Origin of the sequence: Bacillus sp. F19, from assembly GCA_023823795.1 — a bacterium.
Classification (GTDB): Bacteria; Bacillota; Bacilli; order Bacillales; family Bacillaceae; genus Bacillus_P.
In genome coordinates, this window is sequence record CP085710.1 from 3,978,369 (window position 1) to 4,093,711 (window position 115,343).

115 protein-coding genes, 3 pseudogenes, 1 riboswitch and 2 other annotated features (2 of these 121 cut by a window edge) are annotated in these 115,343 nt (G+C 40.9%); of the genes and pseudogenes, 39 read left to right on the forward strand and 79 right to left on the reverse strand.

All coding sequences use genetic code 11. From position 1 onward, the window contains the following. The 7 genes from LIT25_20475 to tyrS all read right to left on the reverse strand — a co-directional run. Positions 1-1,050: the 5' portion of an aminotransferase class V-fold PLP-dependent enzyme gene (locus tag LIT25_20475; GenBank protein ID USK32933.1), read on the reverse strand. Its footprint begins 66 nt before the window's first position; only the first 1,050 of its 1,116 coding nucleotides appear in the window; the start codon lies at positions 1,048-1,050; its stop codon lies off the left edge, out of view. 15 nt (positions 1,051-1,065) lie between these two features. Beyond that, positions 1,066-1,977 carry a phosphotriesterase gene (locus tag LIT25_20480; GenBank protein USK32934.1) on the reverse strand — a complete coding sequence of 304 codons (912 nt, stop codon included), beginning with the start codon at positions 1,975-1,977 and terminating at the stop codon, positions 1,066-1,068. Positions 1,978-1,989: 12 nt separating this feature from the next. After that, positions 1,990-3,288, reverse strand: a complete 1,299-nt coding sequence (locus tag LIT25_20485) for a YhfT family protein (protein ID USK32935.1) — start codon at positions 3,286-3,288, stop codon at positions 1,990-1,992. A gap of 26 nt (positions 3,289-3,314) precedes the next feature. Beyond that, positions 3,315-3,677 (reverse strand): DUF2620 domain-containing protein, encoded by a 363-nt coding sequence (locus LIT25_20490; GenBank protein USK32936.1) that lies wholly within the window; start codon positions 3,675-3,677, stop codon positions 3,315-3,317. A gap of 15 nt (positions 3,678-3,692) precedes the next feature. Beyond that, on the reverse strand, positions 3,693-4,037 hold the full coding sequence (locus LIT25_20495) for a PRD domain-containing protein (GenBank protein USK32937.1): 345 nt from the start codon (positions 4,035-4,037) through the stop codon (positions 3,693-3,695). A 54-nt stretch (positions 4,038-4,091) separates the two neighbouring features. Further along, positions 4,092-4,976: a GntR family transcriptional regulator gene (locus LIT25_20500; GenBank protein USK32938.1), complete on the reverse strand. Its 885-nt coding sequence runs from the start codon at positions 4,974-4,976 to the stop codon at positions 4,092-4,094. A 360-nt stretch (positions 4,977-5,336) separates the two neighbouring features. Next, positions 5,337-6,605 (reverse strand): tyrosine--tRNA ligase, encoded by a 1,269-nt coding sequence (gene tyrS / locus LIT25_20505; protein USK32939.1) that lies wholly within the window; start codon positions 6,603-6,605, stop codon positions 5,337-5,339. 50 nt (positions 6,606-6,655) lie between these two features. Further along, positions 6,656-6,885, reverse strand: a binding site (T-box leader). A gap of 139 nt (positions 6,886-7,024) precedes the next feature. On the opposite strand from tyrS, the gene LIT25_20510 reads away from it, so the two are divergent. Then, complete coding sequence (locus LIT25_20510) at positions 7,025-9,901, forward strand: transglycosylase domain-containing protein (protein ID USK32940.1); 2,877 nt, start codon at positions 7,025-7,027, stop codon at positions 9,899-9,901. A 132-nt stretch (positions 9,902-10,033) separates the two neighbouring features. On the opposite strand, the gene acsA is transcribed toward LIT25_20510, so the two are convergent. Beyond that, complete coding sequence (acsA, locus tag LIT25_20515; GenBank protein ID USK32941.1) at positions 10,034-11,752, reverse strand: acetate--CoA ligase; 1,719 nt, start codon at positions 11,750-11,752, stop codon at positions 10,034-10,036. A 163-nt stretch (positions 11,753-11,915) separates the two neighbouring features. Between acsA and LIT25_20520 the strand changes: the two genes are divergently transcribed. The 3 genes from LIT25_20520 to LIT25_20530 are packed head-to-tail and all read left to right on the forward strand — an operon-like array spanning position 11,916 to position 14,405. Beyond that, the gene (locus LIT25_20520; GenBank protein USK32942.1) at positions 11,916-12,548 is read left to right on the forward strand and encodes a GNAT family N-acetyltransferase; all 633 of its coding nucleotides are present in this window, start codon (positions 11,916-11,918) and stop codon (positions 12,546-12,548) included. Positions 12,549-12,588: 40 nt separating this feature from the next. After that, positions 12,589-13,233, forward strand: coding sequence for an acetoin utilization AcuB family protein (locus tag LIT25_20525; protein ID USK32943.1), 645 nt, complete (start codon positions 12,589-12,591; stop codon positions 13,231-13,233). Next, positions 13,230-14,405, forward strand: a complete 1,176-nt coding sequence (locus LIT25_20530) for an acetoin utilization protein AcuC (GenBank protein USK32944.1) — start codon at positions 13,230-13,232, stop codon at positions 14,403-14,405. Before LIT25_20525 ends, LIT25_20530 begins: the two co-directional genes overlap by 4 nt. A gap of 192 nt (positions 14,406-14,597) precedes the next feature. Here the strand turns inward: LIT25_20530 and ccpA are convergent, their stop codons facing one another. Both ccpA and LIT25_20540 read right to left on the reverse strand, forming a co-directional pair. Further along, entirely contained in the window at positions 14,598-15,602 is a 1,005-nt protein-coding gene (ccpA, locus tag LIT25_20535; GenBank protein USK32945.1) for a catabolite control protein A, read from the reverse strand. Positions 15,603-15,908: 306 nt separating this feature from the next. Next, a complete protein-coding gene (locus tag LIT25_20540) occupies positions 15,909-16,985 on the reverse strand; it encodes a bifunctional 3-deoxy-7-phosphoheptulonate synthase/chorismate mutase (GenBank protein USK32946.1) in 1,077 nt (358 codons plus the stop codon). Positions 16,986-17,295: 310 nt separating this feature from the next. Here LIT25_20540 and LIT25_20545 point away from each other — a divergent pair, with 310 nt between their 5' ends. After that, positions 17,296-17,568 (forward strand): hypothetical protein, encoded by a 273-nt coding sequence (locus LIT25_20545; protein ID USK36421.1) that lies wholly within the window; start codon positions 17,296-17,298, stop codon positions 17,566-17,568. A 198-nt stretch (positions 17,569-17,766) separates the two neighbouring features. On the opposite strand, the gene LIT25_20550 is transcribed toward LIT25_20545, so the two are convergent. The 4 genes and pseudogenes from LIT25_20550 to LIT25_20565 all read right to left on the reverse strand — a co-directional run bounded on the left by LIT25_20550 (position 17,767) and on the right by LIT25_20565 (position 19,914). After that, positions 17,767-18,378, reverse strand: coding sequence for an SAM-dependent methyltransferase (locus LIT25_20550; protein ID USK32947.1), 612 nt, complete (start codon positions 18,376-18,378; stop codon positions 17,767-17,769). Between the two features lie 88 nt (positions 18,379-18,466). Next, complete coding sequence (ytxJ, locus tag LIT25_20555) at positions 18,467-18,793, reverse strand: bacillithiol system redox-active protein YtxJ (GenBank protein USK32948.1); 327 nt, start codon at positions 18,791-18,793, stop codon at positions 18,467-18,469. 336 nt (positions 18,794-19,129) lie between these two features. Beyond that, positions 19,130-19,417, reverse strand: a pseudogene (locus LIT25_20560) (YtxH domain-containing protein). Between the two features lie 50 nt (positions 19,418-19,467). Next, on the reverse strand, positions 19,468-19,914 hold the full coding sequence (locus LIT25_20565; protein ID USK32949.1) for a DUF948 domain-containing protein: 447 nt from the start codon (positions 19,912-19,914) through the stop codon (positions 19,468-19,470). A 214-nt stretch (positions 19,915-20,128) separates the two neighbouring features. On the opposite strand from LIT25_20565, the gene LIT25_20570 reads away from it, so the two are divergent. Both LIT25_20570 and LIT25_20575 read left to right on the forward strand, forming a co-directional pair. Further along, positions 20,129-21,244 (forward strand): aminopeptidase, encoded by a 1,116-nt coding sequence (locus LIT25_20570; GenBank protein USK32950.1) that lies wholly within the window; start codon positions 20,129-20,131, stop codon positions 21,242-21,244. Between the two features lie 125 nt (positions 21,245-21,369). Beyond that, complete coding sequence (locus tag LIT25_20575; protein ID USK32951.1) at positions 21,370-22,728, forward strand: IS1182 family transposase; 1,359 nt, start codon at positions 21,370-21,372, stop codon at positions 22,726-22,728. A gap of 124 nt (positions 22,729-22,852) precedes the next feature. Here the strand turns inward: LIT25_20575 and murC are convergent, their stop codons facing one another. The 6 genes from murC to LIT25_20605 all read right to left on the reverse strand — a co-directional run bounded on the left by murC (position 22,853) and on the right by LIT25_20605 (position 29,971). After that, on the reverse strand, positions 22,853-24,151 hold the full coding sequence (gene murC, locus LIT25_20580; protein ID USK32952.1) for a UDP-N-acetylmuramate--L-alanine ligase: 1,299 nt from the start codon (positions 24,149-24,151) through the stop codon (positions 22,853-22,855). A gap of 514 nt (positions 24,152-24,665) precedes the next feature. After that, positions 24,666-27,389 carry a DNA translocase FtsK gene (locus LIT25_20585; protein USK32953.1) on the reverse strand — a complete coding sequence of 908 codons (2,724 nt, stop codon included), beginning with the start codon at positions 27,387-27,389 and terminating at the stop codon, positions 24,666-24,668. 158 nt (positions 27,390-27,547) lie between these two features. Next, positions 27,548-28,159: a DUF4479 domain-containing protein gene (locus LIT25_20590; protein ID USK36354.1), complete on the reverse strand. Its 612-nt coding sequence runs from the start codon at positions 28,157-28,159 to the stop codon at positions 27,548-27,550. Further along, entirely contained in the window at positions 28,159-28,980 is an 822-nt protein-coding gene (locus LIT25_20595; protein USK32954.1) for a DUF1444 domain-containing protein, read from the reverse strand. The genes LIT25_20590 and LIT25_20595 overlap by 1 nt, the downstream gene beginning before the upstream one ends. A 34-nt stretch (positions 28,981-29,014) precedes the next feature. Further along, positions 29,015-29,332: a thioredoxin family protein gene (locus tag LIT25_20600; protein USK32955.1), complete on the reverse strand. Its 318-nt coding sequence runs from the start codon at positions 29,330-29,332 to the stop codon at positions 29,015-29,017. Positions 29,333-29,470: 138 nt separating this feature from the next. Beyond that, the gene (locus LIT25_20605) at positions 29,471-29,971 is read right to left on the reverse strand and encodes a hypothetical protein (GenBank protein ID USK32956.1); all 501 of its coding nucleotides are present in this window, start codon (positions 29,969-29,971) and stop codon (positions 29,471-29,473) included. Between the two features lie 137 nt (positions 29,972-30,108). On the opposite strand from LIT25_20605, the gene LIT25_20610 reads away from it, so the two are divergent. Continuing rightward, on the forward strand, positions 30,109-30,549 hold the full coding sequence (locus tag LIT25_20610; protein ID USK32957.1) for a YtoQ family protein: 441 nt from the start codon (positions 30,109-30,111) through the stop codon (positions 30,547-30,549). Positions 30,550-30,553: 4 nt separating this feature from the next. Here LIT25_20610 and LIT25_20615 read toward each other — a convergent pair whose 3' ends face one another. Next, complete coding sequence (locus tag LIT25_20615) at positions 30,554-31,081, reverse strand: DUF84 family protein (GenBank protein ID USK32958.1); 528 nt, start codon at positions 31,079-31,081, stop codon at positions 30,554-30,556. A 199-nt stretch (positions 31,082-31,280) separates the two neighbouring features. Next, positions 31,281-32,354, reverse strand: coding sequence for a M42 family metallopeptidase (locus LIT25_20620; protein ID USK32959.1), 1,074 nt, complete (start codon positions 32,352-32,354; stop codon positions 31,281-31,283). Positions 32,355-32,724: 370 nt separating this feature from the next. Here LIT25_20620 and LIT25_20625 point away from each other — a divergent pair, with 370 nt between their 5' ends. After that, positions 32,725-33,036, forward strand: a complete 312-nt coding sequence (locus tag LIT25_20625) for a PepSY domain-containing protein (GenBank protein USK32960.1) — start codon at positions 32,725-32,727, stop codon at positions 33,034-33,036. Between the two features lie 68 nt (positions 33,037-33,104). Here the strand turns inward: LIT25_20625 and LIT25_20630 are convergent, their stop codons facing one another. Both LIT25_20630 and trmB read right to left on the reverse strand, forming a co-directional pair. Then, entirely contained in the window at positions 33,105-33,953 is an 849-nt protein-coding gene (locus LIT25_20630) for an MBL fold metallo-hydrolase (protein USK32961.1), read from the reverse strand. A 53-nt stretch (positions 33,954-34,006) separates the two neighbouring features. Further along, complete coding sequence (trmB, locus tag LIT25_20635; protein ID USK32962.1) at positions 34,007-34,651, reverse strand: tRNA (guanosine(46)-N7)-methyltransferase TrmB; 645 nt, start codon at positions 34,649-34,651, stop codon at positions 34,007-34,009. A 320-nt stretch (positions 34,652-34,971) separates the two neighbouring features. Here trmB and LIT25_20640 point away from each other — a divergent pair, with 320 nt between their 5' ends. Beyond that, entirely contained in the window at positions 34,972-35,250 is a 279-nt protein-coding gene (locus LIT25_20640; protein USK32963.1) for a YtzH-like family protein, read from the forward strand. Here LIT25_20640 and LIT25_20645 read toward each other — a convergent pair. From LIT25_20645 to thpR, 7 genes and pseudogenes are all read right to left on the reverse strand, one after another. Next, positions 35,247-36,041 (reverse strand): phosphotransferase family protein, encoded by a 795-nt coding sequence (locus tag LIT25_20645; protein ID USK32964.1) that lies wholly within the window; start codon positions 36,039-36,041, stop codon positions 35,247-35,249. The genes LIT25_20640 and LIT25_20645 overlap by 4 nt on opposite strands. 227 nt (positions 36,042-36,268) lie before the next feature. Beyond that, entirely contained in the window at positions 36,269-38,407 is a 2,139-nt protein-coding gene (gene pulA / locus LIT25_20650; GenBank protein ID USK32965.1) for a type I pullulanase, read from the reverse strand. A 71-nt stretch (positions 38,408-38,478) separates the two neighbouring features. Next, a pseudogene (locus LIT25_20655) lies at positions 38,479-39,399 on the reverse strand (diacylglycerol kinase family lipid kinase). Positions 39,400-39,523: 124 nt separating this feature from the next. Beyond that, positions 39,524-40,462, reverse strand: coding sequence for an NERD domain-containing protein (locus LIT25_20660; protein ID USK32966.1), 939 nt, complete (start codon positions 40,460-40,462; stop codon positions 39,524-39,526). A 14-nt stretch (positions 40,463-40,476) separates the two neighbouring features. Beyond that, positions 40,477-41,166 (reverse strand): LrgB family protein, encoded by a 690-nt coding sequence (locus LIT25_20665; protein USK32967.1) that lies wholly within the window; start codon positions 41,164-41,166, stop codon positions 40,477-40,479. Beyond that, positions 41,166-41,546, reverse strand: coding sequence for a CidA/LrgA family holin-like protein (locus tag LIT25_20670; GenBank protein USK32968.1), 381 nt, complete (start codon positions 41,544-41,546; stop codon positions 41,166-41,168). The genes LIT25_20665 and LIT25_20670 overlap by 1 nt, the downstream gene beginning before the upstream one ends. A 52-nt stretch (positions 41,547-41,598) precedes the next feature. After that, positions 41,599-42,153, reverse strand: coding sequence for an RNA 2',3'-cyclic phosphodiesterase (gene thpR / locus LIT25_20675; GenBank protein ID USK32969.1), 555 nt, complete (start codon positions 42,151-42,153; stop codon positions 41,599-41,601). 243 nt (positions 42,154-42,396) lie between these two features. On the opposite strand from thpR, the gene cysK reads away from it, so the two are divergent. After that, the gene (cysK, locus tag LIT25_20680; GenBank protein ID USK32970.1) at positions 42,397-43,329 is read left to right on the forward strand and encodes a cysteine synthase A; all 933 of its coding nucleotides are present in this window, start codon (positions 42,397-42,399) and stop codon (positions 43,327-43,329) included. A 155-nt stretch (positions 43,330-43,484) separates the two neighbouring features. Here the strand turns inward: cysK and LIT25_20685 are convergent, their stop codons facing one another. Both LIT25_20685 and pepV read right to left on the reverse strand, forming a co-directional pair. Continuing rightward, the gene (locus LIT25_20685; GenBank protein ID USK32971.1) at positions 43,485-44,663 is read right to left on the reverse strand and encodes an MFS transporter; all 1,179 of its coding nucleotides are present in this window, start codon (positions 44,661-44,663) and stop codon (positions 43,485-43,487) included. Positions 44,664-44,870: 207 nt separating this feature from the next. After that, a complete protein-coding gene (gene pepV / locus LIT25_20690) occupies positions 44,871-46,265 on the reverse strand; it encodes a dipeptidase PepV (protein USK32972.1) in 1,395 nt (464 codons plus the stop codon). A gap of 187 nt (positions 46,266-46,452) precedes the next feature. Between pepV and LIT25_20695 the strand changes: the two genes are divergently transcribed. Together LIT25_20695 and LIT25_20700 are read left to right on the forward strand one after the other, a co-directional pair. After that, entirely contained in the window at positions 46,453-47,754 is a 1,302-nt protein-coding gene (locus tag LIT25_20695) for an NCS2 family permease (GenBank protein ID USK32973.1), read from the forward strand. Positions 47,755-48,272: 518 nt separating this feature from the next. Beyond that, the gene (locus LIT25_20700) at positions 48,273-48,497 is read left to right on the forward strand and encodes a DeoR family transcriptional regulator (protein USK36355.1); all 225 of its coding nucleotides are present in this window, start codon (positions 48,273-48,275) and stop codon (positions 48,495-48,497) included. A gap of 108 nt (positions 48,498-48,605) precedes the next feature. Here LIT25_20700 and LIT25_20705 read toward each other — a convergent pair whose 3' ends face one another. Continuing rightward, positions 48,606-49,331: an rRNA pseudouridine synthase gene (locus LIT25_20705; GenBank protein ID USK32974.1), complete on the reverse strand. Its 726-nt coding sequence runs from the start codon at positions 49,329-49,331 to the stop codon at positions 48,606-48,608. 37 nt (positions 49,332-49,368) lie between these two features. Continuing rightward, on the reverse strand, positions 49,369-50,991 hold the full coding sequence (locus tag LIT25_20710; GenBank protein USK32975.1) for a polysaccharide biosynthesis protein: 1,623 nt from the start codon (positions 50,989-50,991) through the stop codon (positions 49,369-49,371). A 182-nt stretch (positions 50,992-51,173) separates the two neighbouring features. Between LIT25_20710 and LIT25_20715 the strand changes: the two genes are divergently transcribed. After that, positions 51,174-52,451: an NAD(P)/FAD-dependent oxidoreductase gene (locus LIT25_20715; protein USK32976.1), complete on the forward strand. Its 1,278-nt coding sequence runs from the start codon at positions 51,174-51,176 to the stop codon at positions 52,449-52,451. A gap of 13 nt (positions 52,452-52,464) precedes the next feature. On the opposite strand, the gene LIT25_20720 is transcribed toward LIT25_20715, so the two are convergent. The 14 genes from LIT25_20720 to LIT25_20785 all read right to left on the reverse strand — a co-directional run bounded on the left by LIT25_20720 (position 52,465) and on the right by LIT25_20785 (position 64,586). Continuing rightward, positions 52,465-52,647 carry a sporulation protein Cse60 gene (locus LIT25_20720; GenBank protein ID USK32977.1) on the reverse strand — a complete coding sequence of 61 codons (183 nt, stop codon included), beginning with the start codon at positions 52,645-52,647 and terminating at the stop codon, positions 52,465-52,467. Beyond that, positions 52,648-52,887, reverse strand: coding sequence for a YusG family protein (locus LIT25_20725; protein USK32978.1), 240 nt, complete (start codon positions 52,885-52,887; stop codon positions 52,648-52,650). A gap of 166 nt (positions 52,888-53,053) precedes the next feature. Further along, on the reverse strand, positions 53,054-53,368 hold the full coding sequence (locus LIT25_20730; GenBank protein ID USK32979.1) for a rhodanese-like domain-containing protein: 315 nt from the start codon (positions 53,366-53,368) through the stop codon (positions 53,054-53,056). Positions 53,369-53,624: 256 nt separating this feature from the next. Then, a complete protein-coding gene (gene leuS, locus LIT25_20735; protein ID USK32980.1) occupies positions 53,625-56,039 on the reverse strand; it encodes a leucine--tRNA ligase in 2,415 nt (804 codons plus the stop codon). A gap of 103 nt (positions 56,040-56,142) precedes the next feature. Continuing rightward, positions 56,143-56,374, reverse strand: a binding site (T-box leader). 168 nt (positions 56,375-56,542) lie between these two features. Next, positions 56,543-56,866 (reverse strand): DUF4257 domain-containing protein, encoded by a 324-nt coding sequence (locus LIT25_20740; GenBank protein ID USK32981.1) that lies wholly within the window; start codon positions 56,864-56,866, stop codon positions 56,543-56,545. Positions 56,867-57,350: 484 nt separating this feature from the next. Continuing rightward, complete coding sequence (locus tag LIT25_20745) at positions 57,351-58,541, reverse strand: MFS transporter (protein USK32982.1); 1,191 nt, start codon at positions 58,539-58,541, stop codon at positions 57,351-57,353. Between the two features lie 720 nt (positions 58,542-59,261). Then, positions 59,262-59,666, reverse strand: a complete 405-nt coding sequence (locus LIT25_20750; GenBank protein ID USK32983.1) for a hypothetical protein — start codon at positions 59,664-59,666, stop codon at positions 59,262-59,264. A gap of 48 nt (positions 59,667-59,714) precedes the next feature. After that, positions 59,715-61,049, reverse strand: a complete 1,335-nt coding sequence (locus LIT25_20755; GenBank protein ID USK32984.1) for an ABC transporter permease — start codon at positions 61,047-61,049, stop codon at positions 59,715-59,717. Then, a complete protein-coding gene (locus tag LIT25_20760) occupies positions 61,039-61,737 on the reverse strand; it encodes an ABC transporter ATP-binding protein (GenBank protein USK32985.1) in 699 nt (232 codons plus the stop codon). The genes LIT25_20755 and LIT25_20760 overlap by 11 nt, the downstream gene beginning before the upstream one ends. Before the next feature lie 12 nt (positions 61,738-61,749). After that, on the reverse strand, positions 61,750-62,736 hold the full coding sequence (locus LIT25_20765; GenBank protein ID USK32986.1) for a hypothetical protein: 987 nt from the start codon (positions 62,734-62,736) through the stop codon (positions 61,750-61,752). Then, the gene (locus LIT25_20770) at positions 62,730-63,608 is read right to left on the reverse strand and encodes an ABC transporter ATP-binding protein (protein USK32987.1); all 879 of its coding nucleotides are present in this window, start codon (positions 63,606-63,608) and stop codon (positions 62,730-62,732) included. The genes LIT25_20765 and LIT25_20770 overlap by 7 nt, the downstream gene beginning before the upstream one ends. Then, entirely contained in the window at positions 63,601-63,990 is a 390-nt protein-coding gene (locus LIT25_20775) for a GntR family transcriptional regulator (protein USK32988.1), read from the reverse strand. The genes LIT25_20770 and LIT25_20775 overlap by 8 nt, the downstream gene beginning before the upstream one ends. 158 nt (positions 63,991-64,148) lie before the next feature. Then, positions 64,149-64,310 (reverse strand): glycogen biosynthesis protein GlgD, encoded by a 162-nt coding sequence (locus LIT25_20780; protein ID USK32989.1) that lies wholly within the window; start codon positions 64,308-64,310, stop codon positions 64,149-64,151. Between the two features lie 12 nt (positions 64,311-64,322). After that, positions 64,323-64,586, reverse strand: a complete 264-nt coding sequence (locus LIT25_20785) for a YtzC family protein (GenBank protein USK32990.1) — start codon at positions 64,584-64,586, stop codon at positions 64,323-64,325. A gap of 179 nt (positions 64,587-64,765) precedes the next feature. Between LIT25_20785 and LIT25_20790 the strand changes: the two genes are divergently transcribed. The 3 genes from LIT25_20790 (at position 64,766) to LIT25_20800 (ending at position 67,780) form a co-directional block, all read left to right on the forward strand. Further along, positions 64,766-65,731, forward strand: a complete 966-nt coding sequence (locus LIT25_20790) for a TIGR01212 family radical SAM protein (GenBank protein ID USK32991.1) — start codon at positions 64,766-64,768, stop codon at positions 65,729-65,731. Then, positions 65,728-66,306: a methyltransferase domain-containing protein gene (locus LIT25_20795; protein ID USK32992.1), complete on the forward strand. Its 579-nt coding sequence runs from the start codon at positions 65,728-65,730 to the stop codon at positions 66,304-66,306. The genes LIT25_20790 and LIT25_20795 overlap by 4 nt, the downstream gene beginning before the upstream one ends. 115 nt (positions 66,307-66,421) lie before the next feature. Continuing rightward, on the forward strand, positions 66,422-67,780 hold the full coding sequence (locus LIT25_20800; protein ID USK32993.1) for an IS1182 family transposase: 1,359 nt from the start codon (positions 66,422-66,424) through the stop codon (positions 67,778-67,780). Between the two features lie 125 nt (positions 67,781-67,905). Here the strand turns inward: LIT25_20800 and LIT25_20805 are convergent, their stop codons facing one another. Both LIT25_20805 and LIT25_20810 read right to left on the reverse strand, forming a co-directional pair. Next, positions 67,906-68,955 carry a tetraprenyl-beta-curcumene synthase family protein gene (locus tag LIT25_20805; GenBank protein USK36356.1) on the reverse strand — a complete coding sequence of 350 codons (1,050 nt, stop codon included), beginning with the start codon at positions 68,953-68,955 and terminating at the stop codon, positions 67,906-67,908. 52 nt (positions 68,956-69,007) lie between these two features. Beyond that, complete coding sequence (locus LIT25_20810) at positions 69,008-69,796, reverse strand: alpha/beta hydrolase (protein USK32994.1); 789 nt, start codon at positions 69,794-69,796, stop codon at positions 69,008-69,010. Between the two features lie 93 nt (positions 69,797-69,889). Between LIT25_20810 and LIT25_20815 the strand changes: the two genes are divergently transcribed. The 3 genes from LIT25_20815 to LIT25_20825 all read left to right on the forward strand — a co-directional run bounded on the left by LIT25_20815 (position 69,890) and on the right by LIT25_20825 (position 72,418). Next, complete coding sequence (locus LIT25_20815; GenBank protein ID USK32995.1) at positions 69,890-70,411, forward strand: gamma carbonic anhydrase family protein; 522 nt, start codon at positions 69,890-69,892, stop codon at positions 70,409-70,411. Positions 70,412-70,660: 249 nt separating this feature from the next. Continuing rightward, on the forward strand, positions 70,661-71,215 hold the full coding sequence (locus LIT25_20820; GenBank protein ID USK32996.1) for a phosphatase PAP2 family protein: 555 nt from the start codon (positions 70,661-70,663) through the stop codon (positions 71,213-71,215). Positions 71,216-71,275: 60 nt separating this feature from the next. Continuing rightward, a complete protein-coding gene (locus LIT25_20825) occupies positions 71,276-72,418 on the forward strand; it encodes a glycosyltransferase family 1 protein (GenBank protein USK32997.1) in 1,143 nt (380 codons plus the stop codon). Between the two features lie 109 nt (positions 72,419-72,527). Here LIT25_20825 and asnB read toward each other — a convergent pair whose 3' ends face one another. Then, positions 72,528-74,417 carry an asparagine synthase (glutamine-hydrolyzing) gene (gene asnB / locus LIT25_20830; protein USK32998.1) on the reverse strand — a complete coding sequence of 630 codons (1,890 nt, stop codon included), beginning with the start codon at positions 74,415-74,417 and terminating at the stop codon, positions 72,528-72,530. 154 nt (positions 74,418-74,571) lie between these two features. Beyond that, positions 74,572-75,774, reverse strand: coding sequence for a methionine adenosyltransferase (gene metK / locus LIT25_20835; protein USK32999.1), 1,203 nt, complete (start codon positions 75,772-75,774; stop codon positions 74,572-74,574). 186 nt (positions 75,775-75,960) lie between these two features. Next, a riboswitch (SAM riboswitch) is annotated at positions 75,961-76,094 on the reverse strand. A gap of 309 nt (positions 76,095-76,403) precedes the next feature. Here metK and pckA point away from each other — a divergent pair. The 3 genes and pseudogenes from pckA to LIT25_20850 all read left to right on the forward strand — a co-directional run bounded on the left by pckA (position 76,404) and on the right by LIT25_20850 (position 79,212). Continuing rightward, a complete protein-coding gene (pckA, locus tag LIT25_20840) occupies positions 76,404-77,993 on the forward strand; it encodes a phosphoenolpyruvate carboxykinase (ATP) (protein USK33000.1) in 1,590 nt (529 codons plus the stop codon). A 200-nt stretch (positions 77,994-78,193) separates the two neighbouring features. Then, positions 78,194-78,397: pseudogene (locus LIT25_20845) on the forward strand (elongation factor G-binding protein). A gap of 41 nt (positions 78,398-78,438) precedes the next feature. Beyond that, complete coding sequence (locus tag LIT25_20850; protein USK33001.1) at positions 78,439-79,212, forward strand: arylamine N-acetyltransferase; 774 nt, start codon at positions 78,439-78,441, stop codon at positions 79,210-79,212. A 43-nt stretch (positions 79,213-79,255) separates the two neighbouring features. On the opposite strand, the gene LIT25_20855 is transcribed toward LIT25_20850, so the two are convergent. Both LIT25_20855 and LIT25_20860 read right to left on the reverse strand, forming a co-directional pair. Then, on the reverse strand, positions 79,256-79,498 hold the full coding sequence (locus LIT25_20855; protein USK36357.1) for a DUF2584 domain-containing protein: 243 nt from the start codon (positions 79,496-79,498) through the stop codon (positions 79,256-79,258). 62 nt (positions 79,499-79,560) lie between these two features. Further along, positions 79,561-80,343 (reverse strand): prolyl oligopeptidase family serine peptidase, encoded by a 783-nt coding sequence (locus LIT25_20860; GenBank protein ID USK33002.1) that lies wholly within the window; start codon positions 80,341-80,343, stop codon positions 79,561-79,563. A gap of 134 nt (positions 80,344-80,477) precedes the next feature. On the opposite strand from LIT25_20860, the gene LIT25_20865 reads away from it, so the two are divergent. The 4 genes from LIT25_20865 (at position 80,478) to LIT25_20880 (ending at position 84,225) form a co-directional block, all read left to right on the forward strand. Then, a complete protein-coding gene (locus LIT25_20865; GenBank protein USK33003.1) occupies positions 80,478-81,464 on the forward strand; it encodes an ABC transporter substrate-binding protein in 987 nt (328 codons plus the stop codon). Positions 81,465-81,476: 12 nt separating this feature from the next. After that, on the forward strand, positions 81,477-82,250 hold the full coding sequence (locus tag LIT25_20870; protein ID USK33004.1) for an ABC transporter ATP-binding protein: 774 nt from the start codon (positions 81,477-81,479) through the stop codon (positions 82,248-82,250). After that, positions 82,237-83,043 carry an ABC transporter permease gene (locus LIT25_20875; protein USK36358.1) on the forward strand — a complete coding sequence of 269 codons (807 nt, stop codon included), beginning with the start codon at positions 82,237-82,239 and terminating at the stop codon, positions 83,041-83,043. The genes LIT25_20870 and LIT25_20875 overlap by 14 nt, the downstream gene beginning before the upstream one ends. Positions 83,044-83,256: 213 nt before the next feature. Continuing rightward, positions 83,257-84,225 (forward strand): S8 family peptidase, encoded by a 969-nt coding sequence (locus tag LIT25_20880; protein ID USK33005.1) that lies wholly within the window; start codon positions 83,257-83,259, stop codon positions 84,223-84,225. 38 nt (positions 84,226-84,263) lie between these two features. Here LIT25_20880 and LIT25_20885 read toward each other — a convergent pair whose 3' ends face one another. The 6 genes from LIT25_20885 to LIT25_20910 all read right to left on the reverse strand — a co-directional run bounded on the left by LIT25_20885 (position 84,264) and on the right by LIT25_20910 (position 87,726). Continuing rightward, positions 84,264-84,815, reverse strand: coding sequence for a hypothetical protein (locus LIT25_20885; protein USK33006.1), 552 nt, complete (start codon positions 84,813-84,815; stop codon positions 84,264-84,266). A 103-nt stretch (positions 84,816-84,918) separates the two neighbouring features. Next, positions 84,919-85,392, reverse strand: a complete 474-nt coding sequence (gene ytkD / locus LIT25_20890) for a nucleoside triphosphatase YtkD (protein USK33007.1) — start codon at positions 85,390-85,392, stop codon at positions 84,919-84,921. 64 nt (positions 85,393-85,456) lie between these two features. Next, the gene (locus tag LIT25_20895; GenBank protein ID USK33008.1) at positions 85,457-85,789 is read right to left on the reverse strand and encodes a hydrolase; all 333 of its coding nucleotides are present in this window, start codon (positions 85,787-85,789) and stop codon (positions 85,457-85,459) included. Positions 85,790-85,858: 69 nt separating this feature from the next. Further along, on the reverse strand, positions 85,859-86,263 hold the full coding sequence (locus LIT25_20900) for a phage holin family protein (protein USK33009.1): 405 nt from the start codon (positions 86,261-86,263) through the stop codon (positions 85,859-85,861). Positions 86,264-86,327: 64 nt separating this feature from the next. Then, positions 86,328-86,609 (reverse strand): hypothetical protein, encoded by a 282-nt coding sequence (locus LIT25_20905; GenBank protein USK33010.1) that lies wholly within the window; start codon positions 86,607-86,609, stop codon positions 86,328-86,330. Between the two features lie 676 nt (positions 86,610-87,285). Continuing rightward, entirely contained in the window at positions 87,286-87,726 is a 441-nt protein-coding gene (locus tag LIT25_20910; protein USK33011.1) for a DNA starvation/stationary phase protection protein, read from the reverse strand. Positions 87,727-87,834: 108 nt separating this feature from the next. Here LIT25_20910 and ytzI point away from each other — a divergent pair, with 108 nt between their 5' ends. Together ytzI and LIT25_20920 are read left to right on the forward strand one after the other, a co-directional pair. Beyond that, positions 87,835-88,002: a YtzI protein gene (gene ytzI / locus LIT25_20915; GenBank protein USK33012.1), complete on the forward strand. Its 168-nt coding sequence runs from the start codon at positions 87,835-87,837 to the stop codon at positions 88,000-88,002. Between the two features lie 276 nt (positions 88,003-88,278). Continuing rightward, a complete protein-coding gene (locus tag LIT25_20920) occupies positions 88,279-89,625 on the forward strand; it encodes a S8 family serine peptidase (protein ID USK33013.1) in 1,347 nt (448 codons plus the stop codon). Between the two features lie 44 nt (positions 89,626-89,669). On the opposite strand, the gene LIT25_20925 is transcribed toward LIT25_20920, so the two are convergent. Beyond that, positions 89,670-90,641 carry a TIGR03943 family protein gene (locus LIT25_20925; GenBank protein USK33014.1) on the reverse strand — a complete coding sequence of 324 codons (972 nt, stop codon included), beginning with the start codon at positions 90,639-90,641 and terminating at the stop codon, positions 89,670-89,672. A gap of 19 nt (positions 90,642-90,660) precedes the next feature. Then, complete coding sequence (locus LIT25_20930) at positions 90,661-91,668, reverse strand: permease (GenBank protein ID USK33015.1); 1,008 nt, start codon at positions 91,666-91,668, stop codon at positions 90,661-90,663. Between the two features lie 213 nt (positions 91,669-91,881). Between LIT25_20930 and folE2 the strand changes: the two genes are divergently transcribed. Beyond that, a complete protein-coding gene (gene folE2 / locus LIT25_20935) occupies positions 91,882-92,784 on the forward strand; it encodes a GTP cyclohydrolase FolE2 (protein ID USK33016.1) in 903 nt (300 codons plus the stop codon). Positions 92,785-92,817: 33 nt separating this feature from the next. On the opposite strand, the gene rpsN is transcribed toward folE2, so the two are convergent. Beyond that, complete coding sequence (gene rpsN / locus LIT25_20940) at positions 92,818-93,072, reverse strand: 30S ribosomal protein S14 (protein ID USK33017.1); 255 nt, start codon at positions 93,070-93,072, stop codon at positions 92,818-92,820. A gap of 270 nt (positions 93,073-93,342) precedes the next feature. Between rpsN and LIT25_20945 the strand changes: the two genes are divergently transcribed. Both LIT25_20945 and LIT25_20950 read left to right on the forward strand, forming a co-directional pair. Then, positions 93,343-93,513 carry a Fur-regulated basic protein FbpA gene (locus LIT25_20945; GenBank protein ID USK33018.1) on the forward strand — a complete coding sequence of 57 codons (171 nt, stop codon included), beginning with the start codon at positions 93,343-93,345 and terminating at the stop codon, positions 93,511-93,513. Beyond that, positions 93,510-93,635 (forward strand): FbpB family small basic protein, encoded by a 126-nt coding sequence (locus LIT25_20950; protein USK33019.1) that lies wholly within the window; start codon positions 93,510-93,512, stop codon positions 93,633-93,635. The genes LIT25_20945 and LIT25_20950 overlap by 4 nt, the downstream gene beginning before the upstream one ends. A 61-nt stretch (positions 93,636-93,696) precedes the next feature. Here the strand turns inward: LIT25_20950 and purU are convergent, their stop codons facing one another. After that, positions 93,697-94,548, reverse strand: coding sequence for a formyltetrahydrofolate deformylase (purU, locus tag LIT25_20955; protein USK33020.1), 852 nt, complete (start codon positions 94,546-94,548; stop codon positions 93,697-93,699). A gap of 168 nt (positions 94,549-94,716) precedes the next feature. Beyond that, a complete protein-coding gene (locus LIT25_20960) occupies positions 94,717-95,190 on the reverse strand; it encodes an S-ribosylhomocysteine lyase (protein ID USK33021.1) in 474 nt (157 codons plus the stop codon). A 143-nt stretch (positions 95,191-95,333) separates the two neighbouring features. Between LIT25_20960 and yidD the strand changes: the two genes are divergently transcribed. Then, a complete protein-coding gene (gene yidD / locus LIT25_20965) occupies positions 95,334-95,564 on the forward strand; it encodes a membrane protein insertion efficiency factor YidD (protein ID USK33022.1) in 231 nt (76 codons plus the stop codon). Here yidD and LIT25_20970 read toward each other — a convergent pair. Continuing rightward, complete coding sequence (locus LIT25_20970) at positions 95,552-96,115, reverse strand: carbonic anhydrase (GenBank protein ID USK33023.1); 564 nt, start codon at positions 96,113-96,115, stop codon at positions 95,552-95,554. The two genes, yidD and LIT25_20970, sit on opposite strands and share 13 nt — an antisense overlap. A 133-nt stretch (positions 96,116-96,248) precedes the next feature. Here LIT25_20970 and LIT25_20975 point away from each other — a divergent pair, with 133 nt between their 5' ends. Both LIT25_20975 and LIT25_20980 read left to right on the forward strand, forming a co-directional pair. Next, a complete protein-coding gene (locus LIT25_20975; protein ID USK36359.1) occupies positions 96,249-97,424 on the forward strand; it encodes a GTP-binding protein in 1,176 nt (391 codons plus the stop codon). Positions 97,425-97,546: 122 nt separating this feature from the next. Beyond that, positions 97,547-98,584, forward strand: coding sequence for a metal ABC transporter substrate-binding protein (locus LIT25_20980; protein USK33024.1), 1,038 nt, complete (start codon positions 97,547-97,549; stop codon positions 98,582-98,584). A 50-nt stretch (positions 98,585-98,634) separates the two neighbouring features. Here LIT25_20980 and LIT25_20985 read toward each other — a convergent pair whose 3' ends face one another. Beyond that, positions 98,635-99,567: a GTP-binding protein gene (locus tag LIT25_20985; protein USK33025.1), complete on the reverse strand. Its 933-nt coding sequence runs from the start codon at positions 99,565-99,567 to the stop codon at positions 98,635-98,637. 91 nt (positions 99,568-99,658) lie between these two features. Next, entirely contained in the window at positions 99,659-99,901 is a 243-nt protein-coding gene (locus LIT25_20990; GenBank protein USK33026.1) for a type B 50S ribosomal protein L31, read from the reverse strand. Between the two features lie 207 nt (positions 99,902-100,108). On the opposite strand from LIT25_20990, the gene LIT25_20995 reads away from it, so the two are divergent. The 3 genes from LIT25_20995 to LIT25_21005 all read left to right on the forward strand — a co-directional run bounded on the left by LIT25_20995 (position 100,109) and on the right by LIT25_21005 (position 102,802). Beyond that, on the forward strand, positions 100,109-101,464 hold the full coding sequence (locus LIT25_20995; GenBank protein ID USK33027.1) for a cytochrome ubiquinol oxidase subunit I: 1,356 nt from the start codon (positions 100,109-100,111) through the stop codon (positions 101,462-101,464). 33 nt (positions 101,465-101,497) lie between these two features. Further along, the gene (locus tag LIT25_21000; protein USK33028.1) at positions 101,498-102,541 is read left to right on the forward strand and encodes a cytochrome d ubiquinol oxidase subunit II; all 1,044 of its coding nucleotides are present in this window, start codon (positions 101,498-101,500) and stop codon (positions 102,539-102,541) included. Between the two features lie 102 nt (positions 102,542-102,643). Next, positions 102,644-102,802 (forward strand): DUF1540 domain-containing protein, encoded by a 159-nt coding sequence (locus LIT25_21005; protein USK33029.1) that lies wholly within the window; start codon positions 102,644-102,646, stop codon positions 102,800-102,802. An 84-nt stretch (positions 102,803-102,886) separates the two neighbouring features. On the opposite strand, the gene LIT25_21010 is transcribed toward LIT25_21005, so the two are convergent. The 10 genes from LIT25_21010 to LIT25_21055 form a co-directional block, all read right to left on the reverse strand. Continuing rightward, positions 102,887-103,774: a metal ABC transporter permease gene (locus LIT25_21010; protein ID USK33030.1), complete on the reverse strand. Its 888-nt coding sequence runs from the start codon at positions 103,772-103,774 to the stop codon at positions 102,887-102,889. Next, positions 103,771-105,096 (reverse strand): metal ABC transporter permease, encoded by a 1,326-nt coding sequence (locus tag LIT25_21015; GenBank protein USK33031.1) that lies wholly within the window; start codon positions 105,094-105,096, stop codon positions 103,771-103,773. The genes LIT25_21010 and LIT25_21015 overlap by 4 nt, the downstream gene beginning before the upstream one ends. A 15-nt stretch (positions 105,097-105,111) precedes the next feature. After that, complete coding sequence (locus tag LIT25_21020; protein USK33032.1) at positions 105,112-105,861, reverse strand: metal ABC transporter ATP-binding protein; 750 nt, start codon at positions 105,859-105,861, stop codon at positions 105,112-105,114. A gap of 18 nt (positions 105,862-105,879) precedes the next feature. Continuing rightward, positions 105,880-106,806: a zinc ABC transporter substrate-binding protein gene (locus LIT25_21025; GenBank protein ID USK33033.1), complete on the reverse strand. Its 927-nt coding sequence runs from the start codon at positions 106,804-106,806 to the stop codon at positions 105,880-105,882. 398 nt (positions 106,807-107,204) lie between these two features. After that, positions 107,205-108,314: an o-succinylbenzoate synthase gene (gene menC, locus LIT25_21030; GenBank protein ID USK33034.1), complete on the reverse strand. Its 1,110-nt coding sequence runs from the start codon at positions 108,312-108,314 to the stop codon at positions 107,205-107,207. After that, a complete protein-coding gene (locus LIT25_21035) occupies positions 108,307-109,755 on the reverse strand; it encodes an o-succinylbenzoate--CoA ligase (GenBank protein ID USK33035.1) in 1,449 nt (482 codons plus the stop codon). Before LIT25_21035 ends, menC begins: the two co-directional genes overlap by 8 nt. Positions 109,756-109,819: 64 nt before the next feature. After that, positions 109,820-110,638 (reverse strand): 1,4-dihydroxy-2-naphthoyl-CoA synthase, encoded by an 819-nt coding sequence (gene menB, locus LIT25_21040; GenBank protein USK33036.1) that lies wholly within the window; start codon positions 110,636-110,638, stop codon positions 109,820-109,822. Between the two features lie 28 nt (positions 110,639-110,666). Then, on the reverse strand, positions 110,667-111,482 hold the full coding sequence (gene menH / locus LIT25_21045; protein USK36360.1) for a 2-succinyl-6-hydroxy-2,4-cyclohexadiene-1-carboxylate synthase: 816 nt from the start codon (positions 111,480-111,482) through the stop codon (positions 110,667-110,669). 5 nt (positions 111,483-111,487) lie between these two features. Further along, positions 111,488-113,245: a 2-succinyl-5-enolpyruvyl-6-hydroxy-3-cyclohexene-1-carboxylic-acid synthase gene (gene menD / locus LIT25_21050; GenBank protein ID USK33037.1), complete on the reverse strand. Its 1,758-nt coding sequence runs from the start codon at positions 113,243-113,245 to the stop codon at positions 111,488-111,490. After that, a complete protein-coding gene (locus LIT25_21055) occupies positions 113,232-114,656 on the reverse strand; it encodes an isochorismate synthase (GenBank protein USK33038.1) in 1,425 nt (474 codons plus the stop codon). Before LIT25_21055 ends, menD begins: the two co-directional genes overlap by 14 nt. Positions 114,657-114,953: 297 nt before the next feature. Between LIT25_21055 and LIT25_21060 the strand changes: the two genes are divergently transcribed. Continuing rightward, a protein-coding gene (locus LIT25_21060; protein ID USK33039.1) for a 1,4-dihydroxy-2-naphthoate polyprenyltransferase crosses the window boundary here: on the forward strand, positions 114,954-115,343 show its 5' portion. It continues 546 nt past the right edge of the window; only the first 390 of its 936 coding nucleotides appear in the window; it begins with the start codon at positions 114,954-114,956; its stop codon lies off the right edge, out of view.

The window sequence follows — 115,343 nt, forward strand, 5'->3', positions numbered from 1 at the left end:
CATTGGATTGATTCTCAAACCGTATTCTCTTAAATGTGGCTGGCTTTCTAAAAAGCTCCCGGATACGCGATAAATCATTGGCAGGATATCGTACTTTGATTCTGCTCCGACTGGATAGGTTGCCGCTCCGAATGAAGAGGCTTTTTCAATCACTTTTGGTGCGATCGGTGCTGAAAGTTCAACAATTACATTCTTTGATTGAGAGTTTGTGATATACGCTTCTTTAACAAATGAAAAACCTCCATGATTAAGGTTTTCGCATAGCTGCTCCACCTGTTCATTCTGAATCGCCAGCATAACTGGAGCCACCGTCATGGCCCGCAGCAGTTCATGGGCTTCGTGCCCCTGGACCTGACCGCCTCCGGAATAATTGGTTTGATGTATTTTTTCAATGATTTCACTTGAACCGAGAATGAGGCCGATGCCTTCAGGGCCAAGCACTTTAAATCCCGAAAAAGTAGAAAGGTGCGCTCCATACTCAACTCCAATGCCCTTCATTTTCATTGCACAGTAGTTATCATCAACCAAAATGATGACATCCGGCCTTGACTTTTTAACAAGAACAATTATTTCTTCTAAATCATAAGTATCGGTCGGCTGCTGTCTTGCATGCTGAATGTAAAATACCTTTATATGCAGCTTTGTTTCTAATGCATTTTTCACATTGTTCATCTGATTGAAATTTACAGCCTCTTGCTTGAGTCCCATCATTCGAAACGTTTCTTTTGTGGTCATGTACATCGGTGCTTCATGGACAAAAATAGAATCTCCCGGTTCCGCTATCATACTAAGCGCAATCCTGATCGCACCGGAACCGCTTCCTCTCACAAGAGCGCAGTCCTCAGAATCAAACACGTTCGATAACACCTTCTCGGCAGCTGCTGTTGTTTTTGGGCGGTGATACTCCGGATGAAGCCCCACATCTCCTGTTTCAAAAAAGGCATTGTTTCGAAACACCTTCGTCATTTCATCAATCAGTTTGAATTGAAGTTCTTTTGCCTCTTCCATCGTCCGATTAATAAGTACGGAATTTGCATATTTTAACGCCATTTTCCATCATCCTTCCTAACCGATGCTGAATGCCTTTTGAGGATTGGTTACGAGCAGTTTATTTATAATAGAGCTGCTGACTCCATGGCTTATCAGTGCCGGTATAAACGATCGGAGAACAATATCATATCCCTGCCCTCCGTGTGACTTTAGATGAGATTTCCTTGTCAGGTCACTAGAGAGCAAGAGCTGATTTTCAAAACCTTTTTCAATAAATGTGAGCAAAGACCGGATTCGGTGTTCATCCGCCCGGTAATTTTCTTTGCCGATCGTATCCATCGCCGCAAATGCTCCGCTGTTCAATACTTCCAGTACAACTTCATCGTTCGTATTCAGATCCTGATGGCCGATGATCACCTTTTCAAGAAACAGACCTTCTTTTTGAAAAAGATCAATCTGCTCTAGGGCACAAGTGCCGAGCGTTGTATGGGTGGAGAGCGGAAGCTTTGTGGTTTTGGCCGCTTCGATGGCTCCATGGAAAAGCTCGGTTTCGATCGGTTTAAATTCATTCAGACTGCTTCCGATCTCACCGATTACCCCCGGTTTAATTCCCGTCTCTCCTATTCCCTCTTTGATTTCCGTGATCATCCACTCTGCAAATTGATCCCGATTCCATTCCTTTTTGTCATCCGGAATGAATGGATCCTTATAGCAGCCCGTACTCGCAATGATTTGCAGACCAGTTTTCCGGCTAATTTCCGCAAGCTGCTGAGCGTCTCTTCCCATCCCCTCATTTGTGACTTCTACAATCGCTTTGCCTCCAAGAGCGGCAAAACTTTCTAAGTCTTCCATGATGAGTTCAATATCCTGCAAGCAAGTATCTTCGTTCTTTTTCACTCTGCTTAAGTCCACATATAGATGTTCATGACAGGCACACACACCTAACTCCTGCGGCTCCAGTTTACCTAGAACGGTTTGAATATACATTGAAAAGCCTCCTTATCCTGCTTGCGGTATGTAGAGCCCAAGAAGTACCAGGATGTTTCCGATAATTCCTACTGCAATTGCTCCAACAGGCCCAACTGCCATACGGACGATTGGACGTCCAGCTGCTTCATTCAGTAAATAGATCCCGGCAATGGCGAAGAAGCCCAGACCTGGAACAATGGCATTCGCAGCATTTGCGCCTCCAATGAGAAGGGCCACTTCCAATACGCGCGTCATCGCTGTCCTGATGTTTTCACCAGATGCCCGAATACCGGGATAGCGGTCGAGAACTTTTGCTAATTGAGTCAAAATCATCACTTCCACGAAGATGATGACGGCTCCTAAAATAGCCGCGATGAATGGATTTGGGGAGAAAATTCCAGCCCCGAAAACGAAGGTAAACCCTACTGGACCATATACCCCTGTAGCAATCGCTGTACTTGCTATCAGCGGAACGAATCCGATAGCTTTTGCAAGAGAGGCAATACCGCCTTCGGCAATCTTCCCTTCCGATAGCAGGTTAAGAGAGATCGGGTCGCCGGCAATTAAAAGCTGGCTCGTAGCTGCGGCTACAAGTCCGCCGCTTATCATAAGCACCCATACATATTTTTTAATTTTCGAGACGCGTTCTGTGAACAATGCCGCTAAAGCGGACAGGCTCTTCTCATCCGACTTTTCCCGTACAGCAAATGCGATTAAGAAAATCATTCCGATGATAAGAGCAATCCCTTCCGGACTTAAAACAACTTGCGTCCCATTGATGCTGATCAGCTTTTCCGTGTTCGCAAAAACGATAAGCTGTCTTGCAATTGCCGCCACAATAAACGTCAGAATCCCTTTTTTAATTCCAAATTGAAGAGCAACAGCGATGGCTGGAAACACCATGAAGGAAACGACAACCGGTTCGCCGATTTTATTAAATCCTTCAGCGAAATTCAGCGGCAGCATCGCAAATGCATCGACGACAACCTGCAGACCATAGTAAATGCCAGCACCATATAAAGCTCCGGCAGCCCCTGCGAGCACGGAATTAATTTTTCCTCTGTTGAAAGCAAGACCAATGATGTCTGTACCAAGCAAAATACTATGAATAAGAATAATGCTTCCCGCAATTGAAATCGGAATCCCAAACCCAATGACAAGACCGAAACTCATGGCAAAGGCGGTTACCCCAAGCTCTTTTCGGCTCATCCGCCCTTCAAGATTTTCCGGAACAATCGGTCTGAGCCCATCGTTAAAGACCGCAATCCCCAGATTTGCCATGACGGCTGCTAGAGCCCCAATACAAGCCATTAAAATTACTTCTGCCATCTCTCTTCCCCCATCCCCATATCAATCTATTTGTTTTTTAATAAAGCCTCCATTAAATACTCAACAGCTTTCTCCTTGTGATCCCCAGTAAATCCAAAAGCTATTGCCCCCTGATCGACTGCTAACTGCACGTTTTCTTTTAGCGGCGTCTTGCCGGGCATAGAGATGGTTGCGCACTTTGGTTTTCCAAGCAGCGCTATTGCCATAGCCAAAGCTCCACCTCCTCCGGTATGGCAGGCGCCGACGTAATAATCCGCTCCCCCTGATTTCAGCAGCATCGCCGCTTCTAAATCAGCTTTCACGGTTACTTCTACCTGCTCTCCTCCGTATTTCTTAACTAAACTCTCAATCTCTTTTTTCTCTACCTGACCGCCTACTACAATTTTCATTCTTTATTCCTCCCTTTATGCTGTTAATGCTGTTACAAAGTGCATATATAGAAATTCTTTTTCTTCTTTTGGTATGGTGATGCTGCATTCAGTTTCAATCCATTTGACTCGTCTTTGCGCTTCTTCAAGATTTGGAGAATTATATATTTCCGCCATAATCGATGATGGCGGAGCATTCAGCGGTTCATTTCTCTCCACCCTTGTCACTGCCATGGCCAAATGAGTAATGAGCATTTGATAGTTAGCAGCTTCCGTTTGAGACAAATATGCATCAATCGTTTTATGGCAGATGATTTGAGCATTTTCTGTAATGGCATCCGTTGATTTTAGTATTTGGAGTCTTTCAAACAGTTCTTTCATGAGTGCGCTCCTCCCAATGTACAATAAATTGTATTTTGATTATAAAAGGGAATCTTAGTATTTCGGAATGTAATCCCCTTTTTCCACCAGTGTTTGTATTCTTTTAATCTCATGTAAATCCAAATGCTGCAGAATATACTCCGCCTTTTTGTTTTCTTTTCTAATGACGCAGACAGCTTCACCTATATTCAACTCTTCTTTTTTTGCTATTTCAGAGGAAAGCGGTATCGTATGGTATAACCCGCTGTCAATTTCATCAATGTTCCAAATGGTCGCATCAATCGTTTTCGCTCTTAAATGCTGTAGAAGATGCATGTAATTGAGCTCAACAAACTCTACCTGTTTTTCATTTGTTTCCGCTTTAACGAGAATTTTTTGATCGGTTGAATTATGGTCAATTCCTACCTTCATGCCATCTTTGATTTCAAGATTCCCCTTTTCGGAAAAGAATACCGCGTGCTTTGAAACATACGTATGGCTCCCGAAAGCGAGAGCGATAGAAAGATCCGGGTCCTGTTTCAATGCTTCTGCTGCTGAGAATTTGGAAACAAGGGCAAAGTCGTATCTCCCTTTGCTCACTTCATCAATTCTCAGTTTAGCCCCTCTCATGAAAGCAATGCTTAAATTCAATTGGTTTTCCTCAAATTGAGACGTAAGGCCGGATGCCAGCCCTTCATATTTTTTGGAATACGGCAAAGGCATCACTCCGGTCATTCTTTCAGCACCGCAATACTTGAACAAAGAGGGGATATTTTTCTTCCTTAAAAAGGTACCCATATGTCCTTTAGGTTCAAGACTAATGCTGCCGGTTTGCTCAAGATATTTCAGGGCTGTCTGTACTGTTCCCCTGCCAACATTAAACCTTTCTGAAAAATCTCCTACTTTTGGTATCCGCTCATTCAGTTCAATAAATAATAGATCCTCTGCTATCTTCTGCAAAATTAGCCCCTTTTTAGAAAGGAGCGACTCAAAAATCTCCATAGCACCACTCTTCGTACAATTATTTGTATATTCATTCATTGATGCAAATTTACCATATATTTAAGCTGTTTACAAGATTGATTTTTCTGAATACTTCGTGAAAAATGTATTGCCTGCTCCTTTCTATCTTTTTGTTAACGAAAATTAAACATAATGTGTAATGTATATCGTATAAATCAAGTTAATCTATAAAAAATCCTTTTAAAATAAAAAAATAGCACATCAATTAGACTGCTAATTGTTGTGCTATTCCTTAGGTTTATTGAAGTGTGGTTTGCACCTTTCAACCTAACCCGTTACAGCAAGCGAGGCTTTTCATCAGTTCTTGTATTGAATTAACGTGTACTTCTTCTTCCCTCTGCGGATAACAGTGAATTTTCCGTCAATGCGGTCGTCTGCTCCAAGGACTTTGTCCGTCTCCTGAATTCGCTCGCCATTGATGTATACCGCTCCATTTGAAACATCTTCTCGTGCCTGGCGTTTTGAGGGAGAGATTTTTGCATTGACAAGCAGGTCGATTAAGCCGATTTCTGCTTCTTCTGCTGTAAATGCAGGTACATCTTTAAAGCCCTGCTCAATCTCCTCCCCAGTCAGCTCTTTTATGTTTCCGCTGAAAAAAGCCTGAGAGATTTTGATTGCTTGCTCCAAAGATTCTTCTCCGTGTACTAACTTTGTCATATCCTCGGCAAGTGCTTTTTGTGCAGCGCGTTTTTCTGGTGCATTTGTCAGTTCCTGTTCAAGTGCCGTAATCTCTTCATGGGAAAGGAATGTAAAGAACTTGATGTATTTGATGACATCGCGGTCATCTGTATTGATCCAGAACTGGTAGAACTCATAAGGAGTCGTTTTTTCTTTATCGAGCCAGATAGCTCCGCCTTCTGTTTTACCGAATTTTGTACCGTCTGATTTTGTAACCAATGGAACTGTTAATCCAAATGCTTTTGAATTTCCCTCAGATTTTCGGATCAGCTCAAGTCCAGCCGTAATATTTCCCCACTGATCGCTTCCTCCAATTTGAAGCTTGCAGCCAGCTGATCTGTATAAATTTAAAAAGTCATATGACTGCAGAATCATGTAGCTGAACTCTGTGTAGGAAATTCCTGATTCAATTCTTGAAGACACCGTATCCTTTGCAAGCATGTAATTAATACCGAAATTTTTTCCTACATCCCTTAGGAATGTGATCAAATCCATAGATCCGATCCAGTCAAAGTTGTTGGCTAGAGTAGCAGGATTTTCACTTAAGGGATCAAAATCAAGGAAACGGGAAAGCTGATCTTTAATTTTGTTTGTCCACTCCTGCACAATATCAGAAGTATTAAGCGTCCTTTCTGCTTTCTTACCGCTTGGGTCGCCAATTAAGCCAGTTGCTCCGCCGACTAAGGCAATTGGGCGGTGTCCTGCCTGCTGAAAGCGGCGAAGAGTTAATATCGGAAGTAAATGCCCGATGTGCAGGCTGTCTGCCGTAGGATCGAAACCAGAATATAATTTTACTGATTCCTCTTCTAACAACTTTCTCAGACCTTCTTCGTCTGTCATTTGATTAATTAATCCTCTGAACTGCAAATCATTCAATAATTCACTCATTCTGATTAGCTCCTTTTTATCATAAAATACAAAAAACACCCCTTCAAAAATGAAGGGGCGTGATTACGCGGTACCACCCTACTTAGGAAAAAGATAAACTGATTCCTATCTCGGCATATATAACGGCATTCTAACCGTCTTTCGCTATTCGGCATTAGCTGCCTTTCACAAAAGAAGCTCCTGGAGGTAATTCATGATTCATCTGTGTACTGATTTTCATCGGCCATCAGCTTTCTAAAACAGGGAGATGTTCACTACTAATTCCATTCAAAGCATTTTCGAATTCTAATAAATCTTTTTTACCATATAGAATGTTCCTTGTCAAACGATTCATCAGCATCTGACAAGATCATACAAAAGTACTGTTTTTATATGATATAATTAAAGTGGGTGGATTGTATAGGGGGGATGATAAATATATGGATAAACTCAAAACTTGGTACAGCAAATTTATGCCTTACAAATATAAAACAGTAAAAGGGTTTAACATTACATACGGGGTCGTCTGGAACCTGATGCTGATCTTTCTTGTCATCGGTTTAATTGCCGCATCATTTGGCGGCGGACTCGGCGCAGGGTACTTTGCATCATTGGTTAAGGATGAACCTCTCCGCACTTATAGTTCCATGAAAAAAGATATTTATAATTACGAAGAAACCTCGCAGATTTATTTTTCTGATTCGGTGTATTTAGGAAAGCTCCGTGCAGATATTGAAAGACAGGAAGTAAAGATTGATGAAATTTCAAAGCATGTAAAGAATGCCGTAATTGCTACAGAGGATGAATTTTTTTATGAGCATGACGGGGTTGTTCCTAAAGCGATTATGCGCGCCCTTTTTCAGGAAGTGACAAATTCCTCTAATCGTTCTGGGGGAAGTACACTTACACAGCAGCTGATCAAAAATCAAATTCTAACAGATGAAGTTTCTTTTGACCGCAAAGCAAAAGAAATCCTGCTTGCTCTCCGCCTTGAGCGCTTCTTTGAAAAAGAGGAAATCCTGGAGGCTTATCTGAATGTAGCTGATCTGGGCAGAAATGCTTCCGGCCAAAATATAGCGGGAGTTCAGGCCGCTGCACAAGGTATTTTCGGTGTGGATGCGAAGAATTTAACTCTTCCTCAATCTGCTTTTATTGCAGGTCTGCCACAGAGTCCATTCGGCTATACCCCGTTTACAAACAGGGGAGAAATAAAGGAAAACCTAGATGCAGGAACGTCCAGGATGAAAACTGTTCTTAGACGCATGTATGCAAAAGGCTTCATCTCGCAAAAAGAATACGAAGAAGCAGTCAAATTTGATTTAAGGAAAAGTCTGGCCAAAGCCAAGCCTTCCTCCATAGAACAATATCCATGGCTCACTTACGAAATTGAAGAACGCGCCGTTGATATCATCTTAACGCAGCTGGCTGAAAAAGACGGCCACAAAATGGACGAACTGAAAAAAAATAAAGAATTGTACGCAGAATACAAAGCCCTTGCTGACCGGAACTTACGTCAAAACGGCTATAAAATTCATACAACCATTCAAAAAGATATTTATGACAAAATGAAAACCATTGCTGAATCGTATGAATACTACGGCAGCGATAAGACGGAAGTGAAGATAGACAAAGATACCGGGAAGAAAATACAGGTCCAGGAGCCCGTTGAGGTTGGAGCTGTTTTAATTGAGAATAAGACAGGGAAAATCATCAGCTTCGTCGGAGGAAGAAATCATAAAAGAGAACAAGTCAATCATGCGACAGATACTCCCCGATCAAACGGATCGACGATGAAGCCCCTGCTTGCTTATGCTCCTGCAATGGAAACCGGCGCCATCCAGCCAGGTTCGGTACTTGCAGATGTACCGCTGCAAATCGGCGAATGGAACCCTAAAAATTTCGATGGCCGCTTCCATGGATTTACAAGCGCCCGTTATGCACTTGAAAAGTCATATAATATACCTGCCATTAAGTCGTACTTAAAAGTGATGGATCAAAATCCTCTTAATTATTTAAAGAAAATGGGAGTCACAACTATCTCTAAAAATGATGGCGGTCCAGCTACTTCAATTGGAGGGCTTACTAATGGCATAACCGTAGAAGAAAACGTAAATGCCTATGCAACCTTTGCAAATGGCGGAAAGTTTATCGATGCTTATCTCATTGAAAAAATTGAAACAAAATCAGGCGAAGTCATTTATCAGCACAAATCAAAAGCAGTTGATGTATTTACACCTCAGACTTCCTACTTAACAATCGATATGATGCGCGATGTTATTAAACAAGGAACGGGTACAGCCGCTAAGAACTATCTCTCATTCAGTGCAGACTGGGCAGGAAAAACAGGAACAAGCCAGGAGTATAAAGATATATGGTTTGTCGGAACGAATCCAAATGTCTCGTTTGGAACGTGGATGGGATACGACACCCCTAAATCAGTTGAAAAAGATTATAAAGGCATGTCCTACAGCCGCAGAAACATTCTTTTATGGTCAAAGCTGATGAATGCAGCCCATGAAGTTAATCCGGGCCTTATTGCACCGAAAGAAACATTTAAAATGCCAGCCGGAATTGTTCAGAAATCATATTGCGCACTGTCCGGGGATCTGCCTTCTGCCATGTGCCAGCAGGCTGGACTTGTTGCTACAGACCTCTTTAATGCGAAGTTTGTTCCGACAAAAACAGATGACAGCTTAACATCAGGAAAGTATGTTTATGTAAAAGACAGAGCATACCAGGTACCCCCTTCTGCTCCTTCTGAATTTGTTCAGCAAGGTGTGATGTTAAAAAAAGAAATTCTGCAAAAGCATAATTTAAGCAGCTTCAGCGATTTAAAAGAACTGCTGCCAAACAAAACAAACTGGGGCAATATCGTTGTAACGGATGGAAATCAGATCCGAGACAACGGATCAGCTCCATCACAAGTATCCGGAGTAAGAATCAGCGGCGGTCGCCTGAGCTGGAACACGAACGGTGATTCAGATGTAATAGGATACCGCGTTTATGCTGCCGGTAACTTTTCTAAGAATTTCAGAAAAGTTGCAAGCATCCCAGCTTCGAAAAATCTGTCAGCTTCAATTGGAGGTTCACCTGCTGCCTACTATGTAGCAGCAGTTGACGTAGCAGGAAAAGAATCACCTGCTTCTGCAACCGTAACAAGCGGATCCTATCAAGCTCAGAAGCCGGCAACAAAGCCTGCTGATCCTAAGCCCAAAGATCCGAAACCAGCTGTACAAAAACCCGCGGATCCAATGCCTCCGGAAAAACCTGCAGATACCGGAGAGCAGACTCCTCCAGAAGAAAAACCGAATGGCTGACCTTATTCGCAGATTTCAGGATGGACGTTGCTGCCGCTGTACTGCGCAGAACACATTAAAATGCAAAAGTCATATTAATAGAATCCCAAAAAAAGCTTGCAGAATGTCTGCAAGCTTTTTTAATAGATGCTATTAATCTTCCATTGTCGACAAATCGCCAGTCGGCAAGTCGAGCTCCCACGCTTTTAAGACGCGGCGCATAATTTTTCCGCTTCGAGTTTTTGGCAGTTTATCGCGGAATTCAATTTCACGCGGAGCAGCGTGAGCAGCAAGTCCCTTTTTAACAAAGCTGCGAATTTCCTCTTTGAGATCATCTGTTGCTTCGTACCCATCCCGAAGCGCAACAAATGCTTTAATAATTTCCCCGCGGACTGGATCTGGTTTGCCGATTACACCAGCTTCGGCAATGGCAGGATGTTCAACAAGCTTGCTTTCGACCTCAAATGGTCCGACGCGCTCGCCTGATGTCATGATTACATCATCAATTCTTCCCTGGAACCAGAAGTAGCCGTCTTCATCCTTGTACGCTGAGTCACCCGAAACATACCAGTCCCCAGGCATAAAATAAGACTCGTACTTTTCTTTGTTGTTCCAGATTGTATGCATCATGGAAGGCCAGCCTTTTTTAATGGCCAGATTCCCCATGCGGTATGGCGGAACTTCATTGCCCTGGTCATCAACAATCGCAGCCTGAACGCCTGGAATTGGTTTCCCCATAGAACCCGGCTTGATTTCCATAGATGGATAGTTGCAGATTACCTGTGCACCCGTTTCTGTCATCCACCATGTATCATGAATACGATTGGCAAAGACTTTCATCCCCCATCTGACAACTTCAGGATTTAATGGTTCACCAACGCTCAAGATGTGTCTCAATGAACTAAGGTCAAACTGTTTCACCAGCTCATCCCCCGCACCCATAAGCATGCGGAATGCCGTTGGTGCACTGTACCATACCGTTACTCCGTAATTCTGGATCGTTTCATACCATTGTTCAGGCTTAAATCTGCCCCCTACGATGACGTTCGATGCTCCGTGCAGCCAAGGTCCAAAGATGCCGTAAACGGTCCCTGTGACCCAGCCTGGATCAGCTGTACACCAATAAACATCATCTTCTTTTAAATCAAGAACCCAGCTGCCGGTCTGATAATGCTGGATCATTGCCTGATGAACATGCAGAACACCTTTCGGCTTGCCTGTGGAACCGGATGTATAATGCAGCAGCAGGCCATCTGTTTTTTCTACCCATTCTATTTCAAGCTTTTTGCTTGCTGTCTTCATTCTTGTTAAGAAATCTATGTATGGACCATCTTCATGAACATTGTCCCCTACGAGAACAACATGCTTTAGAGCAGGCAGATCATTAAATGGAACTCTTTCCAGAAGCTCTGGAGTTGTGACAATGACTTTCGCCTCGCTGTCCTTCAGGCGGTCGCTCACTGCTCCCTCCATAAACGCCTCAAATAAAGGACCGACAATGGCACCCAGCTTAATTGCTCCAAGCACCGTAAAATACAATTCCGGAGTTCTTGGCATAAAGACGAATACACGGTCGCCTTTTTCTACGTCTGCACATTGACGAAGAATGTTTCCTGCTTTATTTGAGTGATCTTTCATCTCTTTAAACGTATACTTTTCTTCTCTTTCAGGGTCACGGTAATATAAGGCAACCTTGTTCTTCCGGAATGATTCTGCATGTTTGTCAATTGCTTCGTATGCAGCATTAATTCTTCCTGTTTCAGACCACGATAAATGCTTTTCTGCTTCTGCCCAATCAAAATTTTCGTAGGCTTTAGCATAGTCTTCTAGATTGTGGTTCCCCTTTGCTGCTGGCAGCGCTTCCAACTTCATCCTTAACTCCCCCTTATTCAGTATATACATTCTCTATTATAGAACAGATTCTATCTTTTCTCAATTTTTAAAAAAATCACAGTTTTTAAATGTAAACGCTTCATTTATTGTATTTTCTAGTATAATAGATTTATGTCCAGCATCAATAGAAGGCGGTGAATGAATGGAACATCCTAAAACTTATAACGCAAAAGAGATTAAAACTCCTTATGGGCCGCTTATTATAGAAGGTCCCATAAAAGCCGAGAAACTGGCAGGTCTTGAATTTCATCATGAGCTGGTAGCTTTCAGACAGCCTGAGCAGCAGCACAAAGCTTTAATTGAGATAGCTGCTCTGCCAGAAGGACGAATTATTATAGCCAGAAATCGCCATACCATCGTCGGGTATGTTACATATTTATATCCAGATCCACTGGAAAGATGGTCAGAAGGCAAGATGAAAAACCTGATTGAACTTGGCGCAATCGAGGTGATTCCTGAATACCGGGGCTATTCTGCCGGAAAAAATCTCCTGATGGTTTCCATGATGGATGATGCAATGGAAGATTATATTACCATTACAACAGAGTACTATTGGCACTGGGATTTAAAAGGTACAGGCCTTAATGTGTGGGAATACCGGAAAGTGATGGAGAAAATGATGAATGCCGGCGGCTTGGAGTGGTATGCAACAGATGAGCCCGAAATCAGCTCCCACCCAGCAAATTGCCTGATGGCTAAAATCGGAAAAAGAGTGGATCAGGATTCAATTCAGCAGTTCGATCAGCTCAGATTTAAAAACCGGTTTATGTACTGATCTTCTTTCGTTCACGCTTTAAAACAAAGGGGTTATAAGTATGATAGTTGAACAAATCATGAAGAAAGATATTGTGACACTCACACCTGATGCAACAATTGCAGAAGCAATTAAAAAAATGGCTGAACACAGGATTCGCCATATCCCGATTGTAGCTGAAAATGACCTCCTTGCCGGGATTGTCTCGGACCGGGACATTAAAGATGCAAGTCCTTCCATCTTTCAGCTGAGTGAAAATAAAGAAGCCTTGAATATACCTTTAAAATCAATCATGAAAACAGATGTCATTACAGGTCATCCTCTTGATTTTGTCGAGGAGATTTCCTCTATTTTTTATGAGCACAAAATTGGATGCCTGCCTATTATTAAGCATGGAAAATTAGTAGGGATTATAACAGAAACTGATTTGCTGCATACCTTTGTTCAGCTGACAGGGGCCAATCAGCCCGGCTCCCAAATCGAGGTAAAGGTTCCAAACGTGGCGGGCATGCTTTCTGAGGTGTCTGATGTTTTCAGAAAAAGCAAAGTAAACATTTCCAGTGTTCTTGTTTATCCTGACAAAGACGAACGGTTCAAAGTTCTTGTATTCAGAGTGCAGACCATGAATCCCATGGCATTGATTGAGGAGCTTGATAAAGAAGGATATACCGTATTATGGCCTAACATCCCGGGGATTTCATCATGAAAGAAAATATTTTCATCTATTCTCCTCTTTTTCAGCAATATAAGTTCAGCCAGGATCACCCGTTCAATCAGCTGCGGGTGGAATTAACATATGACCTTCTGAAAAAGATGAATGCATTGACAGATGATGAACTGGCAGCACCAAGAATAGCGACGGATGAAGAACTTGCTCTTGTTCACGATCAAAAGTACATTTATGCTGTCAAAAAAGCAGGTTCGGGAGAATTAGATCCAAAAGAAGCGCTTAATTATGGAATCGGGACTGAGGATACACCTATTTTCAAGAACATGCACGAAGCAAGCGCCCTGCTCGTTGGAGGTACTTTGACCGCAGTTGAACACGTAATGGAAGGCAAAGCTAAACGGGCTCTGAATCTCGGAGGCGGCCTTCATCACGGCTTCCGCGGAAAAGCTTCAGGCTTCTGCATTTACAATGACAGTTCCGTCGCGATCAAATATATACAGGAAAAATATCACGCAAAAGTGTTATACATTGATACAGATGCTCATCATGGCGATGGGGTCCAATGGACATTTTATGATGATCCAAGTGTCTGCACATTATCCATTCATGAAACGGGCCGCTATTTATTTCCTGGGACAGGCAATGTTACCGAACGGGGTACAGGACAGGGCTATGGCTACTCTTTTAACATTCCGCTTGATGCATTTACAGAAGATGAATCATGGATTGATGCCTACAGACAATCTATAAGAGAAATTGCCGCTTTCTTCAAGCCTGATGTCATTCTTACACAGAATGGAGCAGATGCGCATTTCTACGATCCTTTAACCCATTTTGCAACAACAACTGCCATTTTTAAGGAAATACCAAAAATAGCTCAGGAAATTGCGGATCAATATTGCGGCGGGAAATGGATTGCGGTTGGAGGCGGAGGCTATGATATTTGGAGAGTCGTCCCCCGGGCTTGGGCTATGATCTGGCTGCAGATGAAACAGCAGACTGTAAACGGACCTCTTCCTGAGGAATGGATCAAACGCTGGCAGCCAGAAGCACCTGTTACCCTTCCCTCTATATGGGAAGACAGCAAAGATCAATATAAAGCCATTCCAAGAAAGCTTGAAATAGAAGAAAAAAACGCACAAACTGTGGAGAAAGCTCTATTTCCACTCCGTCAAAATCAAGGAAAAGACAGAAAGACACTTTCATGAACAAAGGGGCAATATATTTATTTAACAATCCGCAGCCTATTAATTTTTATCATTTCCAAAAACATAAGTAAAAGCATGGACCAAACAATCCATGCTTTTACTTTTTGGTAAGGCTAACATCTGATTTCATCTTTTTTCATTATTAAAGAAAACAAAAAGAGCATCAGCTAAAACAGCCAATGCTCTTCAATATTAAGCTTTAGTGGATTGTCTGATTTCAATTCGATGCGGAAGCTCAACAATATGATTTTCAACTTCTTCTTTGTTCATCAGTTTAGTCAGAAGGCGCATCGCTACAGCACCGATATCATATGTCGGCTGGACAACTGTTGTTAATTGAGGACGAACCATAGTTGCTAATTTCGTATTATCAAACCCGATGATTTCAATATCGTTCGGAATAACATAGCCATTATCCTGCGCTGCATGAACGACTCCTAATGCCATTTCATCCGTGCCTGCAAAAATAGCTGTAGGCTTATCCGATAATTCGTTAATTTTTTCGAAGGCTTCTAGACCTGAATCATAGGTGTAGTCACCTTCCGTAATTAAGTCTTCATCAACGGTAATTCCTGCTTCAGTCAGCGCACGGCGGTATCCGTTCATTTTCATCTCTTTATTGATTGGTTCTTCCATTGGACCAGTCACATAGCCAATGCGTTTATGCCCTTTTTCAATCAGCATGGAAACAGCATCAAATGTTGCCTGTTCATAATTAATGTTAACTGATGGTGTTACCTCATTCACATCAATTGAAGCAGCAAGCACAATCGGTACAGGAGAGCGTTTAAATTCTTCTACATGCTCATCCGTAATATTCCCGCCCATGAAAACAATGCCATCTACTTGTTTGCCAAGCATTGTATTAAGCAAGTGTAATTCTTTATCACGGTTTTGATCTGAGTTGCTCAAAATAATGTTGTACTTGTACATTGTCGCAATATCTTCAATACCGCGTGCAAGCTCAGCATAGAATGTGCTTGAAATATCAGGAATAATAACGCCTACTGTTGTCGTCTTTTTGCTTGCAAGTCCACGTGCAACAGCATTCGGGCGATAGCCTAGACGATCAATTGCTTCTGATACTTTCTTGCGTGTTGTTGGTTTTACATTCGGATTGCCGTTTACAACCCGGGAAACAGTAGCCATTGAAACATTTGCTTCGCGGGCTACATCGTAAATTGTAATATTATTCATTTTCTTACACTCCTTCTGGTTCCTTATCTATGTATAGTTAGCATTTACAATTATTAAAGTAAAATGTCACCATAATGACGATTTATGTACATAATGATACGATACTATGAAAACGTAAGCAAACTATTTACAGTGTTTTTATCTAAGAAGATCTATTTTGTTCAAGATTGAGCAAACTCAATGATGAATTTCACTGTTTTTAATCTTAAAGAAAATACAGGAAAAGTGCAAGTCAATATCAAAAAGGGTGACTCGGGAGATAGAATGTTTACACATTCTACTCTGAGTCACCTGATTTTTGTTTTGTTATGCTTTTACTTTTGTTAATGGTCTAATTTCATTCATGAACTCTGCGAACTGATCGAAATCCATTTGCTGAGCTGAATCAGACAGCGCGACTGCAGGGTCCGGATGGACCTCAGCCATTACCCCGTCTGCACCAATCGCAAGCGCTGCTTTAGCACAAGGAATAAGCAAGTCGCGGCGGCCAGTTGAATGCGTAACATCAACCATTACCGGCAAATGTGTTTCTTGTTTTAGAATCGGCACAGCTGAAATATCAAGTGTATTTCGAGTGGCTGTTTCGTATGTGCGTATACCGCGTTCGCAAAGAATGATTTGATCGTTTCCTTGTGAAATAATGTACTCAGCTGCATTTACAAACTCATCAAGTGTAGCAGCAAGACCGCGTTTTAATAAAACAGGCTTTTTAACCGCACCGGCAGCTTTCAATAATTCGAAGTTTTGCATGTTGCGCGCTCCGATTTGGATAACATCAATGTATTGAATAGCCGTTTCGATGTCCGCAGGATTGACAATTTCGCTGATAACAGCCATATCATATTCATCTGCAACACGTTTTAAGATTTTTAAGCCTTCAAGACCAAGACCCTGGAAATCATAAGGGCTTGTGCGTGGCTTGAATGCTCCGCCGCGCAATAAGCGGATTCCCTGTTTTTTAGCCTCTTCTGCAACAGCAGCTACCTGCTCGTAGCTTTCAACTGCACAAGGCCCAACAATCAATACTTGGCTGCCGTCGCCGATTTTGACGCCTTTAACATCAACAATTGTATCTTCAGGCTTCTTTTTGCGTGATACAAGAAGCGCTTTGCGGTGATCGTCTTCCTGAAGCTCTAAGCTAGCTTTAAAGATTTCTTTAAAAATATGCTGCAATGTGGAGTCTTCGAAAGGTCCATCATTGTTCTCTTTAATTTTATTAAGCATTCTTCGCTCACGGACGGGATCATATCGATTAACGCCCTGCGCTTCCTTGGCTTTACCTATATCCTGTACTAACTTTCCTCGCTCATTAATCAGCTGTAAAATCTGCAGATTAATCTCTTCTGCTCTCACTCGCAATGCTTCTAACTCGGCGTTACTCATCTCTCTCATCCTTTCGCGTTTTTTAAAATTGAAGAAAATCTTATGAAAAGCCGAAATCCGGCTTGTACATGCATCCCTTCAAAACTAGTGGTTTAGCGTGATGCAAAGCTGCACCATCTTTCTTAAAAAAAGAAAATATGATACATTTTCTTTAGTAATTAGTGATAATTATATACAAATTCCTTCGTGTTGTCACGCATTTTTCTTTAACATTTAAACGCTTTTAAGTGATAAAGTGTTTTTGAGTGATCACAATACTGATTTATCTTGTTTTCCCGAGTTTTATAGTTTAATAAAAGAGGTGCTCATTTTGAGAAAAGATACTTATACATTTGCATCGGATATTGGCACCCGATCAGTAGTTGGTTTATTATTATCCGAAAAAGGCGGCGCCTTTGAAGTCATTGACACTGTTATTCAGGAACATGGAGAGCGCTCGATGCTTGATGGACAGATTCATGATGTCGATGTGACTATTCCATCAGAGGGAAGCAATGAATTCCTCCTGTTAAAAAATGAAAAAGAAACAGCATTTCATGAAGAATTGCTGCCTGGCGATCGGCTAAGTATTAAATGGTTCTGAGAAAAACGGAACCGACTGCTCAGGCAGATATGGATCCGCCAGAAAAGCCTTTACCGGCGGATCTTTCTGACCGAGGAGTTAGTAGGTGGACACCAAGAAAAAGAGGAGACGGCTGTCCGCCCTGACAGGCAGATCGTTCTGATCAAAATCTAAAAAGCCTGCTGCAAATTTGGCGGGCTTTTGTATTTGTATTACCTTTTATTTATAATCCAGCCGATAAATCAAAAATCGTTCAGATGGATTCCGGTCATTAAACCCAGGCAGAACGACTTCTTTTTTTAATTCAAAAGCTGTCTGGTTCTCTAAAAAAAAGAGATACTCATCTGAGCAATAGTACAGGATCAGCTCGATCTCCCGCCTTGCGTTTTCAACCGACTGCAGGATATTATTTATGACATTCATAAAAATTTCTTTAGAAAAGGGGTTAAAGAAATAAAATCGATTATCTGACGGATCGATTTTATACTCTTCCGCCAAGCAGCAATAAAACTGGATTTGCCCTTTCCTGCTCCTTGCTTTCTTCCAATAACGATCACGATTTTTAATCGCTTCCTGATAGAAAGCCTTGTCCATTTCGACCCCTTTGACAGTAGCATTGCTTAAATAATGTATATAGAAGTTGGATCTGCCTTTTCCGCATCCAAAATCAACAACATGATCACTGCTTTTCAGCTCATATTCACGAAATAACCACTCCAGTGCCGCATATGGTGTCGGTTCATAGCGGTGATAATGAAGTGACTTGCCGAACCCTTTCTGGCTGCCTTCCGTCTTAATATTTAATAATTGATCAAAAGCACGTTCATTCATTTACTTTCTCCTATTCATGTCCTGAACTCACATTAAAAATAACATAAAAATGGAACAGAGCAGTAAAGTCTCTGTCCCATCCTCCGCTTTATAATACGTTTTTAGTTAACGTTTCCTTTGTAATTTTCCAATGTGACTCGTTCCATGTGACCTGTTTGTCTTTGAAAAAAAGAGCCTGTGGTGATTCGTGCTTCACACTGTAAGTTTCTGCTATATAATTTGAAAGCGGTCTTGCTTCCTGGACATTCAGGTAATAGGCATTAACCGAGTCATGATCTTTCGCAAAAGCTTCGAATTGCTCGTAGGCTGTCTGTGCGATCGGACATGTTAAGCTATTTTTGAAAAATAAAAAGGATTCTCCGCTATCAGCGATTTGCTGAAATTCTTCCACTGTATCAATCTTAGTTTTCGGCATCTTGTTTCATTCACTCCTAAATTCAGGTTGGTCTGTTTATTGTACATGATTTCATTTGAAAATAAAAACAATCGGCAAAGCGATTAACTTTGCCGATTCATTGTACTATTTTTTTTCTGATAAAGCTTCTTTTGCATCTTCAATTTCTTTGTTTACTTGCTTTTTTAATTCTTCAGCATGCTGTGTAGAACCAGAAGATGGCTGAATCGTTTCATTAACAGGGCTTTGAACTGAAGAGTTAAGCTCTGGATCATCACTTGTTGCTTCAGGCGCCAAGTTTAGCTTTACGTCTTCAGGATTGTTTTCAGATTGCTCTTGATTTTGATCTTTAGAGCTTTTCAAATCACGGACTTTGTTCATGATTTGAGAAGACTGATCTGAAACAACCTGCGTCAGATTAGCTGACTTTTCTTTTGCAAGTGCCGCAAATTCATTGCTTTTCTCTAAAGCATCATTTGTGATTTTTCCTGTTCTTTCTTTAACAATCACTGCCTGCTCACCAATATTATCACGAAGTTCTTTACCTGATTTAGGTGCAAGGAATAGTGCAGTAGTTGCCCCTACTATTCCACCAACTAGTGTTCCGATAAGAAAATCTTTACTGTTGATTCCATCTTTACTCATGATAAATTCCTCCCTATTGCGATTCTTATTTTATATTTTTTAAAACGAATTCATAAACTTGGCTGTTTCTGCTGACGCTCATCTTTCTGCTTTTTCAGCTTCCATTTTCCCCAAACGTCCATTGCAACATTGCTCCATTGAACAACCTGGTTGATTTTATCCTGGTTTTTCTCAAGATTTGTACTAACTGATGCTGATACTTTCTGAACAGAATCATTGAAATTCTGAAGAGATGAACCAACACCCTGAACCGCGTAGACAACAGTGTTCAGCTTTTCTGATTTTTCCTGAATGTCCTCTGCCAAAGCATTTGTCTTATGTAGCAGCTGAGTCGTTTCAAGCGTTATTCCCTGGATTTGATTCTCAAGCCCTGCCAGTGTTCCGGCTACATTGTTTAGGGTAGAGGATAGGGATTTTAACGTTTTAGACAGGTAAACGACCAGTACTGTGAATGCAACTGCAATTAGTGCAACAGCTAAGTATAAAATAATTTCCAACTTCAGCACCTCCAATAAGCGATATTAACTGTTTCCCGCAAGTATTTAATTATAAACATAAAGATTTTTCATAAAGCTAGTATTCTACAAAAAAATTTGGATTCCTTTCCTATTATGGCCGTGTTTTTAAATTTTCAATAAATATTTTAAATTTTTTTCTGACATCGGTTACAATAGACATGTATTACTTATTCGTATACCGGGAGGAAAAAAAGTGAAAGACCCACGAATTCAAAAGCTCGCAAAGAACCTGATAAATTATTCAGTCAAGCTCCAAAAAGGAGAAAAAGTACTGATTGAAAACTTTGGCCTGCAAAGAGAATTAGTTACAGCGCTCGTCAATGAAGCATATGCTGCAGGCGGGTATCCATTTGTCTCTCTTAAAGATCAGCAGGTTGACCGCGCTCTCCTGCTCGGAGGACAGGAGGAACAGTATGGCATGATGGCCGAGTTTGAAGCAAACGTCATGAGCAAAATGGATGCCTATATCGGCCTTCGTTCAGGAGACAATATAAATGAGCATGCTGATGTGCCTGACGTGCAAATGAAGCTGCACGGCAGAACAATTGGCCAAAAGGTGCATCGTGATATTCGCGTCCCTAAAACAAGATGGGTTGTTTTGCGTTATCCTAATTCTTCAATGGCTCAGCTTGCTAAGATGAGCACAGAAGCATTTGAAGATTTTTATTTCGATGTGTGCAATCTTGATTATGGAAAAATGGATAAAGCTATGGACGCACTTGCTGAATTAATGAACAAAACGGATGAAGTAAGAATTACAGGTCCAGGAACGGATTTGGTTTTCTCGATCAAAGACATTCCTGCTGTTAAATGTGCTGGGGAAATGAATATTCCAGACGGTGAGGTTTATACAGCTCCAGTTCGTGATTCTGTCAATGGAACAATTACATACAATACTCCGTCCCCATATAACGGCTTTACCTTTGAAAACGTGAAGCTTACGTTTAAAGATGGAAAAATTATTGAGGCTTCTGCAAATGATACAGAACGCATCAACAGCATTTTCGATACCGATGAAGGAGCAAGATATATTGGCGAATTTGCAATTGGCGTGAATCCTTACATTCAGCATCCAATGCAGGATATTCTTTTTGATGAAAAAATCGACGGCAGTTTCCATTTCACTCCTGGACAATGCTATGACGATGCATTTAATGATAACCATTCTAACATTCATTGGGATATGGTAAACATTCAGCGCCCTGAATATGGAGGCGGAGAAATGTATTTTGACGGCGTCCTAGTCCGTAAAGACGGCCGTTTTGTAATTGAGGAATTAGAAGGATTAAATCCTGAAAACCTGAAATAAGCATATAAACAAAAAAACATGGGCTTTAGCCCATGTTTCAGACTGTCGACAAATCCCCCCTTTTTGGGGGATTTGTCGGCAGTTTTTTTATATAATGAAAATAGAACAATACAGAGGTGATTTGGATGTTGTCTAAAAATAATCAAATGAATCGCGATCAACTAGAAATGATTACACTTGAACAGTTGGTGCCGGAAGATCACTTAGTCCGTAAAATTGAACAAGCTCTCGATTTTTCTTTCATCTATCCATTAGTAGAGAAAGTCTATTCCGCAGATCGAGGTCGTCCAAGTATTGATCCGGTCATATTGATTAAAATGACCTTCATCCAATACCTTTTCGGTATTCGATCCATGAGAAGAACCATTGAAGAGATTGAAACCAACTTAGCCTACCGTTGGTTTTTGGGTTTTGGTTTTCATGACAAGGTGCCCCACTTCTCAACATTCGGTAAAAACTATGAACGGCGCTTTAAGGATACAGATCTGTTTGAGCAGATATTTTACCGCATCTTAAAAGAGGCGATTGATAAGAAACTGGTCAATGGAGAACAGGTATTTATTGATTCAACTCACGTAAAGGCTAGTGCTAATAAACGAAAGTATCAGAAAAAAATCGTACGAAAAGAAACGAAATCATATGAGGAAAGGCTCCAAAACGAACTCAATCTAGACCGCGAAGAAAACGGAAAAAAGCCTTTTCCCCCAGATAAATTTGAACCGGAAGAGAAAGAGATTAAAGAAAGTACGACGGATCCGGAAAGTGGCTATTACGTAAAAGATGAAAGAACAAAACAGTTCGCTTACTCATTTCACGCAGCCTCTGACGAAAAAGGATTTGTTCTGGGGACAATCGTTACGCCTGGTAACGTGCACGACAGTGCAATATTCGAGCCTCTACTTGATCAAGTAACTGAGCTTCACAAGAAACCTGCTGCTGTTGCTGCCGATGCTGCTTACAAGAACCCTGCTCTTGCTCACTATTTGAACGAAAAAGAAATTCGTCCGGTTTTTCCTTATACACGGCCAAAAACAAAAGATGGATTTTTCAAGAAAAGTGATTATGTGTATGACGAACATTTTGATTGTTACATATGCCCGCACGATCAAGTGCTTCCTTACAGAACTACTACGAAAAAAGGATACAGACAATACTCTTCCGATCCGAAGGTTTGTGAAAATTGCCCATTCCTAAGCCAATGTACGGAGAGCCAAAATCATCAGAAATTGATTGAAAGGCATCTCTGGCAAGAATACTTAGATGAAGCTGAACACCTTCGTCATACAGAAGAGAACAAAACAATTTATGCAAAACGCAAAGAAACGATAGAGCGTGTCTTTGCAGATGCAAAAGAAAAGCATGGTATGCGTTGGACAACGTTGAGAGGACTCAAAAAATTGTCCATGCAGGCGATGCTTACTTTTGCTGCCATGAACTTGAAAAAGTTGGCATCCTGGACATGGAAGCCAGCGAAAGCGGTATAAAAATAGTCAACGAATAGGCCTACAAACATCAAATTAGCCCCAGAAATGACAAAAAGCATTCGGATAGAGCTCATCCGAATGCCTTTTGTCTACAAACTGAAATATGGGCTTTAGCCCATGTTTTTTATGCAAGAGCCTTTTCGTAGGCCTGCTGGTATTTTTGAATGTCTCCTGCTCCCATGAAAACGAGAACGCCATTTTCATGCTGCTTTAAGACGGCTGTTTCTTCTTCATCAATTAATGATGCACGGTCGATTTTATTTTGAAGATCTTGAATGGACAGTTTTCCAATGTTTTCGCGGGCAGAGCCAAATATGTCGCAAAGATAGACAGTATCTGCTTTCTGCAGGCTGTCCGCAAATTCCTCTAAAAACGATTGTGTGCGTGTAAAGGTATGCGGCTGGAAGACCGCAACGATTTCACGGTCCGGATATTTCTGTCTTGCTGCGTCAATTGTTGCTGTGATTTCAGTAGGATGATGCGCATAGTCATCGATCAGAACTTGATTGCCGATTTTCTTCTCGTTAAAACGGCGCTTTACGCCTTCGAACGTTTGAAGCTGAGCCTGAATCACTTCTGCATCAATCTCTTCATAATGGCAAAGCGCAATAACAGAAAGTGCGTTCAGTACACTGTGATCGCCAAAAGTCGGAATTTTAAAAGATGCATAAAAAGTGTTTCTGACAAACACATCAAAACTTGTTCCATCAGTCGCTTTTACAACATTGCGGGCCTGGAAATCATTTTCTTCACTGAAGCCGTAATAAACGACAGGCACATTTGCCTGAATATGCTGAAGATACTCATCGTCACCGCAGGCAATAATGCCTTTTTTGACTTGCATAGCCATCTCTTGAAATGCTTTGAACACATCATCGATGCTGCTGAAGTAATCCGGATGATCGAAATCGATATTCGTCATGATCGCATAATCCGGATAATAAGACAAGAAATGTCTGCGATATTCACAAGCTTCAAAAACAAAGTATTCGCTTTGTTCCATGCCTCTTCCAGTTCCATCTCCAATTAAAAATGAAGTTGGCTTTGCTCCCTGAATGACGTGGGCAAGCAATCCTGTAGTCGAGGTTTTGCCGTGGGCACCTGTAATGCCGACACTTGTAAACTTCTCCATAAACTCGCCTAAGAACTTATGATAGCGAATCACCTTAAGCCCGAGGCTGTGTGCTTCCTCAATTTCAGGATGCGAGTCAGGAAACGCATTTCCCGCTATAATAGTTAATCCTTGTTTGATATTGTCTTTTGAAAATGGAAAAAGCGGAATACCGCGCTGTTCTAAAGCTATTTGAGTGAAAATAGTTTTTTCAATATCAGATCCCTGAACCTCATAGTTCATATCATGCAGAATCTGTGCAAGGGCGCTCATTCCAGTCCCTTTTATTCCAACGAAATGGTAAACAGTCATAAATAGAACCTCCAACAAACGTCTATCTGTTTGACATTATATGATTCTTATCTCAATTTGCAACTCCAAGTTTAATTAGAATGCATAAGATAGCGGATATGTAGTATAGCTTACGATTTAACATTATAGCAGAATGCAATATAGATAACTATAAGAAAAGCGGCTGCTCATGAATGACACATAAATCAGACATGTTAGGTTTTTTAAATAAATACATGGCGGGTCAATTTATCCTGCCCAATGCATATTATACGATATCTATGAACTTGGCAAGTGCGGAATATAATGTAAATGTTTTCCTGATCCTCTAAACATTACGGGCAGTTGCTTCTGAGTATGTCTTAAATCGAGAAGAAAAATTGGGGAAACTGCTTTAAAAGCAGTTTTCCCAATTCCTGAAGATAATACCTTCTTCAGACAAATATTTTTGTTTCGAAGAATATTTCCCCTAAACTGTGAGTTCTTCTGTTTATATGATGCTTGGATATCATCAGCTCTCCAGACCCAGTCTCCATTACATTCCGCTTTCCTGAATGGTTTCAAGGTCCTGCTCAGAAATTAGGACTTCACGGGGTTTACTTCCTCTTGCTTCTGAAATAATTCCCTGCTTTTCCATCATATCCATAAGTCTTGCTGCACGGTTATAGCCGATTCTGAATCTTCTTTGCAGACTTGATGCAGATGCCCCTCCCTGATCAACCACATATTCACACGCTTCAAGCAGCAGTTCATCTTCCTCGCTTTCTATACTGGACTTTTTCATCAATTCTTCCTGCTCAAATAAAAAGACCGGCTTCATATGTTTTTTGGCATGGTTAACGACCCGTTCAATTTCTTCATCTGATACAAAATTCCCCTGAATACGGACAGCTTTAGATGTGCCATTTTCTAAAAAGAGCATATCCCCTTTACCGAGCAATTTTTCTGCTCCGGCTGAGTCAATAATTGTCCGTGAATCAACCTGAGATGATACAGAAAAAGCAATTCTGGTCGGGATATTTGACTTAATTAATCCAGTTATGACATCAACTGAAGGCCTTTGTGTAGCAACTATTAGATGAATTCCGCACGCTCTTGCTTTTTGAGCAATGCGGCAGATCGCTTCTTCTACGTCAGCAGGAGCTGCCATCATTAAATCAGCAAGCTCATCAATGACAATGACCAAGTATGGCATATGCTCACCGCTATTATGTTTTGCCGCAAGTTCATTATAGCGGGAAATGTCCCTTGCTCCCGCATGAGCAAATAGCTCATATCTTCTTTCCATTTCTTCTACAGCCCATTTCAATGCTCCAGTAGCAGCTTTTACATCCGTAATAACCGGACTTACTAGATGAGGAACATTGTGATACGGGGCTAGCTCGACCATTTTTGGGTCAATCAGAAGCAGCTTCACTTCATGAGGGGAAGCTTTGTACAGAAGGCTCACCAGGATTGTATTAATACACACGCTTTTACCGGAACCAGTCGCTCCAGCAATTAGTCCATGCGGCATTTTTTTAAGATCTGTCACAACAGCCTGACCAGAAATATCAAGGCCCAGGGCAGCCGTCAGCGGAGATGGATTATTTCTGAACTCCGCACTTCTTAAGATTTCTCGCAAATAGACCATTTTGCTGTGTCTGTTCGGAACTTCAATGCCGATTCTGTTCTTGCCGGGTATAGGCGCTTCTATGCGGATATCTTTAGCTGATAAGCTCAGTTTGATATCATCTGTTAAATTTGTAATCTTATTTACTTTCACTCCAGGTTCAGGCTGGACTTCAAGACGTGTCACAGCAGGCCCCTGTGTAACATGAACAACTCTTGCTTTTACATTGAAGTTTTCAAGCGTCACATTCAGCAATTCTGTTTGTTCTCTAAGCCAATCCACATCATCTACATATTCCTTAGGCGGAATGTTCAAAAGCTGCAATGACGGGAAAAGATAGGATGATCCAGAATTCGAAGAGCCTTCTGACTTTTGGATTTTTTGTTTATCTCTTCCAAACATCATGACATTAAACGGAACGGTTGATCTTGTTGATCGATTTTCTATCACTTTTTCTGCAGGATTTTCATTCGATCTTTCAGTTCTGTTAATGGCTGGTTCATCTGTTACACGATTTTCCTCTTCCTTTTCATAATGATGCTTATCAGCAGTGGCCGTATGCAGCTTTAGCTCATCGTCGCTTGCAGTCAGAACGTCTGGCTCTGGAACTTCTGCATGCTCCTCGTTTGGCGTCCATTCAGTGAGCGTTTGTTTCTCTTCGTTTTCATCAATAAGGCTGAAGTCTTCTTCTGACTTTACTATAGGCGGATGTGCATATTCAGCCATAACGATTTCTGTTTCCTCAGCCGTTACCGCTACCTCTTTATTTTCATATGGCAGCGTGAGTGTATCTTCTGTTATTACATTTACATGTTCAACAGTATCACTGTTGATTTCTTCATGATCTTCATCAGATGCAAAGGAAAGAAATGGGGTTTCCTTTTCTTTATCCAGACTTTTATCTGGAATAATTGATTTTTGCAAGCTGTTTTCTGGAATGATTTCAGATACAGAATCCGCGGCTTCCGTTTTTAAAATGGCTGGATCATCTTTTTCCAGCTTTTCATGCAGGGCTGCTGCCGGAATTCTCACGTCTTGGATTTCCCTCATTCTCGCAGCTTCTCTTTTCAGGAGCTCAGCACGTTTATGTTCATTTAACTTTGACAGAACGGATTCAGTAGATTGAGCGGCTTGCTGAAAGCTTTTAAATAAACTTGAACCCGGCTCGCTGCCAGTTTGATTTGCTTCATCTCTTGGACTAATTCGATACTCTAATGGTTCTTGATTGTCTCTAGGCCTGAAGCCGTAAATAGGCGAAGGAATCTCTGTTGGATGAAAAGGCCTCTTTGAATCTGTATTTGTCTTTATTCTGGCTGCTTTTCCCGGCATATGCCCTGTGCTGCTAAGTTTTTGAGGTTTCGTTCTTTCGATCTTTGCACTTGCTGAACTTTTCCTTCTAGGTTCTGAACGAGTTTTTTGATTATCAGGAATCATCGGAAATTTGAAGTTTCCTTTAGGATATTGATAGGCTACTTTTGTTTCTACATTTTTCACATTCGAAGTTTGAGTTTTGGGCGGTACTGGTGCTCTATGTACAGGTTGCTGCTGTTCTGGAATTTGCCTTTTTTCAGCTGCTGCTTGTTCTAATTGCTTATCTGTCTCTGTTTCACCGGCGAAATAATTGATCATTTTTGAAAACCAACTCATAAAAACCACTCTTTCAAAGGTTTCTTCTTAATTACTATTCTATTGTAACAGTTAATCCTATCTTTTAAAGATGAAAAAAGCCACTAGAAAATTTCCTAGTGGCTTTTTTCATCTTTAAATAGATTGTTCGATTTAGACAATAGGTTTATGGGAGTCCATTATTTTTTAAAAAAATCTGTGCCGATTTCATAATGATCATCTAAAACTAAAATTCCTTTTTCCTGAGGAGCATCGGGAAGATTTAATTCCTTCGCAGAGCAGATCATGCCGCTTGATGCAACACCTCTGAGCTCAGCATCTTTTATCACAAGGCCGCTTGGCATAACTGCTCCGGCTTTAGCAACAACAACCTTTTGTCCGCTGTCTACATTAGGTGCACCGCACACGATTTGAAGTTTTTCACTGCCTGTATTAACTTGACATACGCTTAATTTATCGGCATTTGGATGTTTTTCTTTTGTTTCTACGAACCCAACTACAAATTTGGGTGATAGATCAGCTTGCAGCTGTTCCTCAAATCCATTTTGATTAAGGCATTCATTCAATTTGCTGAGCAGATTCTCAGTCAATTCAATAACCCCGGCGCTGCTCTCAATTTCAAGATAAGAAGATGCGTTAAAAAGATTGAATCCGGCCGTTTCGCCTGAGGCACTGCTGTAAATTCGCACTGCATCTCCCTTTTTTACAAACGCTCTGTCTTCTGGCGGCAATTCAGCCGCTGAAATCATCAGTGTATCGCCTACACCTTCTTTGTTATAAAATACGCGCATCATTGTTTACCTTCCTCTTCCTTTTTTGCCCGATTCTTTGCAAGAATAAATATAGGTTCCAGCTCATTGTTTTCATACAGAAAAGATAGAGCTGTAATTGGGACCCTGCCGCTTGCAAAAAAGCTCATGGCCATCTGGCCTAAAATATCGTAACCTGTATCATTTCGGATGTCTGCGATAATCAGAACATCCTGATGCGGTACTGCAATGGCCATCGCACCCTGCATTTTTTCATGGAAAGAATCAAGGATGGTGTCATTAAGCAGACGGCTTGCATCATAGCCATCATTGGCATTTAAAAAGTAAAAAACATTTCCTGCAGCATGATCTTCTTTTACACTTGTTTGCAGGGACCTGAGATTGAACCTTGCCATTTCTTTAATTTTGCTGAACGTCCAGTTCTCTCTTTCCATCATTTTCATATCGATCAAACGATAGGAATTCCCAAGATCAAGCGCATAATAGATTCTCGTTTCAGCTGTATGTTTTTCGTGTATCAGCAAAACGCCATCAGAGGATTCGACTGGAAAAGATGTTGATCTGATAACCGGGAAAATCCCTTTTTCTTTGCCTGTCAGTTCCTGTTCCTCATTCATAACTGTCAAAGCTTCCTCGATGTAATAAACCAATTCATCAACAGCCGCATCTTTTTTCTCTTCCCATTTTGCAATAATGCCAGGCAGAGATATCGTGATGCCTTTTTTAGTAGCATCATCTTCAACACGCAATTGATCCTTTTCTCTATCAAAATGGCTCGTCCAGTCTTTATGTTTTAAGCGCTCCTTGATTGTCTCCGCCATTTTCCTTGAAGTCATTTTCATGAATCATTCCGCTCCCTACCGGTTAGTAACTGTTTTATGATGATAATCCGTCTATAAATTCCTGAATCTGCTCTTTCGTTTTACGGTCTTTGTTCACATAACGGCCACTTTCCTGTCCGTTGTGGAATCCGACAAAACTAGGAATTCCGAATACATTTAATTCAGCACATAGATCGATAAATTCGTCCCTGTCTACATAATAAAATGTGAATTTGTTATTTTCAGCCTGCAGTTCCGGCAGAAACGGGTCAATAAAACGGCAATCAGGACACCAGTCAGCTGAAAACATAAGAATCACGTTTTCTTTTTGAATTACCTCGTTATAATGAGCCATTGATTGTAATTTTTCCATTGTTAAAACCTCCAATAATATCATTTCCAATTTGTGCATTCATCATATCGCATCATACCAAAAGTATCCTTGAGTTACCAATAGTTTAGCCTTCAGTAAAAAAAATCCCCTTTGCAGAGCAAAGGGGGATTTCTATTATTAATAGTTGACAGAAGACACAATTTCCATCATTTGTTCGGCTGTATCTGCAACACTGCGGCCGTCTGTTTGCGTTGTCATTTTAACTCCGCCGATTCCCGCCGAAACCTCATACTCATCCTCTTCAAGTTTATCCACAAGTACGTATCCGAATCGATCTTTATCCTTAAAGGTTTCTTCTACTATTGGATCATTATATTGCTCAAGCAGCGAATCATAAAAAACGGTACTGTCCTCTTTTTCTTTATCATTTACAAATAGTATAAATTGCTCATCCTCCCGTTTGAAAATCAAGTTATTATTTTTTGCAGATGCGACTTTATAGCCTTCCGGCAAATGATATTTAAAAGACCCGCTCTCTTCATTGGCAGCAGCCGGCTTGCTTGTAAAAGTCTTTTTTGTCTGATCTATCGTTGCAGTTTGCATTTCTTCTTCATTTATTGAACAGGCTAATAAGGAAAAAAGAAAAGCAAAGATCATGACTGCTAGAATTTTCTTCAAGAAAAACCCTCCTTATTCAATAGGAAAATAAGACCCTTTTCTATAATAACTCTTTCATTTTAGACTTGACAAGAGAGCTTTGTTTTATGAAAAGAAAAACAGGGTAATGAATTTTTAAAAAAGAGGTGAACTTTTAAGTGAATATAAATGTTTACTTGGCAGGAGAAATACATAGTAATTGGAGAAACGAAGTAAAAAAGAAGGCCCAAAATCTCCCGGTAACTTTTACAGGACCAATGGAAAACCATGATCGGTCTGATTTTATTGGAGAAGAAATATTAGGTTCACAGCCAAATGCTATTTTAAAAGACGAAGCTGCATCCAGAATTAATAATTTCAGAACAAAAGTTTTGATGGATAAAGCGGATATTGTAATGGCTTTATTTGGAGAAAAATATAAACAGTGGAATACTGCAATGGATGCAACAAGTGCATTATCCAGCAAAAAACCGTTAATTATCATAAGACCGGTGAACCTGCATCACCCGCTTAAAGAACTTTCTTCCAAAGCTGATGTAACGGTAGAAACAATTGATCAGGCCATTGCAGTGTTATCCTATCTTTTTGAACAAGAGTAGCGGCCTATCTGCCGCTGCTCTTTTTATGCATGTAAAAATATTGGCCAAATAACAGCTTAGAAATGTGAGTAAACATTTCTTTCCGATTCACCATGCCATTTGTAAATATCCCGATTGCCCCTTCATTATGACTGACATTATATTGATTCGCATATTGATCCATGACGATTCCAAGCTCAACGCCCGACTTCACCTTCTTACCAACCTCATCAGGCAGAAGGATTCTGGCGCCGCCTGCAATAATTGGTCTGATATCGCCTCCTGCAACGGCTCCCCAATTGCATAAATAAAAACCTTGATTTGTCTCAATGATACCTCCTTCAAGACCTATGCCAAGATCAGCCTGCTCCATTTCCCTGGCATTTTCTGCACGGTTAATGGCGCCTTGTATGGTTTCCTCATCTGAAAACGGCTGGTCAGATACTCCAGATGGAACTTTGACACTTTTGAATGTAAATTGCTCAAAATCAGATAGAGATGCCTTTACCGCATTAACTTTGGCCGGATTTAAGGTTCCAATAGCTATTTTCATCTATTTCTTTCTCCTTTATATAAAGAAAAGCGCAAGCGCACGTTTAGCTCGGGCATGACAGATAAGAAACCGGCTGACTTTTTTGTGAGATTTTGTTCTGGCCGGGGAGGGCGATTCCGCTTGTCATCATTGCGCAAAATTTTATACTTTCTTATCTCTTAAAAAAGGAAACCACCTCAGTGATTTCCGCTTCTTAACTTTATGAATTCTGCTTTATTGTATCCAATGTCGTTTGATCACAAGCTTTTACAAGCGAGACAATTAATTCTTTTGCAGCAGCATAGTCGTCAATATGGACAATAGAAGCTGCTGTATGAATATAACGCGAGCAGATGCCAATAACTGCAGAAGGAACACCATCATTTGAAGTATGAACACGACCTGCATCTGTTCCGCCTTGTGACACGAAATACTGATAAGGAATATTGTTTGATTCTGCCGTGTCTAAAACAAATTCCCTCATTCCTCTATGTGTCACCATTGTACGGTCTAAAATACGGAGCAGGGCGCCTTTGCCCAGCTGGCCGAATTCATGCTTCGCTCCGCTCATATCATTGGCAGGACTCGCATCAAGAGCAAAGAACAAATCAGGCTGAATCATATTGGCAGCGGTTTGTGCTCCTCTAAGCCCTACCTCTTCCTGTACGGTTGCACCAGAATAAAGAGTACTTGGAAGTGTTTCGTTTTTCAGCTCTTTTAACAATTCAATCGACAATCCGCATCCATAACGGTTATCCCATGCCTTAGCCATAATCTTTTTAGGATTGGCCATTGGAGTAAATGGACAAACAGGAAGAATTTGCTGTCCTGGCTTAATGCCCAGTTCTGCTGCATCTTCATCTGAATCCGCTCCAATATCAACAAGCATATTTTTAATCTGCATCGGTTTGTTCCGCTGATCTTCACTTAATAAATGAGGTGGAATCGATCCGATTACTCCGGGAATCGCCCCTTGATCTGTTATGATCTCAACGCGCTGTGCAAGAAGCACCTGGCTCCACCAGCCTCCAAGCGTCTGGAACCTTATCATTCCGTTTTTCGTTACACCCGTTACCATGAACCCTACTTCATCCATGTGCCCTGCAACCATAATCTTGGGACCTTCTGATTGACCGTGCATCACCCCAAAAATACTGCCTAACCGATCTTGAACAATCTCATCTGAGTACTTGCTGAGCTCTGAACGCATGAATTTACGCACGGCATGCTCGTTACCCGGTGCACCCGGAAGCTCCGTCAATGTCTTAAAAAGCTCTAACGTCTCTTGGTTCATCCATCATATCCCCTTTACGTATGTATTCTTTTATTTTACAGAAAGTTATCCTTTCGTGCTACTAAATAAAAGCAAACCGGCTGTTCAGACCCGACAGGCAGATTAGGACATATCAACCAACTTTCAGGATTTATCAGCCAAAATCAGAAATAAAACTACCTGCATTGGAATTTTATCAGCGTGTATTTTATCCACCTGTTTTTCATTTTATTAACCAAACCATTCTGATAGCCCTGCCAAGAAAAGTTCCGGTAAAGATAGCAGGCTTTCCAAACAAATTCTGCTTCTTAAAAAGACATAACCACACTTAACAAGAAAAGGAATCTTCTGTATACTTAAATCAATGTGTTAAGGATGGAGGAGATCGTTTATGAATTGCAGAAAAGCATTCATTGGTATTGGAATTGGCCTGGCTGCTGCATACATATTTAAGGATCAATTAAAGCCGGCATATATTACTTCTGAAAAAGCTCTAACTGTTGTGAAAAATGCATTTAAGGAAAAAGGTCCAATCAATGGATCATGGATTTATACAATCCGCGAGTCCTATACCGATTCTGGAGAGACATACAGTATTTACAAAGCGGGAATTACCAGAACGGCTGACTCTGAGCTCGAACAATATGAAGCTTTTGTAGATGCAAAAAGCGGGAATATCCTTCACGTAGAACAAATTGCATAAGCCATAACATAAAAAACCAGACTGAACATGCATAATGGCATGGAGACACTGTTCTCCATGCCATTTTTTTATTCTGGTCGATTTCTTTTCACATTATCGATGATTTCTTTTTTTTCATTGAATTTGATTGCCCGGTAAAAAGAATCATGATAAAAAGACAGCCAAGTCTGTTTTTCATTGGCAAACCCGAGCCATTTTTGCTTCTGCTGTATTGAATTCATTGGATAATCATCGTATGCAAGCACCCATAAAGGATTGCTGTGGGCATGCGTCGGCATGAGGTCTGCCATATGAAGAATCATTTCTCCATTATCTTCTATTTTAACAATGCTGTGACCGTCACTATGGCCGCCAGTGTGAATCATTTCAATGCCTGGCACTGGTTCTGTTTTTCCTTCAAAAGGAACGACTTGTTTTTCGATTGCCAGCCAATTATCTTTCCAGTATGTATTGGCTGAACGAATATTAGGTTCTCTCATTTCATTCCATTCAATAGATGAAGTAATGATTTTTGCATGTGGAAATACAGACACAAGTTCATCATTTTCAAGCTTTGTCAGACCGGAAACATGATCGAAATGCAAATGCGTCATCAGGACATAATCAATATCTTCAGCTTTCAGACCCAATTCATTTAATGAAGCGATTACATTTGATTCGGCTGTCACACCAAAATTCCGCTTTTGCTTATCGGTAAGTCTTCCTGAGCCAATGCCGCTGTCAATCAGCAAATGGATGCCCTCTTTTTGAACAAGGATTGGATCTGTGCGAAGCTCAATCTGATTGAGCTCATTAACAGGATATTTTTTTGACCAGAGCGGTTTTGGAACGACCCCAAACATTGCGCCTCCATCAAGATAAGTTACCCCGCCGTCAAGCCATGTTAACGTTGTTTGACCTATTTTTAAAGTTTCCATATTATCCCCTCCGTTTCCATCATAACAAAAAAACCCGCGTCCGTGGACATGGGTTACTTTTTTATATATTTCACTTCAGAGCGATAAATTCTTTGCCCTTTTTGTGAAAATTTTTCTTCATATTCCGTCATGATGTTGCCTTCATACTCACTATTGTGCAAATCTAAGCTTACATATGTTAAGAGCAGTCCATAGGCTGAGAAGCTTTGAAGTGAATACTCGAACAATCCCTGATTATCTGTTTTAAAATGAATTTCACCTTCATCAACCAAGATATCTTCATATCTCTTAAGAAATGCCTTAAAGGTTAATCTCCGTTTTTCGTGTCTCGTCTTCGGCCATGGATCAGAGAAATTCAAATAAACTCTCTCAATTTCGCCCTTGGCAAAAATGTCAGTCAGATCCTCTGCATTCTCATTGAGGAGCAGAATGTTTGTTCGTTCTGCCTGGGCTGCTCTTTGAAGAGCACCAACAATGACACTTTCAGACAATTCAATCCCAATATAATTAATGTTTGGGTTAGCGCTAGACATTCCAACAACAAATTGCCCTTTTCCTGTCCCTACCTCAATATGGATCGGGTTATCATTCCCAAAAAGTTCATTCCATTTTCCTTTATACTCTTTAGGATTCTGAATCACAATATTTGAATGCCCGGCAATGAAATCATTGGCCCACGGCTTATTCCGCAATCGCATGATGCACACCTCTATCGATTTAATGTCGCCATAAAAGATATCATGAAATGGGTGGGTGCGCAAGAGAAATTCCATGTTAAAATCTGTATTTTATAATAGGTTTTATCAGCGCAAACCTGAGTTCTATCAGCATAAATCTAAGGTTTATCCGTGTAAATCAAGGTTTTATAAGCGTAGGCAAAATCAAAAGCAAATAGCTGAGCGGATTTAACTGCAACAAAAAATGACCAGGCCCTGCTTGGATCTGGTCATTTTTATTCAGAATGAAATGGCTTCTTCCTGCACAAGTTAAGACAAGAATCTGTAAAGGAGTGCTTGCCATGCCGCTGGAATATCAGCATCAAGTTGAATTATTAAAGGATATATTGACAGAACATCAAAGTGACTGCTGCGGAACAGTTGCAGAATGTGAACAACTGGAGCGTGTCATCAAATCACTGATGGTGAATACAAACATTCATCAGGATTTAAAAAACGTACTGCAAAATATTTATTCTTACAGTCAGGATGGAAAAAATTCTTCAGAACTGAATTCATATATAACATCTCAGCAAAATGTTCTTACACAATGGATTGATGATATTGATTCATTTTCTTAATTTAACTTAGAAATCATTTGACGCAGGTAGTTATGCCATTCATTTGTTTCCTTTTCATTGTGTTTTGCGCGATACCAAAGGGTATAAGTAATCGTTTGCGCAAGCACATACCAGAACATTCTCCCAAGAAGCTGATCGGTCAAGTTCAGGCCATATGTAGAAAGCCAGCTTTCCCAGTCTTTTTCGTCGATATACCAGTATAAAAGCATGCCGATATCAATTGCTGGATCTGCAATTAAGGCCCCGTCCCAGTCAATCAGATATAGCTGTTCATCATTGGATAACAGCCAATTATTATGATTCACATCACAATGACAGACAACTTTATCATCACAATCCACATATGGAAGATTGGATTCAAGATAATGAATAGCCTGCATGACTTCTGGGAGATAAAAGTTTTCGAACTCAACCGTTTGCTTTAAATCCTCTAAAATAATTGAAGGAGTAAGCGGTTGTTTTCCCAGACGTTTCAGCATATCCAGCAGTTCCTTGGAATGATGGATTTTATGCAGCAGTTCCGCTACATTTTCACCTTTCATATCACTTGGCTTCAGTTCACGTCCGCTTAGCCAGTGCTGTGCTGTAATAACATCGCCATTTTCCAGCCTTTTTGTCCATACCAGCTTAGGAACAATTCCTTCAGCAGACAGAACGGCCAAGAATGGAGAACTATTTCGTTTTAAGAACAATTTTTGCCCTTCTCGCTGTGCAAAATATGCATCGCCTGTTGCTCCGCCAGCAGGAGATAGCTCCCACTCGCTTCCTAGTAGTTGTTCCAACCAGTTCACCTTCAATTTCAACCCAACATTTCATTTATAAGTTTGGAATAGGGAAAGCATCAGGGCACACGCGAACATGATCGAATAAAGTGTACAGCCTGTTTCCTTCACCTTATATATTTTTCATTAAGTCAATTAAAAAAGACAGCTATTCTAAGATGAAAAATCTGTTACAGATAGCTATCCTTTTAAATTTTATCGTTTCCAAGCAATTTTAGTCAAGAAAAACCGAAAACCTACTTTTGGAATAAGACAAAAGTCCCTATTTCTTTCACCTCAAATGATTCGCTTACATGCTTGGCTGAGTTTACTTCTCTCTGAAAAATGAATGGACTTGAGGCAAGTTCCCATTCACCTTTCCAGGGCAGAGGTATAACCTTGCCATTTCGATGACTGCAATGAATAACCGCAATCTTTCTCCATGGCCCATACGCACCTACATCGTTTAAGCAGTACGCGAAAATGCCATCCCCATTCATAAATATCTGATAATGTCTGCTTATTTCTTGTGAGGACCTTAGCCTGAATGCTCCATGAGACTTCCTCAGAGAAATAAGATGCTGAATATATCTGACATCATTTGCATATTGCTCTCTTTCATTCCAGTTTAGCTGATTGATCTCATCAGGTGAGTTATAGCTGTTCTCCACGCCTTGTTTTGTTCGGTAAAACTCCTGCCCGCTATGCAGAAATGGAATTCCCTGTGCAAGAATGACCATACCCGCAGCAAGCTTCTGCCTAAACCGTTTATATTCAACTGGCTCATTTGGAAGACACAAATTCATCTTATCCCATAGCGTATGATTATCATGCGATTCTACATAATTGATGGATTGTGCAGGACTTGTGAAATGTGCAATAGAACCGCTCATGATTTTTGCAAGCATTTCCGGATTTCCAGAGTTGCCAAGAATAAATCCTTTGTCCAACACTTCAAACGTGCTTCCTTTAATATTGTCTCTGAACTGATCGTTGAAAAATGCGATGCCAGGCATTTTACCCGCATTTGCAATGATGGCTTTTTCTTCATATGGAAGCGGGGTAAGCAAATCCCAGCCTTCTCCTAAAATAAGAATATCAGGTTTTAACCGCTTACAAATATCGTTCACCTTATTCATTGTGTGAATATCCAATATCCCCATTAAATCAAAGCGAAAACCGTCAACATCATATTCCTTCAGCCAAAAAGTGATTGAATCTACAATAAACTTGCTGGCCATTTTCATTTCTGAAGCAAAATCATTGCCTACTCCAGTACCATTTGAAGGAAGCCCATTCTGGTCATGACGAAAGAAATATCCCGGAACAATTTTTTCAAAAGAGGAATTTTCTCTGATGTAAACATGATTGTAAACCACATCCATAATGACTCTTATGCCGTTTGCATGAATAGCCTTGATGGCTGTTTTTAATTCCTTTATTCTTGTATATGGATTTTCCGGGTCAGATGAGTAGCTGCCTTCTGGAGCATTAAAATGAAGCGGGTTGTATCCCCAATTGTAATGCTCCAGAACATTCTGCTCATTGACTCCTTCAAAATCGTTGAAAGGGAGCAATTCCAAATGGGTAATGCCAAGTTCTTTCAGATAGGATATGCCTGATGTCATTCCCATCCCTGTTTTTGTGTCAGTTTCTGTGAATGCTGCATATTTGCCTTTTTGGTTAATACCGCTGTTTGGATGGATGGTAAAATCACGTATATGCGCTTCATAGATAATGGCATCCGTTAATTGAGCAAGAGGAGCTGGTTTTCGTTTCTCTACCACTGTTTGACCAAAATCTGCGATGACTCCATAAACGCCATTCATGGATACGGCTTTTGCATATGGATCAACCGCTTCATTCCAAATTAAATTAACACACACGAGATAAGTGTAGAAAACGCTGTCAAAATTACCCTTCAGTTCGATTGCCCAAATTCCGCTGTCATCTCGCTTTAGTGGAAGAGTTTCCTCCCGATGATCGCTTGGAAACAGTAATTTCACCCGTACACCTGTCGCAGTCGGAGCCCATAACTTCATTGTTACAGAGTCTTTGCTGAAACGGACCCCAAGGTCATCCCCTTCATAATAAAAGTGGTCATCAAATTCATCCGTCCGAATAACTGCACCGATTTGCAGATCTGTTTTATTATCTAGTTCATCACATATTTCACACAATTTTCCAAATGGTTTTATGGATGAATCCAGTCTGCATTGATATTTAACTCTGTTTTCAATATCCTGCTGACGCTCACATTGCAGCTTCAGCCGGGTTTCGCCATCCAAAAGAAAAAATGTTTTATTGTCAGAGGACTGCATGTCTTTTGGGATAAGGATTGTAATTAAGTCCATTTCATCAAGGTATGCATGATATGCACGTTGTACCGATAACATTTTAGTCACCTGCCTGCAAAAGTTGTTTCATCACATCAGTATACCCATTGAGAAACAACTTGATATTAGATTCACGTATAATACTTTATGCTTTTAGGTCTCAATGTGACTGTGACCGGTGTTTCCCCTATGTATTCTCCATCCGCATGAAGCATGAGCGGAGCAGCTGCAGCAATTTTTATTTCCTTTCCCGTGAACGTATGAACTTCTTTCAGCCGTGTATGCTTCCCAGCAAAAACCAGTCCAAAGAGCAGAAGCAGCTTTAATCTTCATAAATCATGCACAACGATGAGGTCAAGTACACCATCATCCGGTTTTGCAGCTGGAGAAATTCTCATGCCTCCCCCATAAAATGGGTGGTTGCATACTGCCGCAAGCCAGACATTTTCAAACACGTGATCCGTTTCATCAACAGTCAATGTGACGGTACTTGGCTGATAATTCATAAGCCCTTTCAGCAGGGCCGCTATATAAATTAAAGAACCTGCCCGTAATTTATTCATTAGTTTCTTCACTTCCATTTCGTTTGAAAGCTTCGCAACATATGCATCAAACCCTGCACCAATACTGTTTACAAAGAAACGGTTCACTTGGCCTGTATGATATTGACCTAGGTCAAATGTTTTTACTTGCCTTTTTAACCCGCGGAAAATTGATGAAGCTTCTTTAGAAGAATGGCCATACCCTCTCTTAAAGTCATTACCGGATCCAGCTGGAATAAACCCTATCTGCACATGATTAAATTCACTCATCCCATTTACGATTTCATGAATCGTGCCGTCTCCGCCGATTCCAATAACCGTCTTCAAGTGATAATCCTGAATCGTCGCTATTTGCCTGGCCAGAATTTCTGCATGACCTGAATAGTCAGTTAAAAAAGAACGATAGTCTATAGATTTAAGCTCGAGTTCAGCTTTTACCTTTTTCCAAACACGTAATGATCTGCCATTCCCGGCAAGGGGGTTAATGATAAAGTATATGCTGTTCTTCATCCTAATCTCCATTATCTTCAGCGATTTCATGAATATCTGTAGATATTCCCAGTCTAGTAAAATTATAGCTTTTTTTAGTGAAACTGTATGTACGAATCTATAAAAAAATACGCCTGCCGGCGCATTAATCGTTTCTGCAAAAAGAGTCAATCAAGCATTGGGACAAAAGTATCTCAGCAGCCTTCAGCTGTTCATGCTTAATTGGCGTTGTGGAATTTCTGTAAAATTGGAACCATCCGCTGAAATTCCTTTTATCTACAAGTGTTAAATCATATGGTGCCTGGGGAAACTCGATGAATCCGCTTTTGTACAGCAGTACCTTTTTCACTTCCAGATCGATCTTGCTTTCTCTTAGTAATTGCTTAACAATTGTTCCTGTTCGATTCAAACTGATTAAAGGAGAAAGCTGTTTTTTTTCATGATCTCCCGGATTCACTGTCCAGAAGCGTTCACTTGTGCCTTCAATAACGTCGTGCTGTCCCCCTTCGAGATAATGGATACATACGATTTCTCCAGGACTGATTAATATCGGATCAAGCCCAATGGACGTATTTTTTATTTTGAAAACAGGATTATACATAATGAGATGCTGATCAGGCAATTTTTGAAGAAGTTCAAGCAATCTCTCATTTTCATAAAAAGAAGCATCTGCATATGATTTTTCACGAATGGTAGACGTGGCCCATTTCATTTGGAACTGAAAGATGTGATTCATAAATTTCGCTTTTAATTCATCCAATGATTGCGGAACGGAGTGAAAGATGAATTCCATTGTGTCTGCTTGTTTCTCAGCAGCTGGAATGTTCAAATCGCATGAAACAATTTCTTCTTTTTTCCTTAATATATTACGGACCTTTCTGAGAAATTTTTTTTCCTCTTTCCCCTCTTCCCCATCCATTGTCTCTGTATGAGGTCTTACAAATTGCTGAAACTCATTATTTTCATAAGCAAGCTTGATCATTTGCCATTGCTGTTTCTTTAAACGCAGAAATTGGCTTTGGTAGCGGTATAAATCCATCTCGTACCTTGAAATGCAAGAATGGATCTTGATTAGTTGAGCCAATTTTTTTCAACTCCTTATAGGATGCTTAAAATAAATGGTGCGAGCAGCGGACAAATTATCGCTGTAAAGATGGCGCATAAAGTCATCGAAATCGAACTGATGGCTCCTTCAAGCTCACCCAGCTCCAGTGCTCTTGCCGTACCTGTGCCATGCGATGCTGCACCAAGTCCAATCCCTTTTGCTACTGAATGATGAATGCCCAAAAGCTGCAGCAAAGACGGTCCAAACATTGCGCCTGAAACACCTGCAATGACGACATAGATTGCAGCAAGCGCCGGTATACCGCCCATCATGTCTGCGATATCCATTGCAATTGGATTTGTCACTGATTTAGGGGCAAGAGACAAAATCAGCTCCTCATCCACATGAAAAAGCCCTGCAAGAAGTGTTCCGCTGCCTATGCCAATGATGCTTCCTGCAAAAACACTTGCTAGAATAGTAAAGGCATATTTTTTCAGAATACGGCGGCTTTCATATAAAGGATAGGCCAAAGCCACAACCGCAGGTCCAAGCAGCCGATCAATCCAGATTCCGCCTTTCAAGTATTCTGAATAAGTCGTTCCAGTGCTCAATAAAAGAAGAATGATTAAAAAAGTGCATGTCGCTATAGGCACAAGAATAGGCAGGGGATATTTTTTATAGAGCTGCCTCATGGCAGCATATATGACAATCGTTAACACTATGTAAAGGACAGCTGAAAACATTAAACTTCTCCGCTTTTTTCGGAAGCTTCCGTTCTCATGGTGAGCCGCTGACCTATTGCAGCGGACGAAATCATAACCACGGCCGTGCTGAAAAGAGCGACAAGCGCACTTACGATTCCTTTACCGCTGAACAGATCAAAATGATCGATTAAACCGACTGTGGCCGGTATAAAAAGCAGTGATAAATGACTTAACAGCATAGAACTTCCTTCTTTTAACATCGGGAGCCTGATCATTTTTAAAGAAAGGCAGAAAAACAGCAGAAACATTCCGATAATGCTTCCGGGCATAGATAGCTGCAAATGCCGCTGTATAAAAACTCCGGCCAGGTAAAAAAGATATAAACAAGCAATTTGAATTAATATTTTCATCCATTTCATAGTTATCCCTGCTTTGCATTTGTTGTTACACAGGATGACAGGCAAATCTTTTTCAGCGCAGCATCACGTTGTGTATGGAATGGTATTTAGGATTTTTATCAAGCTTTGTCTCAAAGAGATCCACACTAGTCACGGTAAAACTCATTTGTTCAGGTGAAGCTATCCGCTGATTTAAGAAATTTTCTTCTGAGATCCAATTCTTTGCGACGGTAACATGCGGAGTAAACGGGCGCGCATCCAGTTTGAAATCAGCATGTTTGCAAATCTGATAAACCTGGCTCCTGAGCTCTGCAAGCTTTTTTGAATCCTCTGTTCCCAGCCAGAAAATCCTTGGTGACTGCGGTCTCCCGAACGTCTGGAATGTGGTTGTCTGCAATTGGAAGGCATGATTATTTACAAGGGTCTTCTCAAGATCATGTTTCACCTGCTCTAATTGATTTTCTGATTGTGGATGTCCTAAAAATGCCAGAGTAAGATGATAATCAAGCGGATGCACCCAAGTTTTAAAATGTTTTTCTTCCCTTAAAGAAGACGCTTGATTATAAATGGATTTTGCCAATTCTTCAGGAAGTGATATACCTATAAAAAAGTGTTTCAAAGCTGTCATGTCAGTCTCCTTATTCACATTGAAGGCTGTTTATGCTATTGATCATAATGCCCTGCAGCCAACATTTGATTTTTTTCTGCCGAAATAAAACATCTTTCAACTTTTTTTTATAGTTTATCCACAAACGAGAAAAATCCCTTTCGTTTTCATCTTATCAAAGGTACAGGCAAGAATATAATCATGCGCATTGGATGGCTGCCGAAAAAATATATGCTATCATATCAAATAAAGGAGCTGATATAAATGCGTGTAGTTGAAAATATAGCAGATTTAATTGGCGATACTCCCTTGGTAAAATTAAATCGGCTGAATCCTGAAAACGGAGCGGACGTCTATTTGAAGCTTGAATTTTTCAATCCAAGCGGAAGTGTAAAGGACAGAGCTGCATTAAATATGATTCTAGAGGCTGAAAAACAGGGCCTTTTAAATAAGAATTCCACCATTATTGAGCCGACTTCAGGCAATACTGGCATTGGGCTTGCAATGAACGCTGCTGCAAGAGGCTATAAAGCCATACTCGTTATGCCTGACACGATGACACAGGAACGAATCAATCTATTGAAAGCATATGGCGCTAAAGTCGTGCTGACTCCTGGCGATGAGAAAATGACTGGTGCCATCAATAAAGCGAATGAACTTGCAAAAGAAATCCCGGGCAGCTTTGTTCCTATGCAGTTTGATAATGAAGCAAACTCAGATGCACACCGCAAATCAACCGCCATTGAAATCATTTCTGCAATGGACGGGCTTGGCAAAAAACTGTCTGCATTTGTGGCAACTGCCGGTACAGGCGGAACGATTACAGGAACTGGCGAAAGGCTGAAAGAGCATTATCCTGATTTAACGGTTCACGTTGTTGAGCCTGCAGGATCTCCTGTCCTGTCTGGCGGTAAGCCAGGCAAGCATAAGCTTGTAGGCACAAGTCCCGGATTCATACCTGACATTCTGAATCAGAACGTCTATAATGAAATATTCAAAATCAAAGACGAACAAGCTTACGACATTACCCGCCGTCTTTCTGCCGAAGAAGGCATATTAGTCGGCCCATCATCTGGTGCCGCCTGCTTTGCTGCACTGGAAGTAGCGAAACGCCTGACTCCTGATGATGTTGTCGTGTGCATCGCCTGCGACACAGGTGAACGCTATTTATCAAGTGATTTATTTCTCCAGGAATAAGAACAAAAACGCAGGCGCCAAGGCCCGCTCCGATAGGCAGATTCGTTCTGACCGAGGATCTAGGCGCCGGGCTTGACGTAAATACATTTATTTCAGTATCCACAACCGTTTGACTTTTATAATTTACTAAGCAACAGAAAGGAGCTGCCCGGCACTTATTCCGGAGCAGCTTTTCTCATTCTTATATTCATAATCGCTAATACAGCTAACGCGACCGTTGAAAGAATACCAAAAAACAAATAGACATATAGGATAGAAAAACCTTCGAGGATTAAACCTCCGAAAAATGTGCAAAACCAGTTTCCGAGACCATTCCCTACTGATGAATAGAGGGAAATGGCTGTCGCCCCTACAGAAATCGGCGCGAGCTCTCTAACATATTGAAGGGCTGCAGGAATAAACAGGCCTACAGACAATCCTTGAGCGATGGTTGTAAAATAAACAACTCCAAGCGGAGGCTCAAAGAAGTACAGAAACCATCTCAGGCTGGAAATAAAAGTTGCCATCATAAGAATATTCATCATCCCAAGTCTGCTGATCCAGCTGCTTGCGAATTTCATAAAAGGCGCCTCACTGCCTGCTGCAAGAAGAAAGGCTATGCCTATCCCTGTCAGTCCCCCGCCAAGCTCTGCCACAAAAATTCCAAAGTAAATATTGTTTGCTAAGATTGGTCCCAGCACAAGAAAAGCAACAAATAAAAACAAGAAATACCTTGGGACATTAGCAAGCTCTTTTATTCCTTCCCTGATGCTGATTTGCATTGTTTTCGTTTCATTCGGAAGCTGATAGGCGAAAAACACAGCAATAAATAAAATAAGGGCAAACGCATAGAAAATCATACTTAATGAAAAAAGCTCTGAAAGCTGTCCTACAGCCATAACGGCGACCGCAAATCCAACCGCACCCCACAGACGGATCGAACCGTACTCTGTTTTTGTTTTTTGAACGTAATTCATTGAGATGCTGTCTGATAATGGAATGAGCGCACTCTGTACAATCGCAAGGAGCGAAGCAATGGCAATCAGCCAAATATATGTATCTATCATTGAAAAAACAAGTCCAAAAATCCCTGCAAGCGTCAGCGCAATCGTTAATAAAACAGTCGGTTTTTGTGTCATGTCACTCAAAATCCCCCACAGAGGCTGAATCAAAATCATTACAACCGGACTGATGCTCATGATCATTCCTATTTGACTTCCAGAAAGCCCGACACTGTCTTTCAGATACACAGGAAGCAGCGGAAATAGCGAACCGAAAGCAAAAAAAACTAAAAAATAAAAAGAATAAAAGTGAACTCTAGTTGTACGATGCTCACTTTGCAATGAATATTCCAAAACAACAGCCTTCTTTCTTTAAGGTTCTTTTCTAACTTTCAAATTTAAACAAGAGAAGAACACATAACCCTTTTTAAATACGAAATTGATATTCGGGGAGCAGCCTTCTTAAAAAGCAAAACTCCCAGAAAAACCGCCCTCCGGTAACAGAGAGCGGCCAAAAAGCTTCTTCACTCATCCTACCACAACAGGCGGAATTCGTTAACATTATTTTGCCAATTCATAAATGGCTTGTGCATAAATGGCGGTAGCTTTAAGCAAATCGTCAATGATGACATATTCATCTTTTTGATGAGCAACATCAGGTCTTCCCGGAAACATCGGGCCAAACGCCACACCAGCCTTCAGAGAACGTGCATAGGTTCCGCCACCTATAGCTATTAATTCAGCACGCTCCCCTGTTTGTTCTTCATACACTTTTTTAAGTGTTTGAATTAATTCATGCTCTGCATCAACATAATGAGGCTTTGAATCACTTAGAGATGCTAACTGAAATTCGGTAATGGATTTCAATCCTTCGGAAATCCGCTCAACATCACCAGTTACAGGGTAGCGGATATTCACACCAAGCTCTCCTGATTTTTCACTATCATAAGAAATGATGCCAAGGTTCACAGTAAGCGGGCCGCTCACTTCATCTTCACATTGAATGCCAAGTTTCTCACCGCTCGTGTCATTGCTGAAGAAGGCAACAATTTGTCTGATAAATCGTTTCCCGTTATGATCCAATTCTTCATCTGCAAGGAAAAGGGAAAGGAGCAGACCGGCATTCTTGCCTGTGTGCGGCAAACTTCCATGTGCCGAAACACCCTCAGCTTTAAGTGTAAGCACTCCATTTTCTTCAGAAGCACTGCCTGTTATATCATATTGGTTTAAATATTTGTTATATTTTTCTGTAAGCCCCTGTGCATCATCAGACTGAATTAGAGCTTCAGCATGATCAGGAACCATGTTGAAGCGCCTTCCTGATTGAAAAGAAAGCAGTTTTGTCCCGCTTTTGCTGCTTAGTGCTTTATCAAAGAAATATGTAAGCTTTGCATCGATGATTCCTTTTTCAGCATTGATAATCGGAAAATCTGCATCAGGTGCAAAACCGAGTGCAGGCATTTCTTCATGTTTAAAATAGTGGTCCACACATCCCCAGTCACTTTCTTCATCTGTTCCAAGAATCATGCGGACTCTTTTGTTCAATGGCAATCCGAGGTCTTTTACGATTTTCATTGCATAATATGCAGCCATTGTAGGACCCTTATCATCAATGGCTCCGCGTGCAAAGATTTTTCCGTCTCTTATTTCCGCCCCAAAAGGATTACTGCTCCAGCCGTCACCCTCCGGCACAACATCAACGTGACACAGAATTCCGACGATATCTTCCCCTTGTCCCATTTCCAGGTGACCGGCATAGCCCTCGAGATTTTTTGAAATAAATCCGTCTTTTTCTCCCTTTTCAAGCATGTGAGTCAGAGCTTCATTAATTCCTTTTCCAAATGGAGAGCCTGCCTTGACTGTTTTTTTATCAAGCAAGCTTTTAATGCGCAAAAATTCTTGAGTGTCTTTAATGAAATCTTCTTTCCTGCTTAAAACTTCCTGCATCCAATCCATCTTTAAACCCCTTTTCATATTTATTTCAATAGGTCCTTACCTAGTAAGATACCAAAGGATGCGGACATAAGAAAGCTTGGACAGAAGAAACTAAAATGGATACAAAATGAAAATCCCTTGCATTTTACCTAAAAAACGAATATTATTATAAATGTTTTGTGAAAATGTTCGTTAATTGGAGGCTCTCATGTTTAAATTAAAAGAAAATCAAACGACTGTGCGAACAGAAATGCTGGCAGGACTTACAACGTTTTTAACTATGGTTTACATTGTCGTCGTTAATCCTATTATCCTTGCAGACGCAGGTGTTCCTTTTGACCAGGTGTTTACAGCAACCATTATCGCCGCTATTGTCGGTACATTGTGGATGGCGCTTGCAGCGAACTATCCAATTGCAATTGCTCCTGGTATGGGATTGAATGCATATTTTGCTTATTCAGTTGTCGGTGGTCATCAAGTCAGCTATCAGATTGCATTTGCATCCGTATTTGTAGCGGGTATTCTTTTTCTGATCTTATCTTTAACTCCGTTCCGCGAAAAATTGATTGAAGCGATTCCGGCTAATTTAAAATATGGCATTACAGCAGGAATCGGTCTTTTTATAGCCTTTATCGGCCTGCGTTTAACTGGAATTGTAACGGATCATCCGGAAAACCTTGTAACGCTTGGAGATTTGACTTCTCCTCCTGTCATCCTCGCACTTGTTGGACTTGCTGTTACGCTTGTATTAATGAGCTTAAATGTACATGGCGCCCTCTTTTTCGGGATGATCATTACTGGTATTATTGCATTCTTTACTGGGGAACTTTCTTTTAAAGAAGGATTCGTTTCCATGCCGAGCCTGCCGGAAGGATTTATCATCTTAAATCCTGTTGAAGCAATCGGGCAAGTGATTCAGCATGGCCTTTATGGCGTTGTATTCTCTTTCCTGCTTGTTACTATCTTTGATACAACTGGAACAATGATTGGGGTAGCTCAGCAAGCAGGTCTAATGAAAGGCAATGAACTGCCAAACGCCCGCAAAGCCCTATTGGCTGATTCTGCTGCAACGACAGTTGGGGCGATGTTCGGAACAAGTCCTACAACGGCTTACATTGAATCTTCTGCGGGGGTTGCTGCAGGAGGACGTACTGGACTTACGACTTTAACTGTCGCTGTACTATTTGGTTTAACTGCTTTCTTCAGTCCGCTTGTCGGCGCTGTCTCTGGAATTGCTGCCATCACGGCACCTGCATTAATTATTGTCGGAAGCTTAATGATGGGCAACATTGCAAAAATTAACTGGAATGAAATTGATGAAGCATTCCCTGCGTTTCTTGTCATTATCAGCATGCCTCTTACATCAAGCATTGCAACGGGCATTGCACTTGGATTCATTTCATACCCTCTTATGAAAATTGCAAAAGGGAAATGGAAAGAAGTTCATCTGTTTGTTTACATTTTCGCTGTTTTATTCTTTATACAGTTGGTTTTCCTGGGCGGGCATTAATAGTTTTTTGCGCAGGAAGTGAAAGAGGCTCACCCAAAAGTCGTGGACTTTTGGTTTTTTTTTATTGGAGTTTTACTGAATAAAAAATTTGATTTCTTCCGAGCCCAATCTGAAACAGCAATTTTATCAGTCAAAAAATGAATTGATACAGCCGAATTTTGAAAACTTTCGGCCTATTAAGGATTTTTTTAACGGTTAGAAAATTATTTCATAAAATGCCTAAAAGCATCCATACTAAAGATGGATGCTTTTTCATATAAAAACACAAAAATGTCATACTATTCAGAATTAACTACATATAGTAAAATATGATATATAAGTTTTAATTTTATGTAATTAGATTAAAACTATGTAAAATTTTTGTTAATTCGAGTATTTTACTAGTATGAAGCTGTCGAAATCGTGTAAAATATTGATGTAGCGTTCATTAGATAAATAAGAACAGTAACATCTGCAGTAGGGGACATCGTAGGTTGTAGTAGGCTATGCCGTACGATCAAATGATAAGGAGTGGTTTTTTGAAACCTTCAACAAACCGTATGCTAACTCGTATCAAATCTGTCTACATGTTTATCCATGAAAGAGGTACTGTGACAACTCAGCAGCTTGTCGACGAATTTGGTATTACACCACGAACCATTCAAAGAGATTTAAATGTGTTAGCGTATAATGACCTGGTTCGGAGCCCAAGCAGAGGCAAATGGACAATTACACAAAAGAAGGTTAGAAAAATGTCTTCTTAAAAAGAGACTGAACAATGGAAAATCGAAACGTTTTGTATACATAAGAAAACCAGCCAAATAAGGTGGCTGGTTTTTTTTCTGCTGATTTAACGTTATCGGAATGTATTTTTATAATTCAACCGCTTTAGCATACTGCAATGCTTCCACTTCTTCTTCTGTAAGCTCGCGGTACTCGCCTAACTCCAGGCTTTCATCAAGCAATAGCGGGCCCATGCTGATTCTTTTTAAATAGGTTACTTTTTTCCCGACAGCCTCAAACATTCGTTTCACCTGATGAAACTTGCCTTCTGTGATGGTAATGTGAATTTCCGACTGCTCGTCTGCAGAAAGAATCACAAGAGATGCCGGCTTTGTAACATATCCATCATCAAGCTCTACACCTTGTTTAAAAGCCGCAGCGTCCTCCTCAGTTACTTTTCCAAGGATTGATGCATAATACGTTTTCGGTACATGCTTTTTAGGAGACAGCAGCTGATGTGACAGCTGGCCATCATTTGTAAGCAGAAGAAGCCCCTCTGTATCTTTATCAAGACGCCCAACAGGAAACGGCTTGTAAACGGCGTCTTCCATTTCCAGCAAGTCAATAACGGTTTCCTGCACAGAATCCTCTGTGGCCGAGAGATAGCCCCCTGGTTTATTCAGCATTAAATAAATATGCTCCTTATAATCCACCGTCTCCCCATGCACGGTTATCCTTTGTTCAGCAGGATCAACATGTGTCTTGGCATCTTTAATAGTGACTCCATCCGCTTTTACGGCACCTGTCTTTAAAAGCTGTTTTACTTCTTTTCGGCTGCCATAGCCAATGTTTGATAATAATTTATCTATTCTCATAAACAATCTGCTCCTGACCTATTAAAAAGGAAGGCTCTTATTCAGCAGCCTTCCTCTTTCGATTTAAAAATGAAAAACGATTTCCGAACAGCTTTTCAAGCAAATGAGACCGGTAGGCAATGTATAAATAAGCACCTGCTCCAAGACCTATCGATATGATTAAAATAATCGTTGACGGAATCTTCCCATCTGAATAATCAATAAAAATAGACAACACGGACTGCGACACAGAAACGATCATTGCCATAAAGGCTGTCAGTATTCCAATGAAAACGGTTCTTTTAAAAAGAAGCCTGAAGGAATACTTGGCATGACGGTGAATCATGGCAAAGCTGTAAATGATTGAAGCTCCAAAGCCAAGGGCAGTGGCCATGATCGAGCCAAGTCCCTGAAACATCACAATCAAAGGCGCGTTAACAGCCATCTTAATGATTAATCCTAAGGCCAGTGAGATAACAGCAAGCTTTTGTTTGTTGATTCCTTGTAAAACAGCTGCAGTCACCGTGAAGAATGAAAACAGAATCGCGACTGGCGCAAACCATCTTAACAGCTCTGCACCTGCAGGGTTATCGTTGTAAAAAAGCATATATGCAGGTTCTGCAAGCACAGCCAGTCCTACAACAGCAGGCAATACTAAGAAAATGATAATCTGAAATGCCTGATCGATCTGCCGGGTCAACAACGGCATGTTTTTATCTACGAATGACTTAGTAATAGTAGGTACAAGTGTTAAACCAAACGCCGTTGCCAGTGATACTGGAATCATGACAAGCTTTGGCAGATATAACGTGACAATTGAGAAGATATTCGCCGAAATATCTGCAAAACCGGCTGATGTCATGGCTCTATTAAAAGTATTTGTGTCTACATAACCGTATAATGGAATCGCTAATCCAACGAATACGAATGGACCTGCATACGAGAAAAGCTCTTTGAACATTCCGCCTGTTGTAATATCACTGACAGGCACCAGATTCTCTCTCATAGCTTCAAGCGTATGCTTTCGTCTTTGCCAGTAAATGAAAAGGACAAGCAATCCACCTATTGCCCCGACAAAGGCGGCAAACGTTGCAAACCCTACTGCCGTTACAAGACTTCCATTAAAAACCTTCAATACGAGATAAGCGGCTATCAGCAAAAAAGCAATTCTGACTATTTGTTCAATCACCTGAGAAACAGCAGTAGGCCCCATTGACTGATGGCCTTGGAAAAAACCGCGTATTAAGCTCATGATTGGAACAACAATCAAAGCAAGACTGACCATCCGAATAACTAAAACCACGTCATCAACCGTAGTATTTCCAAGTTCTTGTTGTCCCAATGCACTTTCAGCAAAAAAAGGAGCCAAGAAATAAAGAATGGCAAACGCTATAAAACCAGTTCCAAACATGACGAATATACCGACTCTGAACATTTTCCTGCTCGTTGCATAATCACCGATGGAATTATATTTTGATACAAATTTTGAAACCGCCTGAGGAAACCCCATTGTGGCAATCCCCAGAAATACCGCATATTGGGCATATCCATACTGATAAAGTGCCCCCCCGTCTTCACCGATCAGGGCAAAGAATGGAATGACATAAATCATCCCTAATATTCTAGAAATATATGTGCCTAGCGTTAATACTAACGTCCCTCTTAACAATTTATTCGACATTTATGAAATCACCAATTTCTCTCTGAAGATTCAACTTTTCTATTTTAACACAATAAACACCCATAACAATAATGTTTGTACACAGCTTATCAGATTATAAAAAGGCCGTATTTTGATTTCTTCCAGTTTCAGCTATAATAGGTTAGAAAATCAGGTTTCCTGAAAGAAAAGGTTGTGAGCAAATGAAATATGATGTGGTTATTATCGGAGGCGGCCCTTCTGGTTTAATGGCGGCAATTGCTGCCGGAGAACAAGGCTCAAATGTACTCCTGCTTGATAAAGGAAATAAACTCGGAAGAAAACTCGCGATTTCCGGCGGCGGCCGCTGCAATGTAACGAACCGTCTGCCGATCGATGAAATTGTAAAGCATATCCCGGGAAATGGACGATTTTTATATAGCGCTTTTTCAGAATTCAGCAATGAAGATATCATTCGCTTTTTTGAAAACCTTGGCATACAGCTGAAAGAAGAAGATCACGGAAGGATGTTTCCTGTATCAGATAAGGCTCAGTCTGTTGTAGATGCCTTACTGGATCAGCTGAAAAAACTCCATGTGACAATAAGGACAAATGAACCTGTTGAAACCGTAGATTTTATAGAAGGCAAAGCCGCGGGAGTTCTTTTAAAGAACGGAGAGTACATCAGCACAAATGCTGTAGTTATTGCAGTCGGCGGTAAAAGTGTTCCCCACACAGGAAGCACGGGTGACGGCTATGCTTGGGCTGAAAAAGCCGGCCATACCATTACAGAGCTCTTTCCTACAGAAGTTCCGATTACTTCAAATGAACCATTCATTCAGGAAAAAACATTGCAGGGTCTGTCGCTCAGGAATGTTGCATTAAGTGTCCTGAATCCGAAAGGAAAAGTCATAAAGACTCACCAAATGGACATGATTTTCACCCACTTCGGCATATCAGGCCCAGCTGTCCTGCGCTGCAGTCAGTATGTTGTAAAAGCAATGAAAAAGTTCAAAACAACTTCCATTCCAATGAGCATCGATTCTTTTCCTGATCAAAATGCAAAGGAATTATTCCAGCAAACGGTTAAGCTGTTGAAAGCAGAACCTAAAAAGGCCGTTAAAAATGTATTAAAAGGATTTCTTTCTGAACGATATCTTCACTTTTTATTAGAGCGGAACGGAATTGACCAGCAGGTGACGTTTGCGAACTTATCTATGGAGAAATTGCGCGGATTTGTCAGAGACTGCAAGCAGTTTCAGTTCAACGTGCATGGAACACTGTCCATCGACAAAGCATTTGTAACAGGCGGAGGTGTATCCGTAAAAGAAATACACCCTAAACAAATGGCTTCCAAATTGATGAACGGTCTCTACTTTTGCGGAGAGATTCTTGATATTCATGGATATACCGGAGGATACAACATAACGTCTGCGCTTGTTACAGGCAGACTCGCAGGCAAAAATGCCGCAGAATATGTAAAGGAAGCGGCTATCTTATAGCTGCTTCCTTTTTTCAGGTTCTGTATAAGACTAGCGCTGAAAAACAATAAAGCTGCTCGCCATCTTCATTGCAGGCAGCTGCCACGTTGTACTTTATATCCACAAGCTGTTCGTCTGAAATGGATTTTAAAAAGTGGTTGATTTCACTTTCCAGATCTTTTTCATGCTCCTTATCAAAAACGGCTACCTTGTACATTTAACACCATCCCATATCATACCCTTCTGCATATTGCTGCTGAAGCTCACAATTCCGTTCATAAATCCGGTAAAACCTGTCCCCTTCTACAACAAATCCGCTTTCTAATTCATATTCCCGTCCCTCAGAAGTTATGACAAGCTTTCCGATATATTCCTTCCCAATGTACAATTCCATGAAATCCCCATGGAGCCTTGCAATCACCCGTTCCGTTACTTCAAGCTTGTGATATTCAGACATATCACATCCCTCCTTATTTTATTGTATTTTGAGAGGCTTAGGATTATGATAGCGTTTTCATTAAAGGGTTATATTTATTGCTCCTTAAACCGGGGTCGAACTATCCTGCGCTCAAAAAATGCCAAGACCTCATAAAAAAATCCCTGTTCTAAACAGGGATCCAATCTTAAGCTAATTCACTTTTGCGTTTTGTATCGCCTTTCCAGTCAAGCATGCCGCCGGCCATATTTGTGACATTATATCCTTGGTCCTGAAGGTATGCGCAGACATTTCCGCTGCGTCCGCCTGAGCGGCAGATGATAATATATTCATTATCTTTATCAAAAGCATCGAGTTTTTCTGGGATTTCTCCCATTCGAATGTGTTTCGCTTCTGGTATCATGCCTTCTTCTACTTCATCATCCTCGCGAACATCTACAAGATTCAATGTTTCGCCGCTTTTAAGTTTCTTATGTAATTCTTCTGTCGTAATTTCTTTCATTTAGATTACACCCTTTCACTAGCAGATGAGTTTATTATACCAAAGCAGACTGTGCTCATACCAGTTAAAGACATCTATGCGCGAGAACAGAAAAAGAAGAGGAGCTTTATCAGCACCTGCTTCTGCTCTTCTTATTGTCCAGCTCCACCTCCTAACTCCTCGGTCAGAACAAATTCGCCGAAAAAGTCAAACCCGGACTTTTCCGGCGAATTCTTATCTGCCTCTCGGAGCTGAACAGTCGGTTCCGCTTTTCCTATTAGTTTGCTACAATGTTTACTAGCTTTCCTGGCACCGCAATAATTTTACGGACCGTTTTCCCGTCTACTTGTTCTTTAACTGTGGCATCAGACAGGGCAATTTCCTGCATTTCTTCGCGTGTTGCATCTTTTGGAACATTTAATTTTGCTTTTAATTTGCCGTTGACCTGAACGACAATTTCAACTTCATCTTCAACTAATTTGCCTTCGTCATAAGCGGGCCATGTTTCATAAGAAACGGTTCCTTCATGTCCAAGCTTTTCCCATAGTTCCTCAGCAAGATGCGGAGCAACTGGAGACAATAATTTCACAAACCCTTCCATGTAGGCTTTTGGAAGTACTGTCGCTTTGTATGCATCGTTAATGAAGACCATCAATTGAGAAATGGCTGTGTTAAAGCGCAAGCCTTCGTAGTCTTCAGTTACTTTTTTAACCGTTTGATGATAGACACGCTCTAAGCTGTCAGACATTTCATCTGTAATTTTAGGACTTAATGCCCCGTTGTCTTCAACGAATAGACGCCATACACGGTCCAAGAAACGGCGAGCTCCGTCCAATCCTTTTTCAGACCATGCAATTGAGGCTTCAAGCGGACCCATGAACATTTCGTATAAACGCAGAGTATCCGCTCCGTGACTTGCTACGATGTCATCCGGATTAACGACGTTCCCTTTAGATTTACTCATTTTTTCATTGTTTTCACCAAGAATCATTCCCTGGTTAAACAATTTTTGGAATGGCTCTTTTGTCGGCACAATTCCAAGGTCGAATAAAACCTTATGCCAAAATCTTGCGTACAGTAAGTGAAGAACAGCATGCTCGGCTCCGCCGATATACGTATCAACAGGAAGCCACTCTTTTATTTTTTCAGGGTCAGCAAGATGCTCTGAATTCTTTGGATCAATGTAGCGCAAGTAGTACCAGCAGCTGCCGGCCCATTGTGGCATTGTATTTGTTTCGCGTCTTCCTTTTTTTCCAGTTTCAGGATCTGTCACATTCACCCATTCTTCAATCACGGCAAGCGGTGATTCACCTGTACCGGATGGACGAATTTCTGTTGTTTTCGGCAATGTTAACGGAAGCTGATCTTCTGGCACAGCAGACATTGTGCCGTCTTCCCAATGAATGATCGGGATTGGCTCACCCCAGTAGCGCTGACGGGAAAATAACCAGTCTCGAAGACGATACGTAATTTTCTTTTCGCCTTTTTGATTTGTTTCAAGCCAGTTAATCATGTTTTCTATGCCGTCCTGTTTATTCAAGCCATTTAGGAAATCAGAGTTTACATGAAGTCCATCGCCAGTGTAAGGTTCTTCCTCAACATTTCCGCCTTCTACTACTTCTTTAATAGGAAGGCCGAATGTTTTTGCAAACTCATAGTCTCTCTCATCATGAGCCGGAACTGCCATAATAGCTCCTGTTCCATAGCTGACTAAAACATAATCGGCAATCCAGATTGGCATTTTCTCGCCATTTGCCGGATTTATTGCATAGGCTCCTGTAAATACACCCGTTTTTTCTTTAGCTAAATCTGTTCGTTCTAGATCACTTTTGCTTTTCACTTTATCGATATAAGCTGCAACGGCTTCTTTTTGATCGGCAGTTGTAATTTCTTTAATAAGCGCATGCTCAGGTGCAAGTACTGCATAAGTAGCTCCGAACAGCGTATCGGGACGAGTAGTGAAGACAGTAAACGATTCATCATGACCGTCGATGACAAAATGAACGTGAGCACCTTCTGAGCGGCCAATCCAATTGCGCTGCATTTCTTTAATGCTCTCAGGCCAATCCACTTCATCTAAGTCTTCAATTAATCTGTCAGCATAAGCTGTAATTTTAAGCATCCATTGCTTCATTGGGCGGCGCTCAACAGGGTGTCCCCCGCGTTCACTTTTGCCATCAATAATTTCTTCGTTTGCCAAAACTGTTCCAAGTGCAGGACACCAGTTTACTGCCACTTCATCTACGTATGCCAAACCTTTTTTATATAATTGAAGGAAGATCCATTGTGTCCATTTGTAATACTCAGGATCTGTTGTATTGATTTCACGGTCCCAGTCATATGAAAAGCCAAGGCTCTGAATTTGACGGCGGAACGTATCAATATTTTTTGCTGTAAATTCAGCAGGATCATTACCTGTGTCGAGTGCGTACTGCTCAGCTGGAAGACCGAATGCATCCCAGCCCATCGGATGAAGAACATTGAACCCCTGCATCCGTTTAACACGGGACAAAATATCAGTTGCCGTGAAGCCTTCAGGGTGGCCAACGTGCAAGCCTGCACCTGATGGATATGGAAACATATCAAGGGCGTAAAATTTCGGTTTACCTTTGTCCTCTGTTGTTTTAAACGTTTTATTTTCAAGCCAGTAATTCTGCCATTTTTTCTCAACTTTCTCGTGCTTAAAACTCATATAAATCCTCCTCAGATTGGTGCGTTGCTCTTCGCTTTTAGTATTCAGTCTGAACGGCTGTCCCCCAGATTAAACCGCACAATAGAAAAAACCTCTCATCCCAATAAGGGACGAGAGGTTTCATTTCCCGCGGTACCACCCAATTTAGCGCCAACAATCAGGCACTCACTTAAGCATCCGTAACGTGGATCACGACAGACATTACTGTGCAGAAGTTCTGCAGTTCACGTCTGTAACTCAAAGGTGAGTTCACAGGCAATGGATGATTGACTCGCACCTTCCGTCAATTCTCTGAGCATCTTAAGTCTGTTACTATTCCTTATCACCGTTCATATCGTATACATTTATATATTGTATTTTATAGAAATTGTTTCTGTGATGCAAGTTGTTAAATGAAGAAAAATCGGAAATCGGATGATTGGCGGCAGATATGTTCATTTTCTGCGAAATGAGAAGTGTTAGGTTTTGAGAGATTAAGAAGTGAGTTTGCTGTCATCAGGAGATTATTTTGCTTGACGCTCATTGTCTTTTTCTGGCTGTACTGTGTTGTCCTGCTGCTGTCTGACAAAGTCAAAACTCCTTAATACCGCTTCCCCGCTGTAACCAGCGATAATAGAAAGCACGACAAGCTGAAATGAGGATGAGGGTTCTGTCGATAAAACAAGCAGGATAGAAGCTGTTATCCCCATTGCGATATCTTCCCAGAATCCTAAGTAGATAAATCGTTTTGTCATTCTTGGTTTTTCGATCCTTCCTTTCTTTTTGACATGTCCAAGTAAACCCATTAACCCCCCAATCAATGACGCCACAACTACTGTCTGCAGCATATGATCACCTTCCTAAAGCCGTAATAATTTCGGCACGCGACTTCAGGTACAAGATATTTAAGCTTCTCTTTGCTTGTACAGGTTTATGAAAAAATAGAAGCTTGTTTTACTTCCATTATATGTGAATGGAGGTTAAACAAGCTTGATTAAATAGAAGGAATTTTCAGGAAACTATTTATCGTACTTTTTCACTAGACCGAACGTTTTTTCGGTTTTCCACCTATGTGATAAGTACCATTCATTACGGCACCGTGCAGCTTCCTGAATTTTCAAACGGCAAATATGTAAATCTATAAGCTTCTGACCCTCCAAAACCAGAGCATACTCAGCATTTTCAGACACTCGCCGCACTTTTTCAGCAATGAAAATTTATCAGCTTCTTTTAGTGAATTCTGATTTTGTTTGGGCACAATTCAAAGATTCAATTGGTACTCGCGCCGAAATAAAAAAGCGAGAATTCATTCCCGCTTCACCTTTGGTTATGTTAGGAGGTCAAAACTGCCTCTCCCAGTTTTTTACTCTTTAATTTTTTGTCATAGATTGATGTTGTAAACATTGCAAGAACCAGCAAGCCAATTAATACTATGAAAAGCATGTTCATTCCGTTCAGATCTACCAGCACACCCCCAAGCAGCGGACCAATCATTCTTCCGCCTGTGGCCGTACTGTTGACGAATCCCTGATAAAAACCTTCCCTTCCTTTAGGCGCAAGGTCATTCGCTATCGTTGGAACTGCTGGCCACACAAGCATTTCACCAACGGTCAAAATAATCATCGCTGCCATAAATCCGGTGAACTCTTCGGCAAATGAAACCACTGCAAAGGAAACGATAAAAATGACGAATCCTATCATCATCTGTTTTTTTATGGATTCAGCAAAATACTTAACAAGGGTATTCACTAAAGGCTGGGCAAACACAATTAATGCACCATTTACAGTCCATATTAAGCTGTATTGGGTAAGAGGGATGCCAAGTTCCTGAGTATGTGCAGCAATGGTGGATTGCCACTGTACGTATGCGACCCAACCCAGCAAATAGCCTGAGCAAAGAATGCTGAGTGCGGTAAATTTATCATTGTTTTTTACTTTGGATGACTGCTGCAAAATGGACGTTTGTACAGCTGGACGCGCTGCTATATTTCGATATCCGAAGAATGCAACAAAGAAAAAAACAGCATACAAGGCTGCATTGGCAATGAAGATATATTGAAATGAATACCCCGCAATTAATCCTCCAAGAGCTGCTCCGACAGCGACACCTGCATTTTGAGAGACATAGATGGCATTAAAAGCCTTCCTTCCGCCCTCTGGCCAAACCGTTCCCGCCAGTGCATACATTGACGGAAATACGATTCCGGATCCAAAACCTACCAGCGTCAAAAATAAGATATATGAAGGCCATCCATCAAAAAACACAAGACCTGAAATAGCAGCAAACGTAAGAATAATTCCGCTTAAGATTGAACGGTACCCGCCGTAGCGGTCAAATAAAACACCGCCAATCAAATTTCCTGCCACACTCGCAGCCGAGTTTAACATCAGAACCACTCCGGCAACGGTTAATGATTTGCCAAGATGATCATGAATGTAAATCGTATTTAATGGCCATAGAAACGATGATCCCGTTACATTGACCAGCATGCCAATAATCAATAGCCATAAAGAACGCGGCATGATAAAACCTCCTTCAAAAAACTCACAAAAAAGCACGAAAGCATCGCTATGCCTTCGCGTCTTTTTCTAATCCACCTGAAGATTGTAGTCCTTTTTTAGAGAGATTGCAATAAAGAAATCCGGAACACCGACAGACAGCTGTTCCGAAGTTTCGCATTTAGACGGTATCGTTAATTCACTAGCTAAAAAGGACCTTTTCCCAGCGGAATTTCAGCTTTTTTCAGCCGTTTTAGGACTTTACTTAGTTTTTGCTTTTTTTGATTTATCCGTTGCTTTGTTTAATTATTCGCTTTTTTCAAGTATCAGCTACACGCTATTCCAAGTACCCAAAACAGCAAATTGGGGCACTCTATTCAGGAAAAACACTATTCCAGGTACCCAAAACAGCTAATTGAGGTACTCCATTTGGCAAATGCGCTATTCCAGGTACCCAAAACAGCAAATTGGGGCACTCGATTTGGTAAAAACACTATTCCAGGTACCCAAAACAGCAAATTGGGGCACTCGATTTGGCAAAAACACTATTCCAGGTACCCAAAACAGCAAATTGGGGTACTCAATTTGGCAAAAATGCTATTCCAAGTACCCAAAACAGCAAATTGGGGCACTCCATTCAGGAAAAACACTATTCCAGGTACCCAAAACAGCAAATTGGGGCACTCTATCCTGCCACTTTATTCACTTATTAGATTCGGCTGCACCTCCTTTAATGCGGGGACTTTAAAAGCTATACAATTTTTCTTCCACCTTGAATGTAATAACCCCTCGGCTGTCTGCTGATTTTGCGGTAATTTTTGCAGAACCCTTGTACCCTTTTTCAAAGTAGCCGAATATCATTTCCTGTCTCAGCTTACCGTTTCGATCTGTGTAAACAAGCTGCATGAAGCTTTCATTGAAATCCTCATCAGGAAAAATCGTAATCTCATACTCCTCATTCGGTTTCAGTGCCGGTATGCGTATTTTTTTCTCATTATAATAATAAGTGATTTCCAAACCGCTGATTTCTTGTTCAGTCAAATTTTCAACGGAGATTTTCATTCCGCTGATGAACACATTTTTAATAGGCAAAATAAATAAGAGCATTAAGATAAACGCAATCAGCAAATTTTGAACCCACTTCTTCATCTCAATCCTCCTCTCCCCAAAAAAGCAGGGAAATTCTGCCTGATCCTCCTATAGTTCACGTCTCAGTGCTGAAAGCACATTAATTTTAGTTGCTTTCACCGCAGGCATAAAGCCTGAGATGACCGCGACTCCCACGCTGATGCCGCTTGCAATCAGCACAAGGCTAAGCGGAATAGAAGAGAAAGTGAAATCTACTCCCTCCATGCTTCCTTCCGAGACCGCCTCCAGGATGCGAGGGATTGCGAAGTTGGCAGCAAAACTGATTACGTACGCAATCGCGACACCAAGCAAGGCGCCAAGTATGCCGATAAATGCACTTTCAAGCAGAAAAATTCTTCTTATCATTCCCGGCTGCGCGCCAATGGCTTTCATGATTCCGATTTCCTGCGTTCGTTCTGTCACCGCCATTGTCATCGTATTAAAAATTCCGATTGAGGCGATAAGAACTGCTACTGTTCCGATAAATATCAGCCCGGCTTTAAACGCATTAAAGAATAAGTTGAGGTTATCGAGTTCTTCCGTGACGGAATACACAAGATAGCCTTTTTCTTTTAAACCGTCTGTCACTTCTTTTACTTGCTCAATACCTGTTGTGTAAACATATATCTCCGAATACTCTGGTTCTTCAAATTCCTCTGCTCCATCTGCTTTTTCAGCAAAAGCCCTCATCTCGCTTTTCCACTTTTCGCTGATGTAAATATTGGAGTCCTCCATAAAATCTCTTGCCGGCGCTTCTGCTACGCCTGCTATTTTAAACGTCCAGCTTTTTGTTTCCAATTTATCTTCTACTTGTTCTGTCATCGAAAACACAATCTCTTTTCCAATGAGGTCACCTTTAAATCCTTCTGGTGCTTCTTGTTTCGACTCAGGATTCTCATTTCTTTTTTCCAGTTGCTTTCTCTCAGCTTCCGTTAAAAGGGATTTTCCAAAATGATAGCCTACAATGATTTCTCTATCGCTTTTGGGAGCATTTCCAGACACAAGTTTCGTATTTCCCTTCAGCTCCTGCTCCATATTCGTAAGAACGGGACCCGCAAAGGCAGACGTCCGGTCCGAAAGTTTGACTTCTGTTTGGGCAGTCTGGGATACTCCTGATCTTCTTACGACTGCTGCCACATGTTTAGTATTTTCAAGCTCCTTAATCTGCTCTTTTGTTGCTTGTTCAACTTGACCGTCTGTTTCTTTTCCGCTGATTTGAATTTCATTTAGCTTCTGTGCGCTTAATAACTCCTCTTGCATGCTTTTTTGCATGCCGAATCCAACAGATGCGAGGACAATTAAAAAGGCGCAGCCTATCGTTGTAGCAAGAACGGTCATGAATATCCGCATCCGATTTTTTTTCATATTGCGTTTCACCAGGTTAAGCTGATCTTTAAATTTCAAGAGGAACGCCTCTTTCCTTTAACACGCCATCTTGTAGGATAAACTTGCGGTCACTGTATTCTGCGACCTCTTCATCATGAGTAATAATGAAGAAGGTGATTCCCTTTTCAGTGTTCAATTCTTTTATCAAATCAAGAATCTCTTTCTCTGTTTCAGAATCCAGGCTCCCTGTAGGCTCATCAGCAAGGATAATTTCCGGATTAGTAATCAGGGCTCGTCCAATTCCGACACGCTGCTGCTGCCCTCCGGAAAGCTCATTCGGATAATGGGTGAAGTGATTTTCCAATCCGATTCGGTACAGCATTTCAGTAACGAGTGTTTTCCGTTCAGATGATGGAATCCCTTTAAGAGTTAAAGGAAGTTCAATATTTTCAAATGTAGTAAGGCTTGGTATCAGCTGAAAGCTTTGAAAGATAAACCCGAATGTATTCAAACGAAATTCAGCCCACTCTTTTTCATTAAATTCAGTAACCTCCGTCCCGCCGACAATAATCTTTCCTGCTGTGGGAGGGATATAGCCTGAAATCAAGTTCAGCAAGGTCGATTTTCCGGAACCGCTTCTGCCGACAATCGAAACAATTTCCCCTTTTTTCACTTCCAGCGATATATCTTTCAGTACAGGAATTTCTTTTTCACTGCCTTTTTTCCCAACCTTAAAGGAGTGATTTAAATGTTCTGCCTTAATCATTCGTTCCCTCTCCTATGACTGCTTTGGTTTTTTATAGATTAAATAATAGCCGAGTAATATACTTATGACTGCCCCGATTAAAGCTCCAATTATATAGCCTGAGAAATTTCCGCTGGAACCATAACCGATTGAACTGAAACCCAGGACACCCAGCAGAATGACAATCATTTGAACCGGTAAATTCAGCTGATTCCATAAAAAGAAATTGCCGTTTCGCTCATTTGGATGCTTGATGAATGAAAAATGGCCAATGAGATAGAAAAGAATGGCCATACTGCCAGGAATCAAGAAATAGTATCTGTATTCGTAAGGGATATCCTGAAAAATCGTTCCTCCGAAAAATTGGAGAGCCGGAGTAAGTAAATACCCTGCATCATACCACTTTTCCATTTCCACATAGGTCTCATTGCTGAATGCCTGTACATTCTTTGTAATGACAAGTGTAAACAGCAGCGGAAGAACTGAAGCACTGATTGCTGTAAGCCCCTGTGCAAATGGAGTTCCGGTAAGTGCTCCGGCAGACAAGGTTAGCGTATAAAACATTGTAAGGGATGAAAAGTAGATAAAATAATAATTGAACAGCGGCTGTGATACAGCTATATCATGCCATTCAATGTAGCTGCCTGAAAGAATTAACGAAATGAGGGTTGAAAATAAGATCATTCCAAAAGCTAAAATCCATTTTACGAAGAATATTTGTGATCTCGTATATGGCAGGGCTAGAGTAAAATCCATGATTCCCTTTGCCCGTTCCGTTCCCATTTGGTTAATAGCAATAAAAAAGACAAACAATGAGCTAATGAAAAGAAGCGGATCTGCACCAAATTGAAAAACAAACGGCTCTGGCGTGTAACCAGGGTTATTTTTTACAAATTCCATATGACTTGAATACTGGGACCAAACCGCAAATGGCCCTGCAAACGAGTTAAAAATTAATAAGAAGAGAAACAGCGATCTTACTTGCTTAAACTCTTTTTCAAAAAGACCTCCTCCTACCATCTTCGCTTCCCTCCAAACTTAGCGATAAATACTTCTTCTAAATTAACCGGGAGCTGATTCCACACTTTCGGCTTTAACGATTTCAGCCAATCCTGGTTCTCTTTGTCATCACATTTTAAGAGAAGTGTGTAGAATACACCTGCGTAATCCAAAATGGAGATATTTCGTTCTCTGATTATAAGATGAACATCTTCTTCGAATACGGCCTGAATTTTCATGTAATCTTCTTTTACAGAGTCCATATCCATCACATTTGTAAGCGATTCTCCCTCCAAAAAACCGATCCGGCTGCAGATTCGCTCAATATCTTCTAAGCGATGTGATGTGATAAGAATCGCTGTTTCTCTTTCTGCGACCTCGTCGATCATCAGCTGAAGGAGGTCATGACGGGTGACAGCATCAATGCCATCTGTAGGCTCATCAAGCAGAATCACTGCAGGACGGGTGGCAAATGCAAGGATCAGGGACAGCTGTTTTTTCAAACCAGTTGATAATTCACGATATTTTTTTGTTTCCGGTATTCCGTATCTGTTGATTAATTCATTTGAGTAAGTCACATCAAAATCTGGATAGAGCGGCTTAAGTATCCGCACTAGTTCTCTGTATGTGTATCTGTCATAAAAAGGATTCTGAACAGACACGTAAATCACCTTCCGTTTAACAAGAGGATTTTCTTTAATGGAGACCCCCTCAAACAAAACCTCTCCTTCATCCGGCAAAATAATCTGCTGAATTAACCGTAAGATCGTGGTTTTTCCAGAGCCATTCCGGCCAAGTAATCCAAAGATTTCTCCTTTTTCAAGCTTCAGGGAGATGGAATCAAGAACTTTTTCTCCATCAAGCTTTTTCGAAAGATTCTTCAGTTCAATCATTTCTTCCACCTCTCATTTCCTCACTGATTTCCTCAATCCATTTATGGATAATTTCAATGTCTACACCTGCATAAACAGCGTCTACAATGAGCGGTTTCAACTGTTCTTTAATCATCTCCATCTTCCCCTGATCCAGTGTTATTTGGGCATTCTCCGATACAAACGTTCCTCTGCCCCTCAAAGTTTCAATAATGCCTCCCCGTTCTAATTCTTTATAGGCTTTGCTGACTGTATTTGGATTTGCAATAATCATCGTTGAGAGCTCTCTGACAGACGGCAGCTTTTCTCCGGGCTTTAATACTCCCTTTAAACAAAGCTCTTTTATTTGCTGTATGATTTGCTCATAAATCGCGGTTGAACTGCGCGGATCAATTTGAATCATCGGTCTCCCTTCTTTCTTTAACCGAGATATGTACTGTCTCTGTCGTATTGTGCGTACTAGTTAATATAGTACACATAATACAATATATTTTTTTACATACATTGTCAATTGGTTTTTATAAAATAAAACTGCCTCCATAACGGAAGCAGTTTTCAAGCTTATTCTGAACGCTGTTTTGATTTTACAGACTGACCGTGCTGCTCATACTTTTTTTTAGATTGCTTAACAGGATCAAAGTCTTTTCCAAATTCTACATCCTGATTATTAGAGCCGTTTCTTGTTTTTTGTTCAGGGTTATTCTGTTTTGAACGTTTTTTCATCTGACAGGCCTCCTAATGATCCAGTAAAATCATTTCATTTTGAAGCTGCTGAAGCTGAAGTCGCATTCTGTAAAGCTGTTCTTTTTGCTGATCGTTGGCGCTTAATGTCAAGGAATTGCACTCATTTACTGCATCTTCAAGCATTTGCTGAGCTTTTGTATACTCTGTGTCATTGTAATGCTCCTGCTTAGATCCTTCAGCGTATTGATTTCTGGCATAGTCATACGAATTTGAGCATCGGTCGAGACATTCAGTTACGGATTGTCTTGTTGCCATTTTGCAAACCCCCTATAAGTAAATGAAGCATTTCACTTCATTACGTATAGTTTGCACAACTTCAGAATTCAAATTACGGGAAAACAATTGGAAAAAGCTTTTCAGGTGTTTGTCATCTAGGCAAACACCATGATAAAATGCTCTGATGGCTATTTACGAATTAAGGAGGTTTTTCTAGTTTGAAGCAGATTAACCCTTTTCCATATGCATCAGATGAAAAAAGGTATCATACATGGAATTATCATTTAAGAAATCACTTTGGACATAAAGTGTTTAAGGTAGCATTAGACGGAGGATTTGACTGCCCCAATCGCGACGGTACAGCAGCATTTGGCGGCTGCACATTTTGCAGTGCAGCCGGTTCCGGAGATTTTGCGGGAAACCGCGCAGAGGATCTTGTTACTCAATTCAATCAAATAAAGGAAAAAATGCACGAAAAGTGGAAAAACGGAAAGTACATGGCCTATTTTCAAGCGTACACAAATACTCATGCACCTGTTGAGGTCCTCCGTGAGAAATTTGAGTCTGTTCTAAAATTGGATGGAGTTGTCGGGCTATCTATTGCCACAAGGCCTGACTGCCTGCCCGATGATGTTGTTGAGTATTTGGCCGAATTGAACGAAAGAACGTACCTGTGGGTGGAACTTGGGCTTCAGACTGTGCATGAGCGGACATCTTTGCTTATAAATCGTGCCCATGACTATGAGTGCTATCAAATAGGCGTTGAGAAGCTGCGAAAGCATAACATTCGTGTTTGCTCCCATATTATTAACGGACTTCCGCTTGAATCAAATGAAATGATGATGGACACAGCCCGTGCTGTGTCAAAGCTCGATGTTCAGGGCATTAAAATCCATCTTCTTCATTTACTAAAAGGGACTCCCATGGTAAAGCAGTATGAAAAAGGCAAGCTGGAATTTTTAACAAAAGAAGACTATGTAAGCTTAGTATGCGACCAGCTTGAAATTCTGCCTCCGGATATGATCGTTCACCGGATTACAGGAGATGGGCCGATTGATTTAATGATTGGCCCAATGTGGAGTGTGAATAAATGGGATGTTCTCAACTCAATTGATGCAGAACTTAAGAACCGCGGCAGTTCTCAGGGAAAATATTTTCAGAAAGAACAGGTAATCGCAGAATGAAATTAGAACGGGTGCTTCCTTTTGCAAAATCCATCTTAGCAAGGACTGTTACTCAAGGTGACATTGCAATAGACGCAACAATAGGAAACGGACATGACACGGTCTATCTAGCAGAGCTTGTCGGAGACAGCGGACATGTTTATGGATTTGATATCCAAGAGGATGCAATAAATGCTACATCATCAAGACTGTCCGATCACTCTATTACAGACCGTGTGACACTATTAAAAGAAAGCCATGAACATGCAGCTGACTGCTTGCCGAAGAGTATCTCTGGACGGGTAGCTTCAGCTATCTTTAATCTGGGCTATTTGCCTGGCGGCGATAAAGAAATCGTCACAAAGCCAGAGTCGACCATTCAGGCAATTGAACAGCTCTTTTCCTTGATGAAGCAGGGAGGAGTCATCATTCTTGTTATTTATCACGGACATCCTGGCGGAAAAATTGAACGTGATGCTATTTTGGAATATGCCTGTCAGCTGGATCAAAAAAAGGCGCACGTTCTGCAGTATCAATTTCTTAATCAGAAGAACAGTGCTCCATTTATTATTGCAATTGAAAAAATGCAGGCATAGAAAGAGACCGGGAGTAAGATCCCGGTCTCAGACTGTCGACAAATCCCCCCTTTTTGGGGGATTTGTCGGCAGTTTTTTTATATAATGAAAATAGAACAATACAGAGGTGATTTGGATGTTGTCTAAAAATAATCAAATGAATCGCGATCAACTAGAAATGATTACACTTGAACAGTTGGTGCCGGAAGATCACTTAGTCCGTAAAATTGAACAAGCTCTCGATTTTTCTTTCATCTATCCATTAGTAGAGAAAGTCTATTCCGCAGATCGAGGTCGTCCAAGTATTGATCCGGTCATATTGATTAAAATGACCTTCATCCAATACCTTTTCGGTATTCGATCCATGAGAAGAACCATTGAAGAGATTGAAACCAACTTAGCCTACCGTTGGTTTTTGGGTTTTGGTTTTCATGACAAGGTGCCCCACTTCTCAACATTCGGTAAAAACTATGAACGGCGCTTTAAGGATACAGATCTGTTTGAGCAGATATTTTACCGCATCTTAAAAGAGGCGATTGATAAGAAACTGGTCAATGGAGAACAGGTATTTATTGATTCAACTCACGTAAAGGCTAGTGCTAATAAACGAAAGTATCAGAAAAAGATCGTACGAAAAGAAACGAAATCATATGAGGAAAGGCTCCAAAACGAACTCAATCTAGACCGCGAAGAAAACGGAAAAAAGCCTTTTCCCCCAGATAAATTTGAACCGGAAGAGAAAGTGATTAAAGAAAGTACGACGGATCCGGAAAGTGGCTATTACGTAAAAGATGAAAGAACAAAACAGTTCGCTTACTCATTTCACACAGCCTCTGACGAAAAAGGATTTGTTCTGGGGACAATCGTTACGCCTGGTAACGTGCACGACAGTGCAATATTCGAGCCTCTACTTGATCAAGTAACTGAGCTTCACAAGAAACCTGTTGCTGTTGCTGCCGATGCTGCTTACAAGAACCCTGCTCTTGCTCACTATTTGAACGAAAAAGAAATTCGTCCGGTTTTTCCTTATACACGGCCAAAAACAAAAGATGGATTTTTCAAGAAAAGTGATTATGTGTATGACGAACATTTTGATTGTTACATATGCCCGCACGATCAAGTGCTTCCTTACAGAACTACTACGAAAAAAGGATACAGACAATACTCTTCCGATCCGAAGGTTTGTGAAAATTGCCCATTCCTAAGCCAATGTACGGAGAGCCAAAATCATCAGAAATTGATTGAAAGGCATCTCTGGCAAGAATACTTAGATGAAGCTGAACACCTTCGTCATACAGAAGAGAACAAAACAATTTATGCAAAACGCAAAGAAACGATAGAGCGTGTCTTTGCAGATGCAAAAGAAAAGCATGGTATGCGTTGGACAACGTTGAGAGGACTCAAAAAATTGTCCATGCAGGCGATGCTTACTTTTGCTGCCATGAACTTGAAAAAGTTGGCATCCTGGACATGGAAGCCAGCGAAAGCGGTATAAAAATAGTCAACGAATAGGCCTACAAACATCAAATTAGCCCCAGAAATGACAAAAAGCATTCGGATAGAGTTCATCCGAATGCCTTTTGTCTACAATCTGAGACCGGGAGTAAGATCCCGGTCTTTTTAAGAGCTTCTTGAGGCAGCAAGCTTCTGAATAGCACGGTATGCCCTCCCATTCCAGTAAAAGAACGAAGACGTTTTTCCGCCTAGTTTGATTAAATGTCTGGCAAGCTTTCCGAGATCTTTTCTTGAGGTTACTTTCTCGTCGGATAAATAAACGCCAAGCAGTCCTCTATGAATGAGTTTATGAAAGTTTTCATGAGGGATTCCGCTGAGGTTGGATTCAGCCTGCAGGACGAAATGCTCAAGCCTCTTCATCATTTCCTTCTCGGTCTCATAGTAATTGCAGAAATTCAAATCTCCGCCAATTCGATCTTCTTCTTGATCAATTAAATAGTCGAGCAGAATATGCAGGCCTTGAACGTATGGAAAATAGCTTTCACGGATCCGGAAGGCTTCCCTTTCGTTGAAGTCCTCTCTGAATGCGTAAGAGACCAGACAAAAAATGCCTAAAGTAGACCCCGCGCACGCAGAGAATTCATACCACTGCATATCCGGCAATCCATGTTTGTTTTTTTCAAACCATGTTTCAAGCCTCGGAATGCGCTCATCTATTTTTACATGCTTATGTACTTGTAAATCACAGTAATAACACGACAATTCGAGTAAATGTTCTGCAATTAGAGGGTAGTTGCCGAGTCTGCTTAATATATTTTGGCATGTAGATACGAGAGCGTGCAAGTATCCGCCGTCATTTTGATCTGTCCGGTAAGAATAATAATTTTTCAGCGGTGCTCCTGCACTCAGAGCATCATTCATTGCTTGGTGCAGCATCGCGAAATCCAATGGATCAAGTGATGTACTTCGATCACATAAATTATCAAGATAATCACTTATCGTCTGATAAGCGACAATAAATTCAATGCATTCATGCTTGTTAGCTTCTGACAAAAGCGCAAAAATCCCTCCGCCCTCACAGTGGAAGGATTTACCATTTATACTTGACAGCGCCTGATTTCTAAGCTCTGCGTTTGGAATCTGATTGGCTTTTTCTCTCCATTTATCCAGATGGACATGCACAACCGGAAAAATATCTTTATAAATTTTCGCCATTAATCGCAGCGGATGCTGCGGAATTGCCGTCAATAAGATCACCTCTTTATAATCAGCTCTCTAAATGCGCATCGACAAACGTTTGAGCGTACTTGAATACTTGATCCCGCTCAGGCTCATTAAAGATTTCATGATAGAAGCCTTTCCACTCTTTAAAAGCTTTTTCTGACAGAGCAGCGCGGTTGAACCAAGTTTTAACAGCAGAGCTGTCCACAACTTTATCATCACCGCCCTGCATGACAAGCAGCGGCAAATCAGGAAACTTCTTCACGTTTATATGCGCCTGCTCAATTGCTTTAATTAATTCACGATACCATCTTATCGACACTTTTGTCACATAAAGTGTGTCATTCTCATCTGCATCTCTCACTTCTTTGTTTCTTGTAGCTATGCTGACAGATAAGCCGGAATCAACTCTCAAGGCAGGTGCAATGATGTTTAAAGGCTTAGAAATCAGCTCCATTGCTTTGCTTGGCTTATACACGAGCCCAAGACATGGAGAAGATAAAATAACACCGTTAATATGCTGGTGCTTTTCCTGCATTGCCCGAATAACAATCAGGCCGCCCATGCTGTGGCCTAAGAGGAAAAGCGGCAGACCAAGCTTACGGGCTTCGTCCACCCATACATTAAATTCGATAATATACTCATCAAATGATAAGATATGGCCGCGTCTTCTTGTCGATGTACCCTGCCCCGGCAGATCCCCCATAATGACATGGTACCCGGAGCACTTCCACATTTCAACGAGCCAGCGGTAACGTCCGTGATGCTCTGCTGCACCATGGACAATCACAATAACACCCTTAGGATTTGAATCTTCACATTCCCATTTCCACATGATCTTGTTCACACCTTTCTTTTAAAAAATTAAGTTTTAGTTTGCTATAATAACGATGCATACATCTTACCTATATAAAGGAGATTGAAACTTATGATATACCCTTATAAAGAAAGCTTTCCGCAAATTTCAAATTCGGCATTCATCGCAAACTCCGCTGTAGTTACCGGTGACGTCATAATAGGTGATGAATCAAGCATTTGGTTTCATACGGTGATAAGAGGCGATGTTTCGCCGACAATTATAGGCAGCAGGGTTAATATACAGGATCAGTGCTGCCTCCATCAAAGCCCTGATGCGCCTCTAATTATTGAAGATGAGGTGACAGTCGGCCATCAGGTTATTTTACATAGTTCGATCATTAGAAAGCAATCATTGATCGGGATGGGTTCCATTATACTCGATGGGGCCGAAATAGGCGAAGGTGCTTTCATTGGGGCCGGCAGCTTAGTCCCTCAGGGAAAAAAGATTCCCCCAAATACACTTGCATTCGGCAGACCTGCAAAAGTAGTCCGCGAATTAAATGAGGAAGATCGAATAGACATGGAACGCATTCGCCGCGAGTATGCTGAAAAAGGTCAATATTATAAAAAGATCCAGGAAGACCAAGAATAAAATTTTCTCTCTCTTCATATAAGTTAACACCGGGAAAAGGGTGATTTCACCTTGCTGACTTTCCGTGAAATTGCTCTCTTCTGCGGTTTCACGGATTTTTTTTACCTTTCTTCGGCTGCAGATTCACCCCATGATTTCCCGCTTCATTTTGTAAATTATTTACTTGTAAATTTTACAATTCCTTATTATTTGCTAAATATTTTTGTTTTACAATGTGGTTAAACAGTGTTGAAAAGGAGCATCCGATTGATGACCAAACTAATGGAAAACATGTACGATTTCGAATGCAGATTGTTCCGCAGTGTAAACCGTCATTTCGACCGGAAATTTATGAATTGCTTTTTCAGAAGCATTACACATGCAGGCGGAGCTACCTTCACGATTTCAATTTGCCTTCTGCTTATTCTAATGACAGGCGGCGAAACACGCATGGCGGCAATCGCAAGTGCCGCAGCCTTACTCATCAGCCATCTGCCGGTAGCATTTGTCAAAAAACGCTATCCGAGAAAACGCCCTTATCTTGCTTTATTGGAAACAAAGGTTACGGCTAATCCGTTAGAAGATCATTCTTTTCCATCAGGACACACAACAGCCATTTTTTCAGTCATTATTCCATTTATATTAATCCTTCCACAGACAGCCATCCTGCTTCTTCCGCTCGGAATCAGCATTGGGGTGTCTAGAATGTATCTCGGCCTGCACTATCCCTCTGATGTACTGGCGGGATGTTTACTCGGCACTACCGGAGGCATGACTTGTTTTCTTCTTATAAATAAATATTTCGGAGCTTCTCTAATTCTCTAATTTCCGTTTCTGAACTTGAAATAAACTCAGGCTGCTGTAACTGATTTATGGAGGGATAAGATGAAAATTGCGATATTCACAGACACATTTGCACCGGATGTAAATGGTGTTGCGAGAACGTTAAAACGTCTTACCGATTATTTAGAAAGCAAAGGCCATGAATATAAAGTTTTTGCCCCCGAAAGCACAAAAGAATCTCTTTTTTCAAGTCATATTCACAGGTTTGCGAGCTCTTCTTTTTATTTATATCCAGAGTGCAGACTTGCTTGGCCGAACATGCTGCAAGTAAAGTCAGAGCTCATCAGATTTAAGCCTGATATTATTCATGTGGCCACTCCTTTTAACATTGGTCTATGCGGACTGCATTATGCCAAAAAATTAAATATCCCCATAGTCGGTTCTTATCATACTGACTTTGATCAATATTTACAGTTTTATGATCTGCACTTGTTCTCAAAGCTCTTGTGGAAATATATGCTTTGGTTCCACAGGCCTTTACAGAAAATCTTTGTCCCCTCCGAAGAAACCAAACAGCAGGTTCTAAATCAGGGATTTGAAAATGTTCATATCTGGTCAAGAGGCGTAGACTGCCAATTGTTTCATCCCAACTATTTGCGCAAAGAAATCATCCAGGAATATCAAATAAAAGAAAAATTCATTTTATCTTATGTCGGCAGACTTGCCCCGGAAAAAGATGTTGAGACATTAATGAAGATCTCTCATCAGCTACCTGAACACTTAAGAAGCAAAGTGCACTTTTTAATTGTGGGAGACGGACCTTCTAAAGAAGAAATGATGAAAGAATCACCGGATAATATGACCTTTGCAGGCTATGCAAGCGGTGAAAAGCTGGCGAAAATATATTCAGGTTCAGATCTCTTCATATTTCCCTCACCGACTGAAACCTTTGGAAACGTTGTTCTTGAATCACTTGCTGCCGGAACTCCTGTTATAGGGGCAAATTCCGGCGGGGTTAAAAATATTATTCAGCAAGGAAAAACCGGCTATTTATGTGAAACAGGATCGGCTGCCGAGTTTATAAGTGCCATTGACACCCTTTTGCAAAATGATGCCTTGAGGTATCAAATGGGAATGAGTGCCCGTGCTTATGCCCTCAGCCAAACTTGGGACAGCATTTTTGAAGGTTTACTGAATGCCTACAGCGAGGTACTGGATCAGCGTGAATTCATTCGTTATGCATAAGATAACCGCCCCATTCACGCAAGTAATTCAATCAGACTTAAACAATTTTGCAAGTAAAAAAGCTTGCAAAGACGTCTCTGCAAGCTGCCTCTTCGCGCAAGAGGCTTTTTTAAGTTGCGGCCAATTGCGCAGCATCATCAAAATGGCAGACATTTTCGATAAACACTTGGTGCCAAATCATAAACGTTAAGACGGTCCATATCTTCCTGCTGTGATCTGCCTCTCCCATACAATGCTGATCTAATAATAGTGCGGCATACGATTTATTAATTAGATCTCCCGTCCCGCTCTCCCATATGATCGCTTTTGCCCAGTCATACATCTCATTTTTCAGCCAATTCCGTATCGGAACAGGGAAACCCAGTTTTTTTCGATTTAGAACGTGCGGCGGTACAAGATCCCGGACAGCCTGGCGAAGCAGATATTTCGTTTCGCCGTGTTTGATTTTTAACTCATGCGGAATGGTTGAAGCAATTTTAAAAACTTCTTTATCCAGAAATGGCACCCTTAGTTCCAATGAATGCGCCATCGTCATTTTATCTGCTTTCACAAGAATATCCCCTTTGAGCCAGGTCATCACGTCAATATATTGCATTTTTGAGATGCTGTCTAAATGACTGACATCTTCATAAAGGCTCCCTGTTACATCAGTTGGATCAAAATGAACGTCTGCAGAAAGCAATTCATGTTTTTCGGCAGTTGAAAAGATGTTGGCATTTCCAATATACCGATCTTCTAAAAGGGTTGTCCCCCTCTCAATAAAGCTTTTCCCTTTCATTCCTTCAGGAAAAACAGCAGCCAGCTGTTTTAATCTTTGCTTAAAGCTATGAGGAAGATGACCAAAGACAGATAGATCTTGAGGTTCTTTGTAAATGTTATAGCCTGCAAAAAGCTCATCTGCTCCTTCCCCCGATAAAACGACTTTCACCTGCTGGCTTGCCTCACGTGCAATAAAATAAAGAGGAATAGAAGCAGGATCTGCCACTGGATCATCCATATGCCAAATGATTTTTGGAAGCTCCTTCATAAATTCCTTATGGTCAACGATATAGGAAAAATTCTCAACACCAAGCGCATTCGCTGTTTCTTTTGCTACATCGATTTCGCTGTAGCCTTCTTGCATAAAGCCGACAGAAAAGGTTTTAAGTGAAGGATGAAATTGCTTTGCAATGGATGCAATAATACTAGAATCCACTCCCCCTGACAGAAAAGATCCAACAGGCACATCGCTTCGCATATGGACTTTGACCGAATCAATTAAAGCCTCCTGAATTTTTTCTTTGAGCCTGGTTTCGTCAGCTGGACGCACAGGCGCAAGTTTCGGTTTCCAGTACCTTGTAAGCTGTAATGCCTCTCCTGTTTTTTTTGTAAAGAAATAGCCTGGAGGCACTTTCTTAATATGCTTATGCATCGTGCCCGGATCAGGTACATATTGAAATGAGAGATAGTGCTCAAAGGACTCTTCATTAATAAGGGGGGTTGGAAGATAATCCGTTAAGCTCTTAAGCTCCGAAGCAAAAAGATTCATTTCCCCGTTTTCTATGTAATATAGAGGCTTTATTCCAAAGTGATCTCTCGCACCGAATAAAAAGTGTTCCTGTCTGTCCCAAATCAGAAATGAAAACATTCCTCTTAAAAGTTGAAGCGTATCCTGGCCATAAATGCAAAAAAGCGCAACAATCACTTCTGTATCCGTATCCGTTTTCAACTTATATCCATGGGAAAAAATGATTTCTCTGAGCTCAATATAGTTATAAATTTCACCGTTAAACACAATGTAATAGCGGTCATCAGATCCATAAGCCATAGGCTGGTGTCCGCTTTTAACATCAATAATGCTTAACCGCTGAAAGGCCAGAAGAACCTGCTCATCTTGATAAATTCCGCTGTCATCAGGACCTCTGTGTTCTATTTTTTTGCTGGCCTTCTCAATGAATGTATTGAATAAAAGATTTCCTGCTTGTATACGATAATCAATAATTCCAACAAATCCGCACATCCTATTCGCCTCCAAAATTGTCTTTCCGCTTATAAAACGAAGACTAGGAAGGGATTGTTACATATTTTTACAAAATAAAACAAAAATTTCAATATTTTTGACAAAAAAAAGGATGAGAACTGCATACAGCAGTATTCTCATCCTTTTTCACTTATTATCGGTTTAATGCCTGCTCTTTAAGAGCTTCTGCTTTATCTGTTCTTTCCCATGGAAGGTCAAGATCATTACGGCCGAAGTGTCCGTAAGCAGCTGTTTGTTTGTAAATTGGACGGCGTAGATTCAGCATATTGATGATTCCTGCCGGACGAAGGTCAAAGTTAGCACGAACAACATCAACTAACACATCTTCCTTCACTTTCCCTGTTTCAAATGTATCGATTGCGATTGATACCGGCTGAGCCACACCAATTGCGTATGCAAGCTGAACTTCACATTTATCAGCAAGGCCAGCTGCTACAATGTTCTTAGCTACATAGCGTGCTGCATAAGCTGCAGATCGGTCAACTTTTGTTGGATCTTTACCAGAGAATGCACCGCCTCCGTGACGAGCATATCCTCCGTAAGTATCAACGATGATTTTACGGCCTGTTAAGCCTGCATCGCCCTGCGGTCCGCCGATTACGAAACGGCCAGTCGGGTTGATGAAGTATTTTGTATCTTCATCAATTAATTCTTTCGGTACTACCGGGTTAATAACATGCTCTTTTACGTTGCGCTGAATTTGCTCCAATGAAATTTCAGGGTGATGCTGAGTGGAAATAACAATTGTATCAATGCGAACAGGCTTGTCATTTTCATCATACTCAACTGTTACTTGAGTTTTGCCGTCAGGACGAAGGTACGGAAGAATTTCTTCTTTGCGGACTTCCGTTAAACGGCGTGCAAGTTTGTGGGCAAGTGAGATCGGCAGCGGCATTAATTCTTTCGTTTCGTTATTGGCAAAACCGAACATTAATCCTTGGTCACCTGCACCAATAGCTTCAATCTGCTCATCTGTCATTTTTCCTTCACGTGCTTCAAGCGCCTGATCAACACCCATCGCGATATCTGCTGACTGCTCATCAATTGAAGTAAGTACTGCACATGTTTCTGCATCAAAACCATATTTTGCACGAGTGTAGCCAATTTCTTTAACCGTTTCGCGAACGATTTTTGGAATGTCTACATAAGTAGAAGTTGTAATTTCACCAGCAACCAGAACAAGACCTGTTGTAACAGATGTTTCACAAGCTACACGGGCATTAGCATCTTTTTCTAGGATTGCATCTAAAATCGAGTCAGAAATTTGGTCACAAATTTTATCAGGATGACCTTCAGTTACAGACTCTGAAGTAAACAGACGACGTTGTTTAGTCATTAAAGTTTTCCTCCTCAAAAGGTTAGATGATACGGAACTCATTCCCTTTCATATTTTGACCATTCGGCAAAATATTTCAGTTGGCATGTTTTAGGAGTATCCACGAGTACTTTCAGGCAAAATATATTTGAAATAAAAAATCCTTTCCCGCGAGGAAAGGTTATTTACTAAAATCGTAGCCTTTCGCTCTTATCGATCAAGGGCTTTCGCCTTGCATCAGGTTAGCACCTTTGCTCGCAAAAATTCACGAATGAATTTTCAAGATAAAGCAGGTTGCTGGGTTTCATTGGGCCTGTCCCTCCACCAGCTCGGGATAAGAGAATCCGTTCAAGGACATATAATATCGTATATTTCCTTCAGGTGTCAACAAAAAATGACAAGGTTTTCGCATAAGATTTTTTGGTCCCTTTATATATGTTTCCACAAAATGCCGAAATAAAAACACTTCCTATTATATATGTATCATTTTTATCAAAAACGTTTCTTAAACCGTTCCATTTCATCAATTTGTACGTAGAATAAGTTAAATAGTATAGACTATTTATTTTAATGTGTTATACTAATCGAGAAGAGTCACTTAACATACAGTTAAAATAATAATTGAAATATAGGTAAAGGATGGGTATGAGATGAATTCAATCGAAATTACTAATGAGCTTGATGTTTTACTTAAAGGGGAAAATGCATTTCATAACTTATCAGTTCCCGTTCTTGTAGAGAAAGTATTAGAGCGCAATGAAGGTGCATTAACTTCAACGGGAGCAGTCCGTGCAACAACTGGCACTTACACAGGACGTTCACCTAAAGATAAATTTATTGTAAATGAAAATTCAACAAAAGACAAAATTGAGTGGGGTGCTGTTAATCAGCCTTTCTCTGAAACGGCATTTGAAAAATTGTACTTAAAAGTACTTTCATACTTAAAAGACCGCAATGAGCTCTTTGTTTTCAAAGGCTTTGCCGGAGCTGACGCAAAATACCGCCTGCCGATTCAGGTTGTAAATGAATTCGCCTGGCATAACCTTTTTGCACAGCAATTATTTATTCAGCCAGAGAGCGCTGATGAGCTGATTCAGCATGATAATCCATTCACGATCGTATCCGCACCAAACTTTAAAGCAGATCCGTCAGTAGATGGAACAAATTCTGAAACTTTTATCATCATTTCTTTTGAGAAAAGAACGATCTTAATCGGAGGTACGGAATATGCAGGAGAAATGAAAAAATCCATTTTCTCTGTCATGAACTACCTGCTTCCTGAAAGCGGTATCCTGCCGATGCACTGCTCTGCAAATGTTGGCCAGGAAGGCGATGTTGCCCTTTTCTTCGGTCTGTCGGGAACAGGAAAAACAACCCTGTCTGCTGATCCTAAGCGCAAATTAATCGGCGATGATGAGCACGGATGGTCAAATGCCGGTGTTTTTAATATCGAAGGAGGCTGTTATGCCAAGTGCATCAACCTCTCACGTGAAAAAGAACCTCAAATTTTTGATGCGATAAGATTCGGGTCAGTGCTTGAAAATGTAGTGCTTGATGATGACACAAGAATTGCTGACTATGACGATACCTTCTTTACTGAAAATACAAGAGCGGCCTATCCCCTTGATGCAATGGATAACATTGTGAAGCCTAGTATTGCAGGCCACCCGCATACGATTGTCTTTTTAACTGCTGACGCATTTGGAGTTCTTCCTCCTATCAGCAAATTAACAAAAGAACAGGCCATGTACCACTTCTTAAGCGGCTACACAAGCAAGCTTGCCGGAACAGAGCGAGGCATTACATCACCTCAGGCTACATTCTCTACGTGCTTTGGCTCGCCTTTCCTGCCGCTTCCTGCTACTGTTTATGCAGAGATGCTCGGGCGGAAAATTGATGAGCATCAGGCAAATGTATTCTTAGTCAACACAGGCTGGACTGGAGGAGAATACGGAACCGGCAAGCGCATGAAACTGAAATATACCCGTGCAATGGTTCTATCCGCTCTTGAAGGCGAATTAGACAACGTGGAAACTGTTACAGATGAAAACTTCGGACTGAAAATTCCAATTCACGTGCCTGGTGTGCCGGATGAAGTGCTGCAGCCAGTTAAAACTTGGGACAGCGTAGATGCGTATAATGAAAAAGCAAAAGAGCTAGCAGACAAGTTCAAACAGAATTTCAAAAAGTTCAAGCATGTTTCAGAAGAGATTGAAACTCTTGGGGGACCAACAGTATAAGCATTCCAAAGCTATGCCACACACTCTGGCATAGCTTTTTTTGATTTATCGCAGCTGGCTTGATAAATGGAAAAGAACTCAGACTGAATCCGGTCTGAACGTTTTTCCTTTTTTGAGATAGATCCATATGATAAAATTGTATAAAAAAGTAAATCAATCATTTCTTTAAGGGGATGATGTTTTTTTGTGAATTCAGTCCGTTTGGCAGCATCAATCAAAAAGGCATCTGCACGATTTGCAACCGGTTTGAAGAAGTTGGGATGTTTACTGCAGAAATTAAAGGAAACGAACCTGGAACTTTCATTAAACGCGGCAATTATATTTGCCAGGACCCTCATACGTGCAATCAGAATATCACTTCATTGACGAAGTTAAATGATTTTCTGGCCTGGATGAAAAAATAGCTCTTATAACCTAGGTGATCGGAATGGATGGGGAAAAAAGAATGAATGAACTCAATGGATTATTCCGAAAACGAATCGGCTTTCCTGAATACGCAAAAATCACTTTTCAAGATTTGGACGAAGTTCTTGAAAAAACGGCGAAGGCCATTCCATTTGAAAACTTATGCATCATAGATAACAAGACTTTAGAGATCAGCAAAGAGAACTTAATCTCTAAAGTGCTGATCAGGAAACAAGGCGGTCTTTGTTATGAGCTGAATCCCCTTTTCTATTTTTTCCTGATGGAAAACGATTTTCCTGCAAAATTGGTCCAAGGGATTGTTTATGATCATGCTGCAAAAGACTGGAGCAGAACCGGCAATACCCACGCAGCCATCCTCCTTATGGAAAATGAGCAAACCTATCTAATAGATACCGGGTTTGGGGGAAATCTGCCGCTTAAACCCGTTCCTTTGAATGGTAAAATCATTTCCTCTGAGAGAGGGCAATTCAGAATTACGAAGACTCCTGATCTACAAAAGGATCACTGCCTGGAAATGAAGCTGAAATATAAAGATAAGGAATGGAAAAAAGGATATGCTTTTGATTCTGAAAGCATTTATATGACTGAACTGAACGAAATTCAAGAAATCATCCTTGATTCAGCGGAATCACCTTTTAATAAAAATCGCTTGCTGACCAGATTTACTGAAAATGGAAACATCACATTGACAGACACATCCTTTACACAGTCTGTGAATGGTGAAGTGAAGAAAGAATCAATAGACAAAGCTAATTTTGAATCACTTGCTGAGAAATATTTTAACATGAAGTAAAACGCAAAAAAGCTGCCCGCCGGCAGCTTTTTTCGTATGAATGTTAATTTGTAGATTTCAGCGCAATCAGCTGGTAAGTCAAAATGGTTTTAGAATCAGAGAGCTCAAGTTTTTTAATCAGAGCCTGTCCGCTTACTTCCCCTTCTTTTGTTTTTCTGACTTCAACGGGAATCTCCAGCGGATAAATGCGATAGCCCTCTTTTTCGAGAGAAAAAAGATTCTCTTCTAATCGGTTTTCTCTCCCTTTTGTCACGATCATCGTGTTCAATTCTAAAGGCATACCCATCTTAATCACTCCTTTTTCATATAACGTTATTTTAACATATTTATTTAGCCCGATTCCTGATTTTATTGCTTTTTCATCCAAGAAGTCAGCTCTCTTACTACTTTTCGGTTAACTGCAGGAGGAAAATAATGCGTATATTCCTCAAAATACATCGTATCTGCTCTTTTTCCAAGTTCACCAAGTCTTTTTTCGAGCAGATAAGCATGTTCGACTGAAACGTTTTGATCCTGAGCACCATGAATAATAAGAATTGGAGCCTTTAATGCTTCCAGTTCATACAGCGGAGTTCTCCACTTGTATCTTTCAGGATATTTTGCAGGTGTCCCCCCTATCACCCGCTTCATCATTCTCCGCAAGTCTTCCCGTTCCTCGTATGTAAGAGCCATATCAGAAACACCTCCCCATGTAACTAATGAACGGATATCCGGATCTAAAATTCCTGCAAAAAGCGCCATCACTCCTCCTCTTGAAAATCCGAAGACATGGATTCGTTCCTGATCAACTTTAGGGTGGTTTTTTAAAAGCGTCAGAGCATGCAGCGCATCGTACCTGTCATCTCCTGCGAAGTCTTCATTCCCTTCTCCTCCCTGATTCCCCCGGTAAAACGGAGCCATCACGACAAAGCCTTCTGAAGCAAATTGCACAATCCGTCCGGCTCTTACCTTGCCTACATTTTTAATTCCGCCTCTTAAATAAAGAAAACCATCATACTTTCCTTCTTCAGCCGGCTCAGCAAGGAGCCCCTTTACCTTAAGCCCTTCGGAAAAATAGGTAACGAGCTGCAGTCTGATTTTAGGATTAGGCGACGGCAGCAGCTGACGCTCGATTATTGAACCATTTTCCATTTCCTTGCACCTCACAAAATCGTTTATGGGCATTCACACATTTTTTTCGCAATCATACATTATTTTAGGCGCTACAAAACTGGATACTCATTTTAATATTTTTTGATGGTGTCTGTCACCAAGGAGGATTTCATATGAAAAAAAGTCTCATTGGCTTTGCGGTACTCGCTCTTCTTATCTTTACACTAAGTGCGTGCAATCAAAACAAGCCAGAAAAAATCAGGTTGGCTGAGGTTACTCATTCCATCTTTTATGCTCCTTTATATGCAGCAATGTCTGAAGGTTTTTTTGAAGAAGAAGGCCTGAATGTTGAGCTGACAACGACATGGGGCGGAGATAAAACAATGACAGCTCTTCTCTCAGACGGAGCTGATATTGCACTTGTTGGCTCTGAAACATCGATTTACGTTTCTGCTCAAGGCACTAAAGATCCGGTTATCAATTTTGCCCAGCTAACACAAACGGATGGAACGTTCCTCGTCTCAAGAGAAAAAATCAAGAATTTCAGCTGGGATCAGCTTAAAGGCAGTACTTTCCTTGGTCAGCGCAAAGGCGGAATGCCGCAAATGGTTGGAGAATTTGTATTAAAGCAGCAGGGAATTGATCCGCAGAATGATTTAAATCTGATTCAAAATATTGATTTTGCTAATATTTCGAGTGCATTTGCTTCAGGAACCGGCGATTTCGTTCAGCTGTTTGAGCCTACTGCCAGCATTTTTGAAAAAGAAGGCACAGGCCACATTGTGGCATCATTCGGAAGAGAATCCGGTAAAGTTCCTTACACAACATTTATGGCAAAAGAAAGCTTTTTAAAAGAGGATTCAGAAGCTGCAGAAAAATTTACAAAAGCTATTTATAAAGCACAGCAATGGGTTGAAGAAAACAGCTCTGAAACCATTGCAAAAGCCATTGCCCCGCAATTTAAAGATACAGACCTTGAGATTATCACAACTGTAGTTGAACGCTATAAAGAGCAGGGATCTTTTGCGACTGATCCAATCCTTGATGAGGCTGAATGGACCAATCTTCAAAACATCATGGAAGAAGCGAACGAATTGCCGGAACGTATTGAACACGAGACTCTGGTTAATACGAAGTTCGCAGAAGACGCTGCAAAGTAAGGAGGTTTCAGCATGTCTTTCTTGACGATCCAGCATATCCACCATATGTATTTTACAAAAGAATCAGCAACCCTTGCATTAGAGGATATTGATTTACAAATAGAGGAAGGAGAATTCATCTCCTTTCTTGGCCCGAGCGGATGCGGCAAAACTACCCTGCTGTCCATAATCGCGGGCCTGATTTCACCAACAAAAGGAAGCATTTTAATGGAAGACAGACCAGTCAAAAAAGACTCCTCTGCCATTGGATATATGCTGCAGCAGGATTACCTGTTCCCGTGGAAAACGATTGAAGAAAACATTCTGCTCGGACTGAAAATCGGAGGTAACCTTTCAGCAAAAGCGAAAGAGAAAAGCCTTTCCCTTCTAAAAGATATGGGACTTGAGAATGTCGAGAAGAAATACCCCCGGCAGCTCTCGGGCGGCATGAGGCAGCGTGCAGCTCTGGTCAGAACGCTCTCTACAAACCCTAAGCTTCTTATGCTTGATGAACCTTTTTCAGCGCTTGATTATCAAACAAAGCTAAAGCTCGAAGACCTCGTCTGGAGCACATTGAAGGATTTCAGGAAAACAGCCCTGCTTGTCACACATGATATTGGCGAAGCCATCGCTATGAGTGACCGCATCTTTCTTCTTTCCTCTAAACCAGGCAGAATCGCTCAAATCTTTCACGTGCCAGAAGAATTAAAGAACCTTACACCATTTACCGCGAGACAGCATCCCTCCTTTACAGATCTTTTTCAGCACATTTGGAAGGAGCTGGATCAGCTTGATGGAAAAGAATGAATTAAACAGATTGCATCAATCTTATTTAAAAGGTTTGAAAAAAGAGAAAAACTGGGTAAAGTTTTATCAAATTCTTATCTTTATCACTTTTTTCTCACTATGGGAATTAGCTGGAAAGAGAGAGTGGATTGACCCCCTGCTGTTCAGTTATCCTTCTAAAATATGGAGCTTATTTTTGGAAAAGGCAGCTGATGGATCGCTCTTATCAAATTTGAGTGTCACCTTATTTGAAACCGTTCTTGGGTTTATAATCGGCACCCTGTCCGGCACTGTGCTTGCAGCTGTTCTCTGGTGGTCTAAGCGGCTGTCAAATATTCTTGATCCATACTTGGTCATTTTAAATGCCATGCCAAAGGTTGCGCTTGGACCTATATTAATCGTTGCACTTGGACCGGGTTATTTCTCTATTATTGCGATGGGCGCCATCATCTCTATCATTATAACAACAATCGTAGTTTATACGGCATTCAGAGAAATTGATTCTAACTACCTAAAGGTGCTTCAGACATTCGGCGCTTCAAAATGGCAGATGTTTAAAGAAGCCGTACTGCCCGCATCATTTCCTACGATTATTTCTACCTTGAAAGTTAATGTAGGACTCTCATGGGTTGGTGTCATAGTCGGAGAATTCCTGGTATCCGCAAAAGGTTTGGGCTACTTGATCATTTACGGCTTTCAGGTCTTCAACTTCACTCTCGTTCTTCTCTCGCTTATCATTATCGCCTGCTTTGCAACCATTATGTATCAGGCCGTTGAACTGCTGGAGAGAAAGCTGGTTAAGGATGATGAATAGCAAATACGGCCTGAACGGGCCGTATTTTTGTTTTACTGCTGGATTATCAGCCTTAATAGATCCTGTGACATTTTAATTATTCGTATCCCTAGTCTATTTGGCATTTGCTAGAATTGAAGGAAAATGATAGAATTTAACAGAAAGTTCCGGTTATTCCGCCTCTGTCTCTGGCCTTAACATTTGTTTCTTAAAAAATGATTAGGAGGGGTTGTAATGGAAAAGTCTATTAAATTAATCCCGTACAAAGTTGACAATCAGCTTGTAGAGGTACATCAAATCCCGGAAGGCGTGGATTTAATTCAAGCCCCCGCATTATGGAGCAAAGGATTTAAAGGCAAAGATGTTTTGATCGCAGTAATTGATACAGGGTGTGATGCTCAGCACCCGGATTTAAAGGGCAGAGTAATCGGCGGCCGCAACTTTACAGATGATGATAATGGAGATCCGGAAGTATTTAGAGACTACAACGGCCACGGAACTCATGTGTCCGGTACGATTGCTGCCGTAAATGCTGAATCAGGAGTTATTGGGGTAGCACCTGAAGCTAAGCTCCTTATTTTAAAAGCACTTGGCGGTGAAGAAGGTTCAGGTGCCTATGAGTGGATTATTAATGCCATTGAATATGCTATCTCAGAGAAGGCTGATATTATCTCGATGTCTCTCGGCGGACCAACAGACGTGCCTGAGCTTCATCAGGCCGTTCAGAAGGCTGTCCAAAATCAAATCCTTGTCGTATGTGCAGCTGGAAATGAAGGCGATGGCAACAGCAAAACATCTGAGTTTTCTTACCCTGGCTGCTATAATGAAGTCATTTCAGTCGGAGCAATCAGCCTTCAAAGAAAATCTTCTTACTTTACAAATTCCAATAATGAAATAGATGCCGTGGCACCAGGTGAGAAAATTATTTCTACCATTCCAGGCGGAAAATATGCCGTTTTCAGCGGAACATCGATGTCCGCACCGCACGTTTCAGGCGCTCTTGCATTAGTGAAACGCCTGTCTGAAAGTGAATTTGATCGAACGCTCACTGAACCTGAAATTTACGCACAGCTAATGAAACGAACCATTTCACTAGGTTTTCCAAAAAGCCTTGAGGGAAACGGGCTGATTTACTTGACTGCACCAGACCTGCTTGCCGATTTTCTTAAAAAAGAAAAAATCCCTTCAACAATTGATGTTTGACCATATTTTAAGGCTTTCGGATACCGAAAGCCTTTTTATTATTTATCATTTATACCTTTATAAGGAACCCCGTTCATTTTTGCAGCAGAATAAAAATTTGCATGATCACTGTTGAATCTTCTGTCTCGAAGAAAGACAAGCTCTTCTCCATCCTTAAATAACAGCTTCACCTGCCAGTTAACCGCCTCATCATCTGATTCTTCCGTGATAATTTCTTTAACATCCTTCCATTCGTAGCTAGTTTCAGCAAAAGACCATGGTTTGCTGAATATAATTTCATCATAAGTCACCACCTTATAGTGATCTGTACCAAGTCCAATCCCAATAACCCCAATAACAGCTAACGGCAATGCAGCCTTCCATAGTTTTTTCTGATTCAAATACATCAAAAAACTTGCAAGTGCGAAAATTCCAATTGATATTCCGTATATATACAGCACAAGCTTAGGCGTTTGGATTGTAGCTGTATTCATTGTGTGAAATAAAATGTTATGTATGGTATACGGAGCAATCAGGATCACAAAAAAACTTGAGACTGCTAATACTAAAGAAATGGCCATCCAAATGTATCTTGGTTCACTGTGAGTCATTTTTTAATCCCCCTGCTTTCATCTCTCCAATTAATATTACTATATTTTCCAATGGAACGTTTTATTTTTTAAACAAAAAAAATCCCGGCATCCAATACCGGAATCATACCAAATATTCAGCCAAGACTTTCTCCAGGCTCTTAACCAATACATTATCTTTCATAATAAAGCTGAACTTGCGATTCCTCCCGATATCCTCGGGCAGTGCTTCAAATAAGATTGGTCCTTTTGTTTCAAGATAGTCGGTTTGTGGGATAATCTCGCCAATTTCTGCGTAATAGATGTTTTTAATGATGGTTTTTTCTTTTCCGAGCACCTTATACTGTCCTATATATCTTAGTTTTGATACGGTTGCTCCTGTTTCTTCTTTTACTTCTCTTAACGCAGCATCATCAGGACTTTCTGAGTTTTCGACCTTGCCGCCGGGAAATTCATATCCGCGATCTCTATGAATCGTAAGCAGCCACTGATCCCCATACCGGCAAATGACCCAAACATGCTTAGGTTCTTTTGAAAATGGATATTCTTCAAAAGACAGATGAACTTCATTGTGATAATAATCTTTAAATCGAAACATTTCTATCCCTCAATTTCTATGTGTCCATAAAAATCTTATCACAATGAAAGAGTTTGTATAAGACCTATTGTTGTTCTTCAATCTTTTTTAGAATTCCCTGGGAACGAATGTGATTCTTGGCTTCTTCGTCTCCAAGCTTATAAATCATTTCATAAATTTTATAATTCGTTTGATCAATTGCATCATTCTGCCTGTCATAATGATATTCTAAATACGGTACATGGGCTCTGAAAAAACCCTGCCAGTCAGACGAATACACCTGATCAAAATACTCTCTGAGCGATGTAATTTCTTCTTCTGTCGCTTCAATCTTATAATCCCACGGAGCTGACGTGCTCAGCTGTGATATTTCACCGTTCGCAACCGTTACAAAATAAGTTTGCTTCGTATCTGACATTTCCTAAAAGCACCCCTTTACTTGTCCATTGTTTATTTTTTTCCTATTCATGAACAAATTATTCGGCACTCATTTTTTAAACAATTGCTCAATAAACTCTAAAATCCTAATTAAAAACTTCGGAACAGGCAGCTTCACATAATGAGCATTTCTTAAGATGTGGAGAGCTTCGAAAACTATATAGAAGCAGATCGTTCCATCACGCAGTATATAGTTCGTATTAAGCACCAAATCAATTAAATTTGCAACAGCCACGACTGAAATGATGATAACCTTTGCACCAAGCCTTGACATCGAATTTCTAAGCAAATTTCCAGTATTGGTTAGAGCATCTGCCAGAATAAATGTGACTAACTCAATGAACATTAACGAAAGCAGAATTAAAAAAATTTCATGAAGCTCGCCAACTATGAAGGTGAGCACGGAAAAATAAATGGATGTAAACATAAGCAAGCCCATTTCTGGACGAGACATCTTCTTGCCTTCCTTTCAAAAATAATAGATTCCATATATCTTATGTTTTCTCTCCCTCTTTGCTCTAGCAGATACCCCTTAGTGAAAAAATGTACTGAATGAGCCAGGGCAAAGCACATAAAAGACCGGTCCATTGTACACGGACCGGTCTTTTATGGCAGTTAAGTCTTTTTATCAATCTTGGTTCCAAGAGATGAATGATCTGGAAAGTCTGAACTTTTGTAAAATCCTCCATCTTGACTGTCACATTTGCTGCCTGCGTGGCCATTTGGCTTTGCAGCAAATTCATGCTTAATGTGTGCTGCAGCTGGCTGGCCTGACCAGCCATTATTGAACTTATCGTCATTATTATCCTTCTCTCTATTTTATCATTGGCAGACGTAACGGCAGGTTGAATTAAGTTGTCTTTGCTGATAAATAACTATATGGCGACTTTTTATTTATAGTGTCAATATGAAAAATACAAGATCTATTCAAGTAATTATTAGTGAGGATTTTCTTAAAGCAGGGCGTGGAAAATCTACTAGTTATGCCGGTATTCTATGACGCACTTTTTTCAGAGTGGAGGCGGTTTTTCTGCTTCATTCAACCGCTTTGATGCACTTTTTTCAAGGTGAAGACGATTTTTCTGTTTCATTCAACTGTTTTGAAGCACTTTTTTTCAGGATGAAGACGATTTTTCTGTTCCATTCAACCATTTTGATGCACTTTTTTCAAGGTGAAGACGATTTTTCTGTTTCATTCAACTGTTTTGAAGCACTTTTTTTCAGGGTGAAGACGATTTTTCTGTTCCATTCAACCACTTTGACGCACTTTTTTCAGGGTAAAGCGGTTTTTCTGTTCCATTCAAACGCTTTGACGCACTTTTTTTCAGGGTGAAGATGATTTTTTTGTTCCATTCAACCATTTTGATGCACTTTTTCCTGGGCATAGCGATTTGAATAAGGCTAACTTAAAGTATCCTCTAAGCGATTATTTTAAAATTTATTCAACAATGAAAAAAAGACTGCCCTGCGGCAGCCTCATTTTCCCAAGAATGATTTCAGCATCCAATTATGCTTTTCTAAACTTTGATGAATAGCAAGGAGCATGTCTCCTGTTGTTTCATCGCCGACCTCATCTGCAAGGTCCATACCTTCTTTCAGTTCATCGGCAACTTTTGAAAAATCATCATAGACCGTTTTCACCATTTGCTCTGCTGTCTCTTTGCCTTCTGCTTCGCTTACTGTGGAAAGCTCAAGACATTCCTTTAGAGTCGCTACAGGCGCTCCATCAAGTGCTAATAGCCGTTCTGCAAGTTCATCAATATGAACATGCGCTTCATTGTACAGCTCTTCGAATTTTTCATGCAGTGTAAAGAAGTTTTGACCTTTTACAAACCAATGATAATTATGTAATTTCTCATATAAAACGGTCCAGTTAGCTACTTGTTTATTTACTGTTTGCACTAATTTTTCAGACATTTTTTATCTCCTCCTTATGTACTTTTAAATTACCCCTTTTAAGATAAAATAAAACAGATTACTGCCTGATTTCTGATACAATTATGGTATACAGGGGGAGATTATCACATGTTTTATATTTTTGCGATCTGCATTATTATTATTATTATTGTGCTGCTGCTCAGTGTTCTGACTACGTCAAAAGCTTATAAATACGAGCATAAGATTGATCCTCTTCATAAAGAAGAATACACACAGGAATCAGATTCTAAAAAACATAACAAGGAAAACGTCTGACATGATCAGGCGTGTTTTTTTTTGGGGAATTTAAAAAGAAATCATGATAAAAGGACGATCATTTCGACAAAATGATTGAACATGCGTAATATTAAACAGCATTCTTTCAGTCTAAAAGTCACTATATTTTTCCAGATCCTTCAAAACGGATAATAGTCTTATATCAATAGGTTTATTTAACCGCAACACTAGCAAGAAATATGACGAATAATATTCATTCCCTCCATATTATTTATAATATAATGAAAATTAAGAAATCAAAGGGGGATATAAATAATGACATTGAAGAAAGTTATTTTTGCAGGCATCATGACCACGGCACTTTGTGCTTCTGCCGTATTTGCAGGGGCTGCACAAACAGGACAAGCTCAGTCACTTGAGAAGAAATACATAGTTATGTTCAAAAACGAGACTAATTTACCGTCCGGGTATAAAGACTTAGTAGAAGATGCTGGAGGAAAAATAAGCAGCACGCTTGAACATGTTGGTGCAGTAGAAGTTACTTCTTCAAATCCTGAATTCTTAAAAGAAGTTAAAAAATCCTCCCAGATCGCTGAAGCCGGCATTCAGAACAAGTTGTACCCTGAGACACCTGCAGTTGAAGCAGAATTAACGTTCCAGGAAGCTGAAAAAGCAGACCTGTATGAGACGCTTCAATGGGATATTAAGCAGGTTACAGACAACGGCGCCTCATGGAAACTTCCAGGCGGTACTGGAAAAGCAGCTTCCGGCGAAGATATTGTAGTAGGCATCATTGATACAGGGATTGATTACACTCACCCTGATTTAAAAGAAAACTACGCATACGGAAAATCTTTTGTTCCGGGTCTTACAGACCCTAAAGATGAAAACGGACATGGAACACACGTAGCCGGATCGATTGCAGCTAAAGGAAGAACAATGGGTGTCGGACCTGATTTAAAAGTAGCAGCATACCGTGTATTTGGACCAACAGGAGGAGCTGAAACGGCTCATATCGCTGAAGCCCTTATGGCGGCTGCCGATGATAATGTAGATGTAGTAAACATGTCCTTGGGCGGTTACGACTGGTACCAAAATCCTGAGTTCGCTACAAAAGATATCGTTGCTGATGTCCAGCTCTTTAATCGTGCAATTAAGTATGCCATTCAAAAAGGCGTAACAGTTGTAGGCTCTGCGGGCAACAACGCAGTAGATATCAGCAGTCCAGGCAAACTCTCTGGTGATGATAATGGAGCTACTCACAGAAGCCCGAGCAGCCAGAGCATGATTCGCGTTTCAGCTGCCGGAAAGCTTAAAAACTTGGCTTTCTACTCAAACTATGGCGTTGGGAAAATTGATGTGATTGCTCCAGGCGGCGATTTAGGGCCGAATTACAATCCAAGTACTGGGGCAGGCAGAGATAATACTTATCTATGTTTAGCCACTGTACCTGGAGGATACGGCTACAAAGCAGGTACATCAATGGCAGCTCCTAAAGCAGCTGCACTTGCAGGTGTTATCATCGCAAAGCATGGAAAAGATCAGCTCTCTCCGGCTCAAGTAAAGCACATTGTTCAATCTTCTTCTATCGATTTATTTAATAATGGATATGATGGCGAAGCAGGACATGGATTAATCAATGCTGTAAATGCTCTCAAATAAGATAAAAACCAGCAGGGAAATGAAAATTCCGCTGGTTTTTTCTGTTAATATTCCTCATAAACATAAGGTTCTTTTGGCTGTTCAATTTTTTCAATAGATTGGATCTCTACATTAGGAAGAACCCAGTCCTGGTATTTCACACTTTTAATGACACCGGAGACTTTCACCCACTCATCCTGCTGATATTTCTCTCCATCAGCAATCGAAGCAAGCGTTCCATATACTGATGCATCCGCAACACAGCACGATAGTCCGAACCGTGCTACCACGAATTGATCTTCTTTGAAGTCATCTTCCCGATAAACAAATCCGAGCATTTCTACTTCTTTACCGGAAAACTTTTCAGGGTTTTTATCCATAATGTTTGTCATGGCAATGTAATTCTCTTCCGTTAAAACAATTTTTTTCATCTTCAGCATTTTTGCTTCCAGCTCTTCATAGAATCCGTCTGGAGGAGCTTGGATTTGGAATCCGTCTGGATGTTCAAGAGGCACATCTGGACTGGATTCCGGCGATTGAGATTTTTCCTGAACTCTCTCTTCAAGCTGCTTCATATATTCATCAGGATCCTGTAAATAAAGATCGGCTAAGTCCTCATCCATTGGAGGCTCTTCACTTTTTGCCGTTTCTTGAGACTGGCTTAAACCTGATTTAAAGCCGCGTTTTGCGGCAATCGAACTGTCTAAAACCACATCAGGGAAGACAAAACCGGTCACAACCGGGAAGACAAACATGGAATAGATCATAATCGATTGAATCGGCGTGCTTTTCCCTGAATGATCAAAGCCGCAATTGCAGTATAATTCTTCTTCATTTTTACTGCCGCTTCTCCAAATCTGCACAACTCCCAAAAGCAAAAAGGTGATCACTGCAAAATAGATAAACGGCAGCATGCGGGGAGCAATAAAATTTTGAATATCTCCCGTTATGATCAGCTTAAAAAGGAGCATCGTAAACCCCATTAAGATAATTCCGCGCAGGTAGAGGTGAAAACGGTAATCTCTTTGTTTTTCCATTGCTTAAGGATTCCCTCCTTTATAAAATAAACTGCTGGTACACTAAGACGGACACATAAACGGCAGCCGTTACTATCCCAATAAAAGCTGCAACGAACTTCACTCTGAAAAAGGCAAACAGCATGATCGTATTCTTTAAATCGACCATTGGACCGTACACGAGAAAAGCAAGCAGCGAGCCTGCAGTGAATGTTCCTCCGAATGAAGCGGCAACAAACGCATCAGCTTCTGAACAAAGTGAGAGAATATAGGCGAATGCCATCATAATTGCTGGTGATAAAAAGTCGCTCGAACCTAGTTCTGCAAGCATAGACCGATCCAAGAATGTCTGGAAAATACTCGCAATAAATGCTCCCAGAATCAGATATTTACCCATTTCGAAAAACTCATCACTTGCATGGAAAAGCGTTTCCTTAAATTTGTTCACACCTTTAACAGGCTCTGCTCCCGCACCTCTTCCAACCAATTCTTCTCTTGTCCACTTCAGCTGATCGCGGTTTTTGAATAGTAGATACACAACGAATCCAACCAAAATGGAAACGACAAATGCGAGTCCCATCCGGCCGTAAACAATTTCTTTTGAAGACTGGAAAGCATAATATGTAGATGCAAAGACGACCGGATTTAATATCGGAGCAGCAACTAAAAAGACAATTCCGACATGAAGCGGCATCCCCTTTTTAATTAAGCGTCTGACGATCGGGACAATCGCACACTCGCAAACAGGAAAAATAATGCCGAGCAGGGCCGCGGGAAAAAGAGCAATAATTGCGTTCTTCGGCAAAAACCGCTGAATCATTTCCTCTGAGACAAACGATTGAATAAGAGCCGATACAAAAACACCAAGTAAAATAAATGGGATGGCCTCAAGCACGATGCTTAAGAAAATGGTATTTAAATTCAGAAATGCTTTTGGTGCATCAATCTGAAAATTCCCGAAATCTATGAAAATAAAAAGATAAATAAACAATCCTATTAATGCAAGAGCAAATGACTCTTTCACAATAGAAGAGGCTGGTTTTTTCATTATAAAACTCCAATCCTATTCTTTTCTCCTAGCACTATATCATATGGGGCTTGTCCTTAGATTATGCAAATTTAGTGAATTCATTTTTGTCGAATTGTGAAAATCATTCGTGATACCTGCCTCATCCCCTCTTTTTTAAGCATTTTTAATTGCCGTTATCTATCTTTGTAAAGTATACTCACTATTATTGAGGCACTTGAGAGGAGATCATCCATGATTAGAGAGATAACATTACCGCCGAAAAAAGAGAGACATAGACTCTTTGGCTCCGTTGAACCAGGTTTAAAAACGAAACCAACCGAAAAAGACAAAATGCCAGATCTGCAAAATTCAAAAAAAGACTTTCTTTTTCATATAAATGCAGTTGGAATCAGCAATGTGAAATATCCCGTTCAGATCATATCTGCATTAAGTCCAAAGGAACAAACAACCGTTGCTTCCTTTAAAATGACATCATCCATTTCTTATGAAGCGAAAGGCACAAACATGAGCCGATTTACAGAGCAGCTTGAGAAGTACCGTTTAAATGGAGGATTCACTCTTTCCCTAACAGAGCTTTTTGATTTTACTAAAGAGCTTGCCGGACGCCTTAAACAAAAGGATGCCGAAATTGAAGTTACCTTTCCATGGTTTTTTGAGCGAAAGGGGCCAAGCTCTGAGCTTGCCGGCTTGAACCATGCAACTGCAGGCTTAAAGATTAAGTATGAAGAAGGAAAAGGGTTCACAGCAAGCGCAAAGCTTACTTGCGCAGTAACAACTCTTTGTCCATGCTCAAAAGAAATCAGTGAATACAGTGCCCATAATCAGCGCGGGTTTATCACGATGGATGTAGAATTCACGGAAGACTATCGCGAGGAGCAGGACTGGAAAGAAGCACTGCTTGCAGCAGCAGAAACAAATGCAAGTGCCATGATCCATCCCGTCCTAAAGCGTCCTGATGAAAAAATGGTAACAGAAACAGCCTATGAAAATCCGCGTTTCGTAGAAGATATGGTGCGATTAGTAGCAGCAGACCTTTATGAGCTTGATTTTGTGGCTGCTTTTCATGTCGAATGCAGAAATGAAGAATCCATTCATCTTCATGATGCGGTTGCTGAGCTTTCTTATCGAAAATAATAAAAGGCGGGTGATCATGCATCACCCGCCTTTTCATTCCTGCCAGCTAGCTTTTTTCACTCCCGGGAGCTGTCCTTTGCGGGCATATTCTCTAAAAGCAATTCTTGAAAGCTTAAACTTGCGTATATATCCCCTCGGCCTTCCTGAGATTTCACAGCGATTCTTCAAGCGTGTGGGAGAGGAATCACGCGGCAGCTTCCTTAAAGCCTCCAAATCCCCCTCCTTTTTCAGCTGCGTTCTTAGTTCTCTATATTTTCCAGCCATTTCCTGACGTTTCAGTTCTTTCACTACATTGCTTTCCTGGCCAATCTTCTCTTCCTTTCATTTGCCAGGATGTTATGATAAGATAAATCGTAATAGTTACTATTTATATTTTAAACCATCTTTTTTTAAAAAGCAAATTTTCTGGTTTTGTTTTTATCATTTGGTGATATATATAATTGGAACCATTTTCGGCCTATAAGAATTCAGAAAATACTTGCTTTGCATACTAAATGCAAGTATAATTTAGTTGAGAATGATTATCATAATCATTTATATTGAGGTGAACGTTTCTTTATGAAAACAACGATTCATGGAGCTGCTGAATCAAGGAAAAATGAATTAATTGAACAGCTGCTTGATATGGGGATATATAGAACGGCAGAGGGCCAGCTTTATGAGCTCTGCGAAACTAAGCTTGAAAAGGAATTCAGCGACAGAATGCAGCGAAAGGGGAATAACGGATGAGAATTTTTAAAAAATCATTTAAGGAACTGGTTGAAGAAAATAAACAAACCATTTTAAATGACAAAATCCTGCTCGATAAAGTATACGAAAAAATCGATTTAAAGCAGAGTGTAAAGAAATAGACCCCTCTGCTTCACACGCAAAAAATCCGCTCAGAGCGGATTTTTTTGCATATTCATTATCTTATGGAAACACCACAGTCTTGTTTTCATAAACAAGCACTTTATCATCTAAATGCCAGCCTACCGCTCTTGAAAGAACAAGCTTCTCGACATCTCTTCCAATTCTCTTTAAATCCTTAATCTGATAACGATGACTGACACGCTCGACATCCTGTTCGATAATTGGACCCTGATCAAGCTCTTCTGTTACATAGTGCGCAGTAGCACCGATGATTTTCACACCGCGGTTATATGCCTGATTATACGGTTTCCCGCCGACGAATGCAGGAAGAAACGAATGATGAATATTGATGATTTGATTTTTATACTGCTCAATCATAACAGGCGGTATGATTTGCATGTAACGCGCAAGCACAACTGTATCCACATTGGCTTCTTCTAGTAATGAAAGATGGCGTTTAGCCGCTTCCTCCCTTGTATCCTTTGTTGCAGGTACATGATGATACGGAATGCCGTATAGCTTCACAATTTCTCTCATATCATCATGGTTGCTGACTACCATTGAGATTTCCGCAGACAGCTCTCCAAGCCGGAAACGCTGAAGAAGATCCTGCAGACAATGATCTTCTTTAGAAACAAAAATGGCAATTTTCTTTTTATCGCTGGCACAGGACATGCGCCATTTTATATGAAACGGTTCTGCTTTTTTTTCAAATCGGGTTCTGATCTCCTCAATCTTATCTTCAATCCCAAGCAGCTGAAATTCGATTCTCATAAAAAACAGGCCGCCTACAGGATCTGTTGAATGCTGATCCGAATGAATAATATTGGCTCCCTCATCTGCCAAAAAATGTGAGACCGCAGCCACAATTCCAGGCCGGTCCTCACATGAAATCAATAATCTTCCTATCATGAATAAACCCTCCTAAGTCCGTATGTTTCTCTAGAGCGGACATCTGTTTAAGCAATGAAAACAGTATAACGAAGTGGATATCGATTCGCAACAGATTCTTTTTAAGTTTTCTTTCACGTTCACAATAAAAAGAAGCACTGCGCTAAGTGCAGTGCTTCTCTAAAAAAATTATCCAAAAACTTTTGCAAGCTCTTTTTTATCCTGATCAAGCCAGAAGCGCATCAAGCGCTTTGCTCCTTCTAAATCGTGAAGCTTCGCCTGTCCGCATTGCTTTTCATTAGCAGCTGGAATTTCTGTAATTTCTATTGCATCTTTCAGCGTGTCGTCTAAAAGATCAATAATCTCTTCTACTGTCGGTTCCCCGCTGACTACTAAATAATAACCAGTCTGGCAGCCCATTGGAGAAATGTCGATAATGTCAAAATGATCGTATTTCTCTGAATGTGTGCGAATATTAAACGCAAGTAAATGCTCTAAAGTGTGAATCACATCCGGCTTCATGGACTGCTTGTTCGGCTGACAGAAACGGATATCAAATTTATTGACAAGACCGTCGCTTCCTACTTTGTGAACGCCGCAATGTCTTACATACGGTGCTTTTACTGCATTATGGTCAAGGTCAAAGCTTTCTACTGATGGCATCATTACCACTCCTTTTTAAAACTTCTCTTTCCATCATACAATTAATTCCGATAAAATTCATCTATTTTCTCCGAATTAATTCTTCCAATTTTAACTTCTTCTCTTCTTGCAGTATACTTAAGGCATAAGAAGAGGTGACATTTATGAAACAGCTATTCATTGCACTTATACGTTTTTACCAAAAATTTATTTCTCCGCTGAAGCCGCCGTCCTGCCGGTTTTATCCGACATGTTCTCATTACGGCCTGGAATCAGTTAAGAGATTCGGCGCACTTAAAGGCGGATATTTGACCGTTAAGCGGATCTTGAAATGCCAGCCCTTTCATCCGGGAGGATTTGACCCTGTACCTGAAAAAAAGAATCAGTCCAGATAGCCGTCTGCTACAAGGTCCAATTTTCCTGTGGACGGGTCGATGATCAATCCATGAACAGGTACATCATTTGGAAGCAGTGGATGGTTGCGAATAACGCTCACACTATGTTTTACACTTTCTTCAACGTTATCAAACCCTTTTAGCCATTCTTCTAAATGAATGCCTGAATAATTCAGGGTGTCAATTTTATCCTGGGAGATTCCGCGTTTCATGGCTTTCTCAAGAAAAGAAGCCGGATTAAGGCTGCTCATTCCGCAATCATAGTGGCCGACTACACATACTTCATCTGCCCCAAGTTCCATGACCGCTACCAGAATACTTCTCATGATGCTGCCGAAAGGATGAGCTACAATCGCACCGGCACTTTTCACAATTTTAACATCGCCATTTTTTATATTCATGGCCTGAGGAAGCAATTCTACTAGCCGAGTATCCATACAGGATAGAATAACCAGCTTTTTGTCAGGAAATTTGGTGGTCTGGAACTTTTCATAGTCGCGTTTCTCTACAAACTGGGTGTTATGCTCAATAATTTCATCTAACAATCTCATCTGCTATTCTCCTTATAAATCATTTTTTATTTAATATATCACAACACTTGTTTTTTAGGTTAGTTTTGCTATATGATGTATTTTATAAATCGTAATCATTATTATTTATTTTATAAAGGAGGAATTTTTCATGATAGACCAAATACCCGTCACCGTGCTGAGCGGATACTTAGGAGCAGGCAAGACAACCCTTTTAAAGCACATTCTTGAGAATAAAGAAGGCCGACGAATGGCGGTCATTGTAAACGATATGAGCGAAATTAATATAGATGCAAGCTTAATTAAACAGAATCCCATCAGCAGGACCGAAGAAAAATTGGTTGAGATGCAAAATGGCTGCATTTGCTGTACCCTTCGCGAAGATTTAATGGTGGAGGTAGAGCGCCTTGTTAAGAATGGCGATATTGATTACATTGTGATCGAATCATCCGGCATCAGTGAGCCTGTGCCTGTAGCCCAAACATTTACGTATATTGATGAAGAAGTCGGCATTGATCTTTCGCAAACCTGCCGTTTGGATACAATGGTGACAGTTGTTGACGGCAATCGCTTCTGGGAAGACTTCTCCTCAGGCGAAAATCTTCTTGACCGCAAGCATGGAACAGATGAAAACGACACTAGAGAAGTGATTGATTTGTTAATTGATCAAATTGAATTTGCCAATGTGCTTTTATTGAACAAAACCGACCTTTTAAACGAAGAAGACATTGATGAATTGTATGGGGTTCTAAGGAAACTGAATCCGGATGCCAAGATCCTGAAAACAGCATTCAGCAAAGTACCCGTATCAGAAATACTTAACACAAAGAGCTTTGATTTTGAAGAAGCAAGTCAATCTGCGGGTTGGATAAAGGAATTAAATGAAGAGCATACCCCTGAAACAGAAGAGTATGGAATTTCTTCCTTTGTCTACAGAAGACAAAAGCCCTTTCACCCTGAGCGCTTTATGAACTGGCTTGAAAATTGGCCTGCTGATGTTATTCGGGCAAAAGGATTTTTCTGGACCGCCACTAGAAATGACACGACAGGGCTTCTTTCACAGGCTGGTACGTCCATCATGATTCAAGGTGCAGGAGTATGGGTTGCCTCTTACTCAGAAGAAGAACAAAAACAAACGTTGACAGAAGAACCTGAACTGCTTGAACGCTGGGATGAAACATTTGGAGACCGCATGACTGAACTCGTTTTTATCGGAATTGATCTTTCAAAAGATGAAGTAGAGACCTCGCTTGACGGCTGTCTTCTGACGGATGAAGAAATGGCATCAGATTGGTCTGAATTAAAAGATCCACTGCCTGCCTTTTCATAATTATTTGAATCCTTTTTCTTTTTCGCTCTGAATTTTTCCGATTCTCAAATCGTAAGTATTACGATATAATGTGAAAGGACATATTGAAATTAACTTAATACCACATATATAAGGAGTAAATGATGAAAAAAACAGGACTGACAATGGCACTTGCGCTAATGCTTGGAACAGCACTTGCAGGGTGTGCAGATAATGATCAAAATGCAAAGGATAACGGTGAAGACAAGCTGAAGATTTATACAACCATCTTCCCTGTTCAGGACTTTACAAAGAAAATTGGCGGTGATGCTGTTGAAGTCGAAAGCATCTATCCCGCAAATGCAGATGCACATACATTTGAACCATCTACAAAAGATATGGTAGCTATCGCAGAGGGAGACGCATTTATTTATTCAGGCGTTGGTCTAGAAGGCTTCGCTGAAAAAGCAACCAAAACCCTAAAGTCTGAAAAAGTAAAAATCATTAAAGCAGGTAATGGCATTGAGCTTGCTGATGCTTCCCATGATGATGAAAATCATGAGGAGCATGCAGAAGAGGAAGGTCATGATGAGCACGCTGATGAAAAAAATCATACTGACCATGCTGATGAGGAAAGCCATGATGAGCACGCTGATGGTGATGCTCATGATCACGGAGATAAGGATCCGCATATTTGGCTGGATCCTGCCCTCTCTATTCAAATGGCTGAAAACATTAAAAATGGCTTAATTGAGCTTCAGCCAGATTCTAAAGATAAGTTTGAAAAGAATTTTGAAACACTAAAATCAGATTTAGAAAAATTGGATGCAGATTATAAAGAAACAATCGATGCCGCAGACAAAAAAGAAATTTTGGTATCACATGCCGCATACGGCTACTGGGAGGAGCGCTACGGCATTCAACAAATCAGCGTTCTCGGGTTATCGCCAACTCAGGAGCCATCACAAAAGCAGCTTCAATCCATTATTGAAACGGCAAAAGAACATCATATTAAATATATTATTTTTGAAAACAACGTAAAAAGCAAAATCGCAGATATCGTAAAGACAGAAATTGGAGCGGAGAGCCTGACCCTGACTAATCTTGAGTCAATCTCTGAAGAAGATGCCAAAAACAATGAGGACTACTTCAGTTTAATGGAACGAAATTTGGAAACACTTAGAACAGCATTATCGAAGTAAAAGGAACTACCGGCCTAGTTTAGCCGGTAGTTTTTATTTGGATATTTTTACTAAAAAGACTGATTAAATGAAGTTCTGATCTCTTCAGTATTCAAATTCTGTCCGATCAAAATCAAGACCGTTTTTTCTGTATCTACTTTAGTATCTGAAAGAACGGCTTTTTTTGCAGCGAACTGCATTTCCCGAGGCTCACTTTCTCCCTCTATGAGCAGATAGCCTTTTGCACGGATCAGTCCATTTATTCCTTTCAGCCATGTTTCAAGCTTTTTCAGCCGAACAGCTGGAAGGGCTGTTATTTTTACGGTTCCTATAGAATGATGATGGTGATGATGGTGATGATGCCCTGCTTCATCTGTCAGGGTTACAAGACTTTGCCTTTGCTCAGCAAGCTTTTCAAATGGAACATCCCCGTATGAGGCTGCAAGAACTTCAACACTTGGAGAGATCGCTTTTTCAATTTTATGTCTGACTTTTTTTTGTTCTTTTTCATTAACAATGTCTATTTTATTAAGAATGATAAAATCTGATGAAATAATTTGTTCTTTTAAAAGAGACCGGATTTCCTTAGAGCTTGCAAACATGCTTTGATAATCAAGATAGTGGCTTGTATCAACAATTCCGATCATTGACATAAGTTTAAATTCCTCAATCAGTTCCGGAGACAGCAGGATATCTTTTATCTCCAATGGATTAGCTACTCCCGTTCCCTCAATTAAAAGCACATCAACTTCTTCGCCTTCTAAGAAGCCTTTGAGTGTAGTTACGAGGTCAGCCTGAATGGTACAGCAAATGCATCCATTTAAAAGTTCATGAACGTTTTGATCCTCAAATAAATGCTTTTCAACATTTTCATCGCCAAGTTCATTTAAAATAATGCCGACTTGTTTTCCTCTCTTTTTAAACTCATCGGCCATCTTGCCTAAAACTGTCGTTTTTCCGCTGCCTAAAAAACCGCTGATGGTATATACAGGTATTCTTTTCATGTTCATGCCTCCTCTATATGTAAGAGTATCAAGTTTTGCAGTCATAAAAAAGATGCCCGTGAACAATTTGTTCCCAGGCCCCTTTGATGGATTACATATTGTATTTTTTCTTAAAGCGCTCTGCGCGTCCATCGCGGTCTGCGAATTTTTGACGGCCTGTGTAGAATGGATGCGTATCTGAGCTTACTTCTATTTTAATAAGAGGATAGGTATTGCCATCTTCCCATTCTGTTGTTTCGTTTGATTTCATTGTTGATCCGCTCAAGAATTTAAACCCGCTGTTTGTGTCCATATAAACAACTTTATGATAATCCGGATGGATTCCTTGTTTCATTGTAAAAGCACTCCCTTAATCGTAATTATTACGTTTTATATATTACATGGTTTGTCCTTGTTTGTCAATGTAAGTGAATTGCTTAGAATTCGATTCTATAAGTAAACTTAGAAATAAATGCGTCCCATTTTTACCGCATATTTCCTGAAATAATGAAGACAATAAGGGAAGATTATTACAACCTTGGGAAAGAAAGGCGGAAAAAAGATGGATGATCTTGTATTAGCCAGATCCTTGTTTGGGACGACAATGGGCTTTCATATAATCTTTGCATCACTTGGAGTAGGTCTTCCTCTCATGATTCTGATTGCAGAGCTTCTTTTTCAAAAAACAAAGGATCATGATTATGCGGTCATGGCGAAAAGATGGACAAAAGGTCAGGCGGTGCTCCTTGGTGTTGCCATTCCTACCGGGACGATCGCCGGTGTTCAGCTTGCTTTGTTATGGCCGGGCTTTATGGAGGTTATCGGACGTGTAATGGCGCTGCCTTTTCAAATAGAAATCTATGCTTTCTTTGTGGAAGCCTTATTTATGTCTATTTATGTTTATGCAGCCGACAGAATCTCGCCGCGAATGAGAATTGTCAGTGTTTCTCTTGTCTTGTTCGGAGCCGCAGCCTCAGCGATCTTAATTACAAATGTTCATGCATTTGAAGGCACTCCAGCTGGTTTCAGGATTGAAAATGGGGAAATTGTTGATGTTGATCCATGGGCAGCCTTTTTCAATCCCAGCTTTATTGTCACAGCAGGACATGTTGTTGTTTCAGCGTTTATGACCGGTGCATTTGTTATTGCTTCTATTTCTGCTTATAAAATGCTGAGAAATTTAAAAAACGACCGCCTTTACCGCTTTCATCGCAAAGCGTTAATGATGGGCCTGGTTGTGGGGGGAATATTCTCATTTATAACAGCATTGAACGGGCATGAATCAGCGCAAATGCTCCATGAATATCAGCCTGAAAAGCTCGCCGCTGCCGAAGGTTTATTTGAAACTCAAAGATATGCTCCCCTTGCAATTGGGGGTTTTACGGACCGGGAAACTCAGGAGGTTAAATGGGCCATTGAAATTCCGTGGGCTCTGAGCTTTTTAGCTGACAACAGCTTTAAAACCGAGGTTATTGGCTTGAATGATTTTCCTGAGGAATATTGGCCGCCGCTGTTTGTACATACGCTCTTTAATGCAATGGTTGGAATTGGCAGTCTGCTGATTTTCCTGTCACTTATCGGATTCTTCTGGTACAAGATATTAAAGCGACCTCATTTTCCTAAATGGATGCTTGTCTTATTTGTGCCTTCAGGGATCCTTTCCGTGCTAGCTATTGAGTTCGGCTGGATTTTCGCCTGCACGGGAAGACAGCCGTGGGTCATTTATCGTTTGCTGAAAACAGAGGATGTCGTGACAGCCTCTGGCCAAATTGGAACACTTTTTATTCTTTTCACATTGGTTTATGCGATATTAGGGCTCGCTGTTATTCTTGTTCTTGTCTATTACTTCAAACGAAATCCAGTTGAAAAAGAACTTGATAAGCCGGCGGGTGATGGTGATGGCGTCAGTGTTTATTAAAACGGCATTTACGGATATGGAGGCGTTACCGAAATGATTACAACAGATGCACTGCTTGCCATTACACTTGTATGGGGCTTTGTTTTTATCTATGCTGTCATGGCGACAATGGATTTCGGAGCAGGCTTTTGGTCGATGATCTACATTAATAAAGAAAAGACGAATGCAACCAATATCGCCAATCGTTATTTATCCCCTACTTGGGAAGTAACAAATGTCTTTATTGTAGCCATTGTCGTGGCACTGTTCAGCTTTTTTCCTGGAGCTACATTTATTCTCGGAACTGTCTTGCTGATTCCAGGAAGCATCATTCTTCTGCTTCTGGCAATTCGAAGCGGATTCCTTGTGTTCTCCCATTACTCTAAAGGGTATGAAAAAGCACTTACTTATGTTTCCGGTATTTCCGGTTTCATTATTCCCGCTATTTTATTGCTGGTGCTGCCTATCACTCATGGCGGGTTTATTGAGGTAGTGAACGGTTCACATCAGCTTCAGCTCGATCAATTATTTACAAGTCCAAACGCCTATGCCTTCATCGGATTCGCGATTACAAGCACACTTTTTCTGTCATCGCTGCTGCTTTCTGATTACTCAAATGTGGCTAATGAACCGGAAGCTTATAAAGTTTACCGCCGTGATGCTCTTATCTTAGGACCGTTATCCATCGTAATGGGTTTTCTGATTATACTGACCCTTCGCACCGAAGCAAACTGGCTTTATACGAACATGATGAAATTTTTGCCTTTTCTGATTGGATCTGTTGCGATGTTTATGATTGCGGGCGGTGCTCTTTTCTTACCATCGCAAAAAGACAAAAGAACGCTTGGGAGACCAAGAATCGCGGTTGTTGCCGTAACCATTCAATATTTACTTGCAAGCTACGCATACGGGCGGGCACACTTGCCTTATATGTTGTACCCTGATGTTTCCATTCAGGATGGCTTTACTCATCCCAACACCTTCCATGCAGTGTTTATTACTTATATAGTTGGATTTTCCATTCTCTTTCCTGGATTCTTTTACTTCTGGCGCTTGTTTATGAAGGACAAACGGTATTTGAAGCAAAATGAATCATGAAAAAACAAGGTGCAGCTGCACCTTGTTTTTTAAAATCCTGCGAATGAAAAAACACTTTACTAAGCAAAACTAACTGTTGAACCCTGAAGAAGGTATTGATGAATGCCAAGAGAAGTAATGTGTGAAGTTAATAACTGTGAGTATTGGGGCAGGGGCAATCTGTGTACAGCAGATGCCATCTATGTAGTCAGCCATAAAGGAGATACTGCTTCCCGCAGCGAGGAAACAGACTGCAAAACCTTTAAACCTCATGATCTTTAAGAAAAAGGGACAGCTTCACGCTGTCCTTTTTCTCTATTATTGATAATGAAAATCATTTTTATTCATACTTTACACAATCTTTATTCATTCAAGTTCGGCTGAAGCAAATTTTCTTCTTGAAAGGAGCTTCGATATTAGCCCATGTTTAGGTGAAAAGATAAATGTAAGGAAAAAGATCAGCCCTGCAGCAGTTGCCATTGCCCCTGCAATCGAGACATTCAGCCAAGTTGCTGCATAGTAGCCGGCAACAGCAGATAAAATCCCAATTATTGAACTGATGACCAGCATATGAAGCAATTTATCCGTCAGCAGATAAGCAGCTGATGCAGGTACAATAAGCATGGCTACAACTAAAATAGCCCCTACACTGTCAAATGATGCAACCGTAGTAATGGAGAGCATCCCCATTTGCAGATAATGTATGAGCAGCACAGGTATCCCAATTGCGACTGCCATCTGCGGGTCAAACGAAGAAATCTTAAATTCCTTATAAAAAAGAATGATGATCAATAGATTGATGAAAAAGACGGAACCAAGCATCCATACTGCTTTTGGACCCAAATCTACACCGGATATCGTGATCGTATCCCACGGCACAAATGTTATTTCTCCCATCAGCGCGTGATCCACATCCAGATGAATGTTTCCTCCAAATAAAGAAAGCAGGATAACGCCAATGGCAAATAGAGATGTAAAAACAACTCCGATTGCCGCATCTGATTGAACCCCTTTGGCATTTAAAATTTGTACAAGAAAGGCTGTAAGCAATCCGACAATAGCCGCTCCAATAAACATCGAGATCCCATCTAAGCTTCTGCTTACAAAATAAGCGCATACAATGCCAAGCAAAACAGAATGACTGATCGCATCTGCTAGCATAGCCATTTTTCTTAAGATCAGAAAACAGCCAATCATGGCACAGGTTACACCAACCAGTGAACCTGTAAGTAAGATCCATGCATCATAACTCATTGATACAGCCACTCCTTCCTGCTCAGGCTATTCTTCGATTTAGGAAGCAGCATTGGCTCTCTATGATGATCTTTTAACAGGTTCATTAATCGATCCTTCATATCGCCTGACATCATTTCAACATCAACATCATCACGGCTGGTAATTTGAAGCTGGGCAAGCTCCATTTCATGCATAAGATACATTTCATAAAGACGCTGATTTAAAGCAAGCTGATAGGAAAGCTGCAGGCCATTTTCTGTAAGCCTCCATTTATCCCCTTCTGCTTTCATGACAAGTCGTTTTTTCAAAAGCTCATTTAATGATTTGCTGACCAGACTGTTTGCAACTTTTCTTTTTTTCAATATGTCGTGGAGAGAGAGGGATGCAGCTGAATATTTGCCCCCTGCACTTTCTGTCAAATCGTAAAAAGACAGGAGCAGCTGCTCAATCGATGTTCTTTTTCTCAGCTTCATTTGCTTAATCGTTTTTGAAACAAGGCCGCGTTTCGGAGCAAAAATCAACGAGATTAGAAAGAGCAATGTAGCTGCAATGATAATCAGCGGACCAGTTGCCATTCCTTTTGTCGTTGTGCTCAGGAGCGTTCCGGCCACGCCGGAGATTCCGCCGATAATACCGGCAATAATCACCATATGACCCAGTTTATCTGTCCAATATCTCGCTGAGATGGCAGGAGTGATCAGCATAGCTGCCATTAAAATGACCCCTACTGTCTGAAGACCAATAACGACTGCACAAACAATTAAAACCATAAGCAGGCCATTTAAAAAGGATGTTGGAAGCCCAATTCCTTTTGCAAATTGAGGATCAAACGTCAGAATCTTAAATTCTTTAAAAAAGACAGCTGTCAGCAGGAGCAAAATAGCTGCAATCCACGTAATGATCTGAACATCCTGTCCGACCATTGAAGCTGCTTTTCCGAAAATAAAATCAGTCAAGCCGCTTTGATTTCCCCCGCGGTTGTGCTGAATGAAAGTCAACAGAACAATTCCAAATCCAAAGAATACGGACAAAACGAGACCAAGAGCTGAGTCTTCTTTAATTCGGGAATTATGAATGATAAATTGGATGAGCCATGCAGCAATCATCCCTGAAATGGCTGCTCCGACAAGAAACCAAATTAATGATTTGGAACCGTAAAGAAGGAATGCCATACACACACCCGGCAAGGCAGCATGTGCCATCGCATCTCCAATCAGACTTTGTTTCCTGAGGAGAGCAAAGCTTCCGAGAACTCCGCTTGCAAGTCCAAGCAGCATCGTGCCAAGCAAAACCCACTGCGTATTCTGATTTTGCAATTGATAGAATAGTTCATCCATCATCTTCACTCACTCCTGTTATGTTTCATCCACAAGCACACTTTGATCCTGTAAAAATGTGAGCCTGCCTCCGTATGTTTTTTGAAGATTATCCATGGTAAAGACTTCACTTGTTGGACCAAATGCAATCTTCCTTAAATTTAGGAGCAGAACCCAGTCGAAATATTCTTCAACTGTCTGCAGATCATGATGAACAACTAAAACCGTCTTTTGCCTTGCTTTTAATTCATTTAGAAGGGATATAATCGCTTTTTCAGTTGCCGCATCAACACCCACAAACGGTTCATCCATGAAATACACATCTGCATCCTGTGCGAGAGCTCTTGCTAAAAACACACGCTGCTGCTGTCCGCCTGAAAGCTGGCTGATTTGCCTGTCAGCGAAATCAAGCATGCCTACTTTTTCGAGACATCCCCGGGCAAATTCTGTATCCTTTTTCCCCGGACGCTTGAGCCAGCCAATATGTCCATATCGTCCCATCAGAACAACATCAAGTGCATTCGTGGGGAAATCCCAATCCACTGATCCGCGCTGAGGGACATAACCGACGCGTTTACGCTGTTTTTTATAATGATCACCATAGATTTCAACTTCTCCGGATGCGACTGGAATCAATCCTAAAACGGCTTTAATTAACGTGGATTTTCCGGCTCCATTTGGTCCGATAATCCCAATTAATTTTCCTTCAGGAACTTCAAACCCCACCTCTTGCAGAACTGGTTTGCGGTGATAGGCTACTGTCAAATTTTCAACAGTTACTGGATTCATAGAAAAACACCTGCCTTATTATTTCAATGATGAAACAATTGTATCGATATTGTGTTTAAACATTCCTAAATAGGTTCCTTCTTCTGTTCCTTCTTCACCCATGGCATCAGAATACAGCTGTCCGCCAATAACGACTTCATGGCCTCTCTTTTTTGAGCCTTCCACAACGGCGTTAATCGATTTTTCAGATATACTGCTTTCCACAAATACTGCTTTAATCTTACGGTCTGCCAGGACATCGACTAAATTTTGCACATCTCGGAGACCGTATTCAGAATCTGTGCTCAATCCTTGAAGACCCATCACTTCAAATCCATAGGCGTTTCCAAAGTAAGTAAATGCATCATGCGCTGTTACAAGCACTCTGCTTTCTGGAGGAATGGTTTGAACCTGTTCTTTCGCATATTGATCCATTTCTTGAAGCTTTTTCTTGTAAGCAGCTGCATTTTCTGCAAATTCATCCTTATTTTCAGGTGAAAGCTTGCTGAGCTCTTCTTCCACTATATCAACGGTATAAATCCATAAAGAGATATCAAACCATACATGAGGATCATGTATCTTGGCGTTCGTTTTATCATTAATTAATTTATTTTCGGGAATGGCACTTGCTACTGGCACAGTAGGCTTTTCATTCGACATTTTTTCAAAAATTTCACCCATCTTGCCTTCTAAGTGCAGACCGTTATAAAAAATAATGTCTGCCTCATTCAGCTTTTGAATATCTCCTTGTGAAGCCTGGTATAAGTGAGGATCAATTCCTGGACCCATTAACGATTTTACTTCTACTGCGTCGCCAGCAACATTTCGTGTGACATCTGCTATTTGTGCAGTTGTCGTTGTCACCTTGATCTTTCCGTTTCCATCCCCGCTCGCGCCCTGGCCGCAAGCTGTCATAATAGCAGACAGTGCCAGGATTGAAATCAGAATGAGTAATCTCTTTTTCATTCTTAATCCTCCTCTTTCCTTCGTCAACAAATGTTTCCCTTATGCAAATTTTTAAGTAAAAAAAGGACCTTCCTTCGCAAAAGCCATTTTATGAAAGAAAGTTAGGTTGCGTGCTAATAAGTTAGCTTGTTTCACGTTTTGTTGATGAGTATAATTATTTTGCCTATATGCAACAATTTAAAGCATTTTTATCTTTCTGTCAATCATTCTTTCTCGACAAAAAAAGGCCAGCTACATAAATAGCTGGTCTAAGATTGAAGCAGAGAGGGCTGATTGTCGAAATGATGTCTCTAGCATCATTCCTTTTATTTTTATCATGGAATGTGAAATTTTACAAAACCGCAAAATCTGATTTTGTAAGGGTAAAATCTGATTTTCACCTAAAGAAAAAATCGATTTCACTTCGCAAAACGTTCGGTATGTGTACAGTATTTTGCTAATTTGCTGCGACACACTTCAAATCCGAGCCCTGGCCCTCGAGGAACATCAATTTTCCCATTTTTCACGGTAACGGGGGGAGAAATGATATCTTCTTCCCAATATCGGGCAGAAGCAGAAATATCACCGGGTACCGTGAAATTCGGAAGGGATGCAAGAGCGATGTTATGTGCGCGTGATACCCCTGTCTCAAGCATTCCTCCTACCCAAACTGGAATGCTGTGCTGCAAGCAATAATCATGAATTTTCTTGGACTCCAAAAGACCGCCGACTCTTCCCGGCTTAATATTAATGACGCGGCAGCTGCCAAGCTGAATCGCTTTTTTCGCATCGTTCAGAGTAATGATGCTCTCATCAAGGCAAACCGGCGTTTCTAATTGCGACTGAAGAACAGCATGATCGATAATATCATCGTGTGCAAGCGGCTGTTCAATCATTAAGAGATTGTATTCATCAAGCTGCTTTAAAAGACTGATATCATCCAGCGTATAAGCAGAGTTGGCATCTGCCATTAAGGGAACATCCGGAAAGCTGATCCTGATTTCATGAAGCAGGACAGCATCTAATCCCGGCTTTATTTTCACCTTTATTCTTTTATATCCATCGCTGACATGCTTCCCTATCGTTTCAAGCATATGATCGATTGGAGCCATGCCCACTACTACACCGGAATCAATTTGATTGTTAGTTCCGCCCAGAATTGCTGCAAGCGGCTTGTCCTGCACCTTTGCATAAAGATCCCATACAGCACCTTCAATTGCTGCTTTAGCCATTTGATTTCTTCTAATATAAGAAAAAAAGTCAATAAATGCCTCCGGATTTTGATATGGTTTCTTAAGCAGCTCAGGGATCAGGAACGATTTCAGCATGTGATGACACGTTCCAATCGTTTCTTCTGTGTACCAAGGTGAAGAGAATGCAACAACTTCCCCCCAGCCAATCTGTCCGCTTCGATCACGTACTTCAATCAGCATGCTCTCTCTCTTAGAAACTGTTTCAATACTCGATTGAAATGGTGAAACAAGTTTCATTTCAAGGTGATGAAGTTTCACTTCCCGTACATCAATCATGAGGACCACCAAGAGCCTCTGCGAGCTTTCTGCGCACTAATTTATTTGAGGCATTTCTCGGAAGCTTACTTAAAAAGTGAATACGCTTTGGTATTTTATATTTTGCAAGCATAGCGGAACAATAGGAAATCAGTTCTTCCTCACTTACTGCAACATTTGCAGCAATGAAAGCATGCGGAACCTGACCCCATTTTGCATCAGGCATTCCGGTTACCCCGGCTTCAATGACCGAAGGATGAGAAAGAAGGGCAGCTTCTATTTCTGCAGGATAAATATTTTCTCCGCCTGAGACGATAAGATCTGATCGCCTGTCAAGGACATATAAAAAGCCTTCCTCATCCAAAAATCCCATATCTCCTGTTTGAAGCCATCCATTATGAATTTCTGCTTTCTTCCAATACCCTTTCGTTACGTTCGGTCCATGCACATGAATTTCTCCCTCTGTAAAAGGCGGGCAAGCAAGATCGTTCTTCATAATTTTAATCTCGCAGGGAAAAAGCGGTTTTCCTGCAGAACCAAGCTTTGTCAGACTGTACTCTGGTGATAGTGTGACAATTTGCGAGGATGTTTCTGTCATTCCGTATGTTTGATAAACCGGAATTTTTTTCATTTCACATTCTTTCAATAAAGGCATAGGTGCCGGCCCTCCGCCTAAAAGCATGCATCTGAAGGTTCTCGGATATGTGCTTTCTCCAAGGCTTTCCAGCATTTGAGAAAGCATTGTCTGGACAACTGAAACGATTGTCGCTCCTTTTTCCATGATGGCGAGGTTAGCTTTTGATGGGTGAAAGGATTCATGGAGGATGACGGTCATTCCATAGATTACCCCTCTCATTAGGATGGACAGCCCGCTGATATGAAAGAGCGGAACGGCACACAGCCACCTGTCATCATGATGAAGGCCCAGATTCAAAGATGAGCCGGCAGCGCTCCAATAATGATTGCCGTATGTTTGTAGAACACCCTTTGGTTTACCGGTAGTGCCTGATGTATACATAATTGTTGCTGTCTGATCTAACTGAAAGGAATATTCATATTGAACAGGTCCAGTTATAGTTGCTGCATGCTCTATGCTATCAATCGTTGTCCAGCTTGGATTCTCCCATTTATGATTAAGCGCTGCATCACAAATGAGAAATTTTGCTTCTGAATCCCTTAATTGCCAATCAAGCTCTGAGGCCGTCAATCTTGTATTTAACAGAACGGCTGTTGCTCCAATGTATGTAAGCGCATGAATAGCAGCAGCCATTTCTATACTGTTTTTCATAAGGATTGCAGCGTGCTGCCCTTTTCTGACGCCATGCTGATGATATGTAAATACCACTCGTTCTGTCAGCTCATGCAGCTCGCGAAACGTTACTGTTCTCTCCTCTGTCATCATGGCAGTTCGGTCAGGAGTTAAATAGGCACGCTGCTTTAACCAATTAGGCATTGTATTCATTTTTGTTCACCGCCTTTTATATAAGAAAGCAGCTTGATGAAATCATCAAGCTGCTGCATGTTATTTAAGGGAATCTTGGGAACTGCTTGAAGTCAGGGTTGCGTTTTTCTTTAAATGCATCTCTTCCTTCTTTTGCTTCATCCGTTGTATAGTACAGAAGAGTTGCGTCTCCTGCAAATTGCTGAATTCCTGCTAGGCCGTCTGTGTCTGCATTAAATGCAGCTTTAAGGAAACGAATGGCAGTCGGGCTTTTTTCCAAGATCTCCTCGCACCATTGAACCGTTTCATCTTCAAGCTTTTCTAAAGGCACAACCGTATTGACAAGACCCATGTCAAGCGCTTCCTGTGCATTGTATTGACGGCATAGGAACCAGATTTCGCGTGCTTTTTTATGTCCTACAATACGTGCAAGATATCCAGAACCATAGCCTGCATCAAAGCTGCCTACTTTTGGACCTGTTTGTCCGAAAACAGCATTGTCTGCCGCAATTGTTAAATCACAGACAATATGGAGCACGTGGCCGCCGCCGATTGCGTATCCTGCAACCATGGCAATAACCGGCTTTGGAATCACGCGGATTAAACGCTGCAGATCAAGAACATTCAAACGCGGAATTTGGTCTTCCCCAACATATCCGCCATGTCCGCGCACCTTTTGGTCGCCGCCTGAACAGAATGCTTTTCCGCCTGTCCCAGTTAAAATAATAACCCCAACATTTGCGTCATCTCTAGCATAAGCAAAAGCATCAATTAATTCCATTACCGTTTTCGGACGGAATGCATTATGTACCTCAGGACGATTAATCGAGATCTTGGCAATCCCATTATACGTTTCATATAAAATATCTTCGTACTTGCGTTCAGCAATCCATTCTACTGTCATTTCGCGTACTGCCTCCTTATGAATACGTTTACGTATTAATAAACTCATTTACTATTCTACCAAAGATTTGCGGTTGTTCCACATGAACCGCATGACCTGCACCAATTATTTTAATAAATGTCGAATATGGGAGCAATTCTTTCATCTCTTCTGCAATCCCGCAGAACTTTTCATCCATATCCCCGCTTATGAGCAGAACGGGAATTCTAAGAGAATCGAGGCTGTCCCATAAGGAATTCTGTGATCCGGTCCCCATTCCTAAGAGACTGTTTGCAAGCCCTGCCTCGTCATTTTTCAGCCTTTGGCTGCGCAGATTTTTTTGAACGTCCCAAGGCAAAGCTTTCAGAGAGGCAAACAGGGATATATTCTCCCAGAAATCTATAAAGGATTCCATTCCATTTTCTTTTATAAACTGAGAGAGCTTTCGATCATTTTCTTTTCTGCTCATTCTCTCAGCCTCCGTTTTTAATCCGGGAGATGCACTTTCCAGAACCAGCTTTTCAATCCGCTCGGGATGCTGGCTTGCATAGGATAATGCCAGTCTGCCTCCCATAGAATACCCTGCAAGAATTGCTTTATTAAGATGGAGCTCTTCAAAAATAGCCTGTAAATCCTTAACCGATTCATTCATACTGTAACGTTCAAACTCTGAAGGTGAATCTGTCAGCCCATGTCCGATAAGGTCAATTAAGATGACTTTATCATGTCTTAAGCTGAACATCTCCAGCAAAGGATGCCAGTTTTCAGTTGAGCCAGTAAATCCGTGGAGAAGAACTAAAGGTATTCCTTCTCCTTTTCCATACGTTTCAATATGATAGGAAACTCCTCTAATCGTCTTCTTCATTCGTATCATTTAAGGATCTTCTCTCTTATTTCCTGGGAAACACGATTCATCAATTCACGATGGATGCTGACACGGGTTTGACGATTTGTGCGCACTTCTATGATGTTCAAACCTTTTTTAATGACAGCATCTGACACTGCTGATCGGAATTCCTCCCATGTTGCCGGCAGTGTATATGAGGCGTCATAAAGATTGGCAGCATGTTTAAAATCAAGACCTGTTGGAGTACCGAATAAGGTTTCAAAATGCTTCTCTTCTTTTGACTGCGGAAGAAACGAAAAGATTCCCCCCCCATCGTTATTAATAAGAATGATGGTCAGATTAAGTTTGTGCATGTTAGCAGCAAGAAGTCCATTCATATCATGATAAAAGGACAGGTCCCCGATGACTAAAAAAGTTGGATAATCTGTGCGGGCACCAGCACTCATTCCAAGTGCTGTTGAAACGATCCCATCGATTCCATTTGCCCCTCGGTTGGCATAAACGGCAATGTCCTTTTCCGTGTTGAGGAAATAGTTATCAAGGTCCCGGATGGGCATGCTGTTTCCTGCTATCACTTGACACTCCTGGGGAAGCGCATGCTGCAATTCACGAAAGACATTCCCTTCAAATAGGTCGCCGCCTTTATCTTCGGCAGATCCTAATAACTCACGCGAAACAAGATTTACTTTTCTCCATAACTGCAGCCAATCCGTATCTTCCTGAGTCTTGACCTGTCTGATAAGTTCATGGCACAGCCAGCTCTCCTTGCATTCAATCATTTCCGCCGCCATTAAGGTCGGTTCCCTCCAGCCGCCTTGTCCATCGACAACAATTTGACGGATATCATCTGTACTCTTCAAGAATAAAAACAGCGGCTTTGAAACCGGCATAGCTCCGAACCGAATAATGATTTCAGGCTTAAGCTGATCTGTTATGTATTCATCCTTCATAAATGCATCATAGCATTCAATGACTGATGATTGATTATGAGCCCCTGTTCTTAAATGGGAAAGGGGATCAGCAAGAATCGGGTACTTCAGGACGGAGGATAGATGCACTGCTGCTTCAGCAAAATCAGGATCGCGCAGTTCTCCGCATATGATCAATCCCTTTTTTTCTTGTGAAAGGAGTTCAGCTAAGCGCAGTACATCACAAGCATCAATAATTGACGAACCTGCCGTTACTTGCACCTGTTTAGGACGATCATTCAGGCTTGTCCATAAATCTTCAGATTCTAAATCAGGTACAAGAGGTTCTCTGAACGGAAAATTCAGATGAACGGGTCCTGATGGAGAAGAAATGGCTTTGCCCGCTGCGCGTGCCGCCATTGTTCTTCCATAATGAAGAAGCTCAGCAGTATGCTCCGGAATAGCCATATCAGCAAACCATTTTGCATAGCGTCCGAACAGATGCAGCTGATCGATTGCCTGCGGAGCACCCACATCTCTAAGCTCATGCGGACGGTCCGCCGTTAAAACAAGCAAAGGCACTCTTGAATAGAATGCCTCAACAACTGCCGGAAAATAATTAGCTGCCGCCGTTCCTGATGTACAAAGCAAAGCAACAGGTCTTTGCTGCATCTTAGCCAGGCCAAGGGCAAAAAAACCTGCTGATCGTTCATCAATCAAAATATGAATGTTTATATCAGGATGCTCAGCCATCAGCATGGCCATAGGCGTTGATCTTGATCCGGGGCTAATAACCGCATCCCGAACACCCGCTTTAGTTAATTCATCAACAAAACTTGCTGCGTAAAGGGTTAAAGATTTATTTGCACTCATGTTTGACTCCTCCAAGCGCAGAGAGCATAGGCTTAAGCTTAATCAGTGTTTCCTGATATTCCATTTGAGGATCGGATTCTGCTACAATGCCGCATCCTGCAAACAGGGTTGCCTGATTGCCTTCAATTAAGCCGGATCTTATAGCTACTGCAAACTCACCGTTGTTTTCAGCATCAAGCCAGCCGACAGGACCGGCATACCAGCCGCGGTCCATAGGTTCTATCTCTCTGATCATTTCAACTGCAGCCATTTTCGGGTATCCGCCTAAGGCAGGTGTAGGATGAAGTTTTTCTACTAAGTTCAATAAGGAATACCCGGCCTTCATAGACCCTTCAATCGGTGTATACAAATGCTGAATGTTTTTCGTTTTCAATAATTGCGGGCGATCTGAAACCTTTACTTGGCTGCAGCATTCCTCAAACGAATCTTTAATCATTTTTACAACAATCGCGTGCTCAATCAGATTTTTTTCATCATTTAAAAGAGCTGTCCCAAGCTCCGTATCTTCTTGTTTGTTCTTCCCTCTTTTAATAGAACCGGCCAGACATGTTGAAAGCAGCCTGCTGTTTTCCTTTTTGATCAGACGTTCTGGTGTTGCACCAATAAAAGATTGACGGCCATTTTCAAAAGAAAAGATAAAGCTTGTAGGCTGCTCTTTCTCCAGTTTGTTTAAAGCTGAATAGATATTAATGTTGTGATCATACTTTAATTGTACTTCTCGTGCCAGCACCACTTTATCAAGCTCACCGCTCTTAATGGAATCTGTTGCTTTTTTTACTGCAGAAAGCCATGTTTCCGTATCTGCCTCTTTTAACGTGTAATTATTCACAGATTCTTCTCCGGCGCCTGAATTTCCTGTCAGGACTTCATTAGCAATCGTTGTAAAATGATTCGCACAAGATTCAAGATCATCAGCCGGCTTTATCACACGATTGATTGTCAGAAACGAATCTCCGTCTTTTACTGTAAGCATGACCGACGGCAAAAAGAATTTTGCCTCAGGGTATTTGTTCCAGCGCTCGTTTCTGCGATTATGCGGATCAAAAGAAAAACCGCCAAATAACAAAGCACCTGTCCCTATATGTGCGTGCGCAGCATCTTCATAATGCGCCATTTTTTTAAAGCGCTTCCAATCAGACTCAATCCGCCCAAAACGATCACTTTCGGCAGAATCATTTTCTACCGTGCATTCGTTTCCCAAGCCTGTAATCGTAAAGCGTGAACCAGGAGCTGCCCAATAAAACCGCTCGCCTAAAAAAAGCCGCTCGCCAGCCGCATAAAATTGGAGGGGGTTCATCGAATCATTCAACGTCTTGATCTGGCTTAATATGACCGGTTTATCAAACTGTCTGGCTTCCTCCAAAGCACGCTTTATAATCTCCGTAAATGTATGTTTTAATGCCGTAATCATTGGAAATCCCTCCAAAACCGAAAAATCGCTTATATTAAGATACACCTCAGGGGAAAGAGGTGTCAATAGTACTTGGGCAAAGAAATGGTATAATAGAAATAACGACTATTATCCTTATTATATTACTACCCTGGCAACATTAAAATCAAAAGCTATCGCTGAAGAAATTTCCCAGTGAGGGAATTAAATGATTGTTCAAACATTTGTAAAAGGATTGACACAATATTGTAAATTTCCTACACTTAATTCTGGGAAGCAAACGTGCTCCATTTGGTTATAAAAGGGGAGAAATCTTTGATGCATACACAATCACACACTACACAAAACGTGCCTTCCATCAAACCGGATAAAAGCTGGAAAGTATGGTGGATGCTGCTCCGTCCTCATACATTATCTGCAGCCTTTATTCCTGTTACGATTGGTACGGTTCTTGCTTTAAATGAAGGTCAGGTTCATATCTTATTATTTCTAGCTATGCTGATTGCATCCATCCTAATCCAGGCTGCAACCAACATGTTCAACGAATATTTCGATTTTAAGCGAGGACTTGATAATGAAAACTCAGTCGGAATTGGGGGAGCTATTGTCAGAAACGGTGTGAAACCGAAGACAGTTCTAAACCTTGCTTTCGCATTTTTCGGCGTCGCTGTCCTATTAGGCGTATATATTTGCATGAGTTCCACTTGG

What these genes read in the sequence shown, in the direction of transcription:
- LIT25_20480 (USK32934.1), bottom strand. Translation starts at nt 1,977, where the DNA reads ATGTATATTCAAACCGTTCTAGGTAAACTGGAGCCGCAGGAGTTAGGT.
- LIT25_20485 (USK32935.1), bottom strand. Translation starts at nt 3,288, where the DNA reads ATGGCAGAAGTAATTTTAATGGCTTGTATTGGGGCTCTAGCAGCCGTC.
- LIT25_20490 (USK32936.1), bottom strand. Translation starts at nt 3,677, where the DNA reads ATGAAAATTGTAGTAGGCGGTCAGGTAGAGAAAAAAGAGATTGAGAGT.
- LIT25_20495 (USK32937.1), bottom strand. Translation starts at nt 4,037, where the DNA reads ATGAAAGAACTGTTTGAAAGACTCCAAATACTAAAATCAACGGATGCC.
- tyrS (USK32939.1), bottom strand. Translation starts at nt 6,605, where the DNA reads ATGAGTGAATTATTGAATGATTTGCAGTTCAGAGGATTAATTAATCAA.
- LIT25_20510 (USK32940.1), top strand. Translation starts at nt 7,025, where the DNA reads ATGGATAAACTCAAAACTTGGTACAGCAAATTTATGCCTTACAAATAT.
- acsA (USK32941.1), bottom strand. Translation starts at nt 11,752, where the DNA reads ATGAAGTTGGAAGCGCTGCCAGCAGCAAAGGGGAACCACAATCTAGAA.
- LIT25_20520 (USK32942.1), top strand. Translation starts at nt 11,916, where the DNA reads ATGGAACATCCTAAAACTTATAACGCAAAAGAGATTAAAACTCCTTAT.
- LIT25_20525 (USK32943.1), top strand. Translation starts at nt 12,589, where the DNA reads ATGATAGTTGAACAAATCATGAAGAAAGATATTGTGACACTCACACCT.
- LIT25_20530 (USK32944.1), top strand. Translation starts at nt 13,230, where the DNA reads ATGAAAGAAAATATTTTCATCTATTCTCCTCTTTTTCAGCAATATAAG.
- ccpA (USK32945.1), bottom strand. Translation starts at nt 15,602, where the DNA reads ATGAATAATATTACAATTTACGATGTAGCCCGCGAAGCAAATGTTTCA.
- LIT25_20540 (USK32946.1), bottom strand. Translation starts at nt 16,985, where the DNA reads ATGAGTAACGCCGAGTTAGAAGCATTGCGAGTGAGAGCAGAAGAGATT.
- LIT25_20550 (USK32947.1), bottom strand. Translation starts at nt 18,378, where the DNA reads ATGAATGAACGTGCTTTTGATCAATTATTAAATATTAAGACGGAAGGC.
- ytxJ (USK32948.1), bottom strand. Translation starts at nt 18,793, where the DNA reads ATGCCGAAAACTAAGATTGATACAGTGGAAGAATTTCAGCAAATCGCT.
- LIT25_20575 (USK32951.1), top strand. Translation starts at nt 21,370, where the DNA reads ATGTTGTCTAAAAATAATCAAATGAATCGCGATCAACTAGAAATGATT.
- murC (USK32952.1), bottom strand. Translation starts at nt 24,151, where the DNA reads ATGACTGTTTACCATTTCGTTGGAATAAAAGGGACTGGAATGAGCGCC.
- LIT25_20585 (USK32953.1), bottom strand. Translation starts at nt 27,389, where the DNA reads ATGAGTTGGTTTTCAAAAATGATCAATTATTTCGCCGGTGAAACAGAG.
- LIT25_20590 (USK36354.1), bottom strand. Translation starts at nt 28,159, where the DNA reads ATGCGCGTATTTTATAACAAAGAAGGTGTAGGCGATACACTGATGATT.
- LIT25_20595 (USK32954.1), bottom strand. Translation starts at nt 28,980, where the DNA reads ATGAAAATGACTTCAAGGAAAATGGCGGAGACAATCAAGGAGCGCTTA.
- LIT25_20600 (USK32955.1), bottom strand. Translation starts at nt 29,332, where the DNA reads ATGGAAAAATTACAATCAATGGCTCATTATAACGAGGTAATTCAAAAA.
- LIT25_20615 (USK32958.1), bottom strand. Translation starts at nt 31,081, where the DNA reads ATGAAAATAGCTATTGGAACCTTAAATCCGGCCAAAGTTAATGCGGTA.
- LIT25_20620 (USK32959.1), bottom strand. Translation starts at nt 32,354, where the DNA reads ATGAACCAAGAGACGTTAGAGCTTTTTAAGACATTGACGGAGCTTCCG.
- LIT25_20625 (USK32960.1), top strand. Translation starts at nt 32,725, where the DNA reads ATGAATTGCAGAAAAGCATTCATTGGTATTGGAATTGGCCTGGCTGCT.
- LIT25_20630 (USK32961.1), bottom strand. Translation starts at nt 33,953, where the DNA reads ATGGAAACTTTAAAAATAGGTCAAACAACGTTAACATGGCTTGACGGC.
- trmB (USK32962.1), bottom strand. Translation starts at nt 34,651, where the DNA reads ATGCGATTGCGGAATAAGCCGTGGGCCAATGATTTCATTGCCGGGCAT.
- LIT25_20640 (USK32963.1), top strand. Translation starts at nt 34,972, where the DNA reads ATGCCGCTGGAATATCAGCATCAAGTTGAATTATTAAAGGATATATTG.
- pulA (USK32965.1), bottom strand. Translation starts at nt 38,407, where the DNA reads ATGTTATCGGTACAACGTGCATATCATGCATACCTTGATGAAATGGAC.
- LIT25_20665 (USK32967.1), bottom strand. Translation starts at nt 41,166, where the DNA reads ATGTTTTCAGCTGTCCTTTACATAGTGTTAACGATTGTCATATATGCT.
- LIT25_20670 (USK32968.1), bottom strand. Translation starts at nt 41,546, where the DNA reads ATGAAATGGATGAAAATATTAATTCAAATTGCTTGTTTATATCTTTTT.
- thpR (USK32969.1), bottom strand. Translation starts at nt 42,153, where the DNA reads ATGACAGCTTTGAAACACTTTTTTATAGGTATATCACTTCCTGAAGAA.
- cysK (USK32970.1), top strand. Translation starts at nt 42,397, where the DNA reads ATGCGTGTAGTTGAAAATATAGCAGATTTAATTGGCGATACTCCCTTG.
- pepV (USK32972.1), bottom strand. Translation starts at nt 46,265, where the DNA reads ATGGATTGGATGCAGGAAGTTTTAAGCAGGAAAGAAGATTTCATTAAA.
- LIT25_20695 (USK32973.1), top strand. Translation starts at nt 46,453, where the DNA reads ATGTTTAAATTAAAAGAAAATCAAACGACTGTGCGAACAGAAATGCTG.
- LIT25_20705 (USK32974.1), bottom strand. Translation starts at nt 49,331, where the DNA reads ATGAGAATAGATAAATTATTATCAAACATTGGCTATGGCAGCCGAAAA.
- LIT25_20710 (USK32975.1), bottom strand. Translation starts at nt 50,991, where the DNA reads ATGTCGAATAAATTGTTAAGAGGGACGTTAGTATTAACGCTAGGCACA.
- LIT25_20715 (USK32976.1), top strand. Translation starts at nt 51,174, where the DNA reads ATGAAATATGATGTGGTTATTATCGGAGGCGGCCCTTCTGGTTTAATG.
- LIT25_20720 (USK32977.1), bottom strand. Translation starts at nt 52,647, where the DNA reads ATGTACAAGGTAGCCGTTTTTGATAAGGAGCATGAAAAAGATCTGGAA.
- LIT25_20725 (USK32978.1), bottom strand. Translation starts at nt 52,887, where the DNA reads ATGTCTGAATATCACAAGCTTGAAGTAACGGAACGGGTGATTGCAAGG.
- LIT25_20730 (USK32979.1), bottom strand. Translation starts at nt 53,368, where the DNA reads ATGAAAGAAATTACGACAGAAGAATTACATAAGAAACTTAAAAGCGGC.
- leuS (USK32980.1), bottom strand. Translation starts at nt 56,039, where the DNA reads ATGAGTTTTAAGCACGAGAAAGTTGAGAAAAAATGGCAGAATTACTGG.
- LIT25_20740 (USK32981.1), bottom strand. Translation starts at nt 56,866, where the DNA reads ATGCTGCAGACAGTAGTTGTGGCGTCATTGATTGGGGGGTTAATGGGT.
- LIT25_20745 (USK32982.1), bottom strand. Translation starts at nt 58,541, where the DNA reads ATGCCGCGTTCTTTATGGCTATTGATTATTGGCATGCTGGTCAATGTA.
- LIT25_20750 (USK32983.1), bottom strand. Translation starts at nt 59,666, where the DNA reads ATGAAGAAGTGGGTTCAAAATTTGCTGATTGCGTTTATCTTAATGCTC.
- LIT25_20760 (USK32985.1), bottom strand. Translation starts at nt 61,737, where the DNA reads ATGATTAAGGCAGAACATTTAAATCACTCCTTTAAGGTTGGGAAAAAA.
- LIT25_20765 (USK32986.1), bottom strand. Translation starts at nt 62,736, where the DNA reads ATGGTAGGAGGAGGTCTTTTTGAAAAAGAGTTTAAGCAAGTAAGATCG.
- LIT25_20770 (USK32987.1), bottom strand. Translation starts at nt 63,608, where the DNA reads ATGATTGAACTGAAGAATCTTTCGAAAAAGCTTGATGGAGAAAAAGTT.
- LIT25_20775 (USK32988.1), bottom strand. Translation starts at nt 63,990, where the DNA reads ATGATTCAAATTGATCCGCGCAGTTCAACCGCGATTTATGAGCAAATC.
- LIT25_20780 (USK32989.1), bottom strand. Translation starts at nt 64,310, where the DNA reads ATGAAAAAACGTTCAAAACAGAATAACCCTGAACAAAAAACAAGAAAC.
- LIT25_20785 (USK32990.1), bottom strand. Translation starts at nt 64,586, where the DNA reads ATGGCAACAAGACAATCCGTAACTGAATGTCTCGACCGATGCTCAAAT.
- LIT25_20795 (USK32992.1), top strand. Translation starts at nt 65,728, where the DNA reads ATGAAATTAGAACGGGTGCTTCCTTTTGCAAAATCCATCTTAGCAAGG.
- LIT25_20800 (USK32993.1), top strand. Translation starts at nt 66,422, where the DNA reads ATGTTGTCTAAAAATAATCAAATGAATCGCGATCAACTAGAAATGATT.
- LIT25_20805 (USK36356.1), bottom strand. Translation starts at nt 68,955, where the DNA reads ATGGCGAAAATTTATAAAGATATTTTTCCGGTTGTGCATGTCCATCTG.
- LIT25_20810 (USK32994.1), bottom strand. Translation starts at nt 69,796, where the DNA reads ATGTGGAAATGGGAATGTGAAGATTCAAATCCTAAGGGTGTTATTGTG.
- LIT25_20815 (USK32995.1), top strand. Translation starts at nt 69,890, where the DNA reads ATGATATACCCTTATAAAGAAAGCTTTCCGCAAATTTCAAATTCGGCA.
- LIT25_20820 (USK32996.1), top strand. Translation starts at nt 70,661, where the DNA reads ATGACCAAACTAATGGAAAACATGTACGATTTCGAATGCAGATTGTTC.
- LIT25_20825 (USK32997.1), top strand. Translation starts at nt 71,276, where the DNA reads ATGAAAATTGCGATATTCACAGACACATTTGCACCGGATGTAAATGGT.
- asnB (USK32998.1), bottom strand. Translation starts at nt 74,417, where the DNA reads ATGTGCGGATTTGTTGGAATTATTGATTATCGTATACAAGCAGGAAAT.
- metK (USK32999.1), bottom strand. Translation starts at nt 75,774, where the DNA reads ATGACTAAACAACGTCGTCTGTTTACTTCAGAGTCTGTAACTGAAGGT.
- pckA (USK33000.1), top strand. Translation starts at nt 76,404, where the DNA reads ATGAATTCAATCGAAATTACTAATGAGCTTGATGTTTTACTTAAAGGG.
- LIT25_20850 (USK33001.1), top strand. Translation starts at nt 78,439, where the DNA reads ATGAATGAACTCAATGGATTATTCCGAAAACGAATCGGCTTTCCTGAA.
- LIT25_20855 (USK36357.1), bottom strand. Translation starts at nt 79,498, where the DNA reads ATGGGTATGCCTTTAGAATTGAACACGATGATCGTGACAAAAGGGAGA.
- LIT25_20860 (USK33002.1), bottom strand. Translation starts at nt 80,343, where the DNA reads ATGGAAAATGGTTCAATAATCGAGCGTCAGCTGCTGCCGTCGCCTAAT.
- LIT25_20865 (USK33003.1), top strand. Translation starts at nt 80,478, where the DNA reads ATGAAAAAAAGTCTCATTGGCTTTGCGGTACTCGCTCTTCTTATCTTT.
- LIT25_20870 (USK33004.1), top strand. Translation starts at nt 81,477, where the DNA reads ATGTCTTTCTTGACGATCCAGCATATCCACCATATGTATTTTACAAAA.
- LIT25_20875 (USK36358.1), top strand. Translation starts at nt 82,237, where the DNA reads ATGGAAAAGAATGAATTAAACAGATTGCATCAATCTTATTTAAAAGGT.
- LIT25_20880 (USK33005.1), top strand. Translation starts at nt 83,257, where the DNA reads ATGGAAAAGTCTATTAAATTAATCCCGTACAAAGTTGACAATCAGCTT.
- LIT25_20885 (USK33006.1), bottom strand. Translation starts at nt 84,815, where the DNA reads ATGACTCACAGTGAACCAAGATACATTTGGATGGCCATTTCTTTAGTA.
- ytkD (USK33007.1), bottom strand. Translation starts at nt 85,392, where the DNA reads ATGTTTCGATTTAAAGATTATTATCACAATGAAGTTCATCTGTCTTTT.
- LIT25_20895 (USK33008.1), bottom strand. Translation starts at nt 85,789, where the DNA reads ATGTCAGATACGAAGCAAACTTATTTTGTAACGGTTGCGAACGGTGAA.
- LIT25_20900 (USK33009.1), bottom strand. Translation starts at nt 86,263, where the DNA reads ATGTCTCGTCCAGAAATGGGCTTGCTTATGTTTACATCCATTTATTTT.
- LIT25_20905 (USK33010.1), bottom strand. Translation starts at nt 86,609, where the DNA reads ATGACGATAAGTTCAATAATGGCTGGTCAGGCCAGCCAGCTGCAGCAC.
- LIT25_20910 (USK33011.1), bottom strand. Translation starts at nt 87,726, where the DNA reads ATGTCTGAAAAATTAGTGCAAACAGTAAATAAACAAGTAGCTAACTGG.
- ytzI (USK33012.1), top strand. Translation starts at nt 87,835, where the DNA reads ATGTTTTATATTTTTGCGATCTGCATTATTATTATTATTATTGTGCTG.
- LIT25_20920 (USK33013.1), top strand. Translation starts at nt 88,279, where the DNA reads ATGACATTGAAGAAAGTTATTTTTGCAGGCATCATGACCACGGCACTT.
- LIT25_20925 (USK33014.1), bottom strand. Translation starts at nt 90,641, where the DNA reads ATGGAAAAACAAAGAGATTACCGTTTTCACCTCTACCTGCGCGGAATT.
- LIT25_20930 (USK33015.1), bottom strand. Translation starts at nt 91,668, where the DNA reads ATGAAAAAACCAGCCTCTTCTATTGTGAAAGAGTCATTTGCTCTTGCA.
- folE2 (USK33016.1), top strand. Translation starts at nt 91,882, where the DNA reads ATGATTAGAGAGATAACATTACCGCCGAAAAAAGAGAGACATAGACTC.
- LIT25_20945 (USK33018.1), top strand. Translation starts at nt 93,343, where the DNA reads ATGAAAACAACGATTCATGGAGCTGCTGAATCAAGGAAAAATGAATTA.
- LIT25_20950 (USK33019.1), top strand. Translation starts at nt 93,510, where the DNA reads ATGAGAATTTTTAAAAAATCATTTAAGGAACTGGTTGAAGAAAATAAA.
- purU (USK33020.1), bottom strand. Translation starts at nt 94,548, where the DNA reads ATGATAGGAAGATTATTGATTTCATGTGAGGACCGGCCTGGAATTGTG.
- LIT25_20960 (USK33021.1), bottom strand. Translation starts at nt 95,190, where the DNA reads ATGCCATCAGTAGAAAGCTTTGACCTTGACCATAATGCAGTAAAAGCA.
- yidD (USK33022.1), top strand. Translation starts at nt 95,334, where the DNA reads ATGAAACAGCTATTCATTGCACTTATACGTTTTTACCAAAAATTTATT.
- LIT25_20970 (USK33023.1), bottom strand. Translation starts at nt 96,115, where the DNA reads ATGAGATTGTTAGATGAAATTATTGAGCATAACACCCAGTTTGTAGAG.
- LIT25_20980 (USK33024.1), top strand. Translation starts at nt 97,547, where the DNA reads ATGAAAAAAACAGGACTGACAATGGCACTTGCGCTAATGCTTGGAACA.
- LIT25_20985 (USK33025.1), bottom strand. Translation starts at nt 99,567, where the DNA reads ATGAAAAGAATACCTGTATATACCATCAGCGGTTTTTTAGGCAGCGGA.
- LIT25_20990 (USK33026.1), bottom strand. Translation starts at nt 99,901, where the DNA reads ATGAAACAAGGAATCCATCCGGATTATCATAAAGTTGTTTATATGGAC.
- LIT25_20995 (USK33027.1), top strand. Translation starts at nt 100,109, where the DNA reads ATGGATGATCTTGTATTAGCCAGATCCTTGTTTGGGACGACAATGGGC.
- LIT25_21000 (USK33028.1), top strand. Translation starts at nt 101,498, where the DNA reads ATGATTACAACAGATGCACTGCTTGCCATTACACTTGTATGGGGCTTT.
- LIT25_21005 (USK33029.1), top strand. Translation starts at nt 102,644, where the DNA reads ATGCCAAGAGAAGTAATGTGTGAAGTTAATAACTGTGAGTATTGGGGC.
- LIT25_21010 (USK33030.1), bottom strand. Translation starts at nt 103,774, where the DNA reads ATGAGTTATGATGCATGGATCTTACTTACAGGTTCACTGGTTGGTGTA.
- LIT25_21015 (USK33031.1), bottom strand. Translation starts at nt 105,096, where the DNA reads ATGATGGATGAACTATTCTATCAATTGCAAAATCAGAATACGCAGTGG.
- LIT25_21020 (USK33032.1), bottom strand. Translation starts at nt 105,861, where the DNA reads ATGAATCCAGTAACTGTTGAAAATTTGACAGTAGCCTATCACCGCAAA.
- LIT25_21025 (USK33033.1), bottom strand. Translation starts at nt 106,806, where the DNA reads ATGAAAAAGAGATTACTCATTCTGATTTCAATCCTGGCACTGTCTGCT.
- menC (USK33034.1), bottom strand. Translation starts at nt 108,314, where the DNA reads ATGATTGATGTACGGGAAGTGAAACTTCATCACCTTGAAATGAAACTT.
- LIT25_21035 (USK33035.1), bottom strand. Translation starts at nt 109,755, where the DNA reads ATGAATACAATGCCTAATTGGTTAAAGCAGCGTGCCTATTTAACTCCT.
- menB (USK33036.1), bottom strand. Translation starts at nt 110,638, where the DNA reads ATGACAGTAGAATGGATTGCTGAACGCAAGTACGAAGATATTTTATAT.
- menH (USK36360.1), bottom strand. Translation starts at nt 111,482, where the DNA reads ATGAAGAAGACGATTAGAGGAGTTTCCTATCATATTGAAACGTATGGA.
- menD (USK33037.1), bottom strand. Translation starts at nt 113,245, where the DNA reads ATGAGTGCAAATAAATCTTTAACCCTTTACGCAGCAAGTTTTGTTGAT.
- LIT25_21055 (USK33038.1), bottom strand. Translation starts at nt 114,656, where the DNA reads ATGATTACGGCATTAAAACATACATTTACGGAGATTATAAAGCGTGCT.